This window comes from Oxalobacter paraformigenes (genome assembly GCF_000158475.2).
GTDB lineage: Bacteria > Pseudomonadota > Gammaproteobacteria > Burkholderiales > Burkholderiaceae_D > Oxalobacter > Oxalobacter paraformigenes.
The window spans coordinates 173015-287881 of the sequence record NZ_KI392031.1; the positions used below are offsets into that span (position 1 = coordinate 173015).

The 114867-nt window shown below is 53.4% G+C and carries 115 protein-coding genes and 5 tRNA genes (2 of these 120 only partly in view); 99 read left to right on the plus strand and 21 right to left on the minus strand.

The genetic code is table 11. The annotated features are described in order from the left end of the window. The 3 genes from dapA to OFAG_RS04110 all read left to right on the plus strand — a co-directional run. Positions 1-865 carry the 3' portion of a 4-hydroxy-tetrahydrodipicolinate synthase gene (gene dapA / locus OFAG_RS04100; RefSeq protein WP_005877754.1) on the plus strand. 17 nt of this gene lie to the left of the window's left edge, so 865 of the gene's 882 nt are visible here — the last part of the coding sequence; its start codon lies beyond the left edge, outside the window; the stop codon is at positions 863-865. A gap of 81 nt (positions 866-946) precedes the next feature. After that, positions 947-2122, plus strand: coding sequence for an outer membrane protein assembly factor BamC (gene bamC / locus OFAG_RS04105; RefSeq protein ID WP_005877753.1), 1176 nt, complete (start codon positions 947-949; stop codon positions 2120-2122). Between the two features lie 28 nt (positions 2123-2150). Continuing rightward, a complete protein-coding gene (locus tag OFAG_RS04110; protein ID WP_005877752.1) occupies positions 2151-2933 on the plus strand; it encodes an MBL fold metallo-hydrolase in 783 nt (260 codons plus the stop codon). Between the two features lie 78 nt (positions 2934-3011). Here OFAG_RS04110 and OFAG_RS04115 read toward each other — a convergent pair whose 3' ends face one another. Further along, positions 3012-3293 carry a hypothetical protein gene (locus tag OFAG_RS04115; protein WP_005877751.1) on the minus strand — a complete coding sequence of 94 codons (282 nt, stop codon included), beginning with the start codon at positions 3291-3293 and terminating at the stop codon, positions 3012-3014. Between the two features lie 602 nt (positions 3294-3895). Here OFAG_RS04115 and OFAG_RS04125 point away from each other — a divergent pair. From OFAG_RS04125 to OFAG_RS04180, 13 genes are all read left to right on the plus strand, one after another. Beyond that, entirely contained in the window at positions 3896-4426 is a 531-nt protein-coding gene (locus tag OFAG_RS04125; protein WP_020994836.1) for an FKBP-type peptidyl-prolyl cis-trans isomerase, read from the plus strand. An 87-nt stretch (positions 4427-4513) separates the two neighbouring features. Continuing rightward, entirely contained in the window at positions 4514-5266 is a 753-nt protein-coding gene (gene tpiA / locus OFAG_RS04130; RefSeq protein WP_005877749.1) for a triose-phosphate isomerase, read from the plus strand. A gap of 38 nt (positions 5267-5304) precedes the next feature. Beyond that, positions 5305-5715 (plus strand): preprotein translocase subunit SecG, encoded by a 411-nt coding sequence (gene secG / locus OFAG_RS04135; RefSeq protein ID WP_005877748.1) that lies wholly within the window; start codon positions 5305-5307, stop codon positions 5713-5715. A gap of 71 nt (positions 5716-5786) precedes the next feature. Continuing rightward, positions 5787-5871, plus strand: a tRNA-Leu gene (locus OFAG_RS04140). Between the two features lie 176 nt (positions 5872-6047). Continuing rightward, positions 6048-7316: a tyrosine-type recombinase/integrase gene (locus OFAG_RS04145; protein ID WP_005877747.1), complete on the plus strand. Its 1269-nt coding sequence runs from the start codon at positions 6048-6050 to the stop codon at positions 7314-7316. A gap of 139 nt (positions 7317-7455) precedes the next feature. Beyond that, positions 7456-8076, plus strand: a complete 621-nt coding sequence (locus OFAG_RS04150) for a hypothetical protein (RefSeq protein WP_020994837.1) — start codon at positions 7456-7458, stop codon at positions 8074-8076. A gap of 132 nt (positions 8077-8208) precedes the next feature. After that, on the plus strand, positions 8209-8409 hold the full coding sequence (locus OFAG_RS13215; RefSeq protein ID WP_020994838.1) for a helix-turn-helix transcriptional regulator: 201 nt from the start codon (positions 8209-8211) through the stop codon (positions 8407-8409). 12 nt (positions 8410-8421) lie between these two features. Next, positions 8422-9132, plus strand: a complete 711-nt coding sequence (locus OFAG_RS12735; protein WP_005877746.1) for a KilA-N domain-containing protein — start codon at positions 8422-8424, stop codon at positions 9130-9132. Between the two features lie 11 nt (positions 9133-9143). Further along, a complete protein-coding gene (locus tag OFAG_RS04160) occupies positions 9144-9461 on the plus strand; it encodes a helix-turn-helix domain-containing protein (protein ID WP_005877745.1) in 318 nt (105 codons plus the stop codon). Between the two features lie 116 nt (positions 9462-9577). Next, entirely contained in the window at positions 9578-10000 is a 423-nt protein-coding gene (locus OFAG_RS04165) for a hypothetical protein (RefSeq protein ID WP_005877744.1), read from the plus strand. A 254-nt stretch (positions 10001-10254) separates the two neighbouring features. Beyond that, positions 10255-10782 (plus strand): hypothetical protein, encoded by a 528-nt coding sequence (locus OFAG_RS04170; protein ID WP_020994840.1) that lies wholly within the window; start codon positions 10255-10257, stop codon positions 10780-10782. A gap of 11 nt (positions 10783-10793) precedes the next feature. Continuing rightward, positions 10794-12518, plus strand: a complete 1725-nt coding sequence (locus tag OFAG_RS04175; RefSeq protein WP_005877739.1) for a phage tail tip lysozyme — start codon at positions 10794-10796, stop codon at positions 12516-12518. Further along, positions 12515-13381 carry a baseplate hub protein gene (locus OFAG_RS04180; RefSeq protein ID WP_005877737.1) on the plus strand — a complete coding sequence of 289 codons (867 nt, stop codon included), beginning with the start codon at positions 12515-12517 and terminating at the stop codon, positions 13379-13381. Before OFAG_RS04175 ends, OFAG_RS04180 begins: the two co-directional genes overlap by 4 nt. 101 nt (positions 13382-13482) lie before the next feature. On the opposite strand, the gene OFAG_RS04185 is transcribed toward OFAG_RS04180, so the two are convergent. Next, the gene (locus OFAG_RS04185; protein WP_005877735.1) at positions 13483-13770 is read right to left on the minus strand and encodes a type II toxin-antitoxin system HicB family antitoxin; all 288 of its coding nucleotides are present in this window, start codon (positions 13768-13770) and stop codon (positions 13483-13485) included. Between the two features lie 279 nt (positions 13771-14049). On the opposite strand from OFAG_RS04185, the gene OFAG_RS04190 reads away from it, so the two are divergent. Next, positions 14050-14334, plus strand: coding sequence for a hypothetical protein (locus OFAG_RS04190; RefSeq protein ID WP_005877733.1), 285 nt, complete (start codon positions 14050-14052; stop codon positions 14332-14334). 906 nt (positions 14335-15240) lie between these two features. Here the strand turns inward: OFAG_RS04190 and OFAG_RS04200 are convergent. Further along, complete coding sequence (locus tag OFAG_RS04200) at positions 15241-15888, minus strand: tetratricopeptide repeat protein (protein ID WP_051346997.1); 648 nt, start codon at positions 15886-15888, stop codon at positions 15241-15243. Between the two features lie 192 nt (positions 15889-16080). Here OFAG_RS04200 and OFAG_RS04205 point away from each other — a divergent pair, with 192 nt between their 5' ends. The 49 genes from OFAG_RS04205 to OFAG_RS04445 all read left to right on the plus strand — a co-directional run bounded on the left by OFAG_RS04205 (position 16081) and on the right by OFAG_RS04445 (position 64767). Beyond that, positions 16081-16410: a helix-turn-helix domain-containing protein gene (locus OFAG_RS04205; protein WP_005877729.1), complete on the plus strand. Its 330-nt coding sequence runs from the start codon at positions 16081-16083 to the stop codon at positions 16408-16410. Positions 16411-16798: 388 nt separating this feature from the next. Next, positions 16799-17158 (plus strand): NADH-quinone oxidoreductase subunit A, encoded by a 360-nt coding sequence (ndhC, locus tag OFAG_RS04210; protein ID WP_005877727.1) that lies wholly within the window; start codon positions 16799-16801, stop codon positions 17156-17158. A 3-nt stretch (positions 17159-17161) separates the two neighbouring features. Further along, entirely contained in the window at positions 17162-17641 is a 480-nt protein-coding gene (locus OFAG_RS04215; protein WP_005877725.1) for a NuoB/complex I 20 kDa subunit family protein, read from the plus strand. Between the two features lie 13 nt (positions 17642-17654). Further along, positions 17655-18257 (plus strand): NADH-quinone oxidoreductase subunit C, encoded by a 603-nt coding sequence (locus tag OFAG_RS04220; protein WP_005877723.1) that lies wholly within the window; start codon positions 17655-17657, stop codon positions 18255-18257. Then, positions 18257-19510 carry an NADH-quinone oxidoreductase subunit D gene (locus OFAG_RS04225; protein ID WP_005877720.1) on the plus strand — a complete coding sequence of 418 codons (1254 nt, stop codon included), beginning with the start codon at positions 18257-18259 and terminating at the stop codon, positions 19508-19510. The genes OFAG_RS04220 and OFAG_RS04225 overlap by 1 nt, the downstream gene beginning before the upstream one ends. A gap of 20 nt (positions 19511-19530) precedes the next feature. Further along, on the plus strand, positions 19531-20007 hold the full coding sequence (gene nuoE / locus OFAG_RS04230; RefSeq protein ID WP_005877718.1) for an NADH-quinone oxidoreductase subunit NuoE: 477 nt from the start codon (positions 19531-19533) through the stop codon (positions 20005-20007). Then, positions 20007-21308: an NADH-quinone oxidoreductase subunit NuoF gene (gene nuoF, locus OFAG_RS04235; protein WP_005877716.1), complete on the plus strand. Its 1302-nt coding sequence runs from the start codon at positions 20007-20009 to the stop codon at positions 21306-21308. Before nuoE ends, nuoF begins: the two co-directional genes overlap by 1 nt. A gap of 5 nt (positions 21309-21313) precedes the next feature. Beyond that, positions 21314-23638: an NADH-quinone oxidoreductase subunit NuoG gene (gene nuoG / locus OFAG_RS04240; protein WP_005877715.1), complete on the plus strand. Its 2325-nt coding sequence runs from the start codon at positions 21314-21316 to the stop codon at positions 23636-23638. Beyond that, positions 23638-24711, plus strand: a complete 1074-nt coding sequence (gene nuoH / locus OFAG_RS04245; RefSeq protein WP_005877713.1) for an NADH-quinone oxidoreductase subunit NuoH — start codon at positions 23638-23640, stop codon at positions 24709-24711. The genes nuoG and nuoH overlap by 1 nt, the downstream gene beginning before the upstream one ends. A 7-nt stretch (positions 24712-24718) precedes the next feature. Then, positions 24719-25207: an NADH-quinone oxidoreductase subunit NuoI gene (gene nuoI, locus OFAG_RS04250; RefSeq protein ID WP_005877711.1), complete on the plus strand. Its 489-nt coding sequence runs from the start codon at positions 24719-24721 to the stop codon at positions 25205-25207. A 24-nt stretch (positions 25208-25231) separates the two neighbouring features. Next, on the plus strand, positions 25232-25894 hold the full coding sequence (locus tag OFAG_RS04255; RefSeq protein WP_005877709.1) for an NADH-quinone oxidoreductase subunit J: 663 nt from the start codon (positions 25232-25234) through the stop codon (positions 25892-25894). Then, on the plus strand, positions 25891-26199 hold the full coding sequence (gene nuoK / locus OFAG_RS04260) for an NADH-quinone oxidoreductase subunit NuoK (protein WP_005877707.1): 309 nt from the start codon (positions 25891-25893) through the stop codon (positions 26197-26199). The genes OFAG_RS04255 and nuoK overlap by 4 nt, the downstream gene beginning before the upstream one ends. Before the next feature lie 51 nt (positions 26200-26250). Beyond that, positions 26251-28383, plus strand: coding sequence for an NADH-quinone oxidoreductase subunit L (gene nuoL, locus OFAG_RS04265; RefSeq protein WP_020994844.1), 2133 nt, complete (start codon positions 26251-26253; stop codon positions 28381-28383). A 19-nt stretch (positions 28384-28402) separates the two neighbouring features. Beyond that, the gene (locus tag OFAG_RS04270; RefSeq protein ID WP_005877703.1) at positions 28403-29896 is read left to right on the plus strand and encodes an NADH-quinone oxidoreductase subunit M; all 1494 of its coding nucleotides are present in this window, start codon (positions 28403-28405) and stop codon (positions 29894-29896) included. An 18-nt stretch (positions 29897-29914) separates the two neighbouring features. Further along, on the plus strand, positions 29915-31402 hold the full coding sequence (gene nuoN, locus OFAG_RS04275) for an NADH-quinone oxidoreductase subunit NuoN (RefSeq protein WP_005877702.1): 1488 nt from the start codon (positions 29915-29917) through the stop codon (positions 31400-31402). A 96-nt stretch (positions 31403-31498) separates the two neighbouring features. Then, a complete protein-coding gene (aroC, locus tag OFAG_RS04280) occupies positions 31499-32623 on the plus strand; it encodes a chorismate synthase (RefSeq protein WP_005877700.1) in 1125 nt (374 codons plus the stop codon). A 19-nt stretch (positions 32624-32642) separates the two neighbouring features. Next, on the plus strand, positions 32643-33806 hold the full coding sequence (locus OFAG_RS04285) for an MFS transporter (protein ID WP_005877698.1): 1164 nt from the start codon (positions 32643-32645) through the stop codon (positions 33804-33806). Between the two features lie 95 nt (positions 33807-33901). After that, entirely contained in the window at positions 33902-35305 is a 1404-nt protein-coding gene (gene leuC / locus OFAG_RS04290; RefSeq protein WP_005877697.1) for a 3-isopropylmalate dehydratase large subunit, read from the plus strand. Between the two features lie 17 nt (positions 35306-35322). Further along, positions 35323-35442 carry an entericidin A/B family lipoprotein gene (locus OFAG_RS13220; protein WP_020994845.1) on the plus strand — a complete coding sequence of 40 codons (120 nt, stop codon included), beginning with the start codon at positions 35323-35325 and terminating at the stop codon, positions 35440-35442. A 111-nt stretch (positions 35443-35553) separates the two neighbouring features. Further along, a complete protein-coding gene (leuD, locus tag OFAG_RS04295; RefSeq protein ID WP_040720828.1) occupies positions 35554-36201 on the plus strand; it encodes a 3-isopropylmalate dehydratase small subunit in 648 nt (215 codons plus the stop codon). Positions 36202-36276: 75 nt separating this feature from the next. Continuing rightward, entirely contained in the window at positions 36277-37344 is a 1068-nt protein-coding gene (leuB, locus tag OFAG_RS04300) for a 3-isopropylmalate dehydrogenase (protein ID WP_040720834.1), read from the plus strand. A gap of 32 nt (positions 37345-37376) precedes the next feature. Beyond that, the gene (asd, locus tag OFAG_RS04305; protein WP_005877691.1) at positions 37377-38492 is read left to right on the plus strand and encodes an aspartate-semialdehyde dehydrogenase; all 1116 of its coding nucleotides are present in this window, start codon (positions 37377-37379) and stop codon (positions 38490-38492) included. Positions 38493-38859: 367 nt separating this feature from the next. After that, positions 38860-39351, plus strand: a complete 492-nt coding sequence (locus OFAG_RS04310) for a hypothetical protein (RefSeq protein WP_020994846.1) — start codon at positions 38860-38862, stop codon at positions 39349-39351. A 129-nt stretch (positions 39352-39480) separates the two neighbouring features. Next, the gene (truA, locus tag OFAG_RS04315) at positions 39481-40275 is read left to right on the plus strand and encodes a tRNA pseudouridine(38-40) synthase TruA (protein ID WP_005877685.1); all 795 of its coding nucleotides are present in this window, start codon (positions 39481-39483) and stop codon (positions 40273-40275) included. Between the two features lie 49 nt (positions 40276-40324). Next, positions 40325-40987, plus strand: a complete 663-nt coding sequence (locus tag OFAG_RS04320; protein WP_005877683.1) for a phosphoribosylanthranilate isomerase — start codon at positions 40325-40327, stop codon at positions 40985-40987. A gap of 68 nt (positions 40988-41055) precedes the next feature. Then, the gene (gene trpB / locus OFAG_RS04325) at positions 41056-42300 is read left to right on the plus strand and encodes a tryptophan synthase subunit beta (RefSeq protein WP_005877682.1); all 1245 of its coding nucleotides are present in this window, start codon (positions 41056-41058) and stop codon (positions 42298-42300) included. Positions 42301-42354: 54 nt separating this feature from the next. Then, positions 42355-43152, plus strand: coding sequence for a tryptophan synthase subunit alpha (trpA, locus tag OFAG_RS04330; RefSeq protein WP_005877680.1), 798 nt, complete (start codon positions 42355-42357; stop codon positions 43150-43152). Between the two features lie 123 nt (positions 43153-43275). After that, positions 43276-44145: an acetyl-CoA carboxylase, carboxyltransferase subunit beta gene (gene accD, locus OFAG_RS04335; RefSeq protein ID WP_005877677.1), complete on the plus strand. Its 870-nt coding sequence runs from the start codon at positions 43276-43278 to the stop codon at positions 44143-44145. Between the two features lie 93 nt (positions 44146-44238). Further along, entirely contained in the window at positions 44239-45567 is a 1329-nt protein-coding gene (folC, locus tag OFAG_RS04340) for a bifunctional tetrahydrofolate synthase/dihydrofolate synthase (protein ID WP_231371664.1), read from the plus strand. After that, positions 45536-46465: an SPOR domain-containing protein gene (locus tag OFAG_RS04345; RefSeq protein WP_231371665.1), complete on the plus strand. Its 930-nt coding sequence runs from the start codon at positions 45536-45538 to the stop codon at positions 46463-46465. The genes folC and OFAG_RS04345 overlap by 32 nt, the downstream gene beginning before the upstream one ends. Positions 46466-46486: 21 nt before the next feature. Further along, on the plus strand, positions 46487-46975 hold the full coding sequence (locus OFAG_RS04350) for a CvpA family protein (protein ID WP_005877671.1): 489 nt from the start codon (positions 46487-46489) through the stop codon (positions 46973-46975). A 56-nt stretch (positions 46976-47031) separates the two neighbouring features. Then, positions 47032-48552 (plus strand): amidophosphoribosyltransferase, encoded by a 1521-nt coding sequence (purF, locus tag OFAG_RS04355; RefSeq protein WP_005877669.1) that lies wholly within the window; start codon positions 47032-47034, stop codon positions 48550-48552. 170 nt (positions 48553-48722) lie between these two features. Beyond that, positions 48723-49277, plus strand: a complete 555-nt coding sequence (greB, locus tag OFAG_RS04360) for a transcription elongation factor GreB (protein ID WP_005877667.1) — start codon at positions 48723-48725, stop codon at positions 49275-49277. 110 nt (positions 49278-49387) lie between these two features. After that, positions 49388-51613: a YgiQ family radical SAM protein gene (locus OFAG_RS04365; protein WP_005877666.1), complete on the plus strand. Its 2226-nt coding sequence runs from the start codon at positions 49388-49390 to the stop codon at positions 51611-51613. A 46-nt stretch (positions 51614-51659) separates the two neighbouring features. Beyond that, positions 51660-52871: an MFS transporter gene (locus OFAG_RS04370; protein ID WP_005877664.1), complete on the plus strand. Its 1212-nt coding sequence runs from the start codon at positions 51660-51662 to the stop codon at positions 52869-52871. Between the two features lie 157 nt (positions 52872-53028). Beyond that, positions 53029-54822 carry a translation elongation factor 4 gene (lepA, locus tag OFAG_RS04375; RefSeq protein WP_005877662.1) on the plus strand — a complete coding sequence of 598 codons (1794 nt, stop codon included), beginning with the start codon at positions 53029-53031 and terminating at the stop codon, positions 54820-54822. Continuing rightward, positions 54819-55736 (plus strand): signal peptidase I, encoded by a 918-nt coding sequence (gene lepB / locus OFAG_RS04380; RefSeq protein ID WP_020994849.1) that lies wholly within the window; start codon positions 54819-54821, stop codon positions 55734-55736. The genes lepA and lepB overlap by 4 nt, the downstream gene beginning before the upstream one ends. Before the next feature lie 57 nt (positions 55737-55793). After that, entirely contained in the window at positions 55794-56600 is an 807-nt protein-coding gene (gene rnc, locus OFAG_RS04385) for a ribonuclease III (RefSeq protein ID WP_020994850.1), read from the plus strand. A 4-nt stretch (positions 56601-56604) separates the two neighbouring features. Further along, the gene (era, locus tag OFAG_RS04390) at positions 56605-57504 is read left to right on the plus strand and encodes a GTPase Era (RefSeq protein ID WP_005877656.1); all 900 of its coding nucleotides are present in this window, start codon (positions 56605-56607) and stop codon (positions 57502-57504) included. Continuing rightward, positions 57501-58334, plus strand: a complete 834-nt coding sequence (gene recO / locus OFAG_RS04395; RefSeq protein WP_005877654.1) for a DNA repair protein RecO — start codon at positions 57501-57503, stop codon at positions 58332-58334. Before era ends, recO begins: the two co-directional genes overlap by 4 nt. Before the next feature lie 47 nt (positions 58335-58381). Continuing rightward, complete coding sequence (gene pdxJ / locus OFAG_RS04400; RefSeq protein WP_005877652.1) at positions 58382-59170, plus strand: pyridoxine 5'-phosphate synthase; 789 nt, start codon at positions 58382-58384, stop codon at positions 59168-59170. After that, entirely contained in the window at positions 59167-59580 is a 414-nt protein-coding gene (gene acpS, locus OFAG_RS04405) for a holo-ACP synthase (protein WP_005877650.1), read from the plus strand. Before pdxJ ends, acpS begins: the two co-directional genes overlap by 4 nt. An 11-nt stretch (positions 59581-59591) precedes the next feature. Next, positions 59592-60662 (plus strand): beta-N-acetylhexosaminidase, encoded by a 1071-nt coding sequence (nagZ, locus tag OFAG_RS04410; protein WP_020994852.1) that lies wholly within the window; start codon positions 59592-59594, stop codon positions 60660-60662. Positions 60663-60669: 7 nt separating this feature from the next. Beyond that, entirely contained in the window at positions 60670-62574 is a 1905-nt protein-coding gene (uvrC, locus tag OFAG_RS04415) for an excinuclease ABC subunit UvrC (protein ID WP_005877648.1), read from the plus strand. Positions 62575-62651: 77 nt separating this feature from the next. Further along, entirely contained in the window at positions 62652-63215 is a 564-nt protein-coding gene (gene pgsA / locus OFAG_RS04420) for a CDP-diacylglycerol--glycerol-3-phosphate 3-phosphatidyltransferase (RefSeq protein WP_040720856.1), read from the plus strand. 56 nt (positions 63216-63271) lie between these two features. Continuing rightward, positions 63272-63347 (plus strand) — tRNA-Gly (locus OFAG_RS04425). Positions 63348-63433: 86 nt separating this feature from the next. Continuing rightward, a tRNA-Gly gene (locus tag OFAG_RS04430) sits at positions 63434-63509 on the plus strand. Between the two features lie 55 nt (positions 63510-63564). Further along, positions 63565-63638 (plus strand) — tRNA-Cys (locus OFAG_RS04435). Positions 63639-63951: 313 nt separating this feature from the next. Continuing rightward, positions 63952-64767 (plus strand): TrmH family RNA methyltransferase, encoded by an 816-nt coding sequence (locus OFAG_RS04445; protein ID WP_005877642.1) that lies wholly within the window; start codon positions 63952-63954, stop codon positions 64765-64767. Between the two features lie 766 nt (positions 64768-65533). On the opposite strand, the gene OFAG_RS04450 is transcribed toward OFAG_RS04445, so the two are convergent. After that, complete coding sequence (locus OFAG_RS04450) at positions 65534-65833, minus strand: helix-turn-helix domain-containing protein (RefSeq protein WP_005877640.1); 300 nt, start codon at positions 65831-65833, stop codon at positions 65534-65536. Between the two features lie 547 nt (positions 65834-66380). On the opposite strand from OFAG_RS04450, the gene OFAG_RS04460 reads away from it, so the two are divergent. The 9 genes from OFAG_RS04460 to OFAG_RS04510 all read left to right on the plus strand — a co-directional run bounded on the left by OFAG_RS04460 (position 66381) and on the right by OFAG_RS04510 (position 75853). Beyond that, positions 66381-66959, plus strand: coding sequence for a superoxide dismutase (locus tag OFAG_RS04460; RefSeq protein ID WP_005877638.1), 579 nt, complete (start codon positions 66381-66383; stop codon positions 66957-66959). Between the two features lie 184 nt (positions 66960-67143). Continuing rightward, the gene (locus tag OFAG_RS04465) at positions 67144-68079 is read left to right on the plus strand and encodes a histone deacetylase family protein (RefSeq protein WP_005877636.1); all 936 of its coding nucleotides are present in this window, start codon (positions 67144-67146) and stop codon (positions 68077-68079) included. A 144-nt stretch (positions 68080-68223) separates the two neighbouring features. Beyond that, positions 68224-68436: a 30S ribosomal protein S21 gene (gene rpsU / locus OFAG_RS04470; RefSeq protein WP_005877634.1), complete on the plus strand. Its 213-nt coding sequence runs from the start codon at positions 68224-68226 to the stop codon at positions 68434-68436. Positions 68437-68542: 106 nt separating this feature from the next. After that, positions 68543-68986 (plus strand): GatB/YqeY domain-containing protein, encoded by a 444-nt coding sequence (locus OFAG_RS04475; protein ID WP_005877629.1) that lies wholly within the window; start codon positions 68543-68545, stop codon positions 68984-68986. 54 nt (positions 68987-69040) lie between these two features. Beyond that, complete coding sequence (gene dnaG / locus OFAG_RS04480; RefSeq protein WP_005877627.1) at positions 69041-70852, plus strand: DNA primase; 1812 nt, start codon at positions 69041-69043, stop codon at positions 70850-70852. A 157-nt stretch (positions 70853-71009) separates the two neighbouring features. Next, on the plus strand, positions 71010-73493 hold the full coding sequence (rpoD, locus tag OFAG_RS04485; RefSeq protein ID WP_005877625.1) for an RNA polymerase sigma factor RpoD: 2484 nt from the start codon (positions 71010-71012) through the stop codon (positions 73491-73493). Between the two features lie 19 nt (positions 73494-73512). Further along, positions 73513-73589 (plus strand) — tRNA-Ile (locus OFAG_RS04490). Positions 73590-74131: 542 nt separating this feature from the next. Beyond that, positions 74132-74695 carry an SOS response-associated peptidase gene (locus tag OFAG_RS04500; protein ID WP_020994854.1) on the plus strand — a complete coding sequence of 188 codons (564 nt, stop codon included), beginning with the start codon at positions 74132-74134 and terminating at the stop codon, positions 74693-74695. An 825-nt stretch (positions 74696-75520) separates the two neighbouring features. Further along, entirely contained in the window at positions 75521-75853 is a 333-nt protein-coding gene (locus tag OFAG_RS04510; RefSeq protein ID WP_005877621.1) for a hypothetical protein, read from the plus strand. An 83-nt stretch (positions 75854-75936) separates the two neighbouring features. On the opposite strand, the gene OFAG_RS04515 is transcribed toward OFAG_RS04510, so the two are convergent. Then, positions 75937-76578, minus strand: coding sequence for an alpha/beta hydrolase (locus OFAG_RS04515; protein WP_231371666.1), 642 nt, complete (start codon positions 76576-76578; stop codon positions 75937-75939). A gap of 199 nt (positions 76579-76777) precedes the next feature. Here OFAG_RS04515 and OFAG_RS04520 point away from each other — a divergent pair, with 199 nt between their 5' ends. Next, the gene (locus tag OFAG_RS04520; RefSeq protein WP_020994856.1) at positions 76778-77881 is read left to right on the plus strand and encodes an alkene reductase; all 1104 of its coding nucleotides are present in this window, start codon (positions 76778-76780) and stop codon (positions 77879-77881) included. 119 nt (positions 77882-78000) lie between these two features. Here the strand turns inward: OFAG_RS04520 and OFAG_RS13675 are convergent, their stop codons facing one another. Continuing rightward, complete coding sequence (locus OFAG_RS13675; RefSeq protein WP_155979181.1) at positions 78001-78240, minus strand: hypothetical protein; 240 nt, start codon at positions 78238-78240, stop codon at positions 78001-78003. 228 nt (positions 78241-78468) lie between these two features. Between OFAG_RS13675 and OFAG_RS13680 the strand changes: the two genes are divergently transcribed. The 4 genes from OFAG_RS13680 to OFAG_RS04550 all read left to right on the plus strand — a co-directional run bounded on the left by OFAG_RS13680 (position 78469) and on the right by OFAG_RS04550 (position 83830). After that, positions 78469-78621, plus strand: a complete 153-nt coding sequence (locus OFAG_RS13680; RefSeq protein WP_155979182.1) for a hypothetical protein — start codon at positions 78469-78471, stop codon at positions 78619-78621. A 761-nt stretch (positions 78622-79382) separates the two neighbouring features. Further along, on the plus strand, positions 79383-79631 hold the full coding sequence (locus OFAG_RS04535; protein WP_005877614.1) for a hypothetical protein: 249 nt from the start codon (positions 79383-79385) through the stop codon (positions 79629-79631). A 92-nt stretch (positions 79632-79723) separates the two neighbouring features. Next, a complete protein-coding gene (locus OFAG_RS04540; RefSeq protein WP_231371667.1) occupies positions 79724-80173 on the plus strand; it encodes a DUF192 domain-containing protein in 450 nt (149 codons plus the stop codon). A 447-nt stretch (positions 80174-80620) separates the two neighbouring features. Further along, positions 80621-83830 (plus strand): EAL domain-containing protein, encoded by a 3210-nt coding sequence (locus OFAG_RS04550; protein WP_020994859.1) that lies wholly within the window; start codon positions 80621-80623, stop codon positions 83828-83830. Positions 83831-83890: 60 nt separating this feature from the next. On the opposite strand, the gene gatB is transcribed toward OFAG_RS04550, so the two are convergent. Genes gatB through gatC form a run of 3 tightly spaced genes read right to left on the minus strand, consistent with a single transcriptional unit; the run spans position 83891 to position 87251 of the window. Next, the gene (gatB, locus tag OFAG_RS04555; protein ID WP_390621830.1) at positions 83891-85396 is read right to left on the minus strand and encodes an Asp-tRNA(Asn)/Glu-tRNA(Gln) amidotransferase subunit GatB; all 1506 of its coding nucleotides are present in this window, start codon (positions 85394-85396) and stop codon (positions 83891-83893) included. A 46-nt stretch (positions 85397-85442) separates the two neighbouring features. Beyond that, positions 85443-86894: an Asp-tRNA(Asn)/Glu-tRNA(Gln) amidotransferase subunit GatA gene (gene gatA, locus OFAG_RS04560; RefSeq protein WP_005877604.1), complete on the minus strand. Its 1452-nt coding sequence runs from the start codon at positions 86892-86894 to the stop codon at positions 85443-85445. Positions 86895-86948: 54 nt separating this feature from the next. Next, the gene (gene gatC / locus OFAG_RS04565; RefSeq protein ID WP_005877602.1) at positions 86949-87251 is read right to left on the minus strand and encodes an Asp-tRNA(Asn)/Glu-tRNA(Gln) amidotransferase subunit GatC; all 303 of its coding nucleotides are present in this window, start codon (positions 87249-87251) and stop codon (positions 86949-86951) included. 190 nt (positions 87252-87441) lie between these two features. Between gatC and OFAG_RS04570 the strand changes: the two genes are divergently transcribed. From OFAG_RS04570 to OFAG_RS04595, 6 genes are all read left to right on the plus strand, one after another. Continuing rightward, positions 87442-88485 (plus strand): rod shape-determining protein, encoded by a 1044-nt coding sequence (locus OFAG_RS04570; RefSeq protein ID WP_005877599.1) that lies wholly within the window; start codon positions 87442-87444, stop codon positions 88483-88485. 85 nt (positions 88486-88570) lie between these two features. After that, positions 88571-89488, plus strand: coding sequence for a rod shape-determining protein MreC (mreC, locus tag OFAG_RS04575; RefSeq protein WP_005877597.1), 918 nt, complete (start codon positions 88571-88573; stop codon positions 89486-89488). A gap of 3 nt (positions 89489-89491) precedes the next feature. Then, complete coding sequence (gene mreD / locus OFAG_RS04580; protein WP_005877595.1) at positions 89492-90016, plus strand: rod shape-determining protein MreD; 525 nt, start codon at positions 89492-89494, stop codon at positions 90014-90016. 85 nt (positions 90017-90101) lie between these two features. Next, entirely contained in the window at positions 90102-92072 is a 1971-nt protein-coding gene (gene mrdA, locus OFAG_RS04585; RefSeq protein ID WP_005877594.1) for a penicillin-binding protein 2, read from the plus strand. A 7-nt stretch (positions 92073-92079) separates the two neighbouring features. After that, a complete protein-coding gene (gene rodA, locus OFAG_RS04590; RefSeq protein ID WP_005877592.1) occupies positions 92080-93192 on the plus strand; it encodes a rod shape-determining protein RodA in 1113 nt (370 codons plus the stop codon). Between the two features lie 191 nt (positions 93193-93383). Continuing rightward, entirely contained in the window at positions 93384-94388 is a 1005-nt protein-coding gene (locus OFAG_RS04595) for a septal ring lytic transglycosylase RlpA family protein (RefSeq protein WP_005877590.1), read from the plus strand. A 105-nt stretch (positions 94389-94493) separates the two neighbouring features. On the opposite strand, the gene dksA is transcribed toward OFAG_RS04595, so the two are convergent. The 4 genes from dksA to OFAG_RS04615 all read right to left on the minus strand — a co-directional run bounded on the left by dksA (position 94494) and on the right by OFAG_RS04615 (position 98180). Next, entirely contained in the window at positions 94494-94937 is a 444-nt protein-coding gene (gene dksA / locus OFAG_RS04600) for an RNA polymerase-binding protein DksA (RefSeq protein WP_005877588.1), read from the minus strand. Positions 94938-95105: 168 nt separating this feature from the next. Next, positions 95106-96137: a CobW family GTP-binding protein gene (locus OFAG_RS04605; protein WP_005877585.1), complete on the minus strand. Its 1032-nt coding sequence runs from the start codon at positions 96135-96137 to the stop codon at positions 95106-95108. Between the two features lie 327 nt (positions 96138-96464). Continuing rightward, positions 96465-97457 carry a tyrosine recombinase XerC gene (xerC, locus tag OFAG_RS04610; protein WP_020994861.1) on the minus strand — a complete coding sequence of 331 codons (993 nt, stop codon included), beginning with the start codon at positions 97455-97457 and terminating at the stop codon, positions 96465-96467. Further along, on the minus strand, positions 97458-98180 hold the full coding sequence (locus OFAG_RS04615; protein ID WP_020994862.1) for a DUF484 family protein: 723 nt from the start codon (positions 98178-98180) through the stop codon (positions 97458-97460). Between the two features lie 433 nt (positions 98181-98613). Here OFAG_RS04615 and OFAG_RS04625 point away from each other — a divergent pair, with 433 nt between their 5' ends. Next, positions 98614-99456, plus strand: coding sequence for a symmetrical bis(5'-nucleosyl)-tetraphosphatase (locus OFAG_RS04625; protein WP_005877579.1), 843 nt, complete (start codon positions 98614-98616; stop codon positions 99454-99456). Here the strand turns inward: OFAG_RS04625 and OFAG_RS13225 are convergent. From OFAG_RS13225 to OFAG_RS04660, 6 genes are read right to left on the minus strand one after another with little or no spacing between them, the layout of a single operon-like run. Next, a complete protein-coding gene (locus tag OFAG_RS13225) occupies positions 99362-100156 on the minus strand; it encodes a lysophospholipid acyltransferase family protein (protein WP_005877577.1) in 795 nt (264 codons plus the stop codon). The genes OFAG_RS04625 and OFAG_RS13225 overlap by 95 nt on opposite strands. 11 nt (positions 100157-100167) lie before the next feature. Then, positions 100168-101460, minus strand: coding sequence for a dihydroorotase (locus OFAG_RS04640; protein ID WP_005877575.1), 1293 nt, complete (start codon positions 101458-101460; stop codon positions 100168-100170). Positions 101461-101492: 32 nt separating this feature from the next. Further along, positions 101493-102452, minus strand: a complete 960-nt coding sequence (locus OFAG_RS04645; protein ID WP_005877573.1) for an aspartate carbamoyltransferase catalytic subunit — start codon at positions 102450-102452, stop codon at positions 101493-101495. Beyond that, positions 102445-102957 carry a bifunctional pyr operon transcriptional regulator/uracil phosphoribosyltransferase PyrR gene (pyrR, locus tag OFAG_RS04650; protein WP_005877571.1) on the minus strand — a complete coding sequence of 171 codons (513 nt, stop codon included), beginning with the start codon at positions 102955-102957 and terminating at the stop codon, positions 102445-102447. Before pyrR ends, OFAG_RS04645 begins: the two co-directional genes overlap by 8 nt. Next, on the minus strand, positions 102938-103339 hold the full coding sequence (ruvX, locus tag OFAG_RS04655; protein WP_005877570.1) for a Holliday junction resolvase RuvX: 402 nt from the start codon (positions 103337-103339) through the stop codon (positions 102938-102940). The genes pyrR and ruvX overlap by 20 nt, the downstream gene beginning before the upstream one ends. A gap of 48 nt (positions 103340-103387) precedes the next feature. Continuing rightward, a complete protein-coding gene (locus OFAG_RS04660; RefSeq protein ID WP_020994864.1) occupies positions 103388-103939 on the minus strand; it encodes a YqgE/AlgH family protein in 552 nt (183 codons plus the stop codon). A gap of 288 nt (positions 103940-104227) precedes the next feature. On the opposite strand from OFAG_RS04660, the gene dcd reads away from it, so the two are divergent. From dcd to ybgF, 9 genes are all read left to right on the plus strand, one after another. Beyond that, positions 104228-104794, plus strand: a complete 567-nt coding sequence (gene dcd, locus OFAG_RS04670; protein WP_005877568.1) for a dCTP deaminase — start codon at positions 104228-104230, stop codon at positions 104792-104794. 70 nt (positions 104795-104864) lie between these two features. Next, positions 104865-105614: a YoaK family protein gene (locus tag OFAG_RS04675; protein ID WP_005877567.1), complete on the plus strand. Its 750-nt coding sequence runs from the start codon at positions 104865-104867 to the stop codon at positions 105612-105614. 91 nt (positions 105615-105705) lie between these two features. Beyond that, positions 105706-106122 carry a tol-pal system-associated acyl-CoA thioesterase gene (ybgC, locus tag OFAG_RS04680; RefSeq protein WP_020994865.1) on the plus strand — a complete coding sequence of 139 codons (417 nt, stop codon included), beginning with the start codon at positions 105706-105708 and terminating at the stop codon, positions 106120-106122. 85 nt (positions 106123-106207) lie between these two features. Further along, positions 106208-106891 carry a protein TolQ gene (tolQ, locus tag OFAG_RS04685; RefSeq protein ID WP_020994866.1) on the plus strand — a complete coding sequence of 228 codons (684 nt, stop codon included), beginning with the start codon at positions 106208-106210 and terminating at the stop codon, positions 106889-106891. A 17-nt stretch (positions 106892-106908) separates the two neighbouring features. Further along, complete coding sequence (locus OFAG_RS04690) at positions 106909-107352, plus strand: ExbD/TolR family protein (protein WP_005877564.1); 444 nt, start codon at positions 106909-106911, stop codon at positions 107350-107352. A gap of 18 nt (positions 107353-107370) precedes the next feature. Beyond that, entirely contained in the window at positions 107371-108255 is an 885-nt protein-coding gene (gene tolA / locus OFAG_RS04695) for a cell envelope integrity protein TolA (protein ID WP_005877563.1), read from the plus strand. Further along, on the plus strand, positions 108252-109541 hold the full coding sequence (gene tolB / locus OFAG_RS04700) for a Tol-Pal system beta propeller repeat protein TolB (RefSeq protein WP_005877562.1): 1290 nt from the start codon (positions 108252-108254) through the stop codon (positions 109539-109541). The genes tolA and tolB overlap by 4 nt, the downstream gene beginning before the upstream one ends. Before the next feature lie 19 nt (positions 109542-109560). After that, positions 109561-110082 (plus strand): peptidoglycan-associated lipoprotein Pal, encoded by a 522-nt coding sequence (gene pal / locus OFAG_RS04705; RefSeq protein ID WP_020994868.1) that lies wholly within the window; start codon positions 109561-109563, stop codon positions 110080-110082. A gap of 2 nt (positions 110083-110084) precedes the next feature. Beyond that, complete coding sequence (ybgF, locus tag OFAG_RS04710; protein ID WP_005877558.1) at positions 110085-110822, plus strand: tol-pal system protein YbgF; 738 nt, start codon at positions 110085-110087, stop codon at positions 110820-110822. A 52-nt stretch (positions 110823-110874) separates the two neighbouring features. Here ybgF and OFAG_RS04715 read toward each other — a convergent pair whose 3' ends face one another. Both OFAG_RS04715 and OFAG_RS14275 read right to left on the minus strand, forming a co-directional pair. Then, complete coding sequence (locus OFAG_RS04715) at positions 110875-111642, minus strand: Crp/Fnr family transcriptional regulator (RefSeq protein ID WP_231371710.1); 768 nt, start codon at positions 111640-111642, stop codon at positions 110875-110877. A 556-nt stretch (positions 111643-112198) separates the two neighbouring features. Further along, positions 112199-112393: a hypothetical protein gene (locus tag OFAG_RS14275; protein WP_231371720.1), complete on the minus strand. Its 195-nt coding sequence runs from the start codon at positions 112391-112393 to the stop codon at positions 112199-112201. Between OFAG_RS14275 and OFAG_RS04725 the strand changes: the two genes are divergently transcribed. The 3 genes from OFAG_RS04725 to OFAG_RS04735 form a co-directional block, all read left to right on the plus strand. Further along, entirely contained in the window at positions 112314-112628 is a 315-nt protein-coding gene (locus OFAG_RS04725; protein ID WP_147617769.1) for a KGG domain-containing protein, read from the plus strand. The two genes, OFAG_RS14275 and OFAG_RS04725, sit on opposite strands and share 80 nt — an antisense overlap. A gap of 165 nt (positions 112629-112793) precedes the next feature. Next, positions 112794-113651, plus strand: a complete 858-nt coding sequence (locus OFAG_RS04730; protein ID WP_231371668.1) for a hypothetical protein — start codon at positions 112794-112796, stop codon at positions 113649-113651. A gap of 119 nt (positions 113652-113770) precedes the next feature. Continuing rightward, a protein-coding gene (locus OFAG_RS04735; RefSeq protein ID WP_020994870.1) for a bifunctional aminoglycoside phosphotransferase/ATP-binding protein crosses the window boundary here: on the plus strand, positions 113771-114867 show its 5' portion. 520 nt of this gene lie beyond the right edge of the window; the window shows 1097 of its 1617 coding nt (coding positions 1-1097); its start codon is at positions 113771-113773; its stop codon lies beyond the right edge, outside the window.

A 114867-nucleotide genomic window follows, 5' to 3' on the forward strand; every position in this document is an offset into this window, starting at 1 on the left:
TATAGTCGCACTAGTCACTCCAATGAATGCCGACGGTAGCGTCGATCTCGATTGCATGCGCCGGCTGATGGACTGGCATATTGCAGAGGGAACGGATGCTTTCGTTATCGTGGGAACAACGGGTGAATCGCCTACCGTCAATGTCGATGAACATGCCGAGCTGATACGGGTCGCTGTCGAGCATTCCGGCAAACGTGTCCCGATCATTGCGGGCGCAGGGGGCAATGCAACGGCTGAGGCAATCGTGCTGACCCGGTATGCCCAGATGGCGGGTGCGGACGCTTCCCTTCAGGTTGTTCCCTATTATAACAAGCCGACCCAGGAAGGTATGTACCAGCATTTCCGCAGTATTGCCGAAGCGGTCGATCTCCCGATGATTCTGTATAACGTCCCCGGCAGAACGGTGGCGGACATGTCGAACCAGACGATAAAAAGGCTGGCTGAAGTCCCGAACATTATCGGCGTCAAGGACGCGACCGGCAATATCGCGCGCGGCATTGATTTGTTGCGCCAGGTTCCAGACGACTTTTCTGTCTATTCCGGTGACGATTCCACGGCGCTTGCGCTGATGCTCTGCGGCGCGAAAGGCAATATTTCCGTTGTCGCCAATGTCGCTCCGAAAAACATGCATCTGATGTGCGCCGCTGCGATAAAGGGGGATGTCGAAACCGCCTGCAAGCTGAACAGTCTGCTTTTGCCGCTGAGTCAGCAGCTGTTTGTCGAACCGAATCCCGTTCCGGTCAAATGGGCGATGGCAGAAATGGGTATGATTCCTCCGGGCATACGGTTGCCGCTGGTTCCTCTTGCCGAGGAATATCGCGCCGGGGTCAGGAAAGCGCTTGAAGAGTCCGGCGTATTGGCCTGAAACGTATGCGGTGCAATCAACCGTGTCCCGGGTGGGATGAGGTTCCATTGAAAATATAGGAAGGCTTGGAAGCTGAAACGTATGGTTTTTAATAAAAAGGTCGGTTCCGTTCTGATCGGGTCGCTGGCAGTGATCGGGTTGTCTTCGTGCAGTACAGTCAACAGTCTGCTCGAAGCAGACCGGATTGATTACAAGAGTGAAACTTCCCAGACTCCGGGACAAAGACTCGAGATTCCTCCCGATTTGACCCAGCTGCAGCGAGACAACCGTTATACCATTCCTGAAACCGGAACGGTAACGGCTTCGGATTATAACCAGCAAAGGCAGGAAGCGAGACCGACTACGGCAGTGGGGTCGTCGGGCGGGGTAGTGGCGCCTAATGAAGCGACCGATATCCGGATCGAAAAGCATGGAAGCCAGCGCTGGCTGGTCGTCAACCGTTCGCCAGAAACGCTTTGGCCGCAAATCCGGGATTTCTGGCAGGATAACGGTTTCCTGATCAACATCGATTCACCCGATACCGGTATTATGGAAACGGACTGGGCTGAAAACCGGGCCAAGTTGCCGCAGGATTTCATCCGCAAGACGATCGGCAAGGTGTTTGATGCGCTTTATTCGACCGGAGAACGCGACAAGTTCCGGACGCGTCTTGAGCGCAATGCCGATGGAACGACCGATATTTACATCAGCCACAGGGGAGCACAGGAAGAGATTGTCGGGGTTAACAAGGATACGACCATGTGGACGGCGCGTCCTTCCGATCCTGAGCTGGAAGCCGAATTTCTGTCGCGCCTGATGGTTCAGTTAAGCGACATGAACCAGAAGGAAAAGGCCAGAGCCAGAGCGCTTGCCGAACAGAAAACGGTTGTGTTGCCTTCCAGGGCGACACTGGTCAAGGGATCCGACAGTTCCAAAGTCGTTGTTGACGAGACGTTCGACCGGACATGGCGGCGGGTCGGTCTGGCACTGGATCGGGTCGGGTTTACCGTTGAAGACAGGGATCGTTCGAAGGGCCTGTATTTCGTCCGGTATGTCGATCAGGATAGCGACGCGAAGAATACACCTGAAAAAGAAAAAGGATTCTTCTCGAATCTGTTCTCTTTCTCCGAGAAAGAAAAATACGCCCAGCGTTACCAGATTTTGATTCATGAAGCGGATGCCAAGAGTGAAATCGTCGTGCTGGATGACAAGGGGCAGCCCGAGAAAACGTCTACGGGCAGAAAGATCATGAATTTGCTTTACGAACAGTTAAGATAACGACATTGTTTGACGATAACGGCCAGCCTTGAAATTGACGAGTCTGGGAAGCGGCAGCAAGGGTAACTCGCTGCTCGTTTCCGCAAAAGATGGACTGACGACCACGTTCGTGATGGTGGATTGCGGTTTCGGTACGCGCGAAACGGTGCGCCGTCTGGAACGTGTCGGTTGTTCCCCCTCGGATTTGTCTGCCCTGATCGTAACGCATGAACACAGCGACCATGCCGGCGGCGTTCTGGCGTTTGCGCGCCGTCACCGGATTCCGGTCTGGATGAGTTATGGTACTTTCCAGGCGCTTGGAAAAGATTTTTCGGAAATCGATCTCTCTTTCTGTCGCGATGGCGACTGTTTTAACGTGGGCGATCTTCAGATATCGGCCTTTACCGTTTCCCATGACGCAAAAGAACCCTTGCAGTTTCATATGACCGATGGGGCAGTCAAGTTCGGCATGCTGACCGATACCGGACAAACAACGCCGCATATACTGAATGCGCTTTCCGGATGTGACGCCTTGATGGTGGAATGCAATTATGACGATCTTATGCTGAAAAATTCGTCCTATCCTTTTTATCTTAAAAAACGTATCGGCAGTATTTACGGGCATTTATCCAATCATTGCGCAGGAGAGTTCCTTGCACAGATCGATCAATCGCGTCTGAAAAAAGTCATCGGCGCCCATTTAAGCCAGAACAACAATTTTCCTGAACTGGCAAAACAGGCGATTGATGCCTCGGTCGATACGAAGAAAATCGAGGTGATTGTAGCAGGACAGAATGACGGATTCGAATGGGTGGAAGTGACGGGCCGCTGACAGTGGTGTCATTTGCCTGAGGTTCGTTAATAAAAAAAGCCGATCTTCCGATCGGCTTTTTCTCAGACGAAGCAGGAATTATTTCTTGGCAGCGTCTTTGGCAGCAGCGGCAGCGTCTTTAGCAGCGGCGCCTGCATCTTTAGCGGCATCCTTAGCGTCCTTGGCTGCATCTTTAGCAGCGTCTTTGGCTTCAGCAGCAGCTGGAGCGGCAGCAGCAGGAGCAGCAGCGTCTTTAGCGGGAGCGGCAGGAGCGGCAGCTGGAGCAGCTTCAGCTGCTTTTTTGTCAGCAGGTTTTTCACCAACTTTACATGCGGTCAGAGCAAGAGCCATCAGGCCAACGAGCAATAAAGACTTTTTCATTTGTAATCCTTAATTAAATAATTAGGTTAATTACCGGTAATTTGTATACTACTTTAAATAGAAGACTGCCTAATGCCGATACCTGACGTACCTGTTACATTGACAACCTCCTAATGAAGCTGATTATAGCCACTTTTTTGTCATTGTAGCCTCTCCTTCCGGTGTTTTTGCATCTGTTTTGCAATCTCGCAACAGGTTTGACGCTTTCTTCAAACGCTTTATGTCCATTTAAACGAACAATGGGGGAATCGGGAGCCATGTAGCTGAAAACCTCATACGGTTTTTTCTGCCTTTCGAGAGGATTTTTTGTTCCAAAACAAATGTTTGCGCGTATTTTGAGGAGGTGTGCGGAATAAGGCGCCGACGAGCGTCCAGGATTTTTCTTTTTTGTTTCTTTCTGTCAAATTTTATGGGAAGCGGATTTAAAAAAATCAAAAAATATACAAATAGTCTGGCGAAGAGGGCGGGGAGACCGTTATGAAAAACGATATAAATCCCGCTTATCAATAATATAGATAAATCCGATATCCGATTTTTAATGTCGTCTGAAGCGGGTATAATTTTTGCGATCCATATTGAAACAAAGGCCATCCGGAGAAAAAATGAAAATTGCCAAGAATACGGTCGTTACCGTTCACTACAAGTTGTCCGATGCACAGAACAATCTGCTGGAAGATGGTCAGGAACCGATCATTTACCTTCATGGCGGGTATGACGATACGCTTCCCGCCCTTGAAAAAGCACTGGATGGAAAGGAAGCCGGTTACAAAACGATGATTCAGGTCGAACCGGAAGAAGCGTTTGGCGAATACGATCCTCTCCTGGTGAGAGTGGAAAACCGGGATCGTTTTCCGGCTCCGCTGGAAGTCGGGATGCAGTTTGAAGGCATGCCCGAAAGTGCCGATGCCGGAGAGGAGCCCGCTATCTATGTCGTGACAGACATTGCTGACGACAAAGTCGTTCTGGACGGCAATCATCCATTGGCGGGAATTGCCCTGCGTTTTGAGTTAACGGTAACGGATGTCAGAGCCGCAACCGAAAAAGAAATCGAACGCGGGCATGTCAACGATTTTGACGATCCCGACGATGAAGAGGATGGAAGCAGCCAGTTCAGAAGTATTGTGTTGCACTGAACAGGATAGTCCGATTTGAAGAACTTTGATTGACCGGGGCTATTTTATCACGCTAAAATAATTGATTGCTTGAATTCAGGGAGCAACATGGCGCGTAAACTGATTGTCGGAAACTGGAAAATGAATGGCAGCCTCGCCATGAATGCCGAATTGCTAAACGGTATCAGGACAGGTCTTGCGGGCATTGACTGCGATCTGGCGATCTGTGTGCCTTTTCCTTATCTGGCGCAAAGTCATGAAGCGCTGGAGGGAACCGGTATCGCCCTTGGAGCGCAAGATGTATCGGCCCACGCCGTCGGGGCATATACCGGGCAGGTTTCGACCCGCATGTTGCTCGATTTCGATTGCAAATACGTTATCGTCGGCCATTCCGAGCGGCGGGAGTACTGCAACGAGTCAGATGAGCTGGTTGCCAACAAGGTTCAGCGTGCGCTGGCTGGCGGTTTGACGCCTATTGTGTGTGTGGGGGAGTCCCTGAGGGAAAAAGAAGACGGAAAAACGGCAGAAGTGGTTGGCAGACAGATCGGGGCGGTGCTTTCCGTGCTCGAAGAAAGGGAAGTTTGCGATATCGTCGTCGCTTATGAACCGGTCTGGGCAATCGGCACCGGAAAAACGCCGACTCCCACCATGGTTGAAGACGTCCATGCCTTGTTGCGCGAATGGATGGTCGGAAAGAATCCGGATGCCGGAGAGTGCGTGAGAATATTGTATGGCGGCAGTATGAAGCCTTCGAATGCGGGAGATTTTTTGCAGAGGCCCGATATTGATGGCGGATTGATTGGCGGCGCTTCGCTGAAAGCCGAGGATTTTCTGGCGATTGCCCGGCAGGCGTCCCGGTAAGGAACATTTAGTCAAACCAGAGGAAATGCAGGAAAAACATGCTGTATAACATTACCATTATTGTACAAGTCTTATCCGCGCTGGCCATTATCGTGCTGGTTTTGATGCAGCATGGCAAGGGTGCCGATATGGGGGCCGCTTTCGGTGCTGGCGGCGGATCTTCGGGCAGTATTTTCGGCGCCTCCGGTTCTTCAAATTTCCTGTCCAAATCGACAGCCATAGCGGCAGTCGTGTTTTTTGTTTCGACACTGGCGATGGCTTATTTGGGACATTACCGCGCTCCTGCGCAAAGCGGGGTTATCGAAAAACTGCAATCGGTGACGACTCCTGCTCCGGTACAGGAAGCGCCTGCTGAACCGGCGGTTTCGAAGGAAGCTTCCGGAGCGGCTGCCATTCCCGGCGCCCAACAGACTGTTCCTGCGAACCCAGGCGAAAATACGTCAAAATAAAGCATGCGCGTTCCTTTTTCCTCACAAAAACTTGAAGAAAAAGGAAGTTGCTGAGATAATCTAGCTCCTGCGCCGACGTGGTGGAATTGGTAGACACGCTATCTTGAGGGGGTAGTGGCGAAAGTCGTGCGAGTTCAAGTCTCGCCGTCGGCACCAACAGCTAGTTCAAAGCAGTCTTATACAGTATAAAAACCCGTGTAAAACCAGGTGTTTACGCGGGTTTTTTGTTTTTTGTGGTATTGCGACGTTCTATGCAATCCGGCTCTTTTGGGTATATATTTGGGTATAGATTGGATATACCCATTTCCGCATATACCCAAAAAGGCTGCATAATGGCAAAACTCATCATTCCTCTGAACCCAAAACGGATCGATAACGCCAAACCCAAAGAAAAAAGCTACTCACTCTTTGATGGAGGTGGTCTGTACGTGGAAGTGTCCCCAAGGGGTTCCAAACTCTGGCGAATGAAGTTTCGGTTGAACGGAAAAGCTGGACTGTTATCCTTTGGCAAATATCCCGATGTATCGTTACAGCAAGCCAGAACAAAACGTGAAGAAGCCAGAAAGCAGATAACCGCGGGCATAGATCCACGCGAAGCGAAAAAGGAACAGGAGCGCCAGCAGTTGGAACAGGAAGCTGCCAAAGCCTTTCATGGTCAAAATACCTTCCAGAAGATTGCATTACGCCTTCACACCAGCAAACAGGGTAGAACAACCGACTATTACCGCAACAAGATGCTTCGCCAGTTTGAAATCCATCTGTTCCCCGTCATTGGTGAAAAGAATATCAGGGACATTGAAGGCAAAGAACTGTTCGATATTTTCAAGAGCATTGCTGAAAAGACGAACAAGGAAGGCAAAACAATGACCTATATGGCAAAGAAATTGTGCCAGTGGACAGCTGAGGTTTACGACTTGGCTAACATGGAAAATAGCAGTTTTGCCATGAACAATCCTTGCCGTTCCATTATCAAGTTCCTGCCGAAACATGAAACCGAACATATGGCGCGAATTGGGTTTTCTGACTTGCCAAACTTCATCCATGCGCTGGAAGCATATGGTGGCCATATCCTGACGAAATCAGCCATCTGGATGTTGCTCTACACCGGCATGAGACAGGCCAGCATCAGGCGCGCTACATGGTCAGATTTCGATTTGAACGTAGCCATATGGAAACGCAAGCCGGAGAAAACAGACAAAACCATTCATGAAATACCGTTGCCCGAACAGGCCATTAAATTGCTGAACAATATTAATCCGCTAACAGGCGGCAATCCTGACAATCTGGTTTTTCCGAGTGTGTATGAAAACAGACTGAAAATGAGTGAAGCGGCAATAGGGCAGGCCATTGAACGCATGGGTTTTGCCATGACGGGACACGGTTTGCGTGGTGTGGTCAGTACGGGTTTAAATGAGCTTGGGTTCAATCCAAGACTGGTAGAGGTGCAGTTGGGGCACAAGAAAAGCGACGCCATCGAAGCAGCCTATAACGATGCAAGACACTTTGCAGACCGGCGCAAGATGATGCAACGGTGGGCGGATTATCTCGATAATCTGAAAACAATGGCAAAAATAATCCCGATGAGAGGAAACGCGGCATGATCATGTGATCATGCTAAACACTACTCAACGCCAGTCTCAATCGTTTGGTTTTTGAGAATATCTTACCCAAGAAACAGGAAACATAACGGGTGAGAAAAGGAGAAGGCGTATAAGAAACGCCCATGAAGGAGAAATAGATATGAGCCTATCTGAAGCAAACATTGAGCGGCATAACGAAATCGTTAAAAAAGTTGAGAAGGTAATCAAAGACTGTTTCCCGGAAGCATTTAAAACAGATGGCAGTTCTATTCCGTATGTATTTGTTTTGCCAGAAAAATATGCCCGTTATTACATAATAATCAACCAAAATACACCAGCCTTTTCAGCTAAGGGCAAAGCATCATTACAAAAACTTCAAAGGCACTTAAAAGAGGTATCAAAAATCTTAAATAATCTTCCGGCGGCGGAACGTAGAGCACTGAATGAAAAATTTGATTTTAGAGCTGGATTAGGAATATATGCAGCGGCAACAATAGACTTAACGTGTGCAGCAAACCGAACAATACAGGACATACACCTCTCAAAGGGGCGAAAAAAGAATCCATATTACGAATTGGTTGCAGAAATGGGAAGAGATTTTCAATGTGTCACCGGAAATGCGCCGCGCCTCAGTAGGAACCCATGTGACAATAAGCCAACAGGCAAATTCTACAGCTTTGTTAAGGGAATGTTTGAAGTACTGGGGTTAAATTATAAAGCGAACATTGAGGAGGCAATTAAAGCCATGCAAATTGATGGAGAAAAGCCTAATTGTTGGTAATGATCCAAATTGGATAATGGGGAAAAATATAGCGGAATTTTTTTATTTTCCCCATTTTCTCAATCTCTTGCGAACCTTGGAAAATGTCCCTGTACCGCGACGTTACAGCGGGATCAATACAGGAAAGTAATAATGACATCCTTCCAGATATTACGGCTCACACAAGTCAAAGCTTTAACTGGCTTGTCCAAAACATCTCTATACCAGCTCATCAAACAAGGAAAGTTCAAAAAACCCATCCGGCTAGGTGCCCGGTCTGTTGGTTGGCTTCAAACCGACGTTGAAGAATTTATAACGGAACGGGTAAAAGCTAGCCGTCCGGAAATTCAATAAGGAGGTGCATCGATGAAAAACAATGCACTTACTTTTATCGGTAATACACCGTTACGCCGAAACGATGACGGCCTTATTAGCCTGACCGATATATTCAAAGCCTCAGGTGAAAATCAAAATAAATCACCATTGGAATGGGCTCGGTTCGCTGGCCATCAATTTATCGAATTTGTCGCACACAATTTAAATACGGGGAAATCCCGTATTTACAAAACCACACGCGGCAAAAGTGGCGGTACTTATGCCCATTGGCAAATCGCTTTGGCTTATGCCAAATACCTCAGCCACGACCTGCATATGCACGTGAATGAAGCCTACATGCGCTTCAAGACAAACGATATCAGCATGGCAGACGAAATCGCGGACAAAGCCACTCCTGAGCAGCAACTATGGCTTGAGAAGCGATTACAGGGGAAAGCGGCACGCCGCCAATTCACCGACACTCTGAAAGATCATGGAGTGACAGGCATAGGTTACGGTCGATGTACCCATGCTATCCAGACGCCAATAATGGGTGGGTCAAAGGCTCACATCTGCAAAACAAGGGGGCTCAGTAAAAAGGTCAACCTTCGTGATCAGATGAGTGTGGAAGAGTTGATCGCCACATCTATGGCTGAACTGGTCGCCAGCAAGAAAATCACTCAATCCGGAGTTCGCGGAAACACCCCTTGCGCCCAAAAATGCAAATGGGCTGCCGAAAAAGTGGCAAGCCTGCTTAACTGAAGGGGAACGTCATGAACAAAAAAGACAATGGCAAAAAAAAGGCCGCACAGCAGGCGGCCAAACAAAAAAGACAGTTCAATCATACTGATAACAGCGCCTTTTCGCAACGTTTCAAAATACTGTACTGGTTTAAAAACAATCCAAGTCTGACAACGGAACAGGCCAGACGTGAACTTGGCATCATGCACCCTGCCGGTCGTATCAAGGAACTTCGTAAACGGGGCTATAACATCCTGACCCATTGGGATAACTATCCGACAGCAGATGGACAACTCCACAGAATGGCAAAGTATGTTTTGATGAACCGAAAAGGAGGCGAAGATGAATAAGCTCTTCACAAAGGTTCAAAATGGACTTCTGAGCCGTTTTTCGTCGAATCGGACTGGTATCTACCCGGAAAAGGCGTTGAACCAATACGGACTTACTCTCGTCATTTCTGGAAGCCATGAGCAAAAGAGGAAAACGAGCGCTTAAAGAAGCAAGGCAAGCAAGAGGAGGCGGAAGTTTTCTTCCTTTTACATTGCTTCCCTTGCAAAGTGAGCAACTTGCCAGCCTTACCCCTTACGAAGCAAAACTTCTTTTTGACATCATGAGCCAGTGGAGACTTGGAAACAATGGAGACCAGAGCGCAGCATGGGCACTCATGCAAAAGCGAGGATGGCGCTCTAAAGAAACACTTGGCAATGCGCTAAAAGGGCTACTTGAAAAAGGTTTTATTGTTCTGACACGGCAGGGAGGCAGAAATAAATGCAGTCTTTACGGGTTAGGATGGCTAGCTATCGACCAATGCAGCGACAAACTGGATATTCAGCCAACGATGTCACCTGTCACGAAAAACTGGAGGAAATATGAACCCCTTAAAAATTAATTTCCCTGCCCCGCCTAGCGGGGCAATGAGGTGACTTTTTTTCACGATTGACCCGCTAGGCGGGGCACATCTTCAAAAAACAAGCTTCATTGCCCCGTCAGGCGTATCAGTCAGAGCCTTTTTTGAAAACAATTGCCCCGCTAGGCGTACACCTCTATAGAAATACCATCTACCTACATCAAAAATAAAAGGGCCGAATATCAAAAGTACAAGGAAATACTGGTTTGGTCACCATCAGGAAAAGGAAAAACAGAATGAAAGAAGTTACGAACGCAACCGCGCTGAAAACTGTTGTTGAAAAACTGAACAATACTTCAGACGGCTTTTTTTCATGCCTGCTTATTGCCAGCATGATGAATGAAAAGGATTCCTATCAGGAAATAAACCGAGAAGTCGAAAAGTATTGCAAAGCCAACGGTATCGGCAACATCGAAGAAAAACTGTCACAAGTACTTCAATGCGCTTTTTTGTGGGCGGGTCATTTCTGGCAAATAAAAACCGAACAATTCACGCTTTTAACCGAAACCATGAAACGGTTCACAGGAGGCGATATGAACGCGCTTTTTCAAATGCAAGAATCGGACAGGAAACTGAAAGCCAGACTACAAGCGGCAGATGAACTGTTGAACGAGATGTTTTCACCGTTCGGCAATGTCGTGGAACCTGTTCTGAAAATCGCCATGTCTGGGCATTTTGTCAACGAGGACAACGTTTTGGCCGATGGAAAGGCAAAACAGGACATGAAATCGGTTTACCGGGCCATTTTGCAGGAACTGAACTGAGAGGAATAACCATGCAAACAGTTGTTGATTCACTTGTTGTTACGCTAGACCTGGAAGCGTCCAGCCTGAAAAAAGGTCTGGAAGAAGTCGATAGAGGGCTAAAGCAGATCGGCAAAGCCACAGAGAAAACGTCGCGTGAATTTTCCGATATGGGAAGGCAGTTCGACAATGCTCTCCGGAAAATGCGCAATGAGTTCCTGGGCTTCATGTCGGTTTTTACCGCCGGGAAAAGTATCAAGAATTTTGTTGAAGATACGATTCAATCCAGCGCCGAACTTGACCGTCTTTCAAAAAATCTCGGTATTGCCGCCACCCGTTTGCGTGCCTATCAGGACGCCAATAAAAGGGCTGGTGGATCAGAAGAAGGAATATTGGGCCAGATAAAGCGCAATGCGGACGATATTGCACGCTATAACAGCGGTATGGGAATTTCGGAAGCCATCAAGTGGTCGTTGTCCTATGGGGTTCCGGTCACTGCCCTGAAAGATGCTGAAACCTACCTTAAAGCACAATCTGACGTGATTGCACGGATAAACCGGATTGATCCGAACCGGGCAAGAGTATATGCGCAGCAAATGGGACTGGATGAAAACGTTTTCAACCTGATAAAGGATGGAGCGTCCGCGCTTGACGGGTATCTCAAAAATGCGGCAAAACTCTCCGGCATGACCAATAAGGACGCCGCAGCGGCCGAGAAACTCCGGCAGGAATTTAACGACCTTGAAGATGAGTTTCGCAAAACGGGAGAGCGCATTGTATTTGCCCTGAATCCTGCCTTCCGTGAAATCATAGCCATCTGTAAGCAAATGGCACAATGGGTAAATGAAAATCAGGGCGATATCGTTCAGTTCATCACAGATGCCACTGAGCAATTCAAAACATTCGTCAATGCGGTCAAAAGCGGGAAATATGATGAGCAGATTGCCGATATCAAACGGGTCGGCGAAGCGTTTGTGGCGGTAGGATTGACTATTTCATCGGTAGTCGGCTTTTTGAAAGAATGGAAAGCTCTCACAAGCGGGGCAGGCTATGAACTGAAACGTTGGGATTTAACCGAAGGAAACGAAAACGCGCTTTTCAGGGACAACATCGGCCGCAAGGATTTGGACGATCCTAAAAACGTCAAGGCTAGAAAAGAATACTTGTATTACCGGCTGAAAGAGGAAGGTTTTACCGATAATCAGGTATTTGGCATTATTGGAAGTCTGCTTGGTGAAAATGATACGCTTGATCCAGCCCGAAGAGGATTGGGAGGCGCTTACGGTATAGCTCAATGGGAAGACCCGCGACAAAAGGAATTCGAAAAATATTTCGGGCGCAGCATCATCGGAAGTGCTTTTGTTGAACAAGTTGCCTTCAAAATCCACGAACTTCGAACCACCGAGAAAAGGGCGGCTGATTTGATAAGGCAGCAAACTACAGTAGATGGTTCTGCAGTAACCCACAGTGATGAATATGAACGGCCAAACCCGAAAAAAGCGCGTAATAATGTAAGGATTGATTATGCCCGGCAAGTTGCCCGCGAATTCGGGAAGGAACTCTATAACCCGATAAGTGGTATTTCGCCAACCGCTCTGACTGCACAGAACACGACGACTATCAATAATTACAGTCCGCATCTTGGCCCTATTACCATCCGTACTGGTTCTGCAGATCCCAAGGCCATTGTCAAGGAACTGAAAAACAGTTTCCCGAACTATTCAATCAGCAATCAGGCGAACAGGGGGATCAGGTGATTACTGGATTCGTCAAAAGAAAAATTGATGTGACTTTCCGTATGGGTGAGGGTGAGACGGGCGAGAAGCCAGGGCCAGCTATCAAAATATCCGGTTTGCGCGTAGCGACGCGAACCGAATATTACAACGCCGCAATACAAGCCGAATGCCAGATCAGGATATACGGTCTGAAACAATCTCTCATGAATCAGCTTGTTGCAACAGGGTACGGCGCCCATGAAGTCCGAAACAATTCTGTCGTTCTTGAAGCCGGAGATGAGGGCGGCATTATGTCAACCGTATATCATGGCAATATCGTTCGCAGTTATGCTGATTATGCGGCTTTCCCCGATGTCTCACTGAATGTGCATTGTCTGGCGTCCTATTTTGATGCCATGAAGTCTTATCCTTCCAGATCGTACAAAGGAGCGGTGGATGTAGCATCTATCCTTGCCGGGATTGCCAAGGATATCGGTCTTGCGTTTGTCAATGATGGCGTCAACGTCAAACTGACTGACCAGCATCTTACCGGAACAGCCTATGACCAGATACAGAAATGCGCTGAAGCGGCGGGAATTTCATACGTCATCGAATATGGTGAACTTGTTATTTTTCCGAAGAATAGGGAAAGGAACGCGCCAGTCATTCTCATTTCACCACAAACCGGCATGGTGGGATATCCAGCCGTTTCATCTCAGGATATTTCCGTAACCACGCTGTTTAATCCGTCGCTTGCCACCGGCAAAGAAGTAGAGATAAAAAGCGTTTCTACCATTGCTAACGGCAGGTGGGTTATTGTCGGCTTAACGCATGTCCTTGAGAGTGAAGTGCCAGATGGTGCGTGGTTCTCGCAGGTATTTTGCCGAAGAATGGCAGGACGATGATTCTTGGTTAGGTTTTCGCATCTTCTGAGACCCGGCAAGATAATGCCGGGTCTAGTACTTCGTCAGCAGAATAAGCCTTTTGTCATCGTGTGAACGTTCTTTCAATAGGCGCTCTGTTTTGTTGGATAATCAGAAAGATCAACGTTGATCACAGCCCATATCCAGCCTTTGTAATCGTCTTTTATCTGTAAAGCAGAAAAGGGAGAAGCGGAGGGAACTGTTCCGCCGTCGTCAATAACTGTTTCCAGCCACAATTTGGCGGCTTCGTGTGCATTGTCGATCGCTTCTTCCACCGTGTCGCCAGCGGAAAAACAGCCCGGAAGATCAGGAACAACCACACCGAAAGCGGTATCGTCAGTTCCTGGATCAATAGCAATAAGGTATTTCATGGTTTTTCAGTTTGAAGCAGATAAACCAGTATATTGACAATTTCAGAGGGATAACACAAACTGCAAGCCTCTCTTAAGCAAATGCGGTTTTTACGCCCCGTTAGTCTGCGGTTTTTTTATGCCTGTACGTTTCATCGTGCCGGTTCTACCTGTTTATGGTCGGGGTAGAGCATAGCCATACAATACCCCCAAGGGGAAAGCTATACGCGGCTTCATTTGCGCCGAGAGTGCGCCCGACCGCCCGCACAAAAGGTGGTTTCATAATCAAAGGATATCAAAATGAAACCAAAATCATCACTGCAATACAACTACCCAATGGAAATGCTGCACCAGGAATATTTCACCAGTGGCGGAGAAATCTGTCTGACAGGAAGTATGCTGGCCCATCCTTACTTTGTTTCGCCCCTTGGGAAACTGATCGCCCAATTGAAACGCAAGGGCCATAACATTGAAGCATGCGAAACAGAATATAAAGCCATGCAGAAAACGCTAAGGCAGTGGAATAGAGCACTTGAACAACAGGCGTATGAAACAATACGCTTGCGCCATAGCAGAAAAAATTGAGGGAAATCCACCTGTATTAAAATACACATGCCTGAAAATGGCGTACTTCTCTTGCGAGCACCTAATATTCGTTAAGGTTTTTATATTGATGTGCCTTCATCACTCAGCCCAATTTAGGACAGACGATTTCTCCTGTTTGAAGCAAAGGAAAGAGGCTGTAAGGATATGTTCAATTGGTTCGAAAGTAAGCCGGTTCAAAGAGAAGAGCGTCAGTTTCGGCATTCTCCTCATTTTTGAGGAGAACTGGAAGAAACTTGAAAACCAAGAGGTGATTTTTTGGGGTAGCGAACAATAATGGGTATAGATTTGGGTATAAGTTGGAAATGATAATTTGTAAGCATATGATTTTATAGGTAGTTCAATGCTCGCCGTCGCACCAACAGCTAGTTCAAAGCAGTCTTATACAGTCTATAAACCCGTGTAAAACCTTTATGCGGGTTTTTTGTTTTATGCGGCATGGTGACGTTCTATACAATCCGGCTGTTTCAGGTATGTATTTGGATGGAGGTTGAATATACCCGCTTTCGCATTACCCAACAGGCGGCACAATGGCAAAAATCAACGTTCCTCTGACTTGCAAACAAATTGATAACGCCAACCCCGAAGAAAAAAACGGTTTTGGTAGAAGTCGTAAATCCTTGTATGCGTTTACGGTTGCCTGCATGGCGATCTGCCAGAAAACCACATCAACGAAACTGTAGGGGCTTGCCGCTGCACCGGAATCACGTTCAAAGCGGCGCGATAAAATTATAATTCGTAAACCAGGTGTTCACACCGTTTCTTTGTTTGGCGCGATGTGCTTATATGTACTCTGTTTTCCGCAAGAACAGATTGGGATGCATGTTCGGGCGCTGTTTCATGAGCCTGTAATTTGGATGGATGGTTCAGCAGCCGCTTTCGCAACAGTCAGCTATCATTGACCGGGTAGGTTTCCTTGCCGTTTTGTCTTGTACGGAAATATTTTTCCAGAAAGTCCAGTGCAGTCTGGTTATTTTGTTCAGCTGCCCTGGCAAGCCATTCATAAGCCTTGTCACGGTCCCGCCGGCTTCCATATCCGGTGAAATAGCGGTATCCGATCTGATACTGCGCGCGTGCGTCTCCTCGTTCGGCCGCTTGCCGGAACCGCATTGTTGCCTTGTAAGGATTTTTTGAAACGCCACAGCCTTCCTCATGAAGCGTGCCCAGCGCGTACAGTGCAGGCGTATAGTGTTGTCCGGCCGCTTTCATATACCACTTGTATGCCGTTTGGCAGTCTTTTGGGATGCCGTATCCATAATAGTACAAATTGCCCAGCTGGTACTGGGCGCCCGGGTCTGCTTTTTGCGCCGCCTGTAAAAAACAATTTCGGGCTTCCGTCAGGTTTTGCTGTGTTCCTTTGCCTTGCAAATGCATGTGGCCGAGATTGTACAGAGCGTCTTTGTTGCCTTCTTTTGCCGCGAGTTGGAAAAAATGGAAAGCTTTGGAATATTGCCCGTTTCGGTAAGCGATTTCCGCATCCGTATAAGTGTCAGCGAAAGCGATTAGAGAAATACCTGAAAAAACAACACATGCCAATAATTTTCCGCAAGGCAAGAATTTCTCTGGAAAGCGATTACGCATGGTATCTGACAGCCAACTCGGTAAATAAAGGCTTGTATTGTTGAGAACGATCAGGATATTTCTTGATCAAAACCTAAAATGTTACGATAAACGTAGTATCTTGGGCAAGCAAAAATTAAGATCATCGTAGCTATTGAAAGAGCTGCGATGTCTAATTCTTCCAAAACATATCGTTCGGTTTTTTCTTTGCGTTTGAAAGAAGCGCGAGAAAAAGCCGGAATTTCTCAGAGACGGCTCGGAATCGAAGCTGGCATGGATGAATTCGTCGCCAGCACACGCGTCAATCGCTATGAAAAGGGAATCCATGAACCCGATGAGGCGACAGCTGTAAAGCTTGCGCAGGTCTTGAATATTCCTTTGGCTTATTTTTACGCGGATGACGACAGGCTTGCCGAAGTTATTTTACTGTTTAGCTGTTTGCCGGAGCGGGATAAACAGGAATACCTGAAATTTTTACGCGCAAAAATGCCACAGTAGGATGTGTTACTGGACACGGTAAGGCGATAGGGTGAAAAAGGGCCGGATTCCCTTTCGAATGTTCCCGGTTGACGCGATACCGTGAATTTTTGTTCCCGGGGCTTCGCTTTTATAATGAACGCATGAAAAAACGGCAGGAAGCGGGTCAGGCTTGATTGAGTGACACTAATTGATGAACCTGTTCGGGCAAGTCGAGACGTTCTTTTTGGGGAAAATCACGTTTTGGTGTATCATATAGTTTTAGTATGTCTGCCAAACGTTTCTTAAGTCATCGTTCCGGTTTGCTGTTTGTAAGTGAAAAATCAGCGCTGAACCGGTCTTTGGAAATGCGCGCCATATGGGTGGGCCTGTCCCGTCTTTCAACATTTCCTGTATTCAAGCGTTGAACGTGAATCTCGAAAACTACTTCCCCGTTCTGCTTTTTCTTCTGGTTGCCCTGTTTTTCGGTATTTTTTCACTGTTTCTTGGCAGGTTTCTCGCCCCTCACCGGCCCGATTCCGAAAAACTGTCGCCTTATGAATGCGGATTCGCGCCGTTTGAAAATGCCCGCATGAAGTTCGACGTGCGGTTTTACCTGATTGCGATTCTGTTCATCCTTTTCGATCTGGAAACGGCGTTTCTGTTTCCCTGGGCGGCTTCGATGCGCGAGCTGGGCTGGCAGGCTTTTGTCGCTATCATGATTTTTCTGGCGGAACTGGTGGCCGGTTTCTGGTACATATGGAAAAAGGGAGCGCTCAATTGGGAGTAATCTGTGGCGATTGACGGTTTGCTGAACAAGGGGTTTGTCACAACGACGCTGGATACGGCCATCAACTGGCTGCGTACCGGGTCGGTATGGCCGGTCTCGTTCGGGCTGGCCTGTTGCGCTATCGAGATGATGCACAGCAGCGCCTCCCGTTACGATATGGACCGGTTCGGTACCTTTTTCCGCGCTTCTCCCCGCCAGTCTGATCTCATGATCGTGGCCGGCACGCTCTGTAACAAGATGGCCCCGGCCCTGCGCAAGGTATACGACCAGATGGCTGAACCGCGATGGGTTGTGTCAATGGGTTCCTGCGCCAATGGCGGGGGGTATTATCATGATTCCTATTCCGTGGTCAGGGGATGCGACAGGATTGTTCCGGTCGATATTTATGTGCCCGGATGCCCGCCGACTGCCGAAGCTCTTTTGTATGCGCTGATGCAGCTGAGGGGAAAAATCCGGCGTACTTCCACCATCGCACGTCAGTAAAACGGAGAAAGGCATGCAGAGAAATCCGGTTGAACTGGCAGACAGGTTGCGCGCGGTTTTCGGCGCGAAGCTAAAGGATCTGATTGAATCTTTCGGTGAAGTGACAATCGTGGTCAATAAGGCTGTTTATCCCGACGTTATGGGACAATTGCGCGACGATTCCCGATTCCGGTTTGAAGAACTGATCGATTTGTGCGGCGTGGATTATGCCGGATACGGCAACGAGGAAAAGGGGCTGAAAGGCAAGCGTTTTGCAGTGGTGGTGCATTTGCTGTCGCTGGCATTCAATTGCAGGCTGAGAGTCCGGGTTTTTGCGGATGACGACGCTATGCCTGAAGTGCCTTCGATCATGGCGATATGGCCAGCGGCCAACTGGTTCGAGCGTGAGGCCTTCGATCTGTACGGCATTCTTTTCAAGGGGCATCCCGATTTGCGCCGCATCCTGACCGATTACGGTTTTGTCGGCTATCCGTTCCGGAAGGATTTTCCGGTTCAGGGATATGTGGAAATGCGGTATGACGAGAAGCAGAAACGGGTGGTGTATCAGCCTGTTACGATTGAACCGCGCGAAATCACGCCGCGCGTGATCCGCGACGGCAGGGAGGGCGGAAAGTAATGGCCGAGATCCGCAATTACACTGTCAATTTCGGCCCGCAGCACCCTTCGGCGCATGGCGTGCTACGCCTGATTCTGGAACTGGACGGGGAAACGATTGTCCGGGCCGATCCCCATATCGGCATGTTGCATCGCGCGACGGAAAAACTGGCCGAACAGCGGACTTACCTTCAGGCATTGCCCTATATGGACAGGCTCGATTATGTGTCGATGATGTGCAGCGAACATGCCTATGTCATGGCGATCGAGAAAATGCTGGGACTGGAAGTCCCGGTCCGGGCGCAGTATATCCGGGTCATGTTCGACGAAATCACCCGAATCATGAGCCACCTGCTGTGGCTGGGGGCTCAGGCGCTGGATATGGGGGCCATGGCCGTTTTCCTGTACGCTTTCCGCGAACGTGAAGATCTGATGGACTGTTATGAGGCGGCGAGCGGGGCCCGGATGCATGCCGCCTATTACCGGCCGGGCGGCGTCAGTCGCGATTTGCCGGATGCGATGCCGCAATTCAAAAAAACGCGTTTCCAGAGCGACAAGCGGGTTAAGACCCTGAATGCCAATCGTCAGGGTTCCCTGCTGGATTTCATCGAGAACTTTACCGACCGCTTTCCGACGTGCGTCGATGAATATGAAACCCTGCTGACCGGCAATCGCATCTGGAAACAGCGGCTGGTCGGGGTTGGCGTCATTTCTCCGGAAGAGGCGCTGGCGTCCGGTTTTACCGGCCCCATGTTGCGCGGTTCAGGGGTTGAGTGGGATCTTCGGAAAAAACAGCCATATGAAGTGTACGATCGCCTGGATTTTGCGATACCGGTCGGAAAGGAAGGCGATTGCTATGACCGCTATCTCGTGCGTGTCGAGGAATTGCGCCAGTCGAACCGGATTATCAGGCAGTGTGTGGACTGGCTCCGGAAAAATCCCGGTCCGGTCAAGTCGGATGATTATCGGGTGTCGCCTCCGCCGCGCGAAAAGATGAAAGCGGGGATGGAAGAACTGATCCATCATTTCAAGCTGTTTACGGAAGGGTTTCATTTGCCGGTGGGTGAAATTTATTCAGCGGTGGAAGCGCCCAAGGGAGAATTCGGTATTTATCTGGTTTCGGATGGCGCCAACAAACCGTTCCGGATGAAAATACGCGCGCCTTCTTTCGTGCATTTGCAGGGACTGGAACAATTGGTCAGGGGACACCTGATACCGGACGCTGTTGCGGTGATCGGCAGTATCGATATTGTATTTGGTGAAGTGGACCGCTAGGGAGCGGAAACGGGTGAAACATGTTGTTGAGTGAAGAATCGTACCGGAAAATCGAAAAGGAACTGGCGAAGTTTCCGGCCACAAAAAAACGGTCGGCCGCGATTGCCGCACTGACGATTGCACAGGATGAAAAGGGCTGGCTTTCTCCGGAAGTGATGCGGGAAATCGCCGATTATCTTGGCGTCCCGGCTGTGGCTATTGAAGAAGTCGCGAGTTTCTACAGTATGTTCAATACCCGTCCGGTCGGCAAATACAAGATTGCCGTATGTTGTAATCTGCCTTGCGAAATGACCGGAAGCGATGTGACGGCGCAGTACCTGAAGGAAAAGCTGCATATCGGATTTGGCGAGACGACGCCGGACGGCCTGTTCACGCTGGTGGAGAGCGAATGCATGGGCGCCTGCGGAGACGGGCCGGTCATTCTGGTGAACAACAAGAAGATGTATATGCGCATGACGAAGGATAGAATCGACAGGCTTTTGGAGGAGCTCAAATAATGACCTGCCTGCATGGCCGTCATACTGAACCGGTGCTGTTCAAGGGGCTGACGGGCGAAAACTGGACACTGGCGGATTACAGGGCGCGCGGGGGATACGAACAGATCGGGCGTATCCTCGGCGGCCATATGCCGGCTGGACAGATCGTTGCCGAAGTCAGGACGGCCGGTTTGCGGGGACGGGGCGGGGCAGGGTTCCCGACCGCGGTCAAATGGGGGTTCATGCCGAAAGATCATGCGGGGCAGACTTACCTGATCTGCAATGCCGACGAGAGCGAACCGGGAACGTTCAAGGACAGGGATATTCTCCGTTACAATCCGCACGCCGTGATCGAGGGCATGCTGATTGCGGCGTATGCGATGGGCATTACAGCGGGTTATATCTATATCCATGGTGAAATCTGGACGGTTTATGAACGCTTCGGGGAAGCGATCAGGCAGGCAAGGGAAGCCGGCCTGATAGGAAAAAACATTATGGATTCGGGTTTCGATTTCGAATTGCATGCCGTCCACGGTTATGGCGCTTATATCTGCGGTGAGGAAACGGCTCTGCTGGAATCGATGGAGGGAAAACGCGGGCAACCGCGATTCAAGCCGCCGTTTCCCGCTGCCAATGGCCTGTATGGGCGGCCGACCACGATCAATAATGTGGAAACGCTGGCTTATGTTCCTTTTATCATGGCGATGGGCGGAAAAGCGTATGCAGGGCTGGGCCGGGACGGCTGTTCCGGAACCAAGGTGTTTTCCGTGTCGGGTGATGTCGTCTGTCCCGGCAATTACGAGGTGCCTTTGGGCATTCCGTTTCCCGAATTGCTGGAACTGGCAGGAGGCGTAAAGGGAGGCAACAAAATCAGGGCGGTCATTCCGGGAGGCTCGTCTTCGCCGGTCTTGCCGGCGGAAACGATGCTGGCACTGAACATGGATTATGATTCGATCGCGAAAGCCGGTTCGATGCTGGGAACAGGGGGAGTGATCGTGCTGGACGAGACGCGCTGCATGGTGAAGTCGCTCCTGAATCTGTCCCGCTTTTACTGGAACGAATCCTGCGGGCAATGTACGCCATGCCGGGAGGGAACCGGCTGGCTGGTGAAGCTGATCGAACGGATCGAGAAGGGACAGGGGAAACCGGCCGATCTGGATCTGCTCGATACGGTCGCGGCCAATATACAGGGGAGAACGATTTGCGCGCTGGGCGATGCGGCAGCCATGCCGGTCAGATCGTTTCTCCGGCATTTCCGGCAGGAATTCGAATATCACATTGAACATAAACGATGCCCTGTCGCATCCGGTGGACAGGTTTAGGCGATATGGTTGAAATAGAGATCGATGGCGAAAAAATAAAAGCGGAGCCGGGCAGCCCGCTTTTGCAGGTTGCGCTCGATTCGGGCAAACCGGTTCCGCATTTCTGCTATCACAAGAAACTGTCGATTACGGCCAGTTGCCGGATGTGCCTGGTCGAAGTCGAAAACATGCCGAAACTGGCGCCGGCCTGCGCCACGCCGGTGACGGAAGGGATGGTTGTCCATACCCAAAGCGAAAAAGTGATCGAAGCCCGGAAAGCGGTTATGGAATTCCTGCTGATCAATCATCCGCTCGATTGTCCCGTTTGCGATCAGGGGGGCGAATGCCTGTTGCAGGATTATTCGTTCCGGTACGGCGCTGATGCCGCACGCTATCAGGAAGAAAAACGGATTGTTCTGGTGAAGAATGTCGGGCCGCTGATTTCGACGAGGGAAATGAGCCGCTGTATCCAGTGCACCCGCTGTATCCGTTTCGGCGAGGAAATCGGGGGCCTGATGGAGTTCGGCATGCTCAACCGCGGCGACCGTTCCGAAGTCACGACTTTCCCCAAGAGCTGGGTCAATTCCGAATTGTCCGGCAATATGATCGACGTATGCCCGGTCGGGGCGCTGACCTCAAAACCGTTCCGCTACAAGGCGCGGGGCTGGGAACTGGCAAACCGCCGGGCCGTCAGCCCTCACGACGGTCTGGGGTCGAATCTCAAGGTTCAGACGTTGCGAGGCAGGGTCATGCGGGTCTTGCCGTTCGAAAATGACGCGGTCAACGAATGCTGGCTGTCCGACCGCGACCGTTTTTCCTATGAAGCCCTGAACAGTCCGGAGCGGCTGACCGTGCCCATGGTCAAGCAGGACAACCGCTGGATTGAAACGGACTGGGAAACAGCGCTGAATTATGTGGCCCATGGCTTGAAAAGCATACGCCGGGATCATGGGCCCATGTCGCTGGCTGCGCTGGCTTCGCCGCAGGCCACGCTGGAGGAATTTGTCCTGTTGCAGAAGCTGATGCGCAAGATGGGATCGGAAAAAATCGAATTCCGTCTGCGGCAGTCGGACTTTTCGCTCGACGGAAGCGTTTTGCCCTGGCTGGGCATGAAAGTGGAAGAGATCGGAAAACTGGATCGCCTGCTGGTGGTCGGATCGTTTTTGCGGCAGGATGTTCCTCTTTTGGCGGCACGGTTACGGAAAGCCGCGGCGGCAGGGGCGGAGATCAGCATGCTGCATGCCCTGGACGACGACTGGCTGATGCCGGTTGCAAACCGGCTGGCCGGTTCGCCTTCCGCATGGTTGTCGATGCTTGGAGAAATCGTGTGCGCCGTTGCCCACATGAAGGGTGTGCCGGTTCCGGAAGGTTTTGAAAAAAGCGTCGTCACGGAAACGGCAAAAGCGATTGCCCGTTCCATGCTGGGCGGAGAGCGGAAAGCGGTATTTCTGGGCAGTCTCGCCTTGCAGCACGAAAAAGCCTCGCTCCTGCACAGGGCGGCCGAATGGATTGCCCGCGCCTGTGGCGCATCACTGGGCTGCTTGACGGAAGGCGCGAATGCAACCGGGGCTTGTCTGGCAAACGCCTTTCCGCAGCCGGGCTTCGGCATTTCGCTTGCCGATATCGTTTCGGATTCGACGAAAGCGTTCCTGCTGCTCAATACGGAACCCGAACTGGAATCGGCCAACCAGCCGGCAATGCTGGCCGCCTTGAAACAGGCGGAAATGGTGGTGGCCCTGTCGCCCTTCAGACAGAGTCTGGATTACGCCGATGTCCTGTTGCCGGTCGCGCCGTTTTCCGAGACGTCAGGGACCTATGTCAGTTTTGAAGGACGGGTGCAGTCCTTTGAAGGCGCTGTTGCGCCGTTGGGGGAAACAAGACCGGCCTGGAAAGTGTTGCGGGTGCTGGGCAATTTCCTCGATCTTTCGGGATTCGAATACGATTCATCGGAAGCCATCCGGGATGAAGTGCTGCGTGGACAGGATATCGCCCGCAGCCTGAACAATGTGAGCGGCAAAGCGCCGCGGTTCGAACAGGCTGCCTCCGGCGGATACGTTCGTGTGGCCGATATGCCGCTGTATTTTCCGGACATTATCGTCAGGCGCGCTGCCGCCTTGCAGCAGACGCAGGCCGCGAGAAAACCGGTTGTGCATTTGCCGGCAGGACTTTTCGACAAACTGGGCCTTAGGGCAGGCGAGGAAGTGCGGGTCATGCAGGAAAAAGGCGAAACCGTTTTGCCCGCGTTCCGTGACGATACCTTGCCGGAAGGGGTCGTCCGGCTGGCAACAGGCCATGCAGCGACCGCCATGCTGGGGCCCGTTAACGGCTGGATCAGGGTGGAACGCCTATGATGGACGGCATTCTGGCTTTCGTTCATCAGTACGGGCAGCTGTTTTTCGGCTCGATGTGGCCTGTCGTCTGGATCATGGTCCGGATCGGCATCATTCTGGCGCCGATTCTGGGACTGGTCGCTTTCCTGACCTTGTGGGAACGGAAAGTGATCGGCTGGATGCATGCACGGCTGGGGCCGAACCGCGTCGGGCCACTCGGCCTGATCCAGCCGATTGCCGATGCCTTCAAACTGCTTCTGAAAGAAATCATCGTTCCGGAAAAGGCCGACAAGTTCCTTTTCTGGCTGGCGCCCGTCCTGACGATTGCCCCGGCGCTGGCGGCCTGGGCGGTCGTTCCATTCGGGGCGGATATGGTGCTGGCCGATGTGAACGCGGGTCTGCTGTTCATCATGGCGATCACGTCGATCGGCGTTTACGGGGTGATTATCGCGGGCTGGGCGTCCAATTCACGGTATGCGCTGCTTGGCGCCGTCCGGGCGGCGGCACAGATGATCTCATTCGGGATCCCGCTGGGGTTCGTGCTGGTGACGGTACTTCTGGTATCCGGCAGCCTGAACCTGTCCGCTATCGTCTTAAGTCAGAGCCAGGGCTTTTTTGCCTCGCACGGTCTGACTTTCCTGTCCTGGAACTGGATTCCGCTTTTCCCGCTGTTCGTCATTTATATCGTCTGCTCGATTGCCGAAACGGCCCGTCATCCGTTCGACGCGGTCGAAGGCGAATCGGAAATTGTGGCAGGCCACATGGTGGAATATTCCGGGATGGCGTTCGCGATGTTTTTCATGGCGGAATACGCCAATATCATCCTGTTTTCCGCACTGGCTTCGATCATGTTTCTGGGCGGATGGCTGGCGCCGGTTAGTTGGCCGTTTCTGGCCTGGGTGCCGGGATGGATATGGCTGGGCGCGAAAACGTTTTTTATCGTTCTGCTGTTTATCTGGGTACGGGCGACCTTTCCGCGTTACCGCTACGACCACACGATGCGTCTTGGCTGGAAAGTATTCATACCGGTCACGCTGGTTTATCTGGTTTTCATCGCCTGCTGGATGCAGACGCCCCTGAATATATGGCATTGAGGGAACGATGAGCGCGATCAGACATTTTTTCAGAACGTTTGCCCTGACTGAACTGATACAGGGCCTGGCGCTGACGATGAAAGTCATGTTCCGCCGGAAGGCGACCGTCCGTTATCCGGAGGAGAAAACGCCGCTGTCTCCGCGTTTCCGGGGCATGCATGCCCTGATGCGCGATGAAAACGGCGAGGAAAGGTGTATTGGCTGTAAACTGTGCGAGGCGGTCTGCCCCGCGAAGGCGATTCTGATTGAAACCGGTGAACGTGAAGACGGTTCGCGCCGCACCACCCGTTACGAGATCGACCAGAGCAAATGCATTTTCTGCGGTTTGTGCGAAGAAGCCTGTCCGGTTGACGCCATTGTCGAAATACCGATGTTCGAATATAGTGCCGACGAAAAGGGCGATCTCGTGTTCGGCAAGGAAGTCTTGCTTTCCGTCGGCAAAACCTATGAAAGGGAAATCCGGGAAGCGAAAGAGGCGGATGCGCCCTATCGCTGACTGCTGTCCCGTTAATTGAAAGTTATGGAATTCGAAACCGTCCTGTTTTATGCTTTTGCCGCCATCCTGACGCTGGCGGCCCTGCGCGTGGTGACGTCCCGAAATCCGGTGCATGCCGTGCTGTATCTGGTTTTGTCCTTTTTCACGGGAGCGGCGCTCTGGATTCTCCTCAAGGCGGAATTTCTGGCCCTGATCCTGCTGCTCGTTTACGTGGGAGCGGTCATGGTGCTCTTTCTGTTTGTCGTGATGATGATGGATATCGAGCTGGGCGAACTGAAAAGAATCGCCCGGAAAAATCTGGCGCTTGCCCTGTTTGTCGGGGGGCTGATCGTGCTGGAAATGTCTGCCGTGATTTTCAGGGGATTTTTCGCGCTGGATCTGCATGCGCCGGATGACGCCTCACGGATCGGCCTGACGTCTGAAATCGGGAAAGCGTTGTTTACCGACTATCTTTTCAGCGTTGAAATCGCGGCTATTATTCTGCTGGTGGCACTGATTGCCGCGGTGACGCTGACGATACGGCGCAGAAGCGACGCCAGATATACTTCGGCCAGCGTGGCCATTCGGGTGCGTCCGGAAGACAGGCTTAGGGTCGTCGAAATGAAAGCGGAAGGCGTTGAGAGAGTCAGGGCAGGAACAGAAAGCGCTGAAGATGAAACCGGTTCAGGGGGAAAGGATAAGGAATGAGCGTATCTCTTGTTCATTACCTGATTTTGGGAGCGATCCTGTTTTCGATTGCCGTCATGGGGATTTTCCTGAACCGCCGCAATCTGATCGTGCTCCTTATGGCGATCGAACTGATGCTTTTGGCGATCAATCTGAATTTCATCGCCTTTTCCCATTATCTGGGCGACGCCGCCGGGCAGATATTCGTCTTTTTCATCCTGACGATTGCGGCGTCCGAAACAGCGATCGGCCTTGGCATACTGGTTATCCTTTTCAGGAAAATCCATTCGGTCGGGGCCGACGATATGGACAGGCTGAAAGGATAAAGGATTGTTGAACACCATCTCACCCGGAAAGAACTGAAGGAAAGAACAGAAATGCCCGATCAACTGAATGTCTCTCTGCTTCTGGCGGCGCTTCTCGCGCCGCTGGCGGGCGCATTGGTTGCCGGGCTGATGGGGTCTCTTTTCGGCGGCCATCTGATCCGGCGGAGAACGTCCAAAGCGGTGACAGTGGCTGGCGTTTCTGTTTCTTTCGTCTGTTCGCTGCTCATTTTGTCAAGCGTCATGCAAGGCGCGAGTTTCGACAGGGCCCTTTATACCTGGATGACGGTCGGGGGCGTGCGTTTTGAAATCGGTTTCATGATCGATTCGCTGTCGGCCATGATGATGACGCTTGTGACCTTCATTTCGCTGCTTGTCCACCTCTATTCGATGGGCTATATGGAGAACGACGACAATGTGAGCCGTTTTTTCTCGTATATCTCTCTCTTTACTTTTGCGATGCTCTCGCTGGTGATGAGCGACAATTTCATCCAGCTCTTTTTCGGCTGGGAGGCGGTCGGCGTGATGTCCTATCTCCTGATCGGCTTCTGGCTGGAGAAACCGACAGCGGTTTCGGCCGGCCTGAAAGCCTTTCTCGTCAACCGGGTGGGAGACTTCGGCTTCATGATCGGAATCGGTCTGGTTTTCGCTTTTGCCGGTTCGCTGAACTATCAGGACGTTTTCGCGGTGCGCGAACAGCTGGCGTTAATGACGGTGCCGGGAACAGGCTGGATGGTTATTACGGCGATCTGCCTTTTCCTGTTTGTTGGCGCGATGGGCAAGTCGGCCCAGTTCCCGTTCCATGTCTGGCTTCCCGATTCGATGGAAGGCCCGACCCCGATTTCCGCCCTGATCCATGCGGCAACGATGGTGACGGCCGGGATATTCATGGTTGCCCGGCTCTCGCCGCTTTTCGAGCTGTCGGAAACGGCCCTGTCGGTGATGGTGATCGTCGGCGCGATTTCGGCGCTTTTTCTGGGACTGGTGGCTATGGTACAGACCGATATCAAACGCATCGTCGCCTATTCAACCCTGTCGCAGCTGGGGTATATGGTGGTCGCGCTGGGCGCGTCCGCCTATTCGGTTGCCGTGTTCCATCTGATGACGCACGCCTTTTTCAAGGCGCTTCTGTTTCTCGCCATCGGTTCGGTCATACTGGGCATGCATCACGATCAGGATATCCGGAATATGGGCGGCTTGCGCAAATACATGCCCTGGACATACGCCACGGCACTGGTCGGCTCGCTGGCGCTGGTCGGCGTTCCTTTCTTTTCCGGCTTTTATTCCAAGGAATCGATTATCGGCGCAATCCGCGCTTCCTCGGTTCCCGGTTCGATTGTGGCGCTTGTGGCAGTCGTGATCGGTCTCTTTGTGACCGGGTTTTACACCTTCCGGCTGTTTTTCTACGTTTTTCACGGGCGCGAGCGTTTCCAGCGGCAGCAACTCGTCAATCTGAAAACGGCCGAAAAAGAAAAAGTGCCCCAGGGCAATCTGATCGGTCTTCTGCCCGGGGAGAAACCGCATGAGTCGCCCTGGATTATCCGTTTGCCGTTGCTGCTTCTGGCGATTCCTTCCGTGATTATCGGCTATTTCGCCATTGATACGATGGTATTCGGCACTTTCTTCGACGGCGCGATTTTCATCGACAGCGAACGGCATCCCGCCATGTCCCGCCTGTCGATGCATTTCGAAAACGCCCTGTCGATGACCTTGCGCGAGATCCTGACGCCCACGTTCTGGCTGGCTGTCGCCGGGATCGCCACGGCCTGGTATTTCTATATGGTCAACCCGATTGTGCCGATCCGGTTGCGCCGGAGAATGCGTTTCCTCCACCGGCTTTTGGTCGAGCAGTATTATCTGGACAGCCTGTACCGGACGGTTTTCGTAAATAGCGCGCTGTGGCTGGGCAGGGTGCTATGGAAGCGGATAGATGTGACCCTGATCGACGACTGGATTATTTCCCGTTTCTTCGTAAACGGATCGAAACGTCTGGGGCGTCTTCTGTGGAAAGCGGGCGATGTTTTTCTGGTGGACGGGCTGTTTGTCAACGGGGGGGCGAGACTGATGGGATGGCTCTCCGGCGTGATCCGGCATTTCCAGTCGGGATATCTGTACCATTATGTGTTCGTCATGATCATCGGTTTGCTGTGCCTGCTGTTCTGGTTCGTGCCCATCAGTTTGAGATAAAAGGTTTGATCGGATAATTATGCCTAATCTGTCGTATTCAACTTTTCCCATCCTTTCCCTGGCGATCTGGTGCCCGGTGTTTTTCGGCCTGCTGATCCTCTTGACCGGAAAGGATGAACGGGCCACATTCGTACGCTATCTGGCTCTTCTGGGTGCGGCGGCCAGTTTTGTCGTGACGCTGCCTCTGGCGTTTCATTTCGACCGGAGTGCGCACGGCCTGCAGTTTGTTGAAAGGCATTCGTGGATCAGGCTCTTCCGTGTCGAGTACGCGCTGGGTGTGGACGGCATTTCGATGTGGTTCGTTCTGTTGACGGCCCTGATCACGCTGATCGTGGTACTGGCGGGCTGGAAGGTCATACAGACGCAGGTAGCCCAGTACATGGGCGCGTTCCTGATCCTCTCGGGCCTGATGATCGGCGTCTTCTCGACGTTCGACGGGCTTCTCTTTTACGTTTTCTTCGAGGCCACGCTGATCCCGATGTTCGTCATTATCGGTATCTGGGGGGGCGAGCGGCGTGTGTATGCCGCCTTCAAGTTCTTCCTCTATACCTTTTTCGGTTCGCTGCCGATGCTGATCGCCATTCTGTACCTTTATCTCCAGACCAACAGTTTCAACATTTTCGTCTGGTACAAGGCGCCGTTGCCGCTCTATGTCCAGATATGGCTGTTCATCGCTTTCCTGACGGCTTTTGCCGTCAAGGTGCCGATGTGGCCGGTGCATACCTGGCTGCCGGACGCTCACGTGGAGGCGCCGACAGGCGGTTCGGTCATACTGGCCGCCATCATGCTGAAACTCGGCGCGTACGGCTTCATCCGGTTTTCCCTGCCGATTTTGCCGGACGCCAGCCGGTATCTGGCCTGGCTCATGATTGTCCTGTCGCTGGTCGCCGTCACGTATATCGGGCTGGTGGCGCTGGTGCAAAAGGACATGAAGAAACTGATCGCCTATTCTTCCATCGCCCATATGGGCTTTGTCACGCTCGGTTTTTTCCTCTTCGAGAACATTACCGTCGATGGCGCGCTGGTCCAGATGATTTCGCACGGTTTCGTGTCGGCCGCCATGTTCCTTTGCGTCGGCGTACTTTATGACCGGATGCACACGCGCCATATCGGCGACTATGGCGGGGTCGTGCATGTCATGCCGCGTTTTGCCGCGTTCTTTGTCCTCTTTGCCTTTGCCAATTGCGGTTTGCCCGGAACGTCCGGCTTTGTCGGCGAAGTCATGGTCATTTTAGGGGCGGTCAGCGTCAATGTCTGGGTCGCCGCAGTCGGGGCGCTGGCCCTGATTCTCGGCGCTTCCTATACCCTCTGGATGATCAAGAGGGTGCTTTACGGTCCCATCGAAAGCGAGGAAGTCGCTTCCTTAAAGGATATCGGGGCGCGCGAGTTTTTCATTCTGGCGGTATTGGGCGCTTTCGTTCTGGCCATCGGGATTTATCCGGCATGGGTGACCGATGTCATGCAGGTGTCCGTCTCCGATCTGCTGGCGCATGTGGCCCAGTCGAAACTGTAAGGAGCGGGTCGAGACGATATGAATTCGATGAACCTGATTCCCGCTTTGCCCGAAGTGATCCTGATCGCTTCGGTGCCGCTGATTTTGCTGATCGATCTGTTTTTGCCGCAAAACAGGCGGGATGTCACGTTCGGCTTGTCGGTGCTGGCGATCGGCGCCTGTGCCGTAGTCAGTTTCATCTTTTTGCAGGAAAAAACCATTGTCTATACCTTCGGCGGTGCGTTCGTCTCGGACGCCGTATCGAATCTGCTGAAGCTGTGCACCTATTTCGCCATGCTGTTCACGCTGGTCTATTCGCGCCGCTATATCAATGAACGGAACCTGACCTCCCATCATCTGGGTGGCGAATTTTACGTTCTGGCGCTGTTTTCGATGCTGGGCCAGATGGTTGTCATTTCCGCCGCCGATTTTCTGACGATGTATCTCGGCATCGAATTGATGTCTTTTCCGCTTTATGCACTGGTGGCCATAAAACGCGACGATGGCAAGGCGGTCGAGGCGGCGACAAAGTTCTTCATTCTGGGCGCGCTCGGGTCGGGACTGTTGCTTTACGGCATTTCCATGCTATACGGGGCGACGGGAGCGCTGGACTTCATGGAAATCGCGAAAATATCGGCTTACAGCGGCATTAACCGGACAATCATGGTATTCGGCCTGGTGTTCGTGGTGGCCGGGATCGCTTTCAAGCTGGGTGCGGTGCCCTTTCATATGTGGGTGCCCGATGTTTTCGAAGGCGCGCCGACGGCGGTGACGCTTCTGGTTGCCGGCGCGCCGAAACTGGCCGGTTTCGCGATTTGCCTGCGCATTCTGGTGGAAGCCCTGTTGCCGATGGCTTTCGACTGGCAGCAGATGCTGGTCGTGATTGCCGTGCTGTCGATGGCGCTGGGCAACGTGACCGCGATCATGCAGAAAAACATCAAACGCATGCTGGCCTATTCGACCATTGCGCAGATGGGGTATATGCTGCTGGGCATGCTGGCTGGCGTGAAAGAAGGCATGACAGGAGCGGAAATGGCCTTTGCCTACAGTTCGGCCATGTATTACACCATCGTTTACGTGCTGGCGACGCTCGGCGCTTTCGGCGTGATTCTGATGATGTCGAAAGATGGCGTCGAGGCAGATACCCTTTCCGATTTCCGCGGACTGAACCGCCGGAATCCCTGGTACGCGCTGATTATGCTGCTCTGCATGTTTTCGTTTGCCGGTGTTCCGCCGCTGGTCGGGTTTTATGGCAAACTGGCGGTTTTTCAGGCCGTTATCAATGTCGATATGTTCTGGCTGGCTGTCGTCGGCATTTTCTTTGCCGTGGTCGGTGCGTTTTACTACCTGCGGGTTATCAAGCTCATGTATTTCGATGAACCTGCCGATGGCAGGAAAATCCGGGCGCCGTGGGACATGGCGGCCGCTCTCGGCATCAACGGCATGCTGATACTGCTGCTTGGCATTCTGCCCGGCCCGCTGATGGATTTGTGCGTGAGAGCCGTTTACCGCGCTTTCCTGCTGTAAGCGATTGGCGGAATACCGGATCGCCGGTCGTCAGGAACGTGTTTTTGAGACCGGCAATGTTAAAATCAATTATTCAAAGTCAAAACGGACAAGGCTATGGGCGGCAATACTTTCGGGAAACTTTTTTCGGTAACGACTTTCGGCGAGTCGCACGGCGTGGCGCTGGGGTGCATTGTGGATGGCTGCCCTCCCGGAATGGAACTGTCCGAAGCGGATATCCAGCCCGAACTGGATCGCCGCCGTCCCGGGTCTTCGCGCTTCGTAACGCAAAGAAGGGAACCGGATACCGTACGCATCCTTTCCGGCGTCTATCAGGGAAGAACGACCGGGACGCCGATTGCCCTGATGATTGAAAACCGGGATCAGCGCAGCAAGGATTACAGCAATATCGCCGACGTTTTCCGGCCGGGACATGGGGACTATACCTATTTCATGAAATACGGTATCCGTGATCCCAGAGGAGGCGGCCGTTCTTCCGCACGGCTGACCGCGGCGACGGTCGGGGCGGCAGCCATCGCGAAAAAATGGCTGCGCAACCGGTACGGTACCGAAATCAGGGGCTGCCTTTCGCAGCTTGGCGATACGGTGATTCCTTTCGGGGCATGGAAATTCACTTCCGGCAATCCTTTTTTCGCCGCGACTGACGATGCAAACCTGCTTGCCGGGCTCGAAGAAAAACTGGATGCCCTGCGCAAGGCGGGCGACTCCATCGGCGCGAAAGTCGAGCTTGTCGCGAGCGGTGTGCCGGCCGGTCTGGGCAATCCGCTGTTTGAAAAACTCGATGCGGAAATTGCCGCGGCCATGATGGGCATCAATGCCGTCAGGGGCATTGAAATCGGGGACGGTTTCGCCTCGGTTGCGCAGAAAGGTTCCGAACACGGGGACGAAATCACACCGGACGGTTTTCTGAGCAATCATGCCGGCGGCGTTTTAGGCGGTATCTCGACCGGACAGGATATCCGGGTTGCCATTGCCGTCAAGCCGACCCCGTCCATCCGCCTGCCGCGTCGTTCGATCGACAGCAAAGGCCAGCCTGTCACGGTGGAAACGACCGGCCGTCACGATCCCTGTGTCGGCATTCGTGCCGTTCCGGTCGCCGAGGCGATGCTGGCGCTGGTTTTGATGGATGCCGTTTTGCAGCACAGGGCGCAATGCGCCGATGTCGTTTTGCCGGTTTCTCCCGTTGCGGGCGATTTGCCGCAATCCGGACCGGACAGGTAAAAACGGCAGGCCCTAACCCGTGTCCGGCAAGTCTTCATGGCCTGAACAGGCGTTCGGATTCGGCGCGTTTTATTTCAGCTATTACAGTTTTGCCGGCGTCTTTTCGACGTATGTCACCCTTTATCTGGCTTTCCGGGGTATTGATGCGTTCGAGATCGGCATCCTGATGTCGCTGATGCAGGCCATGCGCATTGTGGGGCCGAATCTCTGGGGATGGATGGCGGACTGGACAGGCCAGCGGGCGCGTGTACTCCAGTTCACAGCCGGTTCCGCGCTGATCGCCTTCACCGGGTTTTTCTTCGGCGGCGGCTTCGGGTATTTCGCCTTTTTCATGATTGCCGTCAATCTGTTCACCAGTGCGCAGGGGCCTCTGTCGGATGCCCTGATCCTGTCTGAAATGCAGGGCAACATGTCCCGTTACGGACAGTTGCGTCTGTGGGGGTCTGTCGGGTATGTCGCCATGACGGCCGCTTCGGGGTTTGTGCTGGACTGGACAGGAATCGGCCTGATGCCCTGGGTAGGCGCAGTCATTTTAGGCGTTCTCCTGCTGGTCAGTTTGCGCCTGTACCAGACTCCGCAGCCTTCCATCATACGGAAAAAGGTTTCCGTGTGGGGTGTCTTGCGCCGGCGCGAAGTGGTGGCTTTCATGGTTTCCGGCGGTTTCATGCTGGCGGCACACTCTGCATTGTATGCGTTCTATTCGCTTTATCTCTCCGTTCTGGGTTACAGCAGTATTACCATCGGCCTCATGTGGGCCATCGGCGCCATTGCCGAAATCGTTTTTTTCATTTATCAGGCCCCGATTGTCCGGCGTTTCGGCATCAGGGCCATTATGCTGGCAAGCCTGTTGATCGCCGTTGTGCGGTTCGCCCTGATCGGAATCGGAGCCGGATCATTTGCCGTTCTGCTGTTTGCCCAGCTCTTGCATGCGGCCACTTTCGGCGCGCATCATGTGACTTCCATTCTTGCTGTCCAGAAATGGTTTGCCGGTCCCTTGCAGGCACGGGGACAGGCGCTGTTCATCAGTGCGTCTTACGGCATCGGCGGAACGCTGGGCGGCTTTCTGCTGTCCTGGGTATGGGACAGGTTCACGCCGGAAACCGTTTACTGGGTCGCCTCGATGTTTGCGCTGATTGCCCTCCTGGCTGCCTGGCAGTCTTTCCGGTGGCAGGCACGGAAATAAGACAGGAAAGACAGGATTGGCTCTTCCGTCTGTCAGGTTTGCCGATGAATGTGGCATAATAAAAAATTGGTTAACAGAAAACGCGATATGGCATCATGGCAAAGACTCTCTACGACAAACTCTGGGAATCCCATGTAGTGGATACGGAAAAAGACGGCACGACGATTCTGTATATCGATCGCCATCTCCTGCATGAAGTGACAAGTCCGCAAGCCTTTGAAGGGCTGAGGATGGCAAATCGCAAGCCCTGGAGAGATTCCGCCAATTTGCTGGTTGCCGATCACAATGTGTCCACGCAGAACCGGAATGGCCCGATTGCCGATCCGGTTTCGCGTTTGCAGGTTGAAACGCTGGACAACAATGCCAAAACCTTCGGCCTTACCTATTTCAATATGGCCGACAAGCGACAGGGGATTGTCCATGTCATCGGGCCGGAACAGGGCGCGACGTTGCCGGGTATGACCGTTGTCTGCGGCGATTCGCATACTTCAACGCACGGCGCTTTCGGGTGTCTGGCGCACGGTATCGGTACGTCCGAAGTGGAACACGTTCTGGCGACCCAGACCCTGCTTGCGAAAAAATCGAAATCGATGCGGGTGGAAGTCGAGGGGGAACTGGGGCAGGGGGTGACGGCAAAAGATATCGTACTGGCCGTTATCGGCAAGATCGGTACGGCGGGCGGCACCGGATATGCCATCGAGTTTGCCGGTTCGGCCATCCGTTCCCTGTCGATGGAAGGGCGCATGACGCTGTGCAATATGGCGATCGAGGCGGGCGCCCGTGCCGGTATGGTTGCCGTTGACGATACCACCATTGAATATGTGAAAGGCCGTCCGTTTTCGCCGAAAGGCGAGCAGTGGGAAAAGGCGGTTGCGTACTGGAAGACATTGCATTCCGATCCGGGTGCCGCATTCGACGCAGTGGTCAGGCTGGACGCCGCGGAAATCCTGCCGCAGGTGACATGGGGAACGTCACCGGAAATGGTGACGTCGGTTGATGGAAAAGTCCCCGATCCGGCTGATGAAACCGATCCGGTGCGGCGCAACGCCATTGTCCGCGCTCTGGAATACATGGGGCTGGAACCGAATATGCCGATTACATCCATTGCCATTGACAAGGTGTTCATCGGTTCGTGCACCAATTCGCGTATCGAGGATCTGAGGGCAGCGGCCGCTGTCGTCAAGGGCAAGAAACGGGCCGCCAGTGTCAGGCTCGCCATGGTCGTGCCGGGTTCCGGTCTCGTCAAGGAACAGGCGGAAAAGGAAGGACTGGACAGGATTTTCATCGAGGCGGGTTTTGAATGGCGTGAACCGGGCTGTTCCATGTGTCTGGCGATGAATGACGACCGGCTTTCTCCGGGAGAACGGTGCGCCTCGACATCCAACCGGAACTTTGAAGGACGACAAGGACAGGGGGGAAGAACTCATTTAGTATCTCCTGCAATGGCAGCAGCAGCTGGCATTGCCGGGCACTTCGTTGATGTGCGCGAAAACCGTTGACAGACAAGGAGAAAAAGATGAGAGTATTGATCGCTGTTTTGGCAGCCGTCGCTTTCCTGGCGGGTTGCAACACTGTTCAGGGTGTCGGAAAAGATGTGCAGGGGGCAGGCGAGGCTGTGGAAAACGCCGCCAAGTAAGCTTTCTGCGCCGGAAAGGGATTATTGTGGTGCCGGGCTTCCCGTTGATGGATTGAATGGGGAGCCGGGCTTTTTGTCGTCTTTTGAAAGACGAAAGAATTGATGGGAATCATGGAAAAATTTACCGTACATACCGGACTGGTCGTTCCGCTGGATCGCGTCAATGTGGACACGGATGCGATTATTCCGAAACAGTTTCTGAAATCGATCAAGCGGACAGGATTCGGGCCGAACCTGTTTGATGAATGGCGATATCTCGACCATGGCGAACCGGGTATGGACAATTCGAAGCGTCCCCTGAATCCGGATTTCGTGCTGAACCAGCCGCGTTATCAGGGCGCCTCGATTCTTCTGGCCCGCAAGAATTTCGGTTGCGGTTCTTCCCGCGAGCACGCTCCCTGGGCACTGCAGCAATACGGGTTCAAGGCGGTTATCGCGCCGAGTTTTGCCGATATTTTCTTTAACAACTGTTTCAAGAACGGCTTTTTGCCGATTACCCTGACGGAAGAGCAGGTCGATCAGCTGTTTGCGGCGGTCGAGGCACAGCCGGGTTATCAGCTGACTGTCGATCTGGAAAAAATGGTGGTCAGAAGTGAAGATGCCAGTCTCGTTTATACGTTCGCCATCGACCCGTTCCGCCAGTACTGCCTGATGAACGGACTGGACGATATCGGTCTGACATTGCAGAAAGCGGATAAAATCAGGGAATACGAAAAACGCCACATCGCCGGGCAGCCCTGGCTGGCCAATACGATTTGACGACGGTTTTATAAAAACGAAAACATGACGCATCCTTTTGCGAAAACGGAATGCGTTGGACAAGAGAGGAAAGACGTGAAGATTGCAATTCTGCCGGGCGACGGTATCGGCCCGGAAATCATGGATGAGGCCGTTCGGGTTCTGAATGCGCTGGATGAAAATTTCGAAATGGAATGGGCCGATGTCGGCGGCGCCGGTTATGCCGCACACGGCCATCCCTTGCCGGAAGGGACCCTGAAGCTGGCGAAAGAAGCCGATGCGGTGCTTTTCGGCGCGGTCGGCGATTTCAAATACGATACGCTGGAACGTTCATTGCGCCCGGAACAGGCTATTTTAGGCCTCAGAAAGAACCTGAAACTGTTTGCCAATCTCCGTCCTGCCATTCTCTATCCTGAACTGGCTGGCGCTTCCACGCTGAAACCCGAAGTCGTTTCCGGCCTCGATCTCCTGATTGTCCGGGAACTGACGGGCGATATTTATTTCGGGCAGCCCCGCGGTCACCGGGAAGCGCCTGATGGTCCGTTCAAGGGGGCTCGTGAAGGATTCGATACCATGCGTTATGCCGAGCCTGAAATCCGCCGTATCGCCCATATCGGTTTCCAGACGGCACAGAAACGCGGCAAGCGCCTGACGTCCGTTGACAAGGCCAACGTGCTGGAAACGTCCCAGCTCTGGCGCGAAATCGTAATTGATGTATCGAAGGATTATCCGGATGTCAAACTGGATCATATGTATGTGGACAATGCCGCCATGCAGCTGGTTCGTGCCCCGAAGGAACTGGATGTCATTTTGACCGGAAACATTTTTGGCGACATTCTGTCTGACGCGGCCGCCATGCTGACGGGTTCCATCGGCATGCTGCCGTCTGCCTCGCTGGATGAAAACAACAAGGGACTGTACGAACCATCCCACGGTTCCGCTCCCGATATTGCCGGAAAAGGAATTGCCAATCCGCTGGCGCAGATCCTGTCCGCTGCGATGATGCTCCGCTATTCCTTAAACAGGGGCGAACAGGCCGACCGTATCGAAAAGGCGGTCAAGAAAGTGCTTGCTGACGGACTGCGTACCGGCGATATCTATGAAGAAGGAACGAAACGCGTCGGTACCCGGGAAATGGGTGACGCGGTTGTCGCAGCCCTGTAAAACGCTTTTGAACGACTGGATCGGGTAACAAAATGAAGCTGGTAGGATTGATTGGCTGGCGCGGAATGGTCGGTTCCGTTCTGATGCAGCGCATGCGGGAAGAAAACGATTTCGAGCTGATCGAGCCCGTTTTCTTCACGACGTCGAATGTCGGGGGCAAGGCTCCGTCGATGGCGAAAAACGAAACCGTGTTAAAAGACGCTTTCGATGTCGGCGAACTGAAAAAATGCGATATCCTGATTTCCTGTCAGGGTGGAGACTATACGGCCGAAGTCTTTCCAAAATTGCGTTCTGCCGGCTGGGATGGCTACTGGATTGACGCGGCCTCCAAATTGCGCATGAATGACGACGCGCTGATCGTTCTGGATCCAGTCAACCGCAAGGTGATCGATGCGGGATTGGCAAAAGGGGTCAAGAACTTTATCGGCGGAAACTGTACCGTTTCCTGCATGCTGATGGGACTGGGCGGACTCTTCGAGCACGATCTCGTCGAGTGGATGACGTCAATGACGTATCAGGCGGCGTCGGGCGGCGGCGCGCAGCACATGCGCGAGTTGCTGGCCCAGTTCGGTTCCATTCATGCCGAAGTCCGGATGAATCTGGAGGATCCGGCTTCCGCCATTCTCGACATCGACCGTCAGGTACTGTCGCGCCAGCGCGGGATGGGGCCGGACGAAACGAAGCAGTTCGGCGTTCCGCTGGCAGGAAACCTGATTCCCTGGATCGATACCGATCTGGGCAATGGCATGTCACGCGAGGAATGGAAAGGCGGCGCCGAAACGAACAGGATTCTGGGCAAGGACGGCGGCAGCCGGATCGTTGTCGATGGCCTTTGTGTCCGGATTGGGGCGATGCGCTGTCATTCGCAGGCATTGACGATCAAGCTGAAGAAAGACGTGCCGCTGGACGAAATCGGGGATATGCTGGAAAGCCACAATCCCTGGGCGAAAGTAGTGCCGAACACACGGGAGGATTCTGTCCGCGATCTGACGCCCGCCGCGGTATCGGGCAGCCTGACCGTGCCGGTCGGACGGCTGCGCAAACTGGGCATGGGCGGCGATTATCTGTCAGCTTTCACGGTAGGCGACCAGTTGCTCTGGGGAGCGGCCGAACCGCTGCGCCGCATGTTGCGCATCATTCTTGAATAATCGCTCCTTTTCTTGAAAATCCGGTTTTGAAACGGATGATTCACGCAAGGAAAAACCGCTGGCAGCACAAAGCGTCCAGCGGTTTTTTTAAAGGAAACCGGGAAAATGGATGGGGTTCCGATCCTTTGATCAGGAGCGGTCAACCAATTCGCCGAAGTTGAACCTGAAAGATTGCCCAGGTTTTCAAAATACGGGAGAAGGGAAAAGCCTGCTTTTAAAATGAGGGCATACACAACAATCCCGATATGGCAAGGTTTATTGGTTATCCCTGTTCCCGGGAAAAGTACGTTTGGCGATGGACAGTGAAAACAGTTCTGTTTTTGAAAAGACCTGTTGATTCTTCAGTTTCTTGAGAGAGAGGAAAATAATGCGGCAAAAAGTCATGGCGGTATTGTTGCTTGGCTGTGTGCTGTTCTGCGGTTTCCTGCAGGATGCGGCCTGTGCCGGCGAAAGCAGGGAAAGGGCCTTCAGTCAGCGCTATCTGACCGTACCGCCCCCTGAAGGCTGGAAAAGAGAAACAAAGGCTTCCGGTATGTTCAGTGACTGCATTTTTTATGCGCCACAGGATGAAAGCCTTGCGCTGATGGCCTGTCCCGGCTTTGAGCGGGACAGGCCATTTGCGGAAGTCATGGCCGATGTGAAAACCGGGGAAGACGCGATGCGTTTCGGGCGTTGCGTGATTTACAGCAATGAAGAGGGTGTGATGCTCCATGTCCCCCTGAAAAAGGGCAAGGAAGGCGCATTCTTCGTGATAATAGAGGACAACCCGGCACCAGGGCTGATACAAAAGGCATGGCCCATGCTGCGCGCCTTTACAGACTTTGATATTCCGGAGAAACCGCCTGTGCCTCAAAAATGAAACAACGCACCGGAAGGGCAGCCGGACTGAAGTCGTTGCGGCGTTTTTTTGCAGCAGCGTCGCCTTCGCCAGCGGCATGGCCCGGATTGGACGGGCTATTGGGCGCATCGGCACGGTTAGCGGGGCATCATGAATGAAATGAAACGGATTGCATTGGGTATTGAATATGACGGTACCGGCTGGCGGGGATGGCAGACCCAGCCGGACGGCATGACGGTGCAGGATCAGCTCGAGGCGGCTATTCGCCAGTTCACCCGCATGGATATGGCAACGACCTGTGCGGGAAGAACGGACGCCGGGGTGCACGCGACCGAACAGGTCGTGCATCTGGATACCGGTCTTGAGCGTTTGCCGGTCTCGTGGGTGCGCGGCATCAATTCCTATTTGCCTTCCTCGATTGCCGTTCGCTGGGCCTGCGAAGTGCCCGGAGGAAAGGACGGGTTTCATGCCCGTTCCAGCGCCATTGCCCGCCGGTACCGTTATCTGGTTTACAACAGTCCCGTGCGTTCCCCGTTGTGGAAGAACCGGGCAGGATGGGTTTTCCGTCCGCTGGATCTGGAATGGATGCGGGAAGGAGCGGGGTTTTTGCTGGGCGAACACGACTTTTCCGCATTCAGGGCAGCGGAATGCCAGTCCATTACGCCGGTCAAGACGATGAACGGGATCGGGATCGAAAAACAGGGAAACCTGATCGTTTTCACTTTCGAGGCGAATGCCTTCCTGCACCATATGATCCGCAACATCGTCGGTTCGTTAATTGTCGTCGGAAAGGGAAACCGTCCACCGAAATGGATGAAGGAATTGCTGGAGAGCCGTGACCGGTCGCAGGCAGCGCCGACATTCATGCCGGACGGTCTTTATCTGTCGCGTGTGTTTTATGAGGAAAAGTGGGGACTGCCGCAACGGGAAGATGTCTTTCCCTGACTGCCGGTCGGGTTCTCCGGATAAAATAAGTTTTTTTTTCTGACGGATCATGAATCGTACCCGTATCAAAATTTGCGGACTGACGCGCGAGGAAGACGTGCGTACCGTTATCGAAGCCGGCGCGGATGCATTGGGCTTTGTTTTTTACCCGGAAAGTCCCCGTTTCGTGACGGCGGAAAAAGCGGCGGTTCTGACGTCTGCCGTTCCCGCCTTTGTTTCGACAGTCGGTCTTTTCGTCAACGCAAGTGCCGGTGAGATTGCGGAAACGGTACGAAAAGTGCCCTTGTCGCTTTTGCAGTTTCACGGGGATGAGACGCCCGAAGCGTGCCACGAAGCGGCTGCTTTGGCCAGTCTGCCTTTTATCCGGGTTTTTCGGGTGAAACCGGATACAAGAAGCGATGATTTGATACAATACGAACAAATTTATCGCAATGCCAGTCCGTTTTTCAGGGGGTTGCTGCTGGATGCCTGGACGGAAGCGTATGGCGGGGCGGGAAAGGTTTTCAATTGGTCTCTCGTGTCAAAAGGAATCGGGCCTCGGGTCGTTTTGAGTGGTGGCTTGAGCGCGCAAAATGTCGCTGGTGCAGTCTCTGAATTGCGCCCGTTTGCCGTTGACGTCAGTAGTGGCGTGGAGGCGGCGCGCGGCATCAAGGATGCCGGAAAAATCCATGCTTTCATAAATGCCGTCCGCAAGGCGGACGAAACCGTTTAGGCGGGATTGCCGGTACCGGTTCGTTTTATGCAGATGGCTGTGCCATCGCGTTTCAAGAGAGATTATCCATGAAAGAAAAAGACGGTTGCAGCGCATCTGACGCGCTGTTTGAAGCGTCCGGCTATCGTTTGCCGGATGAACGCGGCCATTTCGGCGTCTATGGCGGCATTTTCGTTTCCGAAACCCTGATCCATGCGCTGGACGAACTGAATCAGGCGTATGCCCGTTTCAAAAACGACCCGGATTTTCTGGCCGAATTCCGTTATGAACTGAAACACTATGTCGGACGGCCTTCTCCCGTTTATCACGCGTCGCGCTGGTCGGACATGCTGGGCGGGGCGCAGATTTATCTGAAGCGCGAAGATCTGAATCACACGGGAGCCCACAAGATCAATAATGTGATCGGTCAGGCGCTGCTGGCCAAACGGATGGGCAAGAAACGCATCATTGCCGAAACCGGCGCGGGCCAGCATGGCGTCGCCACGGCAACGATCTGCGCCCGTTTCGGGCTGGAATGCGTGGTTTATATGGGGAGCGAGGACGTCGAACGCCAGGCACAGAACGTTTACCGGATGAAACTGCTGGGCGCATCGGTCGTGCCGGTCGAATCCGGTTCCAAAACCCTGAAAGATGCATTGAATGAGGCCATGCGCGACTGGGTCGCCAATGTCGAGACGACTTTTTACATTATCGGTACTGTGGCCGGGCCGCATCCCTATCCCATGATGGTCCGCGATTTCCAGTCGGTGATCGGCGAGGAATGCCTGGTGCAAATGCCGGAGCTGACCGGGCGGCAGCCGGATGTGGTCGTCGCCTGTGTCGGCGGCGGCTCGAACGCCATGGGCATTTTCTACCCGTATATCGATCACAAAGAGGTGAAACTGGTCGGGGCCGAGGCGGCTGGCGAAGGAATCGAAACCGGGCGTCACGCCGCTTCGCTAAATGGCGGCAGTCCCGGGGTGTTGCATGGCAACCGCACATATCTTTTGCAGGATGAGGACGGTCAGGTGATCGATACCCATTCGGTGTCGGCTGGTCTCGATTACCCGGGAGTAGGCCCCGAACATGCCTGGCTGAAGGATTCGGGACGTGCCGGGTATGTGGGTATTACGGACGAGGAAGCGCTGGCCGCCTTTCATGATTGTTGCCGGATCGAAGGCATCATTCCGGCGCTGGAATCGAGTCACGCTCTGGCGTATGCGGTGAAAACAGCGCCGGCTTTGCCGAAGGACAAAATAATTCTGGTCAATCTTTCCGGACGGGGCGACAAGGACATGCATACTGTCGCGCTCCGCGCCGGCATCAAATGGTAAGTCCGTTTTCAAACGGAATACGACCTTAACCGAATTTGAAGAACAGGATTTATTATGTCACGCATACAACAAACACTGGATTGTCTGAGAAAACAGAACCGGAAAGGATTGGTTCCTTTCATTACCGCCGGGTTTCCCGATCCGGAACTGACCGTTTCACTGATGCATGCCCTGGTGGAGGGCGGGGCGGATATCATCGAACTGGGTGTTCCGTTTTCCGATCCGATGGCCGACGGGCCGGTTATTCAGCATGCGTCGGAAGTGGCGCTGGAAAAAGGGATGCACCTTCAAAAAGTGCTGGATACTGTCGAAACGTTCCGGATTCATGATGAAATCACACCGGTTGTCCTGATGGGGTACGCCAACCCGATTGAACGCATGGGAACGGATGTCTTTATTGATGCGGCAGCCAGAAAAGGCGTCGACGGCGTTCTGGTCGTCGATTATCCGCCTGAAGAAGGCGAGGCATTTGCCAGTGCGCTGAAAGAGCGGGGCATGGATATGATTTTCCTGCTGGCGCCGACCTCGACGGATGAACGTATCGAAAAAATCGGCAAAATCGCAGGGGGTTATATTTACTATGTTTCCATAAAAGGGGTCACCGGTTCGGGAAATATGGATATCGGCGAAGTCACCTCCCGCATTGAAAAAATCCGAAAATACGTTACCATTCCGGTTGGTGTCGGCTTCGGGATCCGGGATGCGGCGACCGCCAGAGCGCTTGGGGCTTCGGCAGATGCAGTCGTGATCGGCAGCCGGATAATACAGGAACTGGAAAAGGCGGAACCGGCAAATGCCGCGGAAGCCGTGAAAACGTTTTTGACGGATATTCGCAAAGCACTGGACGAATGACGCTATAAGGGTTATAAAGTCGTCCTGTGTCGGCATAATAGGCCGTAATGACTGTTTAATGCGAGAAAAAGACGCAGACAGGCTATCGTTTCAAAACGGTAGCCTGTCTGATCAGGAGATTTTATGAGTTGGCTTGACAAGTTGCTTCCCCCGAGAATCCAGCATCAGACAAACCCTCGCCGGGTAGTGCCGGAAGGTCTCTGGGTGAAGTGTCCATCCTGCGAGGCGGTGCTGTACCGCACCGATCTGGAATCGAATGCGCATGTCTGCCCGAAATGCGGCCATCATATGCGCATCCGCGCGCGGGACCGGCTGGATGCCTTGCTCGATGCCGAAGGACGCTACGATGTCGGTCATACGGCCTTGCCATACGATTCGTTGAAATTCAAGGACAGCAAAAAGTATCCGGATCGTCTCAAGGCGGCCGAAAAGGCGACAGGCGAGACGGATGCCCTGATTGTCGTGGGCGGTTCGATCAAGTCTTTGCCTGTTGTCGTCGCCTGTTTCGAGTTCGAGTTCATGGGCGGTTCCATGGGGTCGGTTGTCGGAGAGCGGTTTGTCCGGGGCGTGAAGGAAGCGATCGCGAGACATGTTCCGTTTGTCTGTATTACTGCCAGCGGCGGCGCCCGTATGCAGGAAGGGCTGCTTTCCCTGATGCAAATGGCGAAAACCAATATGATCCTGACCCGTCTGGCAAGGGAAGGCCTGCCTTATATCTCGGTTCTGACCGATCCGACGATGGGGGGTGTTTCCGCATCGTTTGCTTTTATGGGCGATGTCGTGCTGGCCGAACCGAAGGCTCTGGTCGGTTTTGCAGGGCCACGCGTCATTGAAAATACGGTCCGTGAAAAATTGCCGGAGGGTTTCCAGCGTTCGGAATTCCTGATGAAAAAGGGCGCGGTCGACCGGATTGTGGATCGCCGCGAGATGAGGGAAGAACTGTCTCATCTGCTGGCCATGCTGCAAAACAGGCCGGTCGAGTCGGTTTCCTGAAAGGTCCGGTTTTTCTTGTAGCGAAAACGCCTGTTTGGCAAGGATGAGGCGCTCCGGTTTTTTACCATATTCTTTATTCGGTTTTTCATGAAGATGTCTGGACAAGTGGCCATGCAAAAGACAGGATTGCTGCATCGTTCCCTGGCGGAATGGACGCGTCTTGTGGAAAGTCTTCATCCCAAAAATATCGAGATGGGACTGGACAGGATACGCGTGGTGAAAGAGCGTCTGGGTCTCCGTTTCGATTGTCCGGTGGTGACCGTAGGCGGAACGAACGGCAAGGGATCGACCTGCGCCATGTTGCAAGCCATCTGGAAAGAAGCGGGTTACCGGACCGGCCTTTACACTTCTCCTCACATTCACCGGTTCAACGAACGGATGAAAATCGACGGGAAAATGGTCGATGATGAAACGCTGGTGGCCTGTTTCGAGGAAATCGAGGCAGCGCGCGGCGATATCGCCCTGACGTTTTTCGAGTTCACGACGCTTGTCGCGTTAAAACTCTTTTCGGATGCCAAACTGGATGTGATTGTTCTGGAAGTCGGCCTGGGAGGAAGGCTTGACGCGGTCAACCTGATCGACGCGGATGTTTCCGTAGTAACGAATGTCGCTATCGACCATGTGGAGTATCTCGGACACACCCGCGAAGAAATCGGTTTTGAAAAGGCGGGCATATACCGTGGCGGCCGTATCGCTTTCTATGGGGATATCGATCCGCCGGATTCGCTGATCCATCACGCACGGGCAATCGGGGCAGAACTGAAAGTGCTGGGAAAGGATTATTCTTTCAGCATGAATGCCGATCGATGGGATTATATCGGCAGGAGTACCGTGTCGGGACTGGTTCATCCCTCATTGTACGGCGATAACCAGATTCATAACGCCGCGACGGTTCTGGCCGTGGTCGAAGCCCTGCAGGCCCGTTTGCCGGTCGGACGCGATGCGCTCGAGCGTGGGCTGGCCCGCACTGAATTGCCGGGCCGTTTCCAGATCCTGCAAAATGAACCGTCCATTATTCTGGATGTGGCTCACAATCCCCATGCCGCTGCCGTTCTGGCCAAAAACCTGAAGGAGATGGGAGCGTTCGGCACGACTTATGCCGTATTCGGCGCCATGGCCGACAAGGATATCGATGGCGTGATCGAGCTGATGAAAGATTGCGTTGATCGTTGGTATCTGACCGATTTGCCGTTGCCGCGTGCAGCAAGTGCGGAAGCGCTGAAACAGAAATTGATCGCGGCAGGGGTGACCCGCGGAAAAACCAATCAGTGCATTTCGGTTTATCATCATGCCGCGGATGCTTTGGCAAGCGCGAAGAATAATGCACGGAAAAATGATAGAATAGTGGCATTCGGATCGTTCTGGGTCGTAACGGGGGTCACGGAAGAAAGTGACCCGCCTCCTCACACCAACCGTCATTGATTGCATGAGCCGTTTTTCCATTTTTCGCTGGGGCAAGCCGAAGTCCGATGCCGAGACGTCGTCCGGGGATGCGGGCCGGTTCGTCGCGGACAGTATTGACAGAAAAAAGACTTCCGAAAAGAGCGGTGCCGCCGATCCGCATCTTCCGGAAAAGAAAAAGGCGCGAAGGCGGCTTGTCGGTTCGGTGACGCTGGTCCTGGCGGCGATTATCGTATTGCCGATGATTTTCGAGTCCAGGCCCAAACAGGTTTCCCCCAACCTCCTGATCGATATCCCCTCGAAAGACAAATCCATGCAGGCAGCCAGCGATCAGGCTGTCTCTCCTCCTGCCGCTTCCCGGGCGGTGCAGCCGGATGAAAAATCCGCCATATCGGGTATGGCACCGGCGCCACAACCTGAACGGAATGCAGGCCAGTCTTCGAACCCGGTAACGCCGGCGGCGGATGCTTCTGTAAAAGACAGTGCCGCTCCGGCGCCGCAGGAACAGTCCGTTGACGCGCAAAATCACGAAAAAGACCGGCAAAAAGCGGCGGAAAAACAGGCCAGAGCCGAAAAAGAAAAACAATTGAAGGCGGAAAAGGCGAAACAGGAAAAGGCGAAAGCGGGTGCTGACGCCGATCCGATCGGCCAAATGATTGCTGAAAAGAGCAGCAGCCGGGCCAAACCGGAAAAACCGCTTATTCAGGTCGCTGCGCTGACATCGCAACAGAAGGTGAACGAGTTGCAGGCCCGTCTTTCCAAAGCGGGAATCCCTTCCCATACGCAGAAAGTGAAATCGAAAAACGGCGAGGAAAGGATCCGGGTGAGGATCGGGCCGTTTTCGAGCAAGGGCGAGGTGGACAATGCCTGTTCCAGACTCAGGGCGATGGGATTGTCCTGTACGCCGGTGTCGAAATAATGTTACGGCAGGAAACGCGTTTTGACTGCTTTCGATTACGTTCTGCTGTTTTTGCTGATCGGTTCGATGCTGGTCAGTCTGACGCGCGGTCTGGTCAGGGAAGTGATTTCACTGGCAAGCTGGATTGTCGCCTTTTATGTGGCGCTCCATTATGGAGAAGTCGTGGTGCCCTGGTTGCCGCAAGCGATTTCGGGCGACGTGTTAAGAGTGATCGTGGCGTTTGTCGCGCTGTTTATCGGAACGCGAATCGTCATGATGCTGCTGGCGAAACTGGCGAGTCTCGTGCTTCACGCCAGCGGCCTGACTTTTGTGGACCGGTTGCTGGGCGCGCTTTTCGGGCTGGCAAAGGGAGCATTGATCGCGCTGGCGCTGGTGCTGATATGCGGCATGACGAGAGTGCCCCAGCAGCCTTTCTGGAAAAACGCGATGTTTTCGCCGGTGGCGGAAGCGGCGGCAAAGTCGGTCATGCCGTATTTGCCTGGCTATTTTGTGGAATACATTCATTATTGATTCGATGTATCCTATGCGGTTTTCGTTTTTCTTAATTTTTGATTGAGGAGTCCACCATGTGTGGCATCGTTGGTATTGTTTCCCAAACCCCTGTCAACCAGCTGATTTACGACGCCTTGCAGCTGTTGCAGCATCGCGGGCAGGATGCCGCGGGTATTGCAACGTGCAGTAACGGCAAATTCGCCATGTTCAAGGCAAACGGTCTGGTCAGGGACGTTTTCCGCACCCGCAATATGCGGGCTCTTCCGGGGAGCTGCGGCATCGGTCATGTCCGTTATCCGACAGCAGGCTCGGCCAAGAATGAGGAAGAAGCGCAGCCCTTTTATGTGAATGCGCCTTTCGGCATCACCTTTGCGCATAACGGCAACCTGACCAATTGCGAACAGTTGAAAGGCGAAATGTTCAGGAACGACCGCCGGCACATCAATACGAATTCGGATTCGGAAGTGCTGTTAAATGTACTGGCGCACGAGATACAGGAAGCGACAAGCGGTTATTCGCTGGATCCGGCGGCGCTTTTCCGGGCCGTTTCCGTCCTGCACAAGCGGGTGCGCGGCGCGTATGCGGCGGTTGCCCACATTGCCGGTTACGGCATTCTGGCGTTCCGCGATCCTTACGGTATCCGCCCTCTTTGCATCGGTTTTGCCGAAACGGACACGGGTACGGAATACATGGTCGCCAGCGAATCGGTGGCGCTCGAAGGGCTGGGTTTCCGCTTTTTGCGGGACGTGATGCCGGGCGAAGCGATTTTCATCGATGTTGACGGCAATCTGTACAATCAGCAGTGCGCCGAAAACCCGAGTCTGAATCCCTGCATTTTCGAATATGTCTATCTGGCACGGCCCGATTCCCTGATCGATGGCGCTTCGGTTTATGCCACCCGCCTGAAAATGGGCGAGCATCTGGCCGACAAGATCAAACATGAAATTCCGACTGGCGACATTGATGTCGTGATGCCGATTCCGGATTCCTCCCGTCCGGCAACCATCCAGCTCGCCCTGAAGCTGGGTATCGAATATCGTGAAGGGCTGATCAAGAACCGTTATATCGGCCGTACCTTCATCATGCCGGGACAGGCCGTGCGCAAGCGTTCCGTTCGCCAGAAACTGAATACGATCGGTTCCGAATTCAAGGGCAAGAGCGTTCTGTTAGTTGACGATTCCATCGTGCGCGGCACGACCTGCCGGGAAATTGTCCAGATGGTACGTGAAGCCGGCGCCTCGAAAGTCGTTTTCGCATCCGCTGCGCCGCCGGTGAAGTTCCCGAACGTATACGGTATTGATATGCCGACCCGTGAAGAATTGATCGCCTATGGCCGTACCGATGAAGAGGTCCGCCGGGAAATGACGGCCGATGCACTGGTCTATCAGGATCTGGCGGCCTTGAAACAGTCGGTCACCGATGTCAATCCCGCCCTGAGAAATTTCGAGGCTTCCTGTTTCGACGGCCAGTATATTACCGGTGATGTTTCGGCCGATTATCTGAATCAGGTGGAATATGAACGCAAACATTCGGCTCCTGTACCGGACGATATGGTCAGAAACCAGCTGAATCTTTCCCTGGCGACGGCTGAATAAGGGATTTTCGCTGCAAAAGCCTGATGCCGCGCAAGCGGCATCAGGCTTTCTCGTTCAACGGCCGTCAGTTACGGTATGCTGGACATGTTCAACTTGTCTTTCTTCTGTTTTGCCCTAACGGAGGGGACAGCACGGGAACAGGGATTCTTATCGGATCAAGCGAGTATGCGATGAACAAGGCTTTTGTAAAAGAAACAGATAACGACGACGAACTGGAACCGGCTATTCCGGCACTGCCGGCCGGATTCAAGAATTACATCACGCCGGCCGGCCTGAAGAAACTGAAAGACGAATTGCTGGAACTGATCGATACGGAACGGCCTCAGGTTGTCCAGACGGTTTCATGGGCGGCGTCCAATGGCGACCGTTCGGAAAATGGCGATTATATTTACGGCAAACGCCGGCTTCGTGAAATCGACCGGCGTATCCGTTTCCTGATCAAGCGGATCGAGGCGGCGGAAGAATTCGATCCCAGCGTCCATTATGGCAACGACCAGATTTTTTTCGGCGCGACCGTGACCTATGAACGGCAAAACGGGGAAGAAAATACCGTAACGATTGTCGGCATTGATGAATTCGATCCGCTTCAGGGAAAAATCAGCTGGATTTCGCCAATGGCACGAACGCTCATCAAGGCGCATGAAGGCGATACCGTAACCCTGCACACGCCTGCCGGGATTGAGGAACTGGTTATTTTGGAAGTGAGTTATCCGCAGCCCCGGTAGATTTCCGGTCTTTCTTTTCCTTTACGCGACAAGGATTTTCGCAAAGTTTTGTCTTTGTGCGCTTCCTCCGTATACTGGATGAGTGTTTCACTGTTTTCTCCGTTTCCGATATGACGGTTGTTCCGAAAAACATTTTTTCCTATGTGCCCCGCAAGGTGAAACGTGCCGGCGCCGCTCCCTTTCTGCCGATGTCGCGGCAGGAAATGGAGGCGCTGGGATGGGACGCATGCGATATCATCATTGTTTCGGGAGATGCGTACGTCGATCACCCGAGTTTCGGCGCGGCGGTCATTGGCCGGGTTCTGGAAGCACAGGGTTTCCGGGTCGGCATTATTGCCCAGCCGGACTGGAAATCGGCGGCCGCTTTCCGGTCGCTGGGACGTCCGAAATTGTATTTCGGGGTGACGTCGGGAAATATGGATTCCATGGTCAACCGCTACACGGCCGAGCGGAAAATCCGTTCGGATGATGCGTATACTCCGGGAGGCGTTGCGGGAAAACGGCCTGACCGCGCCTTGCTGGTTTACGCACAGCGTGCCAGGGAAGCCTATCCGGGAATCCCTGTCGTGATCGGCTCGATTGAAGCGAGCCTGCGCCGTCTGGCGCATTACGATTACTGGTCGGACAAGGTCAGGCGGTCGGTATTGCCCGACTCCAAGGCTGACATGCTGGTGTACGGCAATGCCGAACGGGCTATTGTCGAGTTGTCCCACAGGCTGGCTGCCGGTGAGAAAATCGGGTCGATCCGCGATCTGCGCGGGACGGCTTTCATGGTTCCCGGCGGCTGGAAACCGGATGGGGACTGGATCGACGTGGACTCTTCAGGACTGGATACGCCGGGGCCGGTAAAGAAACATGCCAATCCCTATTTTCCGGAACCCGAACCCTGCCAGGCCAAAGCTGAGCGGCAAGAGAGAACGGCAGAGGCGATCCGGGAAAACCGGATCGGCTTGCGTCTGAAAATGAACAGCCAGTCGGTTGTCCGCCTGCCGTCGTTTGAACAGGTGCAAAACGACCCGGTGATGTATGCCCATGCCTCGCGCGTCATGCATCTGGAATCGAATCCGGGCAATGCGCGCGCTCTGGTGCAGGCGCATGGCGAACGGGACGTCTGGGTGAACCCGCCGCCCTTGCCGCTGACGATGGAAGAGATGGACGGGGTTTACGGCTTGCCCTATGCGAGAGCGCCCCATCCTTCCTATCAGGGAGAACGGATTCCGGCATGGGAGATGATCCGGTTTTCCGTCAATATCATGCGTGGGTGTTTCGGAGGGTGCACCTTCTGTTCGATTACCGAACACGAAGGCCGTATCATCCAGAGCCGGTCCGAACCGTCGATTTTGCGGGAAATCGAGGAAATCCGCGATCGCGTCGAGGGATTCACGGGAGTCATTTCCGATCTGGGCGGCCCCTCGGCCAACATGTACCGGCTCGGCTGCAAAAACGAAAAAGCGCAGCAGGTCTGCCGCCGGCTTTCCTGCGTTTATCCGGAAATTTGCAAAAATCTCGATACCGACCACGGCAAGCTGATTTCGCTTTACCGAAAGGCGAGAGCGCTGCCGGGCATCAAGAAGATTCTGATCGGTTCGGGCGTGCGTTACGATCTGGCCGTCGAGTCCCCGGAATATATCCGTGAACTGGTGACGCATCATGTCGGCGGCTTGCTGAAAATCGCCCCGGAACACACGGAACCGAATGTGCTCTCCAAGATGATGAAACCGGGCATCGGGACATACGATGCGTTCAGGAGACTGTTTGACCGCTATTCGAAAGAGGCGGGCAAGGAACAGTATCTGGTGCCGTATTTCATTGCCGCCCATCCCGGCGCGACAGATGAAGATATGCTGAATCTGGCCTTGTGGCTGAAGAAAAACCGTTTCCGTCCGGATCAGGTGCAAACTTTCATGCCGACGCCGATGGCGATTGCCTCGACGATGTACCATACGGGAAAAAATCCGCTGATGCCGGTTTCGCGGGATTCCGAAAAAGTGGAAACGGCGAAAAAGGGACAAGTGCGTCGCTTGCACAAGGCTTTCCTGCGTTACCACGATCCGGAAAACTGGCAATTGCTGAGAGAATGGCTCAGGCGGCACGGGCGTTCCGATCTGATCGGGAACGGACCGGATCAACTGGTTCCGGCCTGGAAGTCCGCTCCGGTTTCCATGAAAAACAGGTTTGCTTCGTTGGAAAAAACGGGAAAGGCAAAACGTCCTGATCAGGAAAAGGACGAGATCGGACAAACTGCCCATGTGCGACGGGGCAATAACATAAAAGGAAAATTGGCAGGGGCTATCCGTCACAGAAAAGGCGTTTCGGTCCGTTCTGGCCGAAGATGAATACATTACGGGCTACCTCTGTTGTATCCGTACCGGCTTTTTTCAAATGGTTCGAAAAAGAAATATTTCACTGACAGCATTGTCCTTGCTGAGCTTTTCGCTGGCGGATGTCAGGGATGGTCTGGGCCCGTTCCTGGGCGTTTACCTGCAGGGAAAAAACTGGACGCCGGATGAAATCGGCTATGTCATGACAGCGGGCGGTCTTGCGGGCATGGTGCTAACAACACCTCTTGGCGCGTTGGCTGACGGAACAAGAAAAAAGCGATTGATGCTGGCTGTTGCAACGATAATGATCGTTCTGTCCGCTACGGCGGTTTTCCACTGCCGTTTCTTTCCTTTTGTTGCCGGGATGCAAATTGTTCAGGGAATCATGGCGGCTGCCATCATGCCGCTGTTGACCAGTATCACGCTGGGACTGGTCGGCCAGAAGGGGCTGGCTCACCGTCTCGGAAAAAACGAGGCATGGAATCATTTCGGGAATTTTTCCACCGCCGCTTTGGGCGGCATCATCGGTTATTTTTATGGCCTTTCAGGCGTTTTGGGCGTGATGCTGGCAATGGGGCTGTTGTCTGTTCTTTTTGTTTTTCTGATTGATCCGGCGCTGATCAACTATGATGTCGCACGTGGGCTGGAAGAGAAAAAGGGAGCTGTACCGGCCCCGGTCGGCCAGTTGCTGATGAACCGTTCCATTATGGCAACAGGACTGATACTGTTTTTTTTTCATCTGGGAAATGCCGCGCTCTTGCCATTACTTGGACAATCGGCTGTTGCCGTACACCATGTGGAGCCTGCCGTTTATACGGCAGCAACAGTTATTATTGCCCAGCTGACAATGGTTCCAATGGCCTTGTGGGCAGCCAGGATTGCTGAAAAACGCGGGTATGGACAGGTGATTCTTCTGGCGCTGATCGCCTTGCCAGCAAGAGGACTGATTGCCGGTTTCTGGCATGATCCCTGGTGTATTGTCCCTGTCCAGATACTGGATGGGGTCGGCGCGGGGCTAATCGGTGTGGCAACGCCTGGAATAGTAGCGAAAATCATGCGTGGAACCGGCCATGTCAATATGGGATTGGGTGTTGTCATGACTCTGCAGGGAATCGGGGCTGCCTTGAGTAGTACAGTCGGCGGCCTTTTTGCCTATCATGCCGGATATAGTGCCGCTTTTCTGGCGTTGACAGGATCGGCATGTTGTGCGCTTGTTCTGTTTGCGGGAGCCCGCCGGTGGCTGCCGCAATTCGGGAAAGAACTGGTGAACTGATCCTGCCTGATCGCAACGTTTCATGGAAAACAGGAGCCATCCGATAGCGGGATAAAGCGAGTTTTTCCAGAAATTTAGTAAAATGTCTCTTTTTGCAGGTATTTCTGGTTTATAGTGTTTTGTTTTCCGTCTGACTCGTCTCTTTTTCTGCAAGCTAATGAAAAACATCCGTAATTTTTCCATTATCGCTCATATCGACCACGGCAAATCGACATTGGCCGACCGCATCATCCAGCTGTGCGGGGGGTTGTCGGATCGTGAAATGGAAGCGCAGGTGCTCGATTCCATGGATCTGGAAAGGGAACGGGGCATCACGATCAAGGCCCAGACGGCCGCACTGCATTACAAGGCCAGAGACGGCCAGACGTATAACCTGAACCTGATCGATACGCCGGGACACGTCGATTTCAGTTATGAGGTCAGCCGTTCCCTGTCCGCCTGCGAGGGCGCGCTTCTGGTTGTGGACGCTTCGCAGGGGGTAGAGGCCCAGACTGTCGCGAACTGTTATACCGCGCTTGATCTGAATGTGGAAGTATTGCCGGTTTTGAACAAGATCGATCTGCCGTCGGCCGATCCGGACAATGCGCGGGCTGAAATCGAGGATGTTATCGGTATCGAGGCGACGGAGGCCGTTTTGTGTTCGGCCAAGACCGGACAGGGCGTCGAGGATATTCTTGAAGCGATTATTGCCAGAGTGCCTCCGCCGGAGGGCGATCCGGAAGCGCCGTTGCAAGCCCTGATTATCGATTCCTGGTTCGACAATTATGTCGGGGTCGTCATGCTGGTGCGTATCAAGAACGGTACCCTGAAACCCAGGGAAAAAATCCGGCTGATGGCGACCGGATCGGAATATCTGGTGGAAAACGTCGGGGTCTTTTCGCCCCGTTCGCAATCGAAAGAGGCCTTGTCGGCCGGACAGGTCGGTTTTGTGATTGCCGGCATCAAGGAGCTGAAAGCGGCGAAAGTCGGGGATACCATGACGCTTGCCTCGCGTCCTGCCGGCGAGCCGCTTCCGGGGTTCAAGGAAGTGCAGCCGCAGGTGTTTGCGGGCCTGTTCCCGGTGGAAGCCAACCAGTATGACGCCTTGCGCGATTCGCTGGAAAAACTGAAACTGAACGATGCTGCCCTGCAATATGAGCCGGAAGTGTCGCAGGCGCTGGGTTTCGGTTTCCGCTGCGGTTTTTTGGGCCTTTTGCATATGGAAATCGTGCAGGAACGGCTGGAGCGCGAATTCGACATGGATCTGATCACGACGGCGCCGACCGTTGTGTATGAAGTTGTGCTGAAAAACGGCGAAGTGCTGAAGGTGGACAATCCTTCCAAGATGCCCGATCCCGGCAGGATCGAGGAAATCCGGGAACCGATCGTGACGGTGAACCTGTATATGCCCCAGGAATATGTCGGCCCTGTCATGACGCTGTGCAACCAGAAGCGCGGCATCCAGGTGGATATGCATTATCACGGCAAGCAGGTACGGCTGACTTACGAATTGCCGATGGCGGAAATCGTGCTCGACTTTTTCGACCGGATGAAATCCATTTCGCGCGGCTATGCGTCGATGGAGTATGAGTTCAAGGAATACCGGGCGTCCGACGTGGTGAAAGTCGATATGCTGATCAACGGCGAAAAAGTCGATGCGCTCGCCATTATCGTGCACCGGGCCAACAGCCAGTTCCGTGGCCGTGCCGTGGCGGCGAAAATGCGGCAACTGATTCCGCGGCAAATGTTCGATGTCGCGATTCAGGCGGCAATCGGTTCGACGATCATTTCGCGCGAGAATGTGAAAGCCTTGCGCAAGAATGTGCTGGCGAAGTGCTATGGCGGTGATATCACCCGCAAGCGCAAGCTGCTGGAAAAGCAGAAGGCGGGCAAAAAGCGGATGAAACAGGTTGGTTCCGTGGAAGTTCCGCAGGAAGCGTTCCTGGCAATTTTACAAGTGGATGAAAAATGAATGTGCAGGCTTTGCTGGGTAATTTCGCCCTGATCCTTTTCATATTGATGGTTGTTTCGGGGGTTATCTGGTTTTACGACAGGTTCTCGCTTGCTCCAAAACGGAAAGCGGCCGCGGAAGTGGCGCTGGCCGCTTTCGACGAACGCAACGCCAGACTGAAAGCGCAGGGTATCCAGGTCGATGAGTCGGGTCGCCAGACGCTGAAGGAAAAACTGCTGAAAAAGCCGACCTGGGTGGAATATTCCGGCAGTTTTTTTCCGGTTATTGCCGCCGTGTTCATTATTCGCTCGTTTTTGTGGGAACCGTTCCGAATTCCATCGAGTTCGATGGTGCCAACCCTTCAGATCGGCGACATGATTTTAGTCAGCAAGTACAGTTACGGCATCCGGTTGCCGGTCATAAACAAGAAGATCGTTGATCTCGGCGATCCGCAAAAAGGGGATGTCGTCGTTTTCAAATTTCCGAAAGACACCTCGCTGGATTATATCAAACGGGTTGTCGGCGTCGGAGGCGACCGGGTGGAATACCGGAACAAGAAACTGATTATCAACGGGGTGGAATCGGCGTATCAGCCGCTGGGGGATTATCTCGATACCGAAAGCCTGACCTATTCAAGGGAATTTGTGGAAGGTCTGGCAGGTACCGACGTCCGTCATCACATCCTGAACGACAATCGTGCGCCGACTTATGTGCGGCACCCCGACCGTTTTCCGAACCGGCACATGTGCACCTATAATGTGGAAGGGTTCGCCTGTACGGTGCCGGAAGGTTACTATTTCATGATGGGGGACAACCGGGACAACAGTCTCGACAGCCGGTACTGGGGGTTTGTGCCGGACGAGTATATTGTCGGCAAGGCTTTTTTCGTCTGGATGAATCTTGGAGACATGACGCGAATCGGCGGCATACGATAAAAGGCGACGACGCCATGAACCCTGATTTTGCACAATAATAACGTGTCGGGATTTGCGATGATAAATCTGAAAATGCTGCAGGACAGAATCGGTTATACCTTTCATGACGCGGCGTTGCTCGAAACGGCCATGACGCACCGGAGTTACAGCAGCCATCACAATGAAAGACTCGAGTTTCTGGGCGACTCCCTTCTGAATTGCGTGACGGCGATCAATCTGTATGAACGGTATGCCGCCCTGAACGAGGGAAGCCTGTCCAGGTTGCGTTCCAGTCTGGTCAGGCAGCAGGCCTTGTATGAAATTGCATGCAAGCTGGAGTTGTCCCGTTTTTTGCGGCTGGGCGAAGGCGAGCTGAAAGCCGGGGGATTCAAACGGCCTTCCATTCTGGCGGACGCCATGGAAGCGCTGTTTGGCGCGGTGTTTTTGGATGCCGGTTTCGAAACGGTCAAACGGGTTATTACCAGACTGTTTGCCGATATGATGAAAGAACTCGATCCGGAAACGTACGGAAAAGACGCGAAGACGCAGTTGCAGGAATATTTGCAGGGGCACAAGATGGCCTTGCCCGAATATCATGTCGTCGCCACGCGGGGTGCGGCGCATAATCAGGAATTCGAGGTCGAGTGTGTTATCGGGAAATTCGATATTCACGTCTATGGAACCGGAAGCAGCCGGAGGGCTGGCGAACAGGAAGCGGCCAGGAAGGCACTGGCTGAAATAGCGGATGTCATGAAAAACCGGAAAGCGGTTCCGTCCGGAAAAGAGAAACAGAAAGAAACGCAGATGAAACTGGTCGGCATTTCCACATTACAGCGGGAAGAGCCTGCCGATAAAGCGGTCCCTTCTTCCAGAAAGCGAGGTTGATATCATGACAGATCAGAAAGACAACCATTTCCGTTGCGGCTATATCGCTATTGTGGGACGCCCGAATGTCGGCAAATCCACCCTGATGAACGAGCTGATCGGCGCCAAGGTCAGTATCACGTCCCGAAAGGCGCAAACAACCCGCCACCGGATTATGGGAATCCAGACGGATGACGATGCCCAATTCATTTATATCGACACGCCCGGTTTCCAGACGCGCTACAACAACGCCCTGAACAAGAATCTGAACCGAACAGTCCGCGATACGCTTTCGACGGCGGATGTGATTCTTTTTGTGGTGGATGCCGGTGTTTACGGACAGGCGGATCAGCAGGTGCTGGATCTGATTCCCGAAAATGTTCCGACCATTCTGGTCGTCAACAAAACGGACAAGGTGAAAGAAAAAGCGGAACTGATCCCGTTTGCCGAAAAACTGGCTGCCTTGCGGGATTTTGCCGCCATTGTGCCTGTTTCGGCGCGCCAGCGTTTCCAGCTGAACCGGCTGGAAGAGGAAATCCGTCATTTGCTGCCTGAAAATCCGCCGTTTTTCTCGCCGGACGATGTAACCGATCGCAGCGAACGCTTCATGGCGGCAGAGATCATCCGCGAAAAGATATTCCGTTATACCGGCGACGAGTTGCCGTATACCAGCACGGTTGTGATCGAGCAGTTCGAACGCAAGGAAAAAATCTGCCGGGTATTTGCGGCTGTGCTCGTGGAACGGGAAGCGCACAAGGCCATGATTATCGGTCACAAAGGAGAAAAACTGAAAGAGATTTCCACCGAGGCGCGACTGGATATGGAAAAAATGTTCGGCGTGCCCGTCTATCTGGAAATCTGGGTCAAGGTCAAGTCCGGCTGGGCCGACAATGAGGCGGGACTCAGGGCCTACGGATACGAGTGAACCGCAGTGAAATGGAAAGCGTATCGATGCTTCCGGATGAAAAGGATGAAAGTGGCGGGCCGGTAAATGGCGACTTTGTACGGGGGACGGGGCGTTTCCCGGTCTTGAAAAACAGCCCTGAAACCCGTGTGGCCGAACAGCCCGGTTTTGTTCTTCACAGTTATGTTTACCGGGAAAGCAGTCTGGTTGTGGAAGTTTTTACCCGCGATTATGGCCGGGTTGCGCTGGTGGCCAAAGGCGCGAAGAGGCCGACTTCCCGCTTAAGAGGCGTTTTGCAGACTTTCCAGCCGCTTTCCATCGGCTGGTCGGGCAAGTCTGAACTGAGAACGCTCACGTCGGCCGAATGGGTGGGCGGCATGATTCCCCTGGAAAATTCGGCGCTCTTGTACGGGTTTTATCTGAACGAACTCTTGCTCAAGCTGCTGGCGCGGGAAGATCCGCATCAGGGGCTTTTCGAGCACTATGTCAGGGCATTGGCACGTCTGGCGACTGCCGAGTCGGCGCAGACGGTTTTGCGTATTTTCGAACTGGCCCTGTTGAAAGAAACCGGTGTGGCGTCCGATTTTTCCGTCAATATACAAGACCGGTCTCCGGTGGAACCGGACGGGATTTACGTCGTCGATCCTGAAAGCGGCCCGCGTCCGGCAACGCTGGGCGATACGGCTCCCCGTGTTTCCGGCAAAACCCTGCTGGATATGGTCAGGGAAGACTATGCCGATCCGCAGACCCAGTTGCAGAGCAAGCATCTGATGCGTTTTCTTCTGGCGCATCATCTGGACGGTGTGCCGCTTCAGACACGGAAGATATTAATAGATCTGCGCCAGCTGTAACAAAAGGGTAAACTAGTCCCTGTGTTTTCCATTTCTTTTTGTGAACTATGAGCTTCATTGAACCGAATGGCCCGGGCATCGAACTGGGCGTCAACATCGACCATATCGCTACTTTGCGGAATGCGCGGGGAACGTCCTATCCGGATCCGGTCGTGGCCGCCCTGATGGCGGAAGAAGCGGGAGCGGACGCCATTACGCTGCACCTGCGTGAAGACCGCCGGCATATCCGGGATGCCGATGTGCGCGCCATCCGGCCGTTGCTGGCGACCCGGATGAATCTGGAATCGGCCATGACTTCCGAAATGATTGATTTCGCCTGCGATATCCGGCCTCAGGATGTCTGTCTGGTGCCGGAGCGGCGCGAGGAACTGACGACCGAGGGCGGTCTGGACATTGTCCGCTATTTCGATATCGTCCAGTCCGCCGTGGAACGCCTGACCCAGGCGGGCATCCGGGTCAGCCTTTTTATCGATCCCGATGAAGAACAGATCATCGCTTCCCATGAAGCGGGCGCGCCGGTTATCGAATTGCATACCGGGCGCTATGCCAACGCTTTCGACGAAGCTTCGCGGGAACATGAACTGGAACGCGTGCGCCAAGGGGTGAAAGAAGGGATCGGTCATGGCCTGAAAGTGAATGCCGGACATGGCCTGCATTATGAAAATGTCGTGCCCATTGCGGAAATCGAGGGGATTGCCGAGCTGAATATCGGCCATTCCATTGTTTCACGGGCGGTTTTTACCGGATGGAAAAAGGCGATTGCCGATATGAAAGCGCTGATTGTGGAGGCAAGACGGCCTGCCGGAAACGGAGTGCGGGAAAGAGGTGAGCGATGATTTACGGAATCGGGACCGACATGATTCTGATTACACGCCTGAAAGCGGCGCTGGAAAGGCGCGGCGACCGTTTTGCGGAAAAAATACTGGGGCCGCAGGAAATGAAGCGTTATCTTCACCGCAGGGCCAAGGTGGAATTGCGCGGGCTCCGGTATCTGGCCACGCGTTTTGCCGCCAAGGAAGCGTTTTCCAAGGCGCTGGGGCTGGGGATGCGCATGCCGATGACCTGGCGCGCCATGCAGCTCCTGAATGCGCCAGGCGGCAAGCCTGAAGCCGTTTGCAGCGGCAAACTGAAGGCACATATGGAAAGACTCGGTCTGAAAGCACAGGTATCGGTGACGGATGAGGCGGAATACGCCATGGCTTTTGTCGTGATCGAACAGACGGAAATCACGGAAAACATCAACTGACAGGACAGAACATGATATCGGGAAAAAGTATATTGTTGAGCGGCAAAAGGAACAGTTATGGTCCCGTCATGCTGGATGTGATCGGTTTGCGGCTTCTGGAAGAAGACATCAGGAGGATACGTCATCCCCTGACAGGAGGCATTATTCTGTTTGCGCGCAATTACCAGAACCGGGAACAACTGATGGCGTTGACGAATGCGATCCGCAGGGAACGGCCGGATATCCTGATTGCTGTGGATCACGAAGGGGGGCGCGTGCAGCGCTTCCGCTTTGACGGTTTCACCCGTTTGCCGCCGATGCGTGCATTGGGGGACATGTGGGAAGGCAGTCAGGTCGCCGCTTCCCGTGCGGCCATGGCTGTCGGTTATGTGCTGGCTTCCGAATTGCGGGCGTGCGGGATCGATTTTTCATTCACGCCGGTTCTGGATCTGGATCACGGTGTATCGAAAGTGATCGGAGACCGTTCGTTCCATCGCGATCCGAATGTGGTCACTTTTCTGGCGAAAAGCCTGAATTACGGCTTGTCGCTGGCAGGGATGGCCAACTGTGGAAAACACTATCCGGGCCACGGGTATGCGAAAGGCGATTCCCACACGGAAATTCCGGTTGATGACCGTTCGCTGGAAACCATCTTGTCCGACGATGCCGTACCCTACAGGGAACTGGGCATGAGTCTGGCCAGTGTCATGCCAGCCCACGTGATTTATCCGAAAGTCGATGCAGCGCCGGCAGGATTTTCGAAAAAATGGCTGACGATCCTGAAAAACGAACTGGAATTCGACGGGGTCGTTTTCAGTGACGACCTCAGCATGGAAGGCGCGAGTGTGGCCGGTGACATTGTCGCCCGTGCCAGGGCGGCGCTGGGCGCCGGTTGCGATATGGTTCTGGTATGCAATTCTCCCGCAAAGGCCGATGAACTGTTGTCGGGATTGCCGCCGCTTTCTGAAGAAGCGATGCGCGAATGTACAGCCAGAATCAGGAGTCTGGTGCCGAAAATGCCGGCGCCTGACTGGGATACCCTTCAGGCGGAAAAACGCTATCAGCGCGCGCGTGCCATTGTCGAAGAGATCGCCAGCGATTAAGAAAGGTATGACCGAAGAAAACCAGAACATTTCAGGGCGCGACGCCGGAAAAAACAGCCGGGCCGTTCCGTCTTCGGTCAGGGCAGAAGTGCTCGAGGCCGTCAGGCAATTGCCGCACTTGCCCGGCGTTTACCGGTTTTTCGACAAAAACGACAAGCTCTTGTATGTCGGAAAAGCGCGCGATCTGGTCAAACGCGTCAGCACGTATTTCCAGAAAACCTCGCCTTCTCCGCGTATTGCCATGATGGTCGGGCGGATAGCGCGATTGCAGACGACTGTCACGCGCAGCGAGGTGGAAGCCCTGATTCTGGAAAGCAATCTGATCAAGACACTTCATCCGCACTACAATATCATTTTCCGGGACGACAAGTCCTATCCCTATTTGAAGGTAACCGGCCAGCGCGTTCCCAGAATCGTCTATTATCGGGGAACGGTCGACAGGAAAAACGAGTATTTCGGGCCTTTCCCGAACGCGTCGGCGGTGCGGGAAACCATCCAGATACTGCAAAAGGTTTTTCGCCTGAGAACGTGCGAGGATAGTGTTTTCAGGAACCGGACCCGGCCCTGTCTGCTTTACCAGATCGGCCGGTGCAGCGGCCCCTGTGCCGGTCTGATCGGTGAAAACGCGTACCGGCGCGACGTTGAACATGCTGTCCGTTTCCTGCGTGGCGAACAGACGGCTATTCTGGGCGAATTGCAGGAAAAAATGGAAGGCTATGCAAGGCGGCTGGAATTCGAGGAAGCCGCTCTGGTCCGCAATCAGATTGCCGCCCTTTCGCAGGTACTGCATCAGCAAAGCATGGAAACGGATAATGAGGCCGAGGATGTCGATATTATCGCTGTCGTGGTAAGGCAAGGATGCGCCTGCATCAATCTGGCGATGGTTCGTGGAGGGCGTCATCTGGGCGATCATGCCGTTTTTCCGGGAAATATGGGCAGTGCGGTGGAAAATGAGGGGGAAAAGCGCGAGACGCGGATTTTGAAGGCGTTTCTGGCGCAGCATTACATAGACCGGCAGATTCCGCGAACCCTCGTGCTGAATCTGGATTTCGACGAACCGGCCCTGATGATGGCGCTGTCGGAACAGGCCGGTCACCGGATACATCTGGTTTTCCAGCCTCAGGGCCAGCGGCGGCTGTGGCTGGAAATGGCGCAAAAGAATGCCGAAATCGCGCTGGAGAGGGTGCTGTCGAAATCCGGCACCCAATTGTCCCGTGTGAAAGCGCTGATCGATCTGATGAAACTGGATATCGACGATCCCGACAGTTTGCGTATCGAAGCCTTCGATATCAGTCACACGCAGGGAGAGGCGGTTCAGGCTTCCTGCGTCGTTTTTCATCATTGCGCAATGCAAAACAGCGAGTATCGGCGTTACAATATCGCAGGCATTACGCCCGGGGACGATTATGCCGCCATGAAGCAGGTGCTGACCCGGCGTTACGGGAAACTGGTCGGACATGAAGACCTGATGCCCCATATCGTTCTGGTGGATGGCGGAAAGGGACAGGTTTCCATGGCGTCACAGGTTTTTGCGGAACTGGGGCACGATCTGGGACTGATTGTCGGTGTCGCCAAGGGAGAAGGCAGAAAAGTCGGCCTTGAAACACTGGTCTATGCCGATGGGCGCTTGCCTCAGGAACTCGGGAAAGATTCGGGTGTTTTAATGCTGATTGCCCAGATCCGCGACGAAGCGCACCGTTTTGCCATTACCGGCATGCGCGCGAAACGGGACAAGAAAAGACAGGCGTCGCGTCTTGAGGAAATAGAAGGCGTCGGCGCCAAAAGAAGACAACGGCTTCTGGCGCGATTCGGAAGCGTCCGGGGTATTGCCGATGCATCCGTAGACGATCTGGCGACAGTCGAAGGCATTTCCCATCGTCTGGCTCAACAGATATACGATCAGTTGCATTAGAATAACGCCTTGTATTTTTTAATGTTCTATACGATATGAAAATACAGACTATTAGTGGAACCTGCAAGAATCAAGTTATGCCGTTCAATTTGCCCATTTTCCTGACCTGGCTGCGGGTTGCGCTCGTGCCTTTGCTGGTGGGAATTTTTTATCTGCCGGAAAACTGGATATCGCTTTATGCGCAAAGCCTGACGGCGGCCCTGATTTTTATTGTGGCCGCCATAACCGACTGGATCGACGGTTATCTGGCGCGGAAATGGAATCAGACGTCGGCATTCGGCGCCTTTCTCGATCCGGTAGCCGACAAGCTGATCGTGGCGGGTTCCTTGCTTGTCCTTGTCCAGCTGGGGCGTGTCAGCGCGATTTTGGGGTTTATCATCATCGGACGCGAAATCGCCATTTCCGCGCTACGGGAGTGGATGGCGAAAATCGGCGAATCGAAATCGGTGGCGGTCAGTTCACTGGGCAAAGTCAAGACGATTGCGCAGATGATTGCCATTCCGATGCTTTTGTTTTATAACAAGCTGTTCTATTTTATCGACACCCGGTTTATCGGAACGTATCTGTTGATCATTGCAGCGATCCTGACTGTTGTCTCGATGTTGTATTATTTACGTAAAGCCTGGCCCCTGATGAAGTAAATCGGGAACGAGGCCTTGACAGAATCGGGTCAAGTGCTAGAATGCACATCTCTAACGCGGGAGTAGCTCAGTTGGTAGAGCGCAACCTTGCCAAGGTTGAGGTCGAGAGTTCGAGACTCTTCTCCCGCTCCACGTTTTCAGCGCATTCTGAAAAACGGGAACCGGAAGTAGCTGATGAAAGCGGTTGGTTTGTCAGCTTGTAGTTGGATGAGTACGTTGCGGGAGTAGCTCAGTTGGTAGAGCGCAACCTTGCCAAGGTTGAGGTCGAGAGTTCGAGACTCTTCTCCCGCTCCACGTTTCGCTTGTTGCCGGTTCGGCGTTTTTTCGGTTTTGCATCCGGTTTTTCGATGGCAGGATAGCAAAGTGGTTATGCAGCGGCCTGCAAAGCCGTAGACGTCGGTTCGATTCCGTCTCCTGCCTCCATCCTCTCTTTCAGTACGGTTTTTCAGTTTGTTTTTTCAGGGGACTTTAATAAATTTGCTAACCTGCCGTTGTCTGCAGGATCCGGAACGTTTCCGCTTGCATGGTTTATGTCCGCGAAAACAAGGGTATGTTTCGGCAGTCTCTGAAAGGCTCCCTTGTTATGGTCCGGATTGTCGAACCGCTCGCTGCCGGTGTCCGGTCTTCGGTTTTTTCACAAACGCCGTCCGGGTGGCTTTCCGTTTTTGACGGCGGCCATTTGGCCTGTCGTTCTGATCATTCACTGGATGTGCCGACTGTATGAACGAGCTTTTCTATGAAATTGCTGACTTCCCGCGATAACCCCCAATACCGGAAATTGAGACAACTGGCGTCCAATTCCGCCGCAAGCCGAAAAGGGGAATATGCCATACTGGATGGTATCCATCTTTGCCAGGCCTATCTCGGGCATGTCGGGATACCGGTACTGTGTGTGGCAAGCCAGACATCGCAACATCATCCCGAAGTGTCCGCTATCGTTCAGGAATGCAAGAGCGGAGGCGCGAAATGCCTGTTGCTGACCGACAGCCTGTATCGTCCGATAAGCCAGGTTGAAAATGGCGTCGATATCGTTTTCGTTATTTCAAAACCGGCTGTGCAAACATGCCCGGTACTGAGGCAAACAGCTGTGTTGCTTGACAGAATTCAGGATCCGGGGAATCTGGGTTCGATACTCCGCAGTGCCGCCGCTGCCGGCATAGCGCGCGTTTTCTGCAGCGCCGGTACGGCTTCAGCCTGGTCTCCGCGTGTTCTGAGAGCGGGTATGGGCGCGCATTTTCTTTTGGAAATAGTTGAAAACGTGGTTCTTGAGGATGTGATGGAGGCTTCGGAAATTCCGGTTATAGCAACGACGCCTTATACGGAAACAACGATATATGATTGCGATTTGCGCTTGCCGGTCGCCTGGTTGCTGGGGCATGAAGGAAAAGGGATAAGAGAAAGTCTGCTTGACAAGGCCAGCGACAGGGTTGTCGTTCCCCATCAAGGCGCGATGGAATCCCTGAATGTGGCCGCCTGTGCCGCTGTCTGTTTTTTTGAACAGGTACGTCAAAACCGCGTATGTTCCGGAGGAAACCGGCCTTTGCCGGACTGAAAGTCTGAAAAGGCCCGTATTCCGCTTGCGGGTTTTTTGCCGGATAAGGCCGCGGGGAAAAAGGGAGCGGTCACCTGTTTGGCAAACGGCTGGATCTGGCCGTGCGATTCTGTTTCCCGGCAAGTGTGGTGTTGTGAAGTTGCTCCCTCTACACCGGATTTTTTCTTTCCGGGCGCTTCCGGTCTGGACTCATCTGGAAACAGACGCCTTTTTCATCGCAGCCAGTCTGACGTTTTCGTGGAGGAAAAGAAACAGGGGTTCGTGCAAACGGATAGAGAACCGGAGCGGAAACGCCGCTTTTGACAATGCTGTTTCTGGTGTCTGTGGGGAATTATTTATTTTCCAATAAATGTTTTTTATGTTCATATCCTATTATTTTTTTACTCAAAGTCAAAAAATAGTTGACAGGAGTAACGAAGTCTGGTTTAATGGAACTCATGGATAAGGGTCACTTGATTTGGCCACTAGCAAGCAAGTTCCTTTCCTGAGCTGATGAAGCTGATACGCGCAGTACCAACTTTACCAACTTTGCAAGGAGAGAAATTATGGAAATGGCTGGAGTTGCTTTTTGCTTTGGACTCATGATTCTGGGTGCTATCGGCGCTGTTATACAAAGAGCGCGCGGCAACTGGTAAACTGAATTATCAAACTGAATATGCAAATGCCAGATCGATTCGATCTGGCATTTTCTGTTGGAGTCGGTGGATACGGTTTACGTTGCGGAAAGCGGCTTTTGGCTTGCCGGAAAATGGGCGGTAACGGCTGTCTATTCCGTTTTGTCCTGGACAGGTTCGCTTAACAGAACCAGCGTGTTTTTTGCCAGTTCCGCTTCCAGTTCCTTGCTGATATTGCCGAATTCATCCTGGGACGACCCGAGAAACAGCAAAATTCCCATTGGGACATGCAGGGCATGGCAGATTCTTTGCAATGTCGAAACCGTGATGTCGCGCTGGTTGTGTTCGATTAACGAGAGGTAAGAAACCGAGCATTCTGAAAGTTCGGCCAGTTTGGTTTGGGAAAGACCTCTTCGTATGCGGCAAGTTTTGATGGCATTGCCTATATCCATAGTGAACTCCTTGTTAAAGCAGTATTGTCATTTTCTGCCGAAAATCGGATATTGCGATTTTTCAATGAAGGACAATGGCCGGAAAATTCCGCAGAAACCCTTAAGACGCACCGCTTTAAATAAAATCAGACGCAATCCGAAATTGCTCATTTTAACAGAAGTGAATGGCGGCTGTCTTCCTGTCGGATATCCGAATCAGGGTTTCGCACCGATGTATACCTTTTTTTTCAGCGTGTTACGGGCGTTCGGTTCTCTGTCTGGCGAGTGGGAAGGGAAATCGTCAAGACCTTTTCCAGGAACAGGCCTTGCCGGAAGCAGAGCCTCCCGGTACGAAGAAAAGCAAGTGCAAAAAGACAAAATGGAACGTTTTGACAGGCATCAGTCCTCCGGCAAGCCATGGCGTTATGCTTGAAAGCCAATCTTAAAGGGTGGAGAACCCTGCCTGTCAGACGGGGATACCTATTCATGCGTTCTCAGCAACAATTTCCAGTTCATCTTATAATAAATTTTCCCTATTCGTTTATTGCCAATAAGAAAGGAAACTCCAATGGAACATCAACTGCCTCCCTTGCCCTATCCGATGGATGCCTTGCAACCTTACATTTCCCAGGAAACGCTGGAATATCATTACGGCAAGCATCACAAGGCTTATGTCGATAATCTGAACAAGCTCATCAAGAATACCGAATTCGAAAATATGGCTTTGGAAGATATCATCAAAAAGTCGTCCGGAGGCATTTTCAACAATGCCGCCCAGACATGGAACCATACCTTTTACTGGAACTGCATGAAACCGAATGGCGGCGGTAAGCCTGCCGGCGCGCTGAGGGATGCCATCCAGGCAAAATGGGGGACATTCGCCGATTTCCAGAAAGCGTTTGTCGCCGCGTGCAGCTCGAATTTCGGATCCGGCTGGACATGGCTGGTCAAAAAACCTGACGGTTCTGTCGATATTGTCAATACTTCCAACGCGGGGACTCCGCTGACGGGTCAGGACAAGCCGCTTTTGACCTGCGATGTCTGGGAACACGCCTATTACATTGATTACCGGAATGCACGCGTCAAGTACGCGGATGAATTCTGGAATGTCGTCAACTGGGATTTTGTCACGGCCAATTTTGGCTAATACGGGAAAGTTCGCGTCAACTGGACGGACTACGGTGTTTCAGGCGACAGGTTCGCCTGAAACACCGTAAAAACGATACGGGCCTCTTTGCTTGCCGTGTTTCTCCTGACGGAAAATGCTTTTATCGGGAAACCGGGTTGATGCCTTATAATAGCTGAAACCATTTCCGACTGGAGACGCTGCGATGAACAATACCGTCATTCTCTCTTCCGATGCCTGCCTTGGCCATGTTCCCGGACCGGAACATCCGGAATGTCCGGATCGTCTGATCGCTGTCAGGGACGCCCTGACGACTCCGGAATTCGAATCGATTCCATGGCGTCATGCTCCACTGGGTACAAAAGAACAGCTTTTGCTGGTGCATACCCCCGAATATGTCCGGCGTATTGAAACGATCCGGCCGAAAGTGGGTTATGTTCCGCTGGATGGGGGGGATACTATCATGTCTCCAGGAACCTGGGATTGCGTGATGAGCTGTGTGGGCGCCGCCTGTCTTGGGGTCGATATGGTCATGAAAGGCGAGGCGGACAATGTTTTTTGCGCGACGCGTCCGTGCGGGCATCATGCCGAACCGGACAGGGCGATGGGTTTTTGCGTGTTCAATCATGCCGCGATCGGGGCGGCCTACGCCTACGATAAATACAAGCTCGACCGTGTGGCCATTGTCGATTTCGACGTTCATCACGGTAATGGAACACAGGACGCTTTTTATCACCGGCCTGAAATTTTTTACGCTTCTTGCCACCAGTCGCCTTTTTACCCGGGGAGCGGCGCGCGTTACGAAACAGGGATCGATCACAATGTCGTCAACGTGCCCTTGTCGCGCGGGGCCGGTTCCGACAAATTCCGCAATTGCATGAGTTTCGAAATTCTGCCGGCCCTGAAAAAGTTCAATCCTTCCATCCTGATTATATCGGCCGGCTTCGATGCGCACAGAAAAGATCCGCTGGGCGGCCTGAGTTTTACGGACGACGACTTTTACTGGGTGACAAAAGAACTGATGAAAGTGGCCGATGAATGTTGCGATGGCAAGATCGTGTCTATTCTGGAGGGCGGTTACAGCCTTGAAGGGCTGGCTTCGGGATCGGCTGCGCATGTGAGGGCATTGATGGGGAACTAGCGAAATGTTTGTTTTTCCTCACAGGATTGCGTTGCGTATTTGCCTAAACCGGTGTGCGTGAAAGAAAGATAACCGCTTCCCACAGCCTGAATTACCTGATAAAATCCTTATTTTTCAAAATTGGCTTAAACCTGAAATAAATTCATGACCACTATTCGCCTTAAAGAAAACGAACCTTTCGAAGTCGCCATGCGGCGGTTCAAACGTACTATTGAAAAAACCGGTCTTCTGACAGAATTGCGTGCCCGCGAGTTTTATGAAAAACCGACTGCCGAACGCAAGAGAAAACTGGCGGCAGCCGTCAAACGTCACTATAAGCGAATCCGTAGTCAGCAGTTACCGAAAAAAATGTATTGATATTGTCCGCCTGTTGCGGCGGATTTCGGAAGTCTGAACAGTTGCCCGCTCCGGTTGAACCGCGGCGGGTTTTGCTGTTGTATTGTTTTGTCCATCGGAGATCGACGTGAGTTTGAAAGAACAGATTGTCAACGATATGAAAAGCGCCATGCGCGCCAAGGATGCCAAACGTCTTGGGACGATCCGCATGCTGACGGCTGCCATGAAACAGAAAGAAGTCGATGAGCGGATCGAGTTGAATGACCAGCAGATTCTGGCAATTGTCGAGAAAATGATCAAGCAGCGCAAGGATTCGATTGCGCAGTTCGAGGCTGGCGGGCGTCCGGATCTGGCGGACAACGAAAAGGCCGAAGTAGAGGTTTTGCTGGCTTACATGCCGGCTGCCTTGCCGATGGAAGAGGTTGAAAAGGCAGTGGCTGATGCCGTCAGGGAAGCGGCCGGTCCGCAGGATATGGGCAAGGTAATGGGTGTATTGAAAGCGCGGCTTGCCGGTCGTGCCGATATGTCCGCCGTTTCCGCGCTGGTCAAAAAGGCTTTGATGAAAGCCTGAGCCGTCTGTCAACACGCGAAAAAGTTTCGCGAATGAAAAAGGTTTTTTTAATTCGTGATACCCCAGTCATTCATTCAGGATCTGTTGAACCGCATCGACATTGTCGAGGTAGTGGGCAATCGCGTTCAACTGAAAAAGGCGGGCGCGAATTTTCTGGGCCTGTGTCCGTTCCACACAGAAAAAACGCCCAGTTTTACGGTCAGCCCGGTCAAACAGTTTTACCACTGTTTCGGTTGTGGCCGGAATGGCTCAGCCATTACTTTCCTGATGGAACATTCCGGCCTTTCTTTTGTCGAAGCAGTGGAAGAACTGGCGCAAGGCGCCGGAATGACGGTGCCTCGGGACGATACGCGTGTTTCTCCGGAACAGCGGGCGCAAAAACAGGCCAAAACGCTGGCGCTGACGGAAGTGATGACGCAGGCAAGCCGTTACTACAGGCAACAGCTGAAACAGTCGGAGGCGGCCATCGCCTATCTGAAAAAAAGGGGGGTAAGCGGTGAAATGGCCTTCCGGTTCGGCTTGGGATATGCGCCTGCGACAAGGGACAGTCTGAAAAACGGTTTCGAGAATTATCGGGCAGATGAACTGGTAGAGGCGGGACTGGTCATTGAAAAACATGAAGATGACCGTGCTGTTGTTTCCGGAGAACGGCGCTATGACCGTTTCCGGGACCGGATTATGTTTCCTATAAGAAATACCCGCGGACAGGTCATTGCGTTCGGGGGGCGGATTCTTGAAAAAGGCGAACCCAAGTACTTGAATTCACCGGAAACACCCTTATTTCAGAAAGGAAGCGAACTTTACGGGCTGTTCGAGGCAAGGCAGGCAATCCGGGAAGCCGGTTATGTGCTGGTGGTCGAAGGATACATGGATGTCGTTGCGTTGGCGCAGCTGGGGTTTCCCCAGTCGGTGGCGACTCTTGGAACAGCTTGTACATCTGCCCAGGTGCAGAAACTGATGCGTCAAACAGACAGGATCGTTTTTTCGTTCGATGGCGACAATGCCGGAAAAGGGGCGGCCAGAAGAGCGCTGGAGGCGAGCCTGCCGCTGGTGTCGGACACAAAGAGTGTGGCTTTCCTGTTTTTGCCGCCGGAACACGATCCGGACAGTTACGTCAGGGAATACGGGGCCGGAGCGTTTGAAAAACAGGTTGAAGGGGCGATGCCACTGTCGGAATTCATGTTGCAGGAACTTGTGGCCGGAAACGATATGAATACGCTGGAAGGGCGGGCACGGGCGCAGCACAAGGCGAAACCCTGGTGCCAGGCGATGGCGCCTTCGGCTTTGCGTTTGCAGATTATGAGAAAACTTGGCCAGATTACACAAACGCCTGACGACGAGCTGGAAGCGTTTCTTGAGGTCGCCAGGCCGGTTGCACGGTCAAGACGCAGGGAGGCGCGTTTGCCGCGTCCGCCTGTTGTGGGACTGGAAAGGCAGGTGATGCGATTATTGTTGATGTATCCGCAATTTGCCGCCCGCCTAAGCGAAGCCGATATCGGGGCGATTGTCGATTTTTCTCCGGATAAAGGCGATTTGCTGAAGACGGTTTTAAGCGCCATTCGCGAGCTGGGAGAACAAGGGAGTTACGCGACGCTGGTGGAATACCTGCGATCGGGTAAAGTGGATTGTGAGCAGCTGGTGCACGAGACGCTGGATCGGGAATACGAACAGGAACTGGCGCTCATGGAGCTTGTCGGCGCAGTTCGCCAGATCCGGTCACGTGTTCTGGCGTCGGAAATGGAAAAGCTCTTTTCTTCAGGATTGGTCGGCGAAGAGGAAAACCGGCGTTATTACGAGCTGAAGAAACAGCAGGAAGAGCTGAAGAAAGAGATGGCTCAGGAAAATTTACGGGAAAAAAGTTTTTGACGGGAAACAAAGCCGGAAAAAACACAAAAAATGTTATAATATAAGACTTTACATTCGGAATGTGCTGCTATGTATTTCATGGAAAGCACGCCGGGTATCGTCTGAATAACACCGGCGGATGCCGGTACATTGGATTTTCGAGCGGACAACGGACGACATGGATAAATCAGATAAATTCCAACCAGTGGCAGATGAAACGAACGATAAAACTTCTCCCGTCAAACGGCGAGGCCGTCGCAAGCGCGATGACAGCGCGGTTGCCGCGGTGAAGGCAACATCTGAGACGCATCAGTCCGCCGCATCTGCGGCATTGGTCTCCGAAGGCGTTGCCCAGGCACGGCGGGGACGGAAAAAAGCGGTTCCCGATGAGACGCCAGCGCAGGAAAGCGCCGCTGTCAAGGTCAAAAGCACGCGGGGCAGAAAACCGAAAAATGCCGAATCTCAGGAAACAGTGGCTACGGCTTCGGAAAAAGGCAATGTATCCGACACGATTGTCACCACCGATGCTGCACAACTGGCAGCTATCGATACGTCCGGTTACGTGTTGCCGACTGTCAAGGTGCCGGGGCGAAGAGGACGCAAACCCAAGGATTTCCAGCCTGAAAACGAGGAAGTGGCTGCCCTGAATGCGGTAGAGCGTGCCGAAATGAAAGCGGCAGACAAGGCGCGTGCGAAAGATCGGAAGGCCAAGGAAAAAGCGCTCCTGAAAGATGCGTTGGCCGGAGACACGGAAGCGACAGAAGAGGAACTGGAACGCCGCCGCGAACGCCTGAAAATGCTTATCAAGCTGGGCAAGGAACGTTCTTTCCTGACTTATGCCGAAATCAACGATCATTTGCCGGATAATGTCATTGATCCTGACGCGATCGAGGGCATCATCAGTACGTTTAACGATATGGGCATTTCGGTGTATGAACATGCGCCGGACGCCGAAGACTTGCTGTTGACCGATAATGTTGTGACCGTAACGAGTGACGAGGAAGCCGAAGCGGCTGCCGAGGCGGCCCTGTCGACGGTGGATTCCGATTTTGGTCGGACGACCGATCCCGTTCGCATGTATATGCGTGAAATGGGTTCTGTCGAATTGTTGACGCGTGAAGGCGAGATCGAAATCGCCAAGCGGATCGAGGAAGGTCTGAAAGACATGATCCAGGCGATCTCTTCCTGTCCTACCACGATTCTCGAAATTATCGGGCAGGCTGAAAAGATCCGTAACGATGAAATCCGGATTGATGAAGTGGTTGACGGTCTGGCGGATGAAGCCGGAGAATCGCAGGTCTTGGCTGCGGCGTCTGACAACGATCAGGATGAATCGGATGAGGACGATTCCGACGCGGATGAAAATGATGGGGAAGAGGCTGAAGAAGAGGAAAGCGACGGCGGTTCGGCTGGCGGCGCCGCTGCCGGTTTTTCGGCGGAACAGCTTGAAAAGCTGAAAGAAGACGCACTGGCGAGATTTGCGCTGATCGAGACGTATTTCAAGGAAATGCAGCAGGCCTTTGAAAAGGACGGTTATAACTCGCCCGCCTATGTGAAAGCGCACAACAGTATTTCTGATGAATTGCTGGGTATGCGGTTTACGGCACGTTTCATTGAGAAACTGTGCGATACCTTGCGTACGCAAATGGATGATGTTCGCCAGATCGAACGGGAAATTCTGAATGTGGCCGTGAACAAATGCGGTGTTCCCAGGGCTCATTTTATCAAGACCTTCCCGGGAAACGAGACGAATATGGAATGGGTGGACGAGGAAGTTCATGCAGGCCATCCGTATAGCGAGATTCTGTCCCGCAATGTTCCGATGATCAAGGAATTGCAGCAAAATCTGGTGGATATTGAAAAGCGTATCGGTATGCCGCTGGCCGATTTGCGGGAAATCAACCGCAAAATGGTGGCTGGCGAAATGCGTGCCCGCAAGGCCAAGAAAGAAATGACGGAAGCCAATCTGCGTCTGGTCATTTCGATAGCCAAGAAGTATACCAATCGCGGCTTGCAGTTTCTCGACCTGATTCAGGAAGGAAATATCGGTTTGATGAAAGCGGTCGACAAGTTCGAGTATCGCCGGGGATACAAGTTCTCGACGTATGCGACCTGGTGGATCCGGCAGGCGATTACGCGTTCGATTGCCGATCAGGCGCGTACCATCCGCATTCCGGTACACATGATTGAAACCATTAACAAGATGAACCGTATTTCACGCCAGATTTTGCAGGAAACGGGCGCTGAGCCCGATCCGGCAACCCTGGCGGTCAAGATGGATATGCCGGAGGACAAGATCCGCAAGATCATGAAGATTGCGAAAGAACCGATTTCGATGGAAACGCCAATCGGGGACGACGACGATTCGCATCTGGGCGATTTTATCGAGGACAACAATACGCTGGCTCCTGCCGATGCGGCATTGCATGCCTCGATGCGCAATGTCGTGAAAGATGTGCTGGATTCGTTGACCCCGAGGGAAGCGAAGGTGTTGCGGATGCGTTTCGGTGTCGAAATGTCCACCGATCACACGCTTGAGGAAGTCGGCAAACAGTTTGATGTAACGCGCGAACGTATTCGCCAGATAGAAGCGAAAGCGCTGAGAAAATTGCGTCATCCATCACGATCGGATAAACTTAAGAGTTTCCTGGAAAGCAATTGATAAATTGCGGTTTCCGGACGGGCCTATAGCTCAGTTGGTTAGAGCAGAGGACTCATAATCCTTTGGTCCCAGGTTCAAGTCCTGGTGGGCCCACCAATAAAATCAGAAGGTTACGTAAAAAACGTAACCTTTTTTTGTTTGTTTTCCAAAACACTATCAGACGCTGTCTGCTTGGACTGGAATTTGAGCGGTTTTTGAATGGCAATTTTGCGTGTAATGGTGACAGCCCAATGCCAGAACGGGATTGGCGATTTGCCGAAATGCAGGAAGAAAATCCCGCTGTTCAGTTTGAGAAACAGAATAGCCCGATTGGCTGAAGAAAAACAATCCGGGCAAATTTCACATGAATACCCGGAAAGGTGGCGAAAGATTCCAGCGATAAAAAACCGGCCGTTTCGCTCTGCTTTTTAAGAGGATTCTTGTTGTAGGCGGAAATCCGGATTTTGTTTTTCTTCCGGTAGCCGGGAAACTGCGTCACTTATGTCGGGAAGCCAGGCAGAAGCCGGTCTGCGGCAAAAGCGGTATTGGCTGGTGGAAAGGTAAGGTGTTTGGCAGGCACGGCAAGAACCCGGCCGGTTTTCGATGCCGGATTTGAACTTGTCTGCTTTTCTTTTTTCCAAATCGAAAAGGAGAAAAACATGTGTGGACGATTCGATCTTGATCCGCGTTTGCCAGGGATAAAACGGATTGTTGAATGGCATGATTTTAAAATCAAGACCGGAGAAGTCTTTCCTTCCGACCGGGCGCTTGTTCTGATCGAATCGAATGGCCAACTGGCACCTGAAGGCATGGCGTGGGGATTCCCGCAATTCAACCGGAAGGGAGTCGTGTTCAATGCCAGGGCAGAAACGGCCTTAAGGAAAGCGTTCTTTCGTAAAGCCCTGCTTCATAATCGCGTTGTAGTGCCTACTACCGGGTTTTACGAATGGAAGGCGGAGCCGGGGATGGGAAAAAAGGTTCGCTATCGTTTTAACGAGCCGGGCCAGTCGCTTACCTGGCTTGCCGGTTTTTACCGTGTTTTCAGCGGCGAGCCACGGTTTACTATTCTGACGACCGACGCAAATGACGGCATGTCAGCCTATCACGACAGAATGCCGGTCGTTCTGCATGAAAACGAATGCATGGACTGGCTTGAGGGAAACCGTCTTGACGAGTATCTTACCCGCGTTCCGCCGGAACTCGATGCGCAGCGTGTTGGCTGATGGTCGTTTTTCCGGAATGTCTCTTTTTCATGTAGCGTTCGAATGACGCCCGAAAACCGGAAAACAGAAAAAACCGGAAAAGACACGATGGCTTCCCGGTGGAGAAGGTCTTTTTTGTGAAGAAAACGGGAGCGGAAAGGAGCGGAGAAAGCGGGCTGGATAGTGGCAAGTGCGACCGGCGTTGAATGAAAGCTGTGGCGTCTCTCGCCGGAAATGCGGTCGGCCGTGAAGAGAGGTTGGCTGATTTTGCCGGGAATGACAGATTCAGTGCCGGTTTATAGAGAATTTTCCGGATGAACCGGACATAATCCGGTCTGTCGAAATGGCGATATCGTAAAGTTGCCCTGCCTCTGGCCGGTTAATTCATCCTGTTGGTTTCCGGACGGGGCTGGATCGTTTGCTTTTGGCTTGCCGCCTGAAAGGATGTTCCGGAAAGCGGATGGCTTGTTTGAAAAAATAATGCGTTTATGCAGAAAGCGTCCCGGTTTCTGAAGCGTTTTCTGTAAAACGGAAAACCGGATTGATGTCGCGCAAAGCGCCAGAGGATGAATTCTTTTGGATTTTCCGCTCTTTCCAGAGGCGGTGTCGCGGACGGAAAGTTTTGGCAAAGTCATTGGCCTTTTTAGGCGATTGACCGAAAATACGGATTTTTCAGGCGCTTTCGGTTGCGAAGCTTTTCAAGATGGGTTATATAAAAAGGACGGAAGGAAGGTGGCTTTTTACAGAGGGAGGTGAAAATTTTTTTCAAGGATCGGAAGGTAAACGGCGCCGGGTGGCAGCCTGTTTTTTTCAGTTTTGTTTGGTTAAAACCGGAGGATTGACAATATGACTACCATTTTGATCTTGATTGCCTCTGCCCTGATTTTTGCGTGGGGCTGGCATCGTTTATATGCCTACAATATACGCAAGGGGTCGCGCAAGATGGTAGCGCATTTGCTGGGATTTCTGTTGGGCATGTTTCCCGCGCAGTTTTTCCTCTACGCCTGTTTTGTTACCTTTCCCCCGCCGGAAATGAATACGCCGTCAACGGCAGCGGTCGTTGCTTTATGGGTGATCTTTTCCATAACGGTCGCCATGCTTTTTTATCTGACAACCCGTCCCATTCCGACGGAAGACAATAAAGGAATGGCTTTGCAGAACAAGAAACCGAAAATCTGAGGGAAGGTCAGCCGGTTGCGGCAATGTGGAAGAAACGGGAGTTTCAATACTCCCGTTTTTTGATGGCCCGGCGCAGTCTGTTTTTATCCCAGTCTTTTCAGGAAGGATTCCAGACAGTCGCCGACCTGGACCAGGCGGTTTTTCAGCCGGTGTTCGTCATTCACGAGGTAAAGGGTGCATGCTTTGTCGCGGCTGAAACGGATGACGTTTTCAACCGGAATCAGACTGTCCTGCCAGCCATGCACGATTTCGATAGCGTCTCCTGCGCATCCGAGCCGATAGGGCGGGTAACCGGGGATGTCGATAGCGGGAGCGAGCAGGAAAAGTCCCCTGACAGGAATGGATGCGCTGGCTGTCATGGCAACCCAGCCGCCCATGCTTGACCCGACGAAAAATTGCGCCGGCCGTTTTTGACAGGATTCTTCGAGCAGTTGTACGCGGACTTCGGGATCGAAAGTGAAGGAATAATCCAGGCTTTCCACATCGTAGCCCATTCGCCGGGCGATGTCGGCCAGATAACGGATTTTCGTGCCCCAGGGGCCGCTTTCTTTGCCATGGATAAAATGAATCAATGGTTTCATGAATTGATAGTGTTCCTGAATGGTCAGCGAGGTATTCAGCAAGGATTGTATGCTGAATGAACGGATTCTTGGCAGATAGATGAATAATTTTCTGTTTTGTTTGGCAGACAAGCGTTTATAAACGGATTTTTCGTCTTGTCTCAATGGTTTTTCCGCCAAATCGTGAAAATCTTGTGATGGAAACGAAACCGGACAGTCCGAATATATGCTAGGGTGAAACTGGAACGTTGACGGTTGTCGATGCAGACCGTTGAAACACGGATGAGACGGGGACGTTTTTTCCGGGCCAATGCAGACGGTCTTTTTCATTTTCCGGGCAGGCATGAAAGGAAAGGAGAGGGTAATGGAACTGAAATTGTTGACGCCTTTGAAGACAGGCGATGTCAAACTGGCCAATCGCGTTGTGATGGCGCCGCTGACCCGTTGCCGGACAGCGGAACCGGACAATGTGCCGACAGAGCTGAATGCCGAATATTATGCGCAACGGGCTTCTGCCGGACTGATTATTTCCGAAGCGACACAGATATCGCGTTCCGGGCAGGGTTATGCCGGTTCTGCGGGCCTTTATACCGACGCGCAGGAAGCGGGATGGAAAAAAGTGGTCGATGCCGTCCATGCCAAAGGCGGAAAAATGTCCGCGCAGCTGTGGCATGTGGGGCGCATGTCGCATGCCTATTTTCAGGAAAAGGGCGGTGCTCCCGTCGCTCCATCGGCTATTGCGGCAGAAGGCTCCAAATGCAATATCGTTTTGGACAATGGAACGCATGCCTTTGTACCCTGCGACAAGCCGCGCGCGTTATCCATAGAGGAAATCGGAAAAATTGTCGGACAGTATCGGGATTCAGCCGCCCGGGCTGTCAGGGCCGGTTTCGATTTTGTCGAGGAGCACGCCGCAAACGGTTATTTGCTTCAGCAGTTTCAGGCAACCAATACCAACCGGCGCACGGACAAGTACGGTGGGCCGCTGGTCAACCGGGCCAGACTGACGCTGGAAGTGCTTGACGCCATGCTGGAAGTCGTCGATAAGGAGAAACTGGGCGTCAGGCTTTCGCCTTATTTCAACATCAATGGCATTGCCGATGCCGAACCGGAACAGATGGCCCTGTATCTGGCTGATGAATTCAGCAAACGCGGCATTGCTTACTTGAGTATTGCGGAACCGAGCTGGGTCGGCGGCATTTCATTGACGGAAACGTTCAAGAAGAAGATCCGGGAGGCTTTTTCCGGCGTTCTGATTTATGCGGGCGAATATACGCCGGAAAAAGCGGAAGAGGCCGTAAATAGCGGACTGGCCGATGCGATCGGTTTCGGACGTTTGTATATCGCCAATCCGGATCTGGTCGAACGCATCCGGCAGGGTGGCCCGTACAATGTGCCCGATCGTTCAACTTTTTACACGGCAGGAAGCAAGGGGTACACGGATTATCCGGCACTGTCGAAAACCTGAAAACAGGATGTTGAAAGAAGCGTGCGATTGCGAACAATAGACGGCAAGATAAATGAAGATTGTTACAACTGTTACATTTTAGCCGGTCAACCGGGTCAACCTTTATGGAGAAGTGTCCGTTAATAGTCGTGATCCAGTCGGATTACTATTGTTTTAAAAATCACATAAAGGAAATGACAAATGAAGAAAATTATCGCTATCCTGATCTCCGGTTTGTTCGCTTCTGCCGCTTTTGCTGCTGCTCCCGCTGCTGAAAAAGCACCGGTTGCTCCTGTAAAAGCTGACAAAATGGCGCCTGCCGCTGACAAAATGGCACCCGCTGCTGATAAGGCCGCTCCAGCTGAAAAAGCGCCTGCCAAGAAATAATTTTCCGGCTTTTGTAAAAAAGGCAGGCATGAAGCCTGCCTTTTTTCATGCGTGAAATAATGGATGGGAAAATGGGTATCGCCTGATATTCTCTCTTAAAGGCAGGGATTCCGGTCGATATCGGTACTGATGAATCAGGTCACAGGCGGATTCCGGTTTCAATACGGGCGCTCCCCTTCCCGCTCGCAGGCTGAAACAGGTTGTCCCTGCCCGCGCATTTAATGCCGCATTACGAACGGCATTGGGCGCGAATCCGGTTTGGGGCGGACTTTGCGTTCATCCTGACATGGCGGGGCGCAGGTTACGATGGCGCGATTGGAGAAAACCCGTTCGCTCATAATGGACTGGTGATACCGGATATGGCGTTCTGGTAGGCGGCAAGGCTCACGGTTATAGGTAGCTGTTTCCGGAGCCGGTCTGTCGGCTTTCTTCCGGGCTGGTCCGGTACCGGATGCAGGGAAACGCGTTATACCGGTACCATTTTCCCGGATTGTGGCGCAGGCTGAAAAAGGTGACGGAAACGCTTGCTTGTTTTGGCGGCAAGGCTGTTGCATGGGCGATTTTGAACCGGCCGCCCTGAAATGCGGAGAAGCGGGCGGTAGGGCCGACTGCCGGCCAGGGCATGTGCCCGGAAACCGGTCAGTGGAAACGTGCCCGTTGGCCATTTGCCACCGGGCTGGACTTCGCCTGCTTTACGGTCTTCCCGGTTATGGATGCGGCGGGCAGGGCAATGTATGGATGGTCCGGTTTGGGAAAACGGGAGAAGAGAACGAGAAACAGTATCGGGAGGTTCGCGAGGACGTTTACTGTGGACGGATGTGGCAGATGGGCGGTTGGCCTGCGGGCAGGGTTCTGGCCCGTTTTCCGGCATGTCGGCATACGTACTGACTGGCTCGGGGGAGTGCGGTGGGCCGATGGCGGGAAATCTGCCCGTTTCGGCGGATTTTAGTGCTGGGAAGTTTGCGCGTCCGGCTAAAGGGAGGGTTTTCGGTGAGATATTTCTGCTTTACAGGCAGCGCCCAAGACTCAACAAAAATATTTCAGGAAGCTGTCAACCGTCCTGGAAACTGGCGCGTTAATGGTTCTAATCCAATCGGATTGAACGTTTTCTACACTACCTTTAAGGATTTTGAAAATGAAAAAATTAGTTGCTATCCTGGTTTCCGGTCTGTTCGCTTCTGCCGCTTTCGCTGCGGCTCCTGCCGCGCCTGCTCAAAAAGCCGCTCCTGTCGCTGAAAAAGCGGCTCCGGCACCGGTAGCTGAAAAAGCCGCTCCTGCCAAAAAAGCGAAAAAAGCCAAAAAAGCCAAAAAAGAAGTAAAGAAGGAAGTCAAGGTTGAAGAAAAAACGGTTGCTCCGGCGCCAGCTGTAAAACCGGCCAAGTAACCGGTTTCGCCGGGCTGTGAAAAAGCGGGATTCGTCCCGCTTTTTTTATGCCGTTCAGGTTAGAATCGAGTTTTCTGAAATGGAGAAAAGCCGTGCCCAGATCAGTTTGTGTTGTTTTCGCTTTTTTGTTGATGGCATGCCCTTTATCGAAGAGCTTCGGCGCCGCTTCGGATGAGGGCCGTTTCAAAACAGTCCGTCTGAAGGCGGGCAAGCAGATTATTCATGCCGAAGTGGCCGCTACAGAGGCAGAACGCGAACGCGGATTGATGTACCGGAAATTTCTGCCGGAAAACAGCGGCATGCTTTTTGTATTCGACAGGCCCGCACGATCGTGCATGTGGATGAAAAATACCGCGATTCCCCTTTCTGTCGCTTTCATTGACGGCAAGGGAACCATTGTGAACATTGAGGAAATGGAGCCGTTTACTACCGAGTCGCACTGTAGCGCGGGATGGATCCGTTATGCCTTGGAAATGAATGCGACATGGTTCGACAGGAACGGGGTGAAATCCGGGAGCCGGATAGGCGGGTTGCCGGAATAGTCCGTTTTTGTTCCCGGCCTGAGGGGTTTCCCTTCTGTCTGTCTTTTTTCCCGGCAAGCCAGTCTGGCCGCTTCCGGTCTGCTGGCGTATGTCGCTTTTCGCTTGCCGTTTTTTGCAGCCGAACCGCTTTCCCGTTCAGGTCTTTTGTTGACTGGCGTCAAGACCCGACTGATGTTTGAGGGAATAATGGATTGCAAACGTTGGAAAAAGGTTAATGTTTCTTTCCGGGAAATCCTGGCTGCCACATCTGACGGGTTCCCTGTAAATACAAATGCCGGATTCCGGTTTTGTCAGAATAAAGGCACAGAACGCAGCTTATAGTGTCCAATATACGTCCTTTGGACTTTTCAGTGCCCGGACGATGTCTGCAGAACGGCATTGCGGTCATTTTATAGCCTGGTTTTTACGTAGGTGTCCTGAAGATGAAACTGGATCCGGAAAAAAAAATTGGGCAAGCCAGGCAAAAAGTTCCCTCCTGTCTTGCGACTGATTCTGCTTTTTCTCCCTGTTGCCCTGCTGATTTGTGGCGGCGGCTATTTGTATTACCTTTCGCAGTTGCGTTTCATCCATGAACAGAACCGCAAAATGGAACATGAAACGGTGCTGGTCGGTGTGGTGTCGATCAACCGGAGTCTTGAGTATGTTATGCAGGATGTGCGGGTTTTGTATTCCAATACCGATTTCAAGAACATGCTGGATCTGCCCGACAGAAGCAATATAGACAATGTCGCCACAGACTGGATAGGCTTTGCCGAGGCCAAGCAGGTCTATCAGAAAATACGCTGGATAGACGAACGGGGGATCGAACGGCTGCGCGTCAATTATGCGGATAAAAAAGCCTTTGTCGTTCCTGAAAACCGTTTGCAGGACAGAAGGGAACGCTATTTTTTCGAGGATACCAATGCGCTTGAGGAAGGGGAGATGTACGTTTCCCCGCTTGACCTGAACATTGAAAACGACCGGATTGAAAGACCGTTTGTTCCGACCATCCGTTTCGGCATGCCTGTTTTCAACAGCAAGGGACAGAAGAAAGGCATTTTGCTTTTGAATTATTATGCCGCTTCCATGCTCAAACGCTTCGAACAGTTGACCAGCATGCGGGGCAATGCCGCCTGGCTCGTCAACCGGAACGGTTACTGGCTGAGAGGGCCTTCGAATGCGGATGAATTCGGATTCATGTTCGACAACCATGACCTGAGCATGGCGGCCCGGTATCCGCAGGCATGGGAACGCATCAGGAATGCGGAAGAAGGCCAGTTTGTCACACGTGACGGTTTATGGTCTTTCAACACGCTTACCCCGCTCATGGCCGGGACGAAAACCAGTACGGGCAGCAGCGAGATTTTTTCGGGAGGACAGGGAGCGCAGGATGTCAGTTCGTACAAATGGAAAGTCGTTACGCTTCTGCCTCTGAGCGCTTATAACGCCGATCTGCTTTATTGGGGAACCAAGGTGGTCGCCATATCGCTGGCGCTTCTGGCTCTGTTCTTTCTGGGTATCCTGTTTATGGTTCGTTTGCAGGAAATGAGAAACCAGTTGCTGCTTAATCTGGAAAAACGGGTTGAAGAGCGGACGGAAGATCTGAACAAGGTCAACGCCGTTCTGGCCCAGAGCGAAGCCCGGTTGAAAAGCGTGTTTGACAACATTCCCGATCTGATCTGGCTGAAAAATACAGCGGGAGTCTATCTGACTTGTAATCGGGCGTTCGAAAACTTTTTCGATCTGGAGGAAAACCGGATTATCGGCAAAACCGACGCCGGTCTGCCCACAGACCGGCAGGCAGACATGCTTCGTCCGGAAGGCAGCCGGATTATCGAAGAAGGAAAGCCGGAAGTCATGGAACAATGGGTGACGAATGTCCAGACCGGGAAACGCGTTTTTTTCGATGTTATCAAGGCGCCCGTCAAAACGCCGGACGGGCGTTTGATCGGTGTGCTGGGGATTGCAAGAGACATTACCCGCCGGAAAGAAGACGAGGAAAAACTGCAACTGGCGGCACTGGTCTATAAAAATTCCAGCGAAGCCATTCTGATTACTAATGCCAAAAACGAGATTCTGGCTGTCAATCCCGCTTTTGAACGGATTACCGGCTATACCCCGGCGGAAATCATGGGAAAGGACCCAAAAATTTTGAGTTCCGGCCGGCAGGACAAGGCGTTTTACAAGGCAATGTGGGATGCATTGGGCAAAAAGGGATTCTGGCGGGGCGAATTGTGGAACCGGAAAAAAAACGGCGAAGTCTATCTGGCATGGCTGACGATCAATGTCGTTTATAACGAGGACGGTTCCGTTCGCTATTATGTGGAATTGTCCAACGACTTCACCGAAAAGAAAGAAGCGGAAGACATGATCTGGCGACAGGCCAATTTCGATTTTCTGACCGGTTTGCCGAATCGCCGGATGTTGCTTGACCGCTTGCAGCAGGAAATCGTCAAGGTCAATCAGTCCGGCAAGAAGCTGGCGCTGCTTTTTCTGGATCTGGATAATTTCAAGGATGTCAACGATACGCTGGGACACGATATGGGTGACCTGCTTTTGGTCGATGTGGCCGGACGCCTGAATGAATGTGTTCGCGAAATCGATACGGTTTCCCGTCTGGGCGGTGACGAATTCGCCGTCATTTTGACGGAATTGTCCGATTTGAGGATAGCGGAAACCGTTACGCAATGCATGTTGCGTTCGCTGGCACAGCCTTACCGTCTGGATGGAGAAATCGCTTACCTGAGCGCCAGCATTGGCATGACGGTTTATCCTGACGATGGAACCGGAATCGAAACGCTTCAGAAAAATGCCGATCAGGCCCTGTATGCCGCCAAACAGGCGGGACGCAACCGGATGAGTTATTTTACCGCTTCCATGCAGGCGGCAGCGCAGAACCGCATCAGGCTGGCAAACGATATGCGGATCGCTGTTGAAGAGCATCAGTTCGAAATGCTGTATCAGCCTATTGTCGAGCTGGGAACCGGAAAGATACACAAGGCGGAAGCGCTGATACGCTGGCATCATCCGTTGCGCGGCATTGTCAGTCCGGCAGAATTCATTTCCATTGCGGAAGAAACGGGACTGATCCTGACGATTTCGGACTGGGCGTTCCGGGAAGTGGCGCGGGAAGTCGGACGCTGGCGCGAAAGGTATTATCCCGGTTTCCAGATCAGTTTCAATATTTCACCGGCCCTGTTCCAGAGCAAGACCGATTATTCTGACTGGTTTGACGAGCTTGCCAGGCTGAAGGCGCCGGGCAGCAGTATCGTCATGGAGATTACCGAAGGTGTCTTGCTGGTTTCGAACTGGCAGGTTATTGCGCAACTGACGGAATTTCACCGGCATGGTATGGAAATCGCACTGGACGATTTCGGTACCGGGTATTCGTCTCTTTCCTATCTTAAAAAATTCGAGATCGATTATCTGAAAATCGATCAGGCTTTTGTCAAAAACATCGAAAATGAACCGAAAGATATGGCCTTGTGCGAGGCCATGATCGTCATGGCGCACAAGCTGGATATGAAAGTGATTGCCGAAGGCGTCCAGAACGAGCGACAAAGATGGCTGCTTGCCGGTGCGGGCTGCGATTACGGACAGGGTTATCTTTTTTCCGAACCGCTTGCCGCGGCGGAATTTGAAAATCTTCTGGAAAAGAACAGGCAGGAAGTGTCCTGATGTCCAGGCGGAGTAAATGAAAAAGGCCTGCATGGCAGGCCTGTTCAGATGGGGGCAGGATCAGCCGGCCAGCTTTTTGCGAAGCAGTTCGTTGACCTGGACGGGATTGGCTTTGCCGCGCGTCGCTTTCATGACCTGTCCGACGAGTGAATTGAACGCCTTGTCCCTGCCGGCGCGGAATTCCTCTACGGACCGGGCGTTATTGGCAAGCACTTCATCGATGATTTTTTCGATGGCTCCCGTATCCGAGATTTGTTTCAATCCCCTGGCGTCGATAATGTTATCGACGGCGTCCGCTTCGGCCGGATGCGTTTCCCACAGAACACCGAAAATTTCCTTGGCGATCTTGTTGGAAATGGTGTTGTCGGCAATCCGTTTCATCAAAAGCGCCAGTTGTTCCGGCATGACGGGAACGTCGGCCATACTGATGCCTTCCCGGTTCAGCGCGGAAGAAACGTCGCCCATCAGCCAGTTGGCGTTTTGTTTGGCCAGTGGTTTGCCGGTCAGGGAAACCAGTTTTTCGTAATAGGCGGCCATCGCCTTGGACTGGGTCAAAACGGTAGCGTCGTATTCCGGCAAGCCGTAATCGCTAATGAAACGCCGGCGCATGGCGTCCGGCAATTCCGGCATGCCGCTTCTGACCCGTTCGATCCATTCGGAAGAGATGACGAGAGGCGGAAGGTCGGGGTCGGGGAAGTAGCGGTAATCATCGGAATCTTCCTTGGTACGCATTTCGCGCGTTTCCCGTTTGTCGGGATCGTAAAGGCGCGTTGCCTGAACGACCTGTCCGCCGCTTTCGATCAGCTCGATCTGGCGCTCGACTTCATAGTTGATCGCGTCTTCCAGATTGCGGAAGGAATTCAGGTTCTTGACTTCGCACCGGGTGCCCAATACGGTCGATCCGGCCGGCCTGACTGAAACGTTGGCGTCGCAACGGAAAGAACCTTCCTGCATGTTCCCATCGGAAATGCCCAGCCAGGTAACCAGCGAATGCAGGGCTTTCGCATAGGCGACTGCCTCGGCGGCGCTGCGCATGTCCGGTTCGGTCACGATTTCGAGAAGCGGGGTACCGGCGCGGTTCAGGTCGATGCCCGTCATGTCGGCGAATTCCTCATGCAGGGATTTGCCCGCGTCTTCTTCCAGATGGGCGCGTGTCAGATTGACGGTCTTGATGTAGCTTTCCCTGCCTTTTTGTTCGACAATGCAGTCGATTTTACCGCCCAGCACAACCGGTTTTTCGAACTGGCTGATCTGGTAGCCTTTCGGCAGATCGGGATAAAAATAGTTTTTCCGGGCGAAAACCGATACGGGGGCGACCTGCGCGCCGGTAGCCAGACCGAACTGGATGGCTTTTTCAACCGCGCCCCGGTTCATGACCGGCAATACCCCTGGCAGGGCCAGATCGACCGGACAGGCCTGTGTGTTGGGTTCGGCGCCGAAGCTCGTCGAGGCGCCGCTGAAGATTTTGGATACGGTTGAAAGTTGTGCATGTGTTTCAAGACCGATGACTACTTCCCACTGCATAGTGTTTCCTTTGGTTTGGGTGACGGAAAAACCGCCGAAAATATTTTCTGTTGCAGGCCGGAAAACCGGCCACATCCTTGATACGGCATCAGGCCGGCGCTTTGAGGTGCCAGTCCGTGACTTGCTGATACTGATGGGCGATATTCAAAAGCCGGGTTTCATCGAAGTAATTGCCCGTCAGTTGCAGGCCGACCGGGCGGCTGGCATGGTTGCCCTGTCCGAAACCGCAGGGGATGGACATGCCCGGCAAACCGGCCAGATTGGTCGAAAGCGTGAAAATATCGCCGAGATAGTTGGCAACGGGATCGTCCGCCTTGTCGCCGAGATTCCAGGCGACAGTCGGAGAGACCGGCCCCATGATCACCTCGCATTCCCGGAAGGCGTTTTTATAGTCTTCCGCGATCAGGCGCCGGATTTTCTGGGCCTGGATGTAATAGGCGTCGTAATAGCCGTGGCTCAGTACATAGGTGCCGACAAGGATGCGGCGCTGGACTTCGTCGCCGAAGCCTTCCGAACGGGTTTTGCGATACATGTCCTGAAGATCGGTATAGTTTTCCGCGCGGAAGCCGTAACGGACGCCATCGAAACGGCTGAGATTGGACGAGGCTTCCGCCGGAGCGATGACGTAATAGGCCGGGATGCACAGGGCGGTGTTTTTCAGGGAAATATCGACCAGTTTCGCGCCCAGTTTTTCGTATTCTTTCAGGGCGTTCCGAATGGGCTGTTCGACTTCCGGGGAAAGCCCGTCACTGAAGTATTCGCGCGGGATGCCGATGCGCAATCCTTCCAGAGGCCGGTTCAGACAGCCGGTATAGTCTTCGGGACTTTTTTCGAGACTGGTTGAATCCTTCGGGTCAAAGCCGGTCATTTCGTTCAACAGCAGGGCGCAGTCCTCGGCGGTTTTGGCAATCGGCCCGCCCTGGTCCAGCGATGAGGCGTAAGCGATCATGCCGTAACGGGAAACCAGGCCGTAAGTCGGCTTGATGCCGGTCACGCCGCAAAAAGCGGCGGGCTGGCGGATCGAGCCGCCGGTATCGGTCGCGGTGGCAGCCGGAGTCAGGCGTGCCGCCACCGCGGCAGCGGAACCACCGGACGAGCCGCCGGGTACGGCATCCGGATCCCAGGGATTTCTGACGGGGCCAAAGTATGAATTTTCATTGGACGACCCCATGGCGAATTCGTCGCAGTTCAGCTTGCCGAGGTGAACCATGCCGGCATCCTGCAATTTCTGCACGACGGTGGCGTTGAACGGACTCGTGTAATTGGCCAGTATTTTCGATCCTGCAGTCGAGCGCCAGTCTTTCGTGACGAAAATATCCTTGTGGGCAATGGGAACGCCTGTTAAGGGATGCGCCTCGTTTTTGGCGAGCCGTTCGTCAGCGGCGGCAGCCTGTTTCAGGGTCAGCGTTTCATCGACGTGCAAAAAGGCATTGAGTTCGCTGTCGCCGATCCGTTTCAGAAACAGTCGGGCCAGCTCGGTTGCGGAAATCTGTTTTGTCTGCAAAAGCGCAGACAGTTCCGATAGGGTTTTGGTATGCATGGGTTTGATAACGTCTAAAAATCCGGGTTTTGGGCGAACGGGAATAGCCGTCCCTTATTCGATGACCTTGGGAACAAGATAAAGTCCGTTTTCGACGGCAGGTGCCGGGGCCTGATATTCGGCACGGTGATTTTCCTCCGTCACCACATCGTCTCTCAGCCTTAAGGCCACATCGTCTTTGAAAGCCGAAATCGGATGGGCAAGCGGTTCGATGCCGGTGGTGTCGATTGATCGCAACTGTTCGACCATGGCCAGGATATTGTTCAACTGTTCGGCGGTTTTCCGGACTTGCGCGTCGGAAATTTCCAGCTGGGCGAGCTGGGCGATGCGTTCCACATCGGAGAGTTCAAGAGGCATAATGGCTCGATTGTTACAAAAAAAATTTCGGAATGAAATGCATTTGAATGCTGAACATCAGCTATATCCTTTGAATTATAAGGTAGAATGTGCGGTTATTGCATGTCTGCACATCAAGATTGCAGTTTGCCTGTTTTTGCGGACTCAACCGTTTTTCCGGTACGGATTTTTTTATACATCAGGACTGTTCATGTTTGGATTTTTACGCGGTTATTTTTCGAACGATCTGGCCATTGACCTGGGTACGGCCAATACGCTGATCTATGTCAGAAACGCTGGCATCATTCTGGATGAACCCTCTGTCGTCGCCATTCGTCATGACGGGCATTCAGGCGCCAAAAAAAGCATTCAGGCGGTCGGCAAGGAAGCCAAGCAGATGTTAGGCAAGGTGCCGGGCAACATCGAAGCGATCAGACCGATGAAGGATGGCGTGATTGCGGACTTCACCGTGACCGAACAGATGCTGAAACAGTTCATCCGCATGGTCCACAATTCCAAATTCTTCCGTCCTTCTCCGCGTATCATCATTTGCGTTCCCTGCGGTTCCACGCAGGTCGAACGCCGCGCCATCCGTGAATCCGCACTCGGGGCAGGCGCTTCCAAGGTTTATCTGATCGAGGAACCGATGGCGGCGGCACTGGGCGCGGGCCTGCCGATTTCCGAAGCGACCGGCTCCATGGTCGTCGATATCGGCGGCGGCACGACCGAAGTCGGCATCATTTCGCTGGGCGGTATGGTCTATAAGGGATCGGTCCGGGTTGGCGGTGACCGTTTCGATGAAGCGATCGTCAATTACATCCGCCGCAATTACGGCATGCTGATCGGCGAACAGACAGCTGAGGCGATCAAGAAAAACATCGGTTCCGCCTTTCCGGGTACCGAGATCAAGGAAATGGAAGTGAAGGGACGCAATCTTTCAGAAGGCATTCCGCGCGCGTTCACCATTTCGAGTAATGAAATTCTCGAAGCCTTGACCGATCCGTTGAACAATATCGTTTCCGCCGTCAAGAATGCGCTGGAACAGATTCCCCCCGAACTGGGAGCCGACATTGCCGAAAAGGGCATGATGCTGACCGGTGGAGGCGCGCTGTTAAACGATATCGACCGTCTGCTGATGGAAGAAACGGGTTTGCCGGTTCTGATTGCGGAAGACCCGCTGACCTGTGTCGTCCGCGGATGCGGCATCGCGCTCGAGAGAATCGACGAGTTCGAAACGGTTTTTTCTTATGAATGAATGAAAACAGGCACGTGCGACGTGCCTGTTTTCATTGACGACGTCGCCGGCGCGATTTCGTTTTTTGTATCCGGTAAGTTTTTTGATGCAATACGGACCACCACCTCTTTTCAAACAGGGAACGCCCGCGCGGGTAAAAGTCGTTGTGTTTGTCCTGGCTGCCATTGCGCTGCTTTTCATCGATTCCCGTTTGCAGGTGCTTGGCCGGGTACGTCACGTCATCGGCATGGCGATTTATCCGGTTCAACGGGCTGCCATGGTGCCGCGCGATCTTTTTGAAGCCGCAAGCGAGTATCTGACGTCTGCCGGTACGCTGCATGAAGAAGTCAGCCAGATGCGGCAGAAGGAAATGCAGGATGCCCAATTGCTTCAGCGGGCGCAGTTTCTTGAAAACGAAAACGGCCATTTGCGCGAGTTGCTGGGCATGAGCAAGCGCGTCAGTGTCCCATCGGTCCCGGCCGAAATTCTGTACGATGCCCGAAACACGTTCGTTCGCAAGGTCATATTGAACAAGGGCTCGAAAAACGGGGTGCTTCCCGGCCAGCCGGTCATTGACGAAAAAGGCGTGATCGGACAGGTTACCGAGGTGTATCTCACTACCTGCGAGGTGACGCTTTTGACGGACAAGGATCAGGCCATTCCTGTTTTGAATGTCCGGAGCGGTGAGCGCAGTGTGGCTTACGGAAGAGGCCAGTCCGGTTATCTCGAACTGCGTTTCATGATGGCGAATGCCGATATTCAGGCTGACGACATACTGGTGACTTCCGGAATAGACGGGGTGTATCCGGCGGGTCTGGCGGTCGGCAAGGTCGCGAAAATACGCGACAGTTCCAGCGGGTCGTTCGATCACATCATTTGCGAGCCGGTAGCCGGTATCAACCGGAACCGGCAGGTGCTCATCCTGTTGTCCGACACCACGGTGATACCGCGGCCGGTTTCCGGAGAAAGAGCGGCCGGTGCCCGCAAGCGGGCTGCACCCAAACAGAATGAAGCGGGGAAATAAGTCATGAGTGGAATAAAACAGACCCCTGAACGCATTTTGCTTCCGGTCAGCCCCGTTTTTATCGCGCTGAGTCTCTTCGTGGCGTTTCTGCTGAATCTCCAGCCCTGGGGACACTGGGTCGGCGTACCCGATTTTGTAGCGCTTGTGCTCGTTTTCTGGGGGATTCATCAGCCGCGTCGCGTCGGTATCGGCATTGCTTTCTGCATGGGCCTGTTGATGGACGTCAATGACGCGACCCTCCTGGGGGAAAACGCGCTGGCTTATACCCTTCTGAGTTATTTCGCGATTACCCTGCACCGGCGGGTGCTCTGGTTTCCGCTGAAAAAGCAGGGCTGGTATATCCTTTTTTTGCTCTTGTCTTCCCGGCTGGTCCAGATGCTGGTGCAGTTTATCGTCAGTCATCGCACCGCCAGCTGGTTTTATCTGATAGACAGTTGTGTCGGCACCTTGTTGTGGCCGGTCGTCACGATGATTCTGCTGGCGCCCCAGCGCCAGTCAGTCGATACGGATGTGGATCGTTCCTTATGATACGGGCAGGGATTCCAGTTGTCCGCTTGTGGAATGGATGGCCGCTCCTGTCTGGCGGCAATAGCGGTTTTGGCGTGCAGACATTATGGCGAATCTGAACGATACCGGCAGGGATCTCCGGAATTTCCGGAAGCGGATTATGGCTCTGGCCGTTTTCGTGCTGGTCTGTTTTTTTCTGCTGCTTTTGCGTTTTGTCTGGCTACAGGTCGTCAGGCACAGCAATTATGTGGCCCAGGCCGAAGAGAACCGGATCTCGATCGTGCCGACGATGCCTTCACGGGGGATCATTACCGATCGTAACGGCGTGGTGCTGGCCAACAATTATTCCGCTTATACCCTTGAAATCACGCCTGCCAAGATTGACGGAAAAATAAATGAGGTGATTGACGAACTGGCCCGGTTTATTGAAATCACGCCTTACGAACGTAAACGTTTCAAAAGACGAATGGAAGAAACGAAGCGTTTTGAAAGCATTGTCCTGAAGTCCAAGCTGACCGATGAAGAGGTCGCGCGTTTTACGGTCCGGCGTTACGGTTTTCCCGGCGTGGAAGTGCAGGCGCGCATGTTCCGGCAATATCCGCTGGGTGAAGTCGCCGCCCATGCGATCGGCTATATCGGGCGCATCAGCCAGAAGGATATCGACCGTTTGCCGGAAGAGGAAGACACCAATTATCAGGGGACGACCCACTACGGAAAGGAAGGGATCGAGAAGAGTTACGAGCGGGTGCTGCATGGCGTAACCGGGTATGAGGAAATGGAAGTGTCGGCAAGTGGACGGGCCGTTCGCACTCTTTCCACACACTCGACTGTTCCGGGCAACAATCTGGTGCTCTCGATTGATATCGAGCTCCAGAAGGTGGTGGAAGAGGCATTTGGCAAACGGCGCGGCGCCCTGATCGCCATGGATCCGGCAACAGGAGAGATTCTCGCCTATGTTTCCAAACCGACTTTTGATCCCAATCTGTTTGTGGACGGGATCGACCAGCAAAGCTGGGATGAGCTGAATACGTCGATCAACCGGCCGCTGATCAACCGGCCGATTCGCGGCGCTTACCCTCCGGGTTCGACCTACAAGCCGTTCATGGCGCTGGCGGCGCTCGAACTGGGATACCGGACACCGCAGGCGGCCATCAGCGATCCGGGTTATTTTGTTTACGGCAATCACCGTTTCCGGGACGACAAGGCGGGTGGCCATGGCCTGGTGGATATGTATAAATCCATCGTCCAGTCGTGCGATACGTATTACTATATCCTCGCTGCGGAAATGGGGGTCGATACCATGCACGATTACATGAAACAGTTCGGTTTCGGTGAACTGACCGGTATCGATCTCGCTCATGAAAGAAAGGGCATTTTGCCTTCGATGGAATGGAAGCGGAAAGCGTACAGGAATCCGAATCAGCAAAAGTGGTATCCCGGCGAAACGATTTCGCTTGGCATCGGACAGGGGTATAACACCTTTACGCCATTGCAACTGGCGTATGCCACGGCGTTGCTGGTCAATAACGGATCGGCGGCGCGGCCTCATCTGGTCAAGGAAATCGAGGATGGCGTTACGCACGAAAGAAAGCCTGTCGTGACCGAGACAGTCAAACTGGATATCAGGCAGGAAAACATCGACGTGATCAAGAAGGCCATGGTCGGGGTAACCAGGGAAGGGACGGCTGCCCGGGTTTTCGGGGGGGCGGGATATGTTTCCGGCGGCAAGACGGGAACGGCACAGGTAATTGGCATCGGCAAAAACGAGAAATACAATGCGGCCGCTCTGGCGGAGCACAAACGGGATCATGCCCTTTATACGGCGTTCGCTCCGGTGGACAATCCGAAAATCGTGATTGCGCTGATTGTCGAAAACGCCGGGTTCGGCGCGTCCGCTGCGGCGCCCATTGCGAAAAAAGCCATGGATTATTTCTTTTTGGGCAAGAGACCGGCGACAGAGGTAACGGGCCATGCGGTTCCGGAACAGCCGGAGGATTATCCCGAAGAACCGGATGACGTGTTGCAGCCGATAATGACGCCGGCGTTGCCCGAAGAAGAAAATACGGAACAAGAGTGATATACCTATGGATACTCCTTATCAGGACGTGATTCGCAACAAACTGAAAAGCTGGCTGGCCGTTTTTGACGGGCCGCTGGCGCTGATCGTTTTCCTGATCATGTCGGTAGGCATTGTTACCCTGTATTCGGCAGGTATTGATTTCCCGGGGCGGGTTGAAGACCAGTTGCGAAATATTCTGATCGGTTTCGCCATTATGTGGATTGCGGCCAGTGTTCCTCCACAGACGCTGATGCGTTTTGCCGTGCCGATTTATACCTTCGGTATCGCTTTGCTTCTGGCTGTCGCCATGTTCGGGCTGATCAAGAAAGGAGCGCGGCGCTGGCTGAATATCGGGATCGTCATTCAGCCTTCCGAAATCATGAAAATTGCCCTGCCGCTGATGCTGGCCTGGTTTTTCCAGAAACGGGAAGGCCATATCGGCTGGAAAGAGTATCTGATCGCCATGGGAATTCTGGCGATACCGGCCGGGCTGATTATGAAACAGCCCGATCTGGGGACGGCTCTTCTGGTGGCGGCGACCGGCTTTTACGTCATTTTTCTGGCCGGCCTGGCCTGGAAAGTCATTATCGCCATGTTTGTTGCCGGTGCTGCCAGTCTGCCGATTGTCTGGACCTTGCTGCACGATTATCAGAGGCACCGGGTCATGATGCTGATCGACCCTTCGTCCGATCCGCTCGGCAAGGGATTTCATATTATCCAGTCGGTTATCGCTATCGGATCGGGCGGGATAACGGGCAAGGGATGGTTACAGGGAACGCAGGCTTATCTGCATTTTATTCCAGAGCGGACAACCGACTTTATTTTTGCGGTTTTTTCCGAGGAGTTCGGACTGATCGGCAATATCGTTCTGATCATTCTGTATCTGCTTTTGATCGCGCGCGGGCTGATGATTGCGATGAATGCCTCGACCGTTTTCGCCAGACTGCTTGCCGGGGCTATTACCATGATGTTTTTCATGTATGCCTTCGTCAATATGGGCATGGTCAGCGGCATTTTGCCGGTTGTCGGCGTGCCCCTGCCGTTCATGAGTTATGGCGGGACGGCGATGGTGACGCTGGGACTCGGCACCGGCATTTTGATGAGTATCCAGCGGCATCGCAAGCTGGTGCAGACCTGAACAGGCCGGCATTTCCCGTCGCGTTGCCTTCTTCCGACACGCGTTCCGCTGTTTGCCGGCCTTGCCGGATGAAAGAAAACGGCAAGTTGGGTTATACTTTAAGCGGTTGATGCGCTTTTATCGCACATTTTTTCTTTTTCAAACTGTTTTGAAAGCAGGCGATTTCAAAACGGTTTTCAGCGTCGGGCAGGGTGAAGAGGGTGTCTGGAAAAAATCGCAAATGGCTGGTTTTGACGGCGATGCTGGCATCGGCTTGCGCCCTGATATTGTCCGGTTGCGGTACAACGCCTGATTTGCCGGGGAAAACCGCTTCTGCGAAAACGGGCAAGGTCAAAACGAAAAAGGGCGGCGGCTATTATCTGGACGACGGCCCGATGGATGAGGTGCCGGACAATCTTCTTGATGTGCCCGATGCCGAACCCAGGGTGGAAAAGCTGGCTCGCGGTCCCAACAAACCGTATGTCGTGTTCGGCCAGAGCTATGTTCCCATGACGCAGATGAGCGAATACAGGAAAAGAGGGATCGGCAGCTGGTACGGCAAGAAATTCCACGGGCAGAAAACCTCATCCGGCGAACCTTACGACATGTTCAAGATGACGGCGGCTCATCCCACCTTGCCCATTCCGAGTTATGCGCGCGTGACGAGTCTGGAAACCGGAAAGCAGGTTATCGTCCGGGTCAATGACCGCGGGCCTTTCCTGTCCAACCGCCTGATCGATCTGTCCTATACGGCGGCCTACAAGCTGGGTTATCTGGAAAAGGGCAGCGGGCAGGTGGAAGTCGAGTTGCTGTTGCCTGATGAAATCGAACGGATCAATCTGGCGAAGAAAGACGCTTCTTCGCCGATTGGCCCGCAGCCGGTGGTCATTGCCGCCGCCAGCGAGGGCGGTGACCGGACAAAAGCGGCACCGCCGGCAGCGAACGTGAGCCAGCCGGATGCAAGGGGCACGAAAACGGCATCTGGCGGCCCGGCTTATTATCTTCAGCTGGGCGCCTATCAGGAGGCCAGCAATGCCCAGTCTTATCAGGCGAAATTTTCTCTGGACTGGGCGCATAAACTGCCGTCACTGGAAGTCGTGCAGTCGGGGAATTTTTACAAGCTGTTTGCCGGGCCTTTCAATACGCTGGCCGAAGCGACGCAGGCGGTGCAGGAAATGAGGAGCATGGGGACGAATTCTTTTGTCGTCCGCCGGTAAAGAGAGTTTGGCGGGAAGGGCGGCTACCGTTTTGCGCGGGAGAAGGGCGGAAAAAATGAAAAAGGCAGGTATTGCGCGCCTGCCTTTTTTGTTTTCGTCCCCATTTCAGTCACCGTAGAGCTTCTGTTTCAGTTCGCGCCGCTGTTGTGCTTCAAGGGAAAGGGTCGCTGTCGGACGCGCAAGCAGTCTGGCAATACCGATCGGCTCACCTGTTTCGACACACCAGCCATAGTCCCCCGAATCGATGCTGGCCAGCGACTGTTTCACTTTTTTCAGCAGCTTGCGCTCGCGGTCGCGGGTTCTCAGTTCGAGGGCGTGTTCTTCCTCGATGGTCGCGCGGTCTGCGGGATCGGGAACCAGGGTCGTTTCGCGAAGGTTTTCCGTTGTCTGGCCCGCATTCCGGATGAGATCCTGTTCCATTTTTTGCAGGCGATCCCTGAAAAAGGCCAGCTGGGCGGGATTCATGTAATCGTCCTCGCTCATTTTCAGGATTTCTTCCTCGGTCAAAAGCGGTGTTGCGGATGTCGGTTTTTTGGTCTTGGTATTCACTTGTCTTGTTTCCTTTGCCTCAATATATCAATTTGTCATAACCGGCAATTTATTGCGGCATGTATTGCACTATGGATTGAAACACCCGGCAATAAAATTTAATCGACTGAATGACTTCTGTCAAAAGCTCGTGTTAATAAAACGGAAAAAAGGGTTTTTGTTTTTTGTTCAATCCGCAAGACTAGCATGGAGTCCTTCCATAAAAATTGTCCTGGGCAGGTTTTTTCCAATAAAAACCAATTTGCTTTCCGGAGCGTGTTTTTCCTCCCATTTTTCCACCACGTCCGTTCCCATCAATTGCTGCACGCCCTGAAAGACCACTTTCCGGTCGGCGCCTTTCATGTAAAGGACGCCCTTGTAACGCAGCATTTGCGGGCCGTAAAGCGTAATCATCCGGTCGAAGAAATCGTTTAACCTGTCCGGATCGAACGGCTTTTCGCTATGGAAAACGAAGGAATTGATGTCGTCCAGATGATGGGAACAGGCGCAGTCTGGCCCGCATTCATGGTCGTGATGAGGGGGGTGATCGTGATCATGGCGATGTGTGTGATCGTCCATGTCGACCTCGACTTTCGAGCTGAGATTGAAGCCGCGCAAGTCAAGGACTTCGGCAACCGGAACACGGCCGAAATCGACCGTGTGGATTGAGGCATGGGGATTGATGCGGCGAAGCCGGGCGATCAGAAGCTCGACCTCTTCAGCACTGACGAGATCGGTTTTCGAAATCAGGAGCCGGTCGGCGTATCCGACTTGCTGGCGCGCCTGTTCGTATTCGTCGAGCTGTTGCATGGCGAACACGGCGTCCATCAGCGTGACGATGCCGTCGATCATGAAATCTTTGGCAACGGCATCTTCCAGAAAGAAAGTCTGGGCGACCGGACCGGGATCGGCCAGACCGGTGGTCTCGATCACGACGCGATCGAAGTTGATGTCACCGTTTCGCCGCTTGTCGGCCAGTCTGGTCAGCGCCGTGACGAGATCGCTGCGGATCGTGCAGCAGATGCAGCCGTTGCTCATTTCAACGATTTGTTCCGCGTCGTCCTGGACAAGAATATTGCTGTCGATGTTTTCTTCGCCGAACTCGTTTTCGATGACGGCAATGCGCTGTTTGTGATGGTTGTCTTTGAGAATCCGGTTTAACAGCGTGGTTTTTCCGGCGCCGAGAAAGCCGGTGATGATGGTGACAGGTATCAGTGACATGGCACGTCGTGATGTAGTGGTTGAAAGGGTTATGTTTACGGATGTTCAGGGGCCGGACAATGCCGGTCTGAGGTCAAAAGTATGCCCTGTTTTTTATAGCGAAATCAAGTATATCCCGAAAGAATGTGCAGGTTGCCGGATTGAACGGAATGCGGGTCCTGACAATGGTCGTGTCGTCGTGTTCACAGCGTGGTCCGTTTTTTTATGCAGGAGAATATCCTGCTTGCCGGTTGCCTGCCGGTTCCCGAAGCGATTGCGCGAAATTGCCGGGTCAGGCGTTTGCCAAAAAAGAATAGAAGGCGGCTGGCAAGAAAGAAGGATGAACGTTCAGTTTCCGGATTTTTTGGTTTTGGCTCGTGGATGGGCCGAGTCGTACACGGCCGCCAGATGCTGGAAGTCCAGAGCAGTATAAATCTGGGTGGAGGCGATGGAAGAATGTCCCAGCATTTCCTGTACGGCGCGCAGATCGCCGGACGATTGCAGAATGTGCGAAGCGAATGAATGCCGGAGGACATGGGGATGGACGTTGACAGGCAAGCCAAGGCGTTTGGCGTGGGCTTTCAGTCTTAACTGGACCTGCCGGGGCGAGATGCGTTTTCCACGTGAATTGACAAACAGGGCAAAGGCGTCCCGGGGCAGGGCCTCCGGATGCACGAGATTGTCGCGGGCGGCAAGCCAGTTCCGGACAGCGGTTATTGCGGCATCGCCTGCCGGTACGATACGGGTCTTGTTGCCCTTGCCGGTTACCGTCACTTCCTTTTCATTCAGATCAATCCATCCTGCCGAGACATAGCCGGCCTGTCTGACGGCCTGTATGTCCAGTCCGGTGAGTTCCGACACGCGCAGTCCGCTGGAATAAAGCAGCTCGAACATGGCGCGATCGCATAATGCGGCTGCCTGGCCAGCGGATGACGCGTTTGTATCGGCGGGTCCGGAAGAGACGAGCCGGACGGCATCATCGACCGACAGGGCTTTCGGCAGGGGTTTGCTTTTTTTGGGAGCGTGGATGTCTTCGGCCGGATTGGTGGAGAGGAGGGCCTCATCGACGAGCCACTGGAAGAAGCCGCGCCATGCGGACAGTTTCCGGCCGATCGAACGGGGGGACAGGCCGCTGGCATGCAGCCGGGAAACGAAGCGGCGTATGTCGGTGGAAGAGAGCCGGTTAAGCCCGGTTTCACCGGCCATTTCCGTCAACTGCGCCAGATCGCGCCGGTAACTGTCCAGCGTGTTGCCGGAGAGTTTCCGCTGGCCGGAGAGCGTATCCAGATAGCTTTTGACGGGATTGCCGCTCTCCGGACGATCCGCCAGGGTTTCTTTCATTTAACCGATGATCCTTAAATGATCCAGTGCCGCGCTGGCCAGTTTGCCGATGTCGTCCAGAAAATCGGTCGCCATGTCGTTCTGGAACCGGGTCGCATCGGGGGAACCCATGACAAGAAGGCCGAATGGCAGGGATTCCGGCCCGGTTTTCAATGGAACGATGGCGACCGAACGTATTTCGGCGGCGTGATCCAGCCATTTGACGGCTTCCTGATTTTCCGGCACTTTGCCGCAATAGGGATGGCTCATGCCATTGGCGGCGTTGCGGATATCCTCGCTGGCGTGTTGGGTGAACCAGCTGTCGGCATACTCCGGCCGGATGTTCCAGAGTCTTAGGGTGACAGCCGGAATGCCGAAGACCGATTGCAGCCCCGAGACGATCGTTTGCGGCATGGCGGCATCGTTTTGTTCTTTCAGGAGCGGACACGTCCAGTCCAGTATTTTTTCCATCAGGGTCTTGTTGGCCTGTGCCGCATGCATCAGTCTGGACAGTTGCAGTTCGAGGGCCTTGTGCTTGCTTCGCAATACTTCGATCTGGCGCTCATGCAGCGAGACGGTTTTGCCGATGACCGGGCTGGTCAGGCGCAAACCGGGAAGAATATCGGCATGGGTTTCGAAAAAATCGGGATGGTCGACAAGATACTGGGCAACAGTGTTGGAATCGATAGCCTGCGTCATGATGGATTCGGTAAGGTAAATAAACAGTGACGGCAAAAATGCCATTTTACCTGAGACGGGAACGGCTGATGGAAAATATGCATGAGAAATGCCGGTTTGACCGGTTATCGGAAAACGCTTTATTTCATTTGCCGTACTGCCGTGCCGGAGGCAGCGGGATTTTGGGAGGCAGGGCCTATGTTGCGGCACGGGTAAAGGGGAATGTCCGGGTAAGGGGTATCCTGTGGACGGCCGATGCAGTTCGGGTGAGCGAGCGGCCATACAGGGTGAGGGGGACAGGCCGGTTTGCGGCCTGAAGCGGAAAAGCGGTATCCTTATCCTGCGGAAAGGCCGTTTTCTTTCGCGTGTTTTCCGGCTGCGGAAAAAAGCGCCCTGCCGTTTTTCAGCATTTCCAGAACAGAATATTGATCTGTTCATCCTGCCAGATGGCCTGTTCTCGTTTAAACTGGGCTTTTCCATTTGATTGTCCAGAAAAATCATGACGACTTATGCATTGGGAGATATTCAGGGATGTCAGCCGCAGTTGCGCGAACTGCTGGAAATCATCGAAGAGGAAACGCCGGGGGCCAAACTGCTTTTTGCCGGCGATCTGGTCAACCGGGGCCCGCGTTCGCTTGAAGCATTAAGACAGGTGAGGGATCTGGACGACAGGGCAGTCACGGTGCTGGGCAATCATGATTTGCATCTGCTGGCCGTGGCGGCCGGCATCCAGAAAATGAAACCGGGCGATTCGATCCAGCCGGTGCTCGATGCGCCTGACAGGGAGGAACTGATTGACTGGCTGAGGCATCGTCCGATGGCTTATACCGGCGATGGCCTTTTGCTGGTTCATGCCGGGGTCTTGCCGCAGTGGGATCTGACAAAGACGATGGAACTCGCTCATGAGGTGGAACATGTGTTGCGCAGTGCCGACTGGAAGGATTTTCTGGCGGAAATGTACGGCAATTCCCCGAATCAGTGGCGCGACAGCCTGACGGGGACGGCGCGTCTGCGCTGTATCGTCAACGGATTGACGCGTCTTCGTTTCTGTACGGAGGAGGGTGAAATGGAATTCGCCAGCAAGATGGGAACGAATGAAGCGCCAGCCGGTTACCTGCCCTGGTTCGATGTTCCCGGGCGGAAAACGGAGAAGGATACGGTCGTGTTCGGCCACTGGTCCACTCTGGGCCTGCTGTTGCGCGACAATCTGGTCGCACTGGACACCGGATGTGTCTGGGGCGGGAAACTTACGGCCGTGCGTCTTGAAGACCGCGCGCTGTTTCAGGTGGATTGTCCCGGATTTCTGGAACCGGGTGTTCCTGCGGCAAGGCCGCAACAATGACGTCGCGGGCCTGCCGGGACAGGGTTTTCCGGTCCATGCCAGCCGTGTCGATGATGGGCAGAACGGTCAGTTCGGCGTGGATGTAGTCCGAGTTGAACACGTTTTTCATGCTTTTGCCCAGACTGATGTCGCCGCTGGAATCGACGGCCGGTTCAAACTGCCCGGTCCGGTTGACGTATTTCAGCGCGAAAGGCTGAACCGGCAAGCCGGCGTTGATCGCTCCCTCGAAAAGATTGGGATGAAACGGCAGCATTTTTCCCTGTCTGCCGGTCGTTCCTTCCGGGAAAAAGATGCAGCGTTCCCGGGCTTTCAGGTTTTTGACCAGTGTCTCCAGGGTGCTTTTGAGGTTTCTGGCGCTGCTGCGTTCCAGAAAAAGCGTGCCTGTCTTGCGGGACAGCCAGCCGACCATCGGCCAGCGGGCCATGTCGGCCTTGGCGATGAAATGGCCCGGAACAACGGAATAGATCAGGAAGATGTCCAGCCATGAAACATGATTGGCCACGATCAGGGCTCTGGGCGAGAGCAATTCGGGATTGACGACTTTCACGGTTACGCCACAGATGTCCAGCAGTTTTTTCGACCATTTCTGCACATAAAGGTTCTTTTTGGAGTCGTCAATGAAGGGATAGACGACTGTGCCGTAAAAGAAGGCGCCCAGTGTATGCAGCAGTAAACGGAAAAGACAGAAAAACGATTTCATAATGGGCTATTTTACTGTTCAAAAGCGATCCGTCCCTCGACAAGCGTCAAACGGACACGGCCGGGAATTGCCTTGCCCAGGAAAGGCGTGTTTTTGCCCTGGCTGGCCAGTTTTGACGCGTCGACTGTCCAGGTAACGGAAGGGTCGAATACGCAGATATCCGCCTTTTCTCCCGCTTTCAGGTTTCCGCAGGACAACTGGAGAATCCGTGCAGGCTCGGAGGTGATTTTGGCGATGGCGCGGACAAGCGCGTCCGGGTTGCCTTTCCGTTCTGCCGCCCATTTCAGGGTCAGCGACAACAGCAGTTCCAGACCCGTTGCGCCCGGTGTGGCTTCGCCGAAAGGCAGGAGTTTTTCGTCGTCGTCCACCGGCGTATGGTCTGAACAGATCGCGTCAATGGTTCCATCCAATAGTCCCTGTGTGATGGCTTCCCGATCGGCCAGTGTGCGCAGGGGAGGGGTCAGGCGGGCGTTGGTATCGAAATAGTCGATATCTTCTTCCGTCAGATGGAGATGATGGATGCCGACGTCGCAGGTCACCGGCAGCCCTTCTTTCTTGGCCTGACGGACCAGTTCTATGCCCCTGGCGGTCGAGAGACGGCACAAGTGGACGCGTGCGCCCGTTACGCGCATCAGCTCGAAAATGGTATGCAGGCTGATGGTTTCGGCAATGGAAGGAATGCCGGAAAGGCCTAATCCGGCTGCAACGGGTCCGGAATGGGCCATGCCGTTTTTCGCCAGAAAGGGGTCTTCCGGCTGGAGCCAGGAACAGTAACCGAAGGAATGGGCGTATTGCAGGGCACGCAGCAGCATTTCGGTGTCCGGCACCGGTTCGTTGGCGTGCGAAAAGCCGATACAGCCGGCATCGGTCAGTTCGGCCATTTCGGTCAGTTTCTGGCCTTTCAGGCCGATGGTCAGGGCGCCGAGCGGATAGACGTGTGCCTGATTTCTGGCTGCCGCGCGGTATTTCAGCATTTCGACCAGTCCGGGTTCGTCCAGTACCGGATCGGTATCAGGTGGACAGACAAGGCTCGTTACGCCACCTGAAACGGCAGCCCGCATTTCGGATTCCAGGGTGGCCTTGTGTTCATAACCCGGTTCGCGCAGCCGGGCGGCCAGATCGACGAAGCCGGGGGTAACGACCAGATTGCTGGCGTCGATGATCCGGTCTGGCGTAAAACCCGGAACGGATTGGTCTTTTTCAGCGATGGCAAAGATTTTACCCTCGGCTATGGCGATATGCCGGATGCCGTCAATACCATTGGCCGGATCGATCAGCCGTCCGTTTTCGATAAGAAGTTTCATTCACATAATCCTCAAGAACTGTCCGGTTTCGCTCAGTTGCCGGCCAGAATACTCATGACGGCCATCCTGACGGCGATGCCGTAGGTCACCTGCGACAGGATGACAGCCTGTTTTCCGTCGGCGACGGAAGAGTCGATTTCGACGCCGCGGTTCATCGGGCCGGGATGCATGACGATCGCGTCGGGTTTGGCCAGCGCCAGCCGTTCGGGCGTCAGTCCATAACTCTTGAAAAATTCCTGTGCCGACGGCAAAAGCGCGCCGTTGATGCGTTCGTTCTGGACGCGCAGCATGATGACGACATCCACATCCTTCAAGCCTTCGTTCATGTTGTTGAACATGCGGATGCCCATGTCTTTCATGGCCGGCGCCAGAAGGGTGGTAGGGCCGATCACCCGGATTTCGGGGACGCCCAGCGTCTTCATGGCGTGAATGTCGGAACGGGCGACACGGCTGTGAAGAACGTCCCCGACAATGGCGACTTTCAGATTCGTGAAATCCTTCTTGTAGTGCCGGATGGTGTACATGTCCAGAAGTCCCTGCGTCGGATGGGCGTGACGGCCGTCTCCCGCGTTGACGACATGGATGTGATCCAGCCCGTGCCTGTTCAAGTGCCGGGCAATCAGGAAGGGAGCGCCGGACTGGGCATGGCGGACAACGAACATGTCGGCGCTCATCGCCGTCAGATTGTCCACGGTGTCGAGCAGTGATTCGCCCTTGCTGGTGGAAGACGCGGCGATGTTCAGGTTGATGACGTCGGCGGAAAGGCGTTTTGCCGCGATTTCAAAGGTCGTCCGGGTGCGGGTCGAGTTTTCGAAGAAAAGATTGAAAACGCTTTTGCCGCGCATCAAGGGCACTTTCTTGACCTCGCGGTCGGATACGCTGACGAAAGAGGAAGCGGTGTCCAGAATGTAGGTCAGGATATCTTTCGGCAAACCGTTCAGGGCCAGCAGGTGCCGGAGTTCGCCGTTGCTGTTCAGTTGGGGATTAGGCATTTTCCACCGTCAGAGAAAAAGTGTTGTTTTCGGTCTGTTGCAAAACGAGTTTCTCGTTTTTGTCGAGAGACACGCTTGCTGCCACGAAATCGGCGGCAATAGGCAGTTCCCGCTCGCCACGGTCGATCAGGGCAGCCAGGAGGATACGGGCCGGGCGGCCGTAGTCGAACAGTTCGTTGATGGCGGCGCGGGTGGTGCGGCCGGTGTAGAGCACGTCGTCGATGAGCAAAATGGTGGCGCCGACAACGTCGAACGGAATCTGTGTCGGCTTCACTTCGGCAGGCAGCCCCTTTTCCGCATAATCGTCCCGGTAAAAGGAGACGTCGATAAAGCCGGGCGGATTTTCGAGCCCGAGATCGGCAACGATCCGTTCGGCGATCCAGGCGCCTCCGGAGCGGATGCCGACGATGGCGACTTTCGGCTCATTGGTGAGGGCGTCGCGGATCTGTTTCAGGAGTTTGGCGTAAAGCGCTTCCGCGTTCAGTTCAGTTATGGAGGGTTTCATCGAAATACTGTTGCAAAATAAGGGCGGCGGCATGGGCATCGTCCGCCTGGCCAGGTTTAAAATTCAGAACGGATGAAGTATACCGCTCATCGACCAGAATGGTATCCAGCGCAAACCGGCCGTGCAACTGGTTGGCAAAGCGCCGGCAGCGCCGGGTCATGTCATGTTCCGTTCCGTCAGGATGGGAGGGAAGGCCCACGACCAGTTTTGCCGGTTGCCATTCGACGATCAGTTCCCCGATTTCGGCAAAGCGTTTGTCATTGGCTTCGGCACGGATGATTTTCAGCGGCCGGGCGCTTTTCGACAGGTCGTTTCCGATGGCGCATCCGATCCGTTTCAGGCCGAAATCGAAAGCCAGAATGACAGTGGGAGAGGCATTCATATGTTTTGTCTGTCTGTCGGAAAAAGCGTGAACGCGAACAGGTTGCTGTCAGGCATGCCCCACCTCGTGAGTCAACCGGGATGGATCGAAACCCAAAAGACGGATAGCCGCAGTATACCGCTCCTGAACAGGCAAATCAAAAATGATGGAAGGGTCTGCGGCAACCGTCAGCCAGCCGTTATGGCTGATCTCGTCTTCAAGCTGTCCGGCGCTCCATCCGGCATAGCCGATACTGACCAGAAGCCGCTGTGGCCCTGTTCCGGAGGCAATGGCTTCCAGAATGTCCCGGGAGGTCGTGAAGGCGACCTGATCCGAGATTTTCAGCATTGACGTGAATTCGGTCTCGGGTGAATGCAGGACGAAACCGCGGTCTTCCTGAACCGGACCGCCGAACATGACAGGTTTGTGAACCGGCGCCGGAATTTCCAGATTCAGGTTAAGCCGTTCGAGCAGATGCCCGATGGTGATGTCCATCGGTTTGTTGATGACGACTCCTAAAGCGCCGCGTTCGTTATGCTCACAGAGATACACGACACTGCCGCCGAAGATCGGATCATGCATTGATGGCATCGCTATCAGAAAATGATTCGAGAGGTTCATGGCTGTCAGTCAATCCGGTTGGGCCTGTAAGGGGTAACTGTAAAACATCAGACCATATTGCCAGTTGTCATTGTATCAGTGTTCGTCCGTTTCACTCATGAATTCCGGTTTTTCTGAAGCGACATTTCAGGAAAAGATGGATCGGGGCGGTAAAAAGCGTTTCCGGCTGACGACAGAGGCCGCTTTTGATGGCGTTCGCCCGGTAAAACAGGTTAAAATACGGAAAATTTTGCAGCAGAACAAACGGATTTTTTGCTGTGTCGATCGTGTTTTTTATGCCAGTCAATAATGACCATCAAATCTGACAAATGGATCCGGCGCATGGCCGAGGAAAAGGGAATGATCGAGCCGTTTGAACCCGGCCAGGTCCGTTCCGTCAACGACAGGAAAATCGTTTCTTACGGCGTCTCGTCATACGGCTATGATATCCGGTGTGCTGATGAATTCAAGATTTTCACGAATATCAACAGCACGATTGTCGATCCCAAGAATTTCGACGAAAATTCATTTGTCGATGTCAAAAGCGATGTTTGCATTATTCCCCCCAATTCGTTTGCGCTGGCGAGAACGGTCGAATATTTTCGTATTCCCCGCAATGTGTTGACGGTCTGTCTCGGGAAATCGACGTATGCCCGTTGCGGAATCATTGTCAACGTGACGCCCTTCGAGCCGGAATGGGAAGGGTACGTCACTCTGGAATTTTCCAACACGACGCCCTTGCCTGCCAAGATCTATGCTTGGGAAGGTTGCGCGCAGGTCCTGTTTTTCGAAAGCGACGAAGTCTGCGAAACGTCATACAAGGACCGCAGCGGCAAATATCAGGGACAGGTCGGGGTGACTTTGCCGAAAGCGTAAGTCGGGCAGGAGCGGTTTCGGCAGGGACGACGGATAGATAGGGTGTTAACCTTGTATCGGGCTGGAAGTTATGCTGATCTTTTATCTGCGCAATTTGACCGGGGTGGAACGGAGCGTCAAGGCTGACGTCCATCTCGGGCTTTCGCTGGCCTTTATCGCAGGCGCCATGAACGCCGGCGGTTTTCTCGCTGTCCAGCAATACACGTCCCATATGACCGGCATCGTTTCCAGCATGGCTGACGGGCTGGTTATCGGCAATTTCAATCTGGCGCTCGCCGGCGTCGGCGCGATGATCTGTTTTATTATCGGGGCGGCATTTACGGAGCTGATGGTCAACTGGGCTCGCGGAAAACGCCTCCAAAGCGAATATGCCTTGCCGCTGATTCTGGAAGCGGGACTGTTATTGTGCTTCGGTTTGCTGGGAGGCAAATTGCACCGGCATATGGGACTTTTCGTATCGATTACGGTTATGTTGCTCTGTTTTCTGATGGGCTTGCAAAACGCGATCATCACCCGCATTTCCCGTGCCGTCATCAGGACGACGCATATGACCGGTATCGTGACCGATATCGGTATTGAACTGGGGAGAATGTTCTACTGGAACCGGAAGGTGGACAAGGAAGACGAAGCCTATGTTCGCGCCAACCGCGGCAAGCTCATCTTGCTGACGAATTTGCTGGTCATGTTTTTTCTGGGAGGCGTTGCCGGCGCGTTCGGATTCAAGTGGATAGGCTATCTGGCGACGATTCCGCTTGCTGTTGCCCTGATCGTTCTGGCGATCATTCCCGTGCTGGACGATGTGAAGCGTTTTTTCCGTTGAACAGCTTGTTACAAATTATCGAAAATAGGGCTTGCTTGTTGTTCTGTTAAGCGCTAGCTTATCCGCATTTCCGATTTCTGAAAAAAACGGTATGTCCATCTCTTTTTCATGGCCTGTCAGGGTGTATTTTGAAGACACCGATGCCGGCGGTATTGTTTTTTACGGCAATTACCTGAAATTTTACGAGCGCGCCCGGACGGAATGGCTTCGTTCGATGGGTATCGGACAACAGTTTCTGAAAGACGAATACCGGATTCTTTTCGTTGTGAAAAACGTGTCGGTGGACTATAAACGGTCGGCCGTTCTGGACGACTGTTTGCAGGTGACGACCGGCATTTCACGCATGAAAGGAGCGTCTCTTGAGTTCGAGCAGGCTGTGTGGCGCGAGGACACGTTGCTGTCAACCGCAACGGTGAAAGTTGTCTGTGTCGGCATGGATAATATGAAGCCGGCGCCGATTCCCGGGGATATTGCGGCCAGAATGCGTGCCGGGTTGAATCCGGAATGAAAAGCGCTGGAACAGACGGCAAAAAAGGAGGGGCCGTTTCCGGAACGGAGCGGTTTCGATTTCAACTTATCGTTATTATTTGAAAATGACAGTTTCCCAGGATTTATCGTTCATTTCGCTGATTGCCAATGCATCGCTGCTGGTGCAGCTGATCATGGCTTTGCTTGTCGTCGTGTCATTGATGAGCTGGACGTTCATTTTCCAGAAAATGTTCGCCATCAAAAACGCCAGGGTGGAGACCGAAAATTTCGAACATGCTTTCTGGTCGGGCGGCAATCTGCAAAGCCTGTATCAGCGTGCCGGAAACAATAACAGAACCGGTGCGCTGGAACGCATTTTTTATGCCGGCATGGGCGAATATCTGAAGGGAAAAAATGCCATGACGCCCCATTCCACGCAGGATGCGGTAGCCTTGCTCGACGGCGCGCGCCGGGCCATGCGGGCGGCTTACCAGCGCGAAATGGACAGTCTGGAGTCGCATCTGGCGTTTCTGGCGTCTGTCGGGTCCGTTTCCCCGTATGTCGGTCTTTTCGGAACGGTCTGGGGCATCATGAACGCTTTTCGCGGACTGGCGAATGTCCATCAGGCCACGCTGGCGACGGTGGCTCCCGGTATCGCCGAAGCGTTGATTGCCACGGCGATCGGCCTGTTTGCCGCGATTCCTGCCGTTGTGGCCTATAACCGCTATTCCCACGATATCGACCGTTTGTCTATCCGTTTCGAAACGTTTATCGAGGAGTTTTCCAATATTCTCCAGAGGCAGTCCTAGGTGCAGGAGGTAAAACCGTGTCCGAGCAGATTTCAGGTTCGTTAAGAAGCGGGCGGAAAAACAAGTTCAAGTCCGAAATCAATGTGGTGCCATATATCGACGTCATGCTGGTTTTGCTTGTCATTTTCATGGTGGTGGCGCCCATGACCAATCCGGGCGTCGTGGATTTGCCGTCGGCGGAACGGACAGCGTTGCCGCCATCCGATTATATCCAGATTTCCTTAAGACCCGATGTGTCGGCAGAGATCGGCATTCACCGGCCCGGAAAGGGCAAGGATGTGTTTGAGTCGGTGCCCGACAGGGAGGCGCTGATGCAGAATCTTCAGGTGCTGCATGCCGAAAATCCGGATTTGCCGGTCCTGATCGCGGCAGACAAGAATATTATTTATAACGAAGTCGTCCAGGTGATCTCCGATGCCAAAAAGATGGGTATACGGCGGGTGGGACTGGCGACCCGGTAAAGGAATTGGCAAGGCGCAATGGAAAACGGTCTGCTGTCGATTCCCAAGGAAAAAAAGCTGAAGCCGGCTTTTGTGCTGGCTTTGGCCGTGCATCTTGTTCTGGTGGCTTTTTTATGGATCGGGGTCAGCTGGCAGGCAGATACAGGCGATATGGTCGAAGCGGAAGTATGGGATATCAAGGTACGGGAAGCGGCCCCTCTGGCAGCGGGCCAGCGCTCTGCGATGGCGGCTGCCGAACAGACAGAGCAGCGGGTTGCCGCCGAGCCTCCTGCCGCTTCGCCAGAACCTGAAATGCGTGAGCCTGTAGCCCGGACGCGTCCCGACATTGCGCTGGAACAGGAAAAGAAAAAAGCCGAGGCGAAGAAACGGGCAGATGAACGGAAACGGCAGCAGGAAGAGCAGGCCCGTCTGAAGAAGGAAGCGGAGGACGCGAGGAAAAAACAGCAGGCGGATGCCGCGGCAGCCAAACGGGCCAAAGTGCTGCTTGATCAGGAAGCCAAACGGATTGCGGGCGGTGGAAGCGGCGGCGGAACAGGCAAGGGCACAGGCGGTGGCGGCACGGCAACGAGCGGCCCGACCGGCAGCGGCGGAACCGGAACGTCGCCCTATTCCACAGGGCCGGGCAAGGCCGATGCCGGTTATATCCAGAAGGTGGCGGCAAAAATCAAATCGAATACTTCTTTCAGCGTGCCGGCATCGCTCGCCGGGAACCCGCCGGTTGTGTACGATGTCGAATTGCTGCCGGACGGAACTTTGCGTAATATACGGAAACGTAAATCGTCGGGTGTGGCCGGTTTCGATGAGGCGGTGCTAAGAGCCATCGAAAAATCCGCGCCTTATCCCAGGGACCGGTCGGGACGCGTGCCGTCCGGCTTTACATTGACGCACAAACCGAAGGGTTGAATGTGAATATCAAATCGTTTTACCGTTCTTTTCTGGTGCTTGGCTTTTCGCTTTTTCTGGCGGGCAAGGCGTTGGCGCAGGAGCATCTGGATATCCAGATTTCGGGGGTCGGGGCAACGCAGATTCCCGTCACGATTGCCGGGTTTGCCAATGAGACTGTGGCTCCGCAGAAAGTGACCGATATCATCAGGGCCGATCTGGCACGAACCGGATTGTTCAGACTGGTCGGCACGGATGCCATATTGCCTGAATCCGCTTTTATCGACTATCCGAAGTGGAAAGCGAACGGCGCCGATGCGCTGGTCGTCGGATCGGTGGAAAAAACGGCCGATGGGAAGATTGATGTCCGTTACCGTCTGTTCGATCTGGGCAAGGCCTCCCAGTTGTCGGCTCTTTCCATGGTGGCGCCGGCTCCCATGACGCGGGTGACAGCCCATAAAATTGCCGACGATATTTATGAAAAGCTGACGGGTATCAAGGGGATGTTTGCGACCCGGATCGCCTATGTCGTCAAGGCCGGCAACGAATACCGGCTGGAAATCGCCGATTCCGACGGCGAGGGGAGGCAGCTTGCCCTGCGGTCGAAAGAGCCGATTATCTCGCCGTCCTGGTCGCCTGACGGCACCAAAGTCGCCTATGTGTCTTTCGAAGCCAAAAAGCCGGTTGTCTATGTCCAGAATCTGGTCACGCGGGCCCGGACGGTCGTGGCCAATTACAAGGGCAACAATTCGGCGCCGTCCTGGTCGCCTGACGGAACGAAACTGGCGGTTGCCTTGTCCAAAAACGGGTATACCCAGATCTACACCGTCAATGCGAACGGGGGCAGCCTCCGCCAGTTGACGCAGACGCGCAGCATCAATACGGAACCGCAGTTTTCCGCCGATGGAAAGTGGATCTATTTCACCAGCGACCGCAGCGGCGGGCCGCAAATCTACAAGATCGGAGTCAACGGCGGCAATGCGCAGCGCGTTACGTTCGGGAGCAATTACAATATCAGTCCCCGCGTGTCTCCGGACGGCAAGTCGCTGGCGTATATTTCGCGGCGAAACGGCGGTTTCCAGCTTTATCTGATGGATCTGGAAAATGGTCAGGAGATGCGTTTGTCCGATACGGCAAGGGATGAATCGCCCAGTTTTTCTCCGAACGGCCAGTTTATTATGTATGCGACCGGCTCAGGCCGTCGCGGTGTTCTTTCGGTGGTTTCGGTTGACGGACGCGTCAGACAGCGTCTGACAATGAAAGCCGCAGATGTACGTGAACCCTCCTGGGGTCCCTTCATGAAATAACGTTGATAAAGGAGTTGTCATGCTGGAATTGAAAAAACTGGTTGTTATGGTAGCGGGCGCCCTGGTTCTGACTGCCTGCGGTTCGTCGGTCAAACTGGACGAAACGGCGCCGATTGAAGACCGGAATGTCTCATCTTCTTCCGCCGATTCGCGTCAGGTCGGCACAGTGGATGCGGTTTCCACCGATCCGTTGAATGATCCGAATGGCGAATTGGCGCAGAAAAGCGTTTATTTCGATTTCGACAGCTATGTGGTCAAAGGCGAATATCAGCCGGTGGTCGATGCGCACGCCCGCTATCTGAACGGCCACCGCAATCGTACGGTCGTCATTCAGGGCAATACTGACGAGCGCGGCGGCAGCGAGTACAATCTGGCGCTTGGCCAGAAGCGGGCGGAAGCTGTCCGCAAGGCTATGGCCCTGATGGGCGTTCCCGACAGCCAAATGGAAGCGGTCTCTTTCGGCAAGGAAAAACCGAGAGCCACCGGAAATAATGAAGCGGCCTGGGCCGAAAACCGTCGTGCCGATATCGTCTATCAGTAATCATGAAAAAACATTCCCGTTTGCTGTTCGCGCTTTTCCTTGCCTGTGCCTGGTTTCCCATGCAGCAGGCTGGCGCCGCCCTGTTCGAGGATGACGAGGCTCGCCGGCACATTCTCGACGTGCGCGCCAAACTGAAGGAAGTCGAGCAGGAAAAGGCCGACAAGGCCAGTTTGCTTGTCGTTGCCAATCAGAATGAAGCGCTGCGTGAGGAAATCGCCCGCTTGCGTGGCCAGATCGAGGTGTTGACCAATCAGGTCGCCACGCTTGAAAGCCGGCAGAAGGATTTTTATCTGGATCTGGATACGCGGCTGAAAAGGCTGGAACCCCAGCAAATGACCGTCAACGGCAAGGAAGTCACTGTCGAAGCCGATGAGGGGCAGTCGTATAGCCGCGCTGAAGAGTTATTCGCTGCTGCCGATTACAAGGGAGCCGTTTCGGCGTACAGCGATTTTCTGAAGCGTTTTCCGAAGTCCCATCTGGCGGCGAAAGCGCAATACCAGCTCGGGAATGCCTATTATATGCAGGGGGATTATAAAAGCGCCCTGAAAAACCAGTCGGCTGTCGTTAGGCGTTATCCGAAAAACCCGATAACGCCTGAGGCCATGCTGAATATGGCGAGTTGCCAGATCGGTCTGAAAGATTTGGCATCCGCGAAAAAAACGCTTTCCGAACTGGTCAGGAAATATCCCGCATCGGAAGCGGCAAAGGGGGCAAAGGAAAGGCTGGCGCAACTCGGTTGAGGAAAGAAAGAGGGTATTAAAGGGGATCGCCGGATCCCCTTTTTTTGTGCGCTTAAAGGGATGCGGCCTGACCGGCATTTTGCTGTTGTCGGGACATGGCGGCCGCTACTGCCGCAGCCGTTTTCTTTTCCTTGCGGGCCTTGGCGGTCGGTAGCCGGCGCAAGTTGCGCAAGGCGTTCAGATCCTTGATTTCAATGGTTTTCTGATCGACGCTGATCCAGCCGATTTCGTGCAGGGCCGAGAGGGTACGGCTGACGGTTTCCAGCGTCAGACCGATGTAGCTTCCGATTTCATGTCGGGTCATGCGCAGGTTGAATATCCGGTGGGAATAACCCATCTGGGAAAAACGGTCGGACAGGGAAACCAGAAAACGGGCAACGCGACCTTCGGCAGACAGGGTGCCCAGCATGCAGATCATTGCCTGCTCGCGTACGAGTTCACGGCTCATGACGCCATACATGGCATGTTCGAGTTCCGGATAGGTTTTGCCGAGGGCGGTCAGTTTTTTGAATGGAACCAGTATCAGATCGCAATCGGAGAGGGCGACCGCTTCGGACGTGTGGAACTTGCTATGGATGCCATCCACACCCAGGAGATCGGATTTCATCGGGAAAGAAAGCACCTGTTCATTGCCCAGTTCGTCGATCATGACGGTTTTCAGGAAACCGGAATTGACGACGTAGAGCATTTCGAAGGGCTGGCCGATGGTATGGATCCGCTGGCCGGTTTTGAACTGGACGTGCTGGAAAAGAACTTCTTCATTGGCAACCGGGGTGTTGTTCGGGGCAGGAATGCGCAAAAGGGAACAGATATCTTTCAGGTTTGATCAGAGTTTCCCGTTTTTCTGTCTGCCGGCTTCCATGGAAGAAGAGTATGTCGTTTCCTGAAAGGATTTGTTCGAATTGGTTGAAAACATCATCGGTGCCTCCAGTTAAAAATGTTTGTTAAGGGTTTTTCACTAAGAATCCGGGTTACTGACTACGGCTGTCTTGCATCAATTCCGTTATTTGAATTATGTCAATTTGACCGGTTCGTGAATATCGGCAGACGCTGAATGTGGTTGTCAGAATGATAACCCTTTCTGTAGGAATTTTCTTACCTTAACGTGGAAGTTCATCTGGTTAATTGATATTTGACAAATTGTTTCTTATCCAGACGCCAAACAAGTGAATGCCTGGATTTTCAAAAAGAAACATGCCTTAAAACAAGGGGCGGCATGATTTTCAGAAAAGGGAAAAACAGGAAATTAGTTGACTCAAGTTATTGTTTTTATTGAATTTGTGCAATTTTGGATTAATCCGGAACTTTTGGCAGAACCTTGTCTCCAAGTCCTCGTAGTCTTTCTCGCGATGATTGAAATCCCGGGAAGTCGGGTTTCAAGAATCGATCTTTTTTTGAAAGATAAATGTTTTTCTAAAGGAGGTCATCATGGCGTCACAATCCAAAAGCAATTCTGAAAGCACTAACAGTAATTCCGGCAGCAAATCCGGCATGAACGCAAGTTCCAGAAATTCATCCGGCAGCTCCCGTAGCAGCAGTTCCTCAAGCAGTTCACGCAGCGGTTCCTCCAAGCGGGGTTTTGCGGCAATGGATCCCGAAAAACAGCGCGAAATCGCCAGCATGGGTGGCAAGGCCGCTCATGAAAAAGGCACCGCCCACCAGTTTACTTCGGAAGAAGCGCGCGAAGCAGGCCGCAAGGGGGGAGCCGCTGTCAGCCGGGATCGGGCTCACATGGCGGAAATCGGCCGCAAGGGCGGTTCGAGCAGTTCCCGTTCTGCCTCTTCCGGTGCAGGCGCAAGGAACTGAACTGGCAGAAACGGTTACTAGGCCTTGAATTCCTGTTATTCCGGATTCCGGGATGCGAGGGAAAATAGGGCGGGGAGCTTTGCTTTGACTCTGCTCCCCTTATTTTTTGCCATACGGGACAGGGCCGGTAGCCACCGTCACGAAAAGAAGCATGAAAAGGAGAATATGATGACGTCAGTCAGAATAGATGAACGCGCTATCAACGAGCGCATACCGGCTTCGGGTGAAGAAGCAAAACGGCTCATGTTTCCGGGCATACGCTGGGGAGCCATTTTCGCCGGGGTTGTCGTGGGGATATCCTTGCAGACTCTTCTGGGGATTTTGGGTGTTGCAGGCGGTCTGTCTTCCATGAGCAGTGTCTCATCGGGTGAAAGCGCCGGTTGGGGGGCTATGCTCTGGACAATGGTTTCACTGCTTATTTCCGCTTTTGCCGGCAGTTTCCTGGCCGCCCGCATGTCCGGTTCACGCAGAAAAAGCGATGGGGCCATGTATGGCGCCGTTACCTGGGCCGTTTCCATGCTGCTGTTTGCCATGATACTGTCCACCACAGCCGGCGCCATGCTGAACGGCATGTTTTCAGCCGCCAACACGACCGTGGTTTATTCCGGCACCACCACCAGCGTTTCTCCGACGCTTGCTTCACAGCTGCGTCAGGAACTGGGAGGTGAATTGAGCGCGGCCAATCTGCAGCAGCTCCAGCAGTATCTGCAGGCGGGACAGCGTGAAGAAGCGATTGTTTATCTGACGTCGCTGGGCGTCGAATCGCCGCGTGCCGTTTCAGTCGTCAACAATGCCATGAACCAGATCGGCAGCTCGTCGGTTATCGCTTCCGAACAGCTGATTTCTCCGGACCAGCTGATTAGGGCAGTGACCGCTGCAGCCTGGATGGTGTTTATTGGTGTTGCGCTTTCCCTGATTTTCAGTATCGGGGGAGGCATTATGGGCGCCAAATATGCCTATCGCAGTATCTGGGGGCAAAACGGATTTCCGCGCATGCCCAAAGAAAGTAAGCTGATCGACTGATTCACCGGGCTTTGATCGGGCCGGTGGAAGATCCGGCCAAACCGGTTTATGCTTTGTTTTCAACACAGTGCCTTATAATGGTTTTACACGGCTCATGCTGCGAACGAAAAGGTGAAAGTATGAACGAAGATCTACAAACCGGTTTGCCGGATCAGGAAAGACTCATTCAGACGTGGCTGGCCCTGCTGCAGGAAGCGGAGCCGGCCAGTACGTTAATCGAGACTCATGTTTCGTGGATTCTGATAAGCGGCCAGTATGCCTACAAGGTCAAAAAGGCGCTTCATTTCGGTTTTCTCGATTATTCCGATCTGGCGATGCGCCGTTTTTATTGCTGTGAGGAAATTCGCCTGAATCGCAGGACGGCTCCGGAAATCTATCTCGACGTGGTTCAGATCGGCGGGGATTTTTCCAGTCCGGCGCTCCATGCCAGTCCCGCACTGGAATATGCTGTCAAGATGCGCCGTTTCAACAATGAAAAACAGCTTGACCGACTGCTTGAGGAAGATACGCTGACGGCAGGAGATATCGACAGTCTGTCCAGAGCGGTCGGGGATTTTCATCAGGGTCTCATGGCTTTGCCGCAGGGGGAAGCGGTTTCTCCCTATGGAACGGCGGATTTCCAGTTGCGAACCGTTGCCGGAAATCTTCAGGAACTGGGCGATTTGCTGACCGATCCCGACGATCTGGCGCTATGGGAAGAAGTGAAAAAAGCGCAGATTGCCGAATGGCTGGTTTGCCGCGACTATTTCGGGCAGCGTCAAAAAGCGGGGTTTGTCTGTGAGTGCCATGGCGATCTGCATATGGGCAATCTGGTTTTGGTGGAAGGAAAAGTTGTGCCGTTTGACGGCATTGATTTCGATCCGCAATATCGCTGGATGGATATCATGAGCGATGTCGCCTTTGCTTTTATGGATCTCTTGTATTTTCGCAAGGCACCGTTTGCCTGGCGTTTTCTGAACGATTATCTGGAACAGACGGGGGATTATGAGGGGGTGGCCCTGTTGCGCTTTTATGCCGCTTATCATGCCACTGTTCGCGCGAAAGTCCACCGGATACGGCTGTTGCAGGAAATGGACGGCATTCGTGAAACAGTCCCTGCAGGCGCCGAATACCGGCGGTATATGGAACTGGCCAACGAGTTGTTGACAAACCGGCGACCTGCGCTGATTGTTACGGTGGGACTCCCCGGTTCGGGCAAAACGGTTTTCGCGAAAAT

What these genes read in the sequence shown, in the direction of transcription:
- bamC (WP_005877753.1), top strand. Translation starts at nt 947, where the DNA reads ATGGTTTTTAATAAAAAGGTCGGTTCCGTTCTGATCGGGTCGCTGGCA.
- OFAG_RS04115 (WP_005877751.1), bottom strand. Translation starts at nt 3,293, where the DNA reads ATGAAAAAGTCTTTATTGCTCGTTGGCCTGATGGCTCTTGCTCTGACC.
- OFAG_RS04125 (WP_020994836.1), top strand. Translation starts at nt 3,896, where the DNA reads ATGAAAATTGCCAAGAATACGGTCGTTACCGTTCACTACAAGTTGTCC.
- tpiA (WP_005877749.1), top strand. Translation starts at nt 4,514, where the DNA reads ATGGCGCGTAAACTGATTGTCGGAAACTGGAAAATGAATGGCAGCCTC.
- secG (WP_005877748.1), top strand. Translation starts at nt 5,305, where the DNA reads ATGCTGTATAACATTACCATTATTGTACAAGTCTTATCCGCGCTGGCC.
- OFAG_RS04145 (WP_005877747.1), top strand. Translation starts at nt 6,048, where the DNA reads ATGGCAAAACTCATCATTCCTCTGAACCCAAAACGGATCGATAACGCC.
- OFAG_RS04150 (WP_020994837.1), top strand. Translation starts at nt 7,456, where the DNA reads ATGAGCCTATCTGAAGCAAACATTGAGCGGCATAACGAAATCGTTAAA.
- OFAG_RS13215 (WP_020994838.1), top strand. Translation starts at nt 8,209, where the DNA reads ATGACATCCTTCCAGATATTACGGCTCACACAAGTCAAAGCTTTAACT.
- OFAG_RS12735 (WP_005877746.1), top strand. Translation starts at nt 8,422, where the DNA reads ATGAAAAACAATGCACTTACTTTTATCGGTAATACACCGTTACGCCGA.
- OFAG_RS04160 (WP_005877745.1), top strand. Translation starts at nt 9,144, where the DNA reads ATGAACAAAAAAGACAATGGCAAAAAAAAGGCCGCACAGCAGGCGGCC.
- OFAG_RS04165 (WP_005877744.1), top strand. Translation starts at nt 9,578, where the DNA reads ATGAGCAAAAGAGGAAAACGAGCGCTTAAAGAAGCAAGGCAAGCAAGA.
- OFAG_RS04170 (WP_020994840.1), top strand. Translation starts at nt 10,255, where the DNA reads ATGAAAGAAGTTACGAACGCAACCGCGCTGAAAACTGTTGTTGAAAAA.
- OFAG_RS04175 (WP_005877739.1), top strand. Translation starts at nt 10,794, where the DNA reads ATGCAAACAGTTGTTGATTCACTTGTTGTTACGCTAGACCTGGAAGCG.
- OFAG_RS04185 (WP_005877735.1), bottom strand. Translation starts at nt 13,770, where the DNA reads ATGAAATACCTTATTGCTATTGATCCAGGAACTGACGATACCGCTTTC.
- OFAG_RS04190 (WP_005877733.1), top strand. Translation starts at nt 14,050, where the DNA reads ATGAAACCAAAATCATCACTGCAATACAACTACCCAATGGAAATGCTG.
- OFAG_RS04205 (WP_005877729.1), top strand. Translation starts at nt 16,081, where the DNA reads ATGTCTAATTCTTCCAAAACATATCGTTCGGTTTTTTCTTTGCGTTTG.
- OFAG_RS04220 (WP_005877723.1), top strand. Translation starts at nt 17,655, where the DNA reads ATGCAGAGAAATCCGGTTGAACTGGCAGACAGGTTGCGCGCGGTTTTC.
- OFAG_RS04225 (WP_005877720.1), top strand. Translation starts at nt 18,257, where the DNA reads ATGGCCGAGATCCGCAATTACACTGTCAATTTCGGCCCGCAGCACCCT.
- nuoE (WP_005877718.1), top strand. Translation starts at nt 19,531, where the DNA reads ATGTTGTTGAGTGAAGAATCGTACCGGAAAATCGAAAAGGAACTGGCG.
- nuoF (WP_005877716.1), top strand. Translation starts at nt 20,007, where the DNA reads ATGACCTGCCTGCATGGCCGTCATACTGAACCGGTGCTGTTCAAGGGG.
- nuoG (WP_005877715.1), top strand. Translation starts at nt 21,314, where the DNA reads ATGGTTGAAATAGAGATCGATGGCGAAAAAATAAAAGCGGAGCCGGGC.
- nuoH (WP_005877713.1), top strand. Translation starts at nt 23,638, where the DNA reads ATGGACGGCATTCTGGCTTTCGTTCATCAGTACGGGCAGCTGTTTTTC.
- nuoI (WP_005877711.1), top strand. Translation starts at nt 24,719, where the DNA reads ATGAGCGCGATCAGACATTTTTTCAGAACGTTTGCCCTGACTGAACTG.
- OFAG_RS04255 (WP_005877709.1), top strand. Translation starts at nt 25,232, where the DNA reads ATGGAATTCGAAACCGTCCTGTTTTATGCTTTTGCCGCCATCCTGACG.
- nuoK (WP_005877707.1), top strand. Translation starts at nt 25,891, where the DNA reads ATGAGCGTATCTCTTGTTCATTACCTGATTTTGGGAGCGATCCTGTTT.
- nuoL (WP_020994844.1), top strand. Translation starts at nt 26,251, where the DNA reads ATGCCCGATCAACTGAATGTCTCTCTGCTTCTGGCGGCGCTTCTCGCG.
- OFAG_RS04270 (WP_005877703.1), top strand. Translation starts at nt 28,403, where the DNA reads ATGCCTAATCTGTCGTATTCAACTTTTCCCATCCTTTCCCTGGCGATC.
- nuoN (WP_005877702.1), top strand. Translation starts at nt 29,915, where the DNA reads ATGAATTCGATGAACCTGATTCCCGCTTTGCCCGAAGTGATCCTGATC.
- aroC (WP_005877700.1), top strand. Translation starts at nt 31,499, where the DNA reads ATGGGCGGCAATACTTTCGGGAAACTTTTTTCGGTAACGACTTTCGGC.
- leuC (WP_005877697.1), top strand. Translation starts at nt 33,902, where the DNA reads ATGGCAAAGACTCTCTACGACAAACTCTGGGAATCCCATGTAGTGGAT.
- OFAG_RS13220 (WP_020994845.1), top strand. Translation starts at nt 35,323, where the DNA reads ATGAGAGTATTGATCGCTGTTTTGGCAGCCGTCGCTTTCCTGGCGGGT.
- leuD (WP_040720828.1), top strand. Translation starts at nt 35,554, where the DNA reads ATGGAAAAATTTACCGTACATACCGGACTGGTCGTTCCGCTGGATCGC.
- asd (WP_005877691.1), top strand. Translation starts at nt 37,377, where the DNA reads ATGAAGCTGGTAGGATTGATTGGCTGGCGCGGAATGGTCGGTTCCGTT.
- OFAG_RS04310 (WP_020994846.1), top strand. Translation starts at nt 38,860, where the DNA reads ATGCGGCAAAAAGTCATGGCGGTATTGTTGCTTGGCTGTGTGCTGTTC.
- truA (WP_005877685.1), top strand. Translation starts at nt 39,481, where the DNA reads ATGAATGAAATGAAACGGATTGCATTGGGTATTGAATATGACGGTACC.
- OFAG_RS04320 (WP_005877683.1), top strand. Translation starts at nt 40,325, where the DNA reads ATGAATCGTACCCGTATCAAAATTTGCGGACTGACGCGCGAGGAAGAC.
- trpB (WP_005877682.1), top strand. Translation starts at nt 41,056, where the DNA reads ATGAAAGAAAAAGACGGTTGCAGCGCATCTGACGCGCTGTTTGAAGCG.
- trpA (WP_005877680.1), top strand. Translation starts at nt 42,355, where the DNA reads ATGTCACGCATACAACAAACACTGGATTGTCTGAGAAAACAGAACCGG.
- accD (WP_005877677.1), top strand. Translation starts at nt 43,276, where the DNA reads ATGAGTTGGCTTGACAAGTTGCTTCCCCCGAGAATCCAGCATCAGACA.
- folC (WP_231371664.1), top strand. Translation starts at nt 44,239, where the DNA reads ATGTCTGGACAAGTGGCCATGCAAAAGACAGGATTGCTGCATCGTTCC.
- purF (WP_005877669.1), top strand. Translation starts at nt 47,032, where the DNA reads ATGTGTGGCATCGTTGGTATTGTTTCCCAAACCCCTGTCAACCAGCTG.
- greB (WP_005877667.1), top strand. Translation starts at nt 48,723, where the DNA reads ATGAACAAGGCTTTTGTAAAAGAAACAGATAACGACGACGAACTGGAA.
- OFAG_RS04365 (WP_005877666.1), top strand. Translation starts at nt 49,388, where the DNA reads ATGACGGTTGTTCCGAAAAACATTTTTTCCTATGTGCCCCGCAAGGTG.
- OFAG_RS04370 (WP_005877664.1), top strand. Translation starts at nt 51,660, where the DNA reads ATGGTTCGAAAAAGAAATATTTCACTGACAGCATTGTCCTTGCTGAGC.
- lepA (WP_005877662.1), top strand. Translation starts at nt 53,029, where the DNA reads ATGAAAAACATCCGTAATTTTTCCATTATCGCTCATATCGACCACGGC.
- lepB (WP_020994849.1), top strand. Translation starts at nt 54,819, where the DNA reads ATGAATGTGCAGGCTTTGCTGGGTAATTTCGCCCTGATCCTTTTCATA.
- rnc (WP_020994850.1), top strand. Translation starts at nt 55,794, where the DNA reads ATGATAAATCTGAAAATGCTGCAGGACAGAATCGGTTATACCTTTCAT.
- era (WP_005877656.1), top strand. Translation starts at nt 56,605, where the DNA reads ATGACAGATCAGAAAGACAACCATTTCCGTTGCGGCTATATCGCTATT.
- pdxJ (WP_005877652.1), top strand. Translation starts at nt 58,382, where the DNA reads ATGAGCTTCATTGAACCGAATGGCCCGGGCATCGAACTGGGCGTCAAC.
- acpS (WP_005877650.1), top strand. Translation starts at nt 59,167, where the DNA reads ATGATTTACGGAATCGGGACCGACATGATTCTGATTACACGCCTGAAA.
- nagZ (WP_020994852.1), top strand. Translation starts at nt 59,592, where the DNA reads ATGATATCGGGAAAAAGTATATTGTTGAGCGGCAAAAGGAACAGTTAT.
- uvrC (WP_005877648.1), top strand. Translation starts at nt 60,670, where the DNA reads ATGACCGAAGAAAACCAGAACATTTCAGGGCGCGACGCCGGAAAAAAC.
- pgsA (WP_040720856.1), top strand. Translation starts at nt 62,652, where the DNA reads ATGCCGTTCAATTTGCCCATTTTCCTGACCTGGCTGCGGGTTGCGCTC.
- OFAG_RS04445 (WP_005877642.1), top strand. Translation starts at nt 63,952, where the DNA reads ATGAAATTGCTGACTTCCCGCGATAACCCCCAATACCGGAAATTGAGA.
- OFAG_RS04450 (WP_005877640.1), bottom strand. Translation starts at nt 65,833, where the DNA reads ATGGATATAGGCAATGCCATCAAAACTTGCCGCATACGAAGAGGTCTT.
- OFAG_RS04460 (WP_005877638.1), top strand. Translation starts at nt 66,381, where the DNA reads ATGGAACATCAACTGCCTCCCTTGCCCTATCCGATGGATGCCTTGCAA.
- OFAG_RS04465 (WP_005877636.1), top strand. Translation starts at nt 67,144, where the DNA reads ATGAACAATACCGTCATTCTCTCTTCCGATGCCTGCCTTGGCCATGTT.
- rpsU (WP_005877634.1), top strand. Translation starts at nt 68,224, where the DNA reads ATGACCACTATTCGCCTTAAAGAAAACGAACCTTTCGAAGTCGCCATG.
- rpoD (WP_005877625.1), top strand. Translation starts at nt 71,010, where the DNA reads ATGGATAAATCAGATAAATTCCAACCAGTGGCAGATGAAACGAACGAT.
- OFAG_RS04500 (WP_020994854.1), top strand. Translation starts at nt 74,132, where the DNA reads ATGTGTGGACGATTCGATCTTGATCCGCGTTTGCCAGGGATAAAACGG.
- OFAG_RS04510 (WP_005877621.1), top strand. Translation starts at nt 75,521, where the DNA reads ATGACTACCATTTTGATCTTGATTGCCTCTGCCCTGATTTTTGCGTGG.
- OFAG_RS04520 (WP_020994856.1), top strand. Translation starts at nt 76,778, where the DNA reads ATGGAACTGAAATTGTTGACGCCTTTGAAGACAGGCGATGTCAAACTG.
- OFAG_RS13680 (WP_155979182.1), top strand. Translation starts at nt 78,469, where the DNA reads ATGCCGCATTACGAACGGCATTGGGCGCGAATCCGGTTTGGGGCGGAC.
- OFAG_RS04535 (WP_005877614.1), top strand. Translation starts at nt 79,383, where the DNA reads ATGAAAAAATTAGTTGCTATCCTGGTTTCCGGTCTGTTCGCTTCTGCC.
- gatA (WP_005877604.1), bottom strand. Translation starts at nt 86,894, where the DNA reads ATGCATACCAAAACCCTATCGGAACTGTCTGCGCTTTTGCAGACAAAA.
- gatC (WP_005877602.1), bottom strand. Translation starts at nt 87,251, where the DNA reads ATGCCTCTTGAACTCTCCGATGTGGAACGCATCGCCCAGCTCGCCCAG.
- OFAG_RS04570 (WP_005877599.1), top strand. Translation starts at nt 87,442, where the DNA reads ATGTTTGGATTTTTACGCGGTTATTTTTCGAACGATCTGGCCATTGAC.
- mreC (WP_005877597.1), top strand. Translation starts at nt 88,571, where the DNA reads ATGCAATACGGACCACCACCTCTTTTCAAACAGGGAACGCCCGCGCGG.
- mreD (WP_005877595.1), top strand. Translation starts at nt 89,492, where the DNA reads ATGAGTGGAATAAAACAGACCCCTGAACGCATTTTGCTTCCGGTCAGC.
- mrdA (WP_005877594.1), top strand. Translation starts at nt 90,102, where the DNA reads ATGGCGAATCTGAACGATACCGGCAGGGATCTCCGGAATTTCCGGAAG.
- rodA (WP_005877592.1), top strand. Translation starts at nt 92,080, where the DNA reads ATGGATACTCCTTATCAGGACGTGATTCGCAACAAACTGAAAAGCTGG.
- OFAG_RS04605 (WP_005877585.1), bottom strand. Translation starts at nt 96,137, where the DNA reads ATGTCACTGATACCTGTCACCATCATCACCGGCTTTCTCGGCGCCGGA.
- xerC (WP_020994861.1), bottom strand. Translation starts at nt 97,457, where the DNA reads ATGAAAGAAACCCTGGCGGATCGTCCGGAGAGCGGCAATCCCGTCAAA.
- OFAG_RS04615 (WP_020994862.1), bottom strand. Translation starts at nt 98,180, where the DNA reads ATGGCATTTTTGCCGTCACTGTTTATTTACCTTACCGAATCCATCATG.
- OFAG_RS04625 (WP_005877579.1), top strand. Translation starts at nt 98,614, where the DNA reads ATGACGACTTATGCATTGGGAGATATTCAGGGATGTCAGCCGCAGTTG.
- OFAG_RS13225 (WP_005877577.1), bottom strand. Translation starts at nt 100,156, where the DNA reads ATGAAATCGTTTTTCTGTCTTTTCCGTTTACTGCTGCATACACTGGGC.
- OFAG_RS04640 (WP_005877575.1), bottom strand. Translation starts at nt 101,460, where the DNA reads ATGAAACTTCTTATCGAAAACGGACGGCTGATCGATCCGGCCAATGGT.
- OFAG_RS04645 (WP_005877573.1), bottom strand. Translation starts at nt 102,452, where the DNA reads ATGCCTAATCCCCAACTGAACAGCAACGGCGAACTCCGGCACCTGCTG.
- pyrR (WP_005877571.1), bottom strand. Translation starts at nt 102,957, where the DNA reads ATGAAACCCTCCATAACTGAACTGAACGCGGAAGCGCTTTACGCCAAA.
- ruvX (WP_005877570.1), bottom strand. Translation starts at nt 103,339, where the DNA reads ATGAATGCCTCTCCCACTGTCATTCTGGCTTTCGATTTCGGCCTGAAA.
- OFAG_RS04660 (WP_020994864.1), bottom strand. Translation starts at nt 103,939, where the DNA reads ATGAACCTCTCGAATCATTTTCTGATAGCGATGCCATCAATGCATGAT.
- dcd (WP_005877568.1), top strand. Translation starts at nt 104,228, where the DNA reads ATGACCATCAAATCTGACAAATGGATCCGGCGCATGGCCGAGGAAAAG.
- OFAG_RS04675 (WP_005877567.1), top strand. Translation starts at nt 104,865, where the DNA reads ATGCTGATCTTTTATCTGCGCAATTTGACCGGGGTGGAACGGAGCGTC.
- ybgC (WP_020994865.1), top strand. Translation starts at nt 105,706, where the DNA reads ATGTCCATCTCTTTTTCATGGCCTGTCAGGGTGTATTTTGAAGACACC.
- tolQ (WP_020994866.1), top strand. Translation starts at nt 106,208, where the DNA reads ATGACAGTTTCCCAGGATTTATCGTTCATTTCGCTGATTGCCAATGCA.
- tolA (WP_005877563.1), top strand. Translation starts at nt 107,371, where the DNA reads ATGGAAAACGGTCTGCTGTCGATTCCCAAGGAAAAAAAGCTGAAGCCG.
- pal (WP_020994868.1), top strand. Translation starts at nt 109,561, where the DNA reads ATGCTGGAATTGAAAAAACTGGTTGTTATGGTAGCGGGCGCCCTGGTT.
- ybgF (WP_005877558.1), top strand. Translation starts at nt 110,085, where the DNA reads ATGAAAAAACATTCCCGTTTGCTGTTCGCGCTTTTCCTTGCCTGTGCC.
- OFAG_RS04725 (WP_147617769.1), top strand. Translation starts at nt 112,314, where the DNA reads ATGAACGCAAGTTCCAGAAATTCATCCGGCAGCTCCCGTAGCAGCAGT.
- OFAG_RS04730 (WP_231371668.1), top strand. Translation starts at nt 112,794, where the DNA reads ATGATGACGTCAGTCAGAATAGATGAACGCGCTATCAACGAGCGCATA.